This window comes from Streptomyces sp. DI166 (assembly GCF_900091315.1).
Lineage (GTDB): Bacteria > Actinomycetota > Actinomycetes > Streptomycetales > Streptomycetaceae > Streptomyces > Streptomyces fuscus.
On sequence record NZ_FLSP01000010.1, the window covers coordinates 1 to 110707 of the forward strand.

Sequence of the window (110707 nt, forward strand, 5' to 3'; positions counted from 1 at the left end):
GCGGGTGGGCGTACGGCTTGCGGGACTCGAAGGGGTCCGGGTCGGGGCGGTAGACGTAGCGGAGGATCTCCGTGCCGTTCGCCGCGGCGACCGCGATGTGTTCGCCGTGCAGATGGCTGACTCGGATGGTCACGCGCGCTCCTCGGGGGCCCAGTCGGGGTGGTCTCCGTGCATCGCCGCGTAGAAGGGGTCCCCGGGTGCGATCTCGCCGGAGCGGACGGGCAGACCGGTGAAGGCCGCCTTGTAGAGGGCGGCGGCGAATTCGAGCGTGGCCCGCGCCTCGGGACCGCTGCCGGGGGGCCGTACGCCCGCGTCGTAGGCGTCGAGGAGGGTGCCGAGCTGGGCGGTGTGGGAGCTGGGGACGTCGGCGGGCGGGGTGCGCCAGGCGGCGGCGCGTTCGGGGGCGACGTGCGGGGCGGGGGTGTAGGCCCAGTCCTCGTTGCGGTGCCCGTAGAGGTGGGTCAGTTCGACCGTGGCGTCGGCGCAGTCGATGCGGATGCGGCTGACCTCGTCCGGGGAGAGCACGCTGTTGACGACGGTGGCGAGGGCGCCGTTGCGGAAGCGGACCAGGGCGGTGGAGACGTCCTCGCTCTCGGTGTCGTGGACGAGGCGCGCGGCCATGGCGCGGATCTCGTCCCACTCGCCGAGCAGGTGCAGCAGCAGGTCGTACTGGTGGATGCCGTGGCCCATGGTGGGGCCGCCGCCCTCGCTGGCCCAGCGGCCCCGCCAGGGCACCGCGTAGTAGGCGGCGTCCCGGTGCCAGGTGGTCTGGCAGTGCGCGACCCGCGGGGCGCCCAGTTCGCCGCCGGTGATCAGCCTGCGGGCGTGCTCGGCTCCGGAGCCGTAGCGGTGCTGGAAGATTACGGCCGCGTAGGCGCCGGTGGCCTCCTCGGCGGCGGCGATCTCGTCGTACTCGGCGAGGGAGAGGGTGAGCGGCTTCTCGCACAGCGCCCAGGCGCCCGACTTGAGGGCGGCGACGGTCTGCTCCCGGTGCAGGGCGGGCGGGGTGCCGATGAGGACCAGGTCGGGGCGTTCGGCGTCGAGCATGGCGCCCATCGAGGTGTAGCCGGTGACCGTGCCGCCCGCGAGCTCCCGGAAGGCGTCGAGCCTGCCCTGGTCCACGTCCACCGCGGCGACCAGCTCCGTCCGGTCGGCGTGGGCAGTGAGGGCGGACAGATGGCTGCCGCTGACGATGGCACCGGTGCCGACGACGGCCACCCGGCGGCGAACGGGGTTCGCTGGGGACAAGGACATGCGGCGCTCCTCGGACGGCCGACGGACATGCCAACTAGAAAGCGCTTGCTCTCACAGGTCAGACCCTAGGCGCCGAGGCATTGTCCGGACAACCCCCTGCATGGACCAATGATGTGGAGGTCAGGTACCGGGTCCCCGCCGACGGCGGACCGCCCGGTCGCTGACGTCACGCCCGCTTGAGGAGCGGTGCGTCCCGGGTGAACCTCCGGAAGCCGACGCTGTAGTACAGCCCCACTGCCGCCGGATGACCGGGCGCGCCCAGGCAGGCCACCGTCATCTGCTCGGCGCCCGCCTCCCTCGCCAGCCGCATGCCGTGCAGCAGCACCGCCCGGCCCAGGCCCCGGCGCCGGTATGCGGGGTGGGTGCCGACCGGTTCGAACTGGGCGGACCGGTTCACCGTGTCCAGCCAGACGAGCGCGGAGGCGGCCATGGTGCCGTCCGGCGCCTCGACCAGCACATGCAGATCACCGCGGTACGCCGCGGTCCCCCGCACGCCTTCGTAGCTCTCCGCGGTGTACGACGAGGGCGCCCAGGCGGCCACATGCGCCTGTACGGCCGCTTCCGGACCGGCCTCGTCGGCCGTGCGGAACCGGAATCCGTCCGGCAGCGACGGCTCCTCCACGTCGGTGAGGTCCCGTTGGTTGAGCTGGGTCCAGGACCCGGTGTCGCCGATCGCCGCGGGATCGGTGTCGTAGCCGTGGGCCGCCCAGCGCTCCAGGCCGTACGTGTCGACGGCGCTCGGCACCACCGTACGGTCGGCGCCCTCCGCCGTGGTGTCGTACCAGTCGATGACCTCGTCGACAAGCCCGGCGTGCTCCGGGTGGACCTGGTAGACGAGATAGGCGTACGTGACGTCCTTCACCGATCCGTCGCCGCGCCGCACCGTGTGCGGCGGCTGCAACCAGCCCCACGCCACCAACTCCCCGCCAGAGAACCACAGTCGGCGGGTCCACGTCGAGCCGCGGGCGCTGCGTCCCCTCCCCCAGTTCCAGGCCAGCTCCCCGTAGGAGGCGTCGCTGTTCACCAGGTCCGGCCGGAGCGCGGTGACCCGCTGCGCCATGGCCTGCATGAGGCCGAGGTCCGCGGCGGTCAGCTCTTCGTGATGCGGCATGGTGCGCCACTGTGCCAGGACCGGGTCCTGCCGTCGACAGGATTTCCGCACGGTTCCGGACTGGCCGCCGCATGTCCTATGTGCCCAGCGGCGCCGTCGGGTTGGGCTCCTGCGGGGCCGGGACGAAGGTGGGCCGGACCGCGGTCGCCCGGTCGCGGGTGAGGGCGGAGACCGTACGGCGGGCCAGCAACGGATCGACGGGCAGGACGTGGGAGGCGAACCAGCGGGCCGCGCGGGGGTCCGGTGACGGGTCGACGAACTCGGCGCCCGCGTAGTCGTCGAGGGGCGGGTCGTAGACGTAGCCGCAGACCATGCCATGGTCGACCATGCGTTCCAGAAGGGTGTCGCGGTCCCTGACCAGCAGGGGGACGCGGAACAGCGGCAGCGGTCCGTCGTGGACGGCGCGTTCGCTCAGGGCGGTGGAGGCCCAGGCGGTGCCGGAGAGCAGGGCGACTCCGGCGCGGCGGCGGGCGAGGTCGTCCTCCAGCCGGGCCATGCGCAGGCCCAACTGGCCGCGTACCAGGGTGCCGTGGCGGACCCGGAAGCCGTGCAGGTCGACGCGGACCCAGGGTTCGTAGGCGGTCAGGCTGGGCGCGGAGCGGGCGGAGGTGGTGAGCCGGGGCGCGTGCAGGTCCATGCGGAAGCCGTCGCGTTCCATCAGGCCGAGGCGTTGCATGGTGCGCCACACCGGGCGTACCAGCCGCAGGGTGCGGACGGTGGAGCGGGCCAGGGGACGCAGGGTGACATCGAGGTCGTCGCGCAGCCGGCGCGGGGTGAGCAGGTCGTCGCGCAGCCGCTCCAGTTCGCGGCGGGTGCGGGCGTCCTCGACGGCGAGGAAGCCGCCCGCCATGGCGGCGACGTGTTTGGAGAGGCTGAACGCGGCGGCGGTGCCGAAGGTGCCGATCGGCTGCCCGTCCACGTGGCTGCCGATGGCGTGGGCCGCGTCCTCGATCAGCGGGATGCCCAACCGCTCGCAGCGGCGGCGCAGTTCGAGCACACGGTCGGGGACGCCGTAGAGGTTGGTGGTCAGTACGGCGTCGATCTCGCGCCAGGTCGACTCGGGCACGGCGGCCGGGTCGATGTTGCCGTCCCACGGGGAGACGGGCGCCTGCACCGGGCGGCAGCCCGCCGCCAGCACGACGAAGAGGATCACGTCGTCGTTCACCGGTGACATGAGCACCCGGGCGCCGGGCCTGCACCAGCGCCGCAGCGCCAGGTAGAGGGCCAGGCGGGCCGAGGGCGTGTACACGCATTCGCGTCCGAGCCGCCGCGTCATCGTCGCGGCGAGCCGGGATCCGTACGGCATCGTCACTTCTTCCGTCGAGGGTGGGACGGACGTCTTCCGTCGGGGGTGGGACGGACGCGGCACGTGGCGCGCGCCGATCGGAGCCGTGAGCCTCGTGGCTCGGAGAACCGTCGCCGTCAGCGGTGGCGTGACGGGACGTGAAAACGGGTTCGGACGGGTTCAGTGGCCGCGACCGGAGCGCATCGAGCCGACCGTTCGCAGCAGCCGGTCGGCCGGCTCGCGCAACTGGGGGTGGGCGAGCACGGTGTTGCGCAGGCCCCGGACGGGTCTGCGCCACATCCGGTGGGCCGCCGCCACGGGGTGGGGGCGGGTCGCGAACCCCTCCCCCACGCGCAGTTCACGGGTCTTGAGCCAGTCCTTGTACTCCTTGTCGCCCCGCCCGAGGTCGATCACCCGCACGCCGTGCCGGGCGGCGGCCTCCGCGGTGCGCAGATGCATCATCAGGCCCGGTGAGTAGTAGTGGAACTCCGGGTCGTAGGCGGTGAACCAGGCCGCGAGGACGGTCCGGGAGCGTGGCCCGAAGTGCGCCGCGACGGGCCGGTCACCGGCGTAGAGCACGGAGAGCACACCGGTGAAGTGTTCCTCGCGCAACTGGAAGAGATGGTCCACCAGGTCGACGATCCAGGGCCGGGCGAAGCGGTCCATCCGGCCGGTTCTGCGGTACTGGGCGGACTTCCACTCCATGAGCCGGTGCAGCACCTCGGGGTCCCGCTCGTCGAAGACGAACCGCACCTCGCCGTGGTCGCGCGCCAGTCGGCGCTCCTTCTTCAGCGTGGTCTTGGCCTGGCCGGGGTAGGTCGCCCGCAGCCACGCCGGGTAGTCGCCGTCGCCGGGTTCCAGGTCGATCACCGGCGAGGCGAACATGCCGGTGGCGTACCGCCCGAACGGCTTCTGTTCCTCGACGAGATGGTCGAACTCGAAGCTCACGAGCCCGCAGGCGCGCAGCAGTTCCTCGGCGTCCCAGATGACGCCGGGCCGGTGCACCAGGGCCTGGCAGTCGGAGAGCCCGATGCCGACGGCCCGGCCCACGCCGAACAGGTTGCGCTCGTACGGGAAGAAGCCGACGGGCTCGCCGTCCTCGTGCAGTACGCCGATCTCGACCCCGCCCCGGTGCCGGCCGACGCCGTCGGCGAACTCCGGTGCCAGGAACGGGTTGGCGTACTCGGGTGACTCGTCCATGGCCCGGTGCCAGGCCGAGCGCGTCGCGGCGCTCAACTCCCCGGGTCTGTGGACCGTTATGTCCGTGTCGGTACTGCGTGTGGATCGCATGGGCGACCGCTCCCCCCAGTTCCCCCCGGATGACGCGCGGTCCGCGTCAGTCCCCTCCGGTACCGGCCGTCCGACCACGATCGGAGCGGGCCGACAAGGATCAAACGTGGCGAAACGGCACCGAGGCTGTCAAGACCGTCGCTCGTAAAGGAAGGGCATGTTCGACGACTTCTCGCCCCGGGACGGCGGAATGGCGCTCATCCGCCCAACTCACCCCGGGAGCGGCACGGTGCACATCGGACGCGGACATGACAATCAGATGGGAAGCCCTGACGCGCCACCGACGGGCGGACCGGTCACTCCCCGCAGGGACCCAGATCCGGCAGATACTTCTTCGCCCACTCGCCGAGTTCCTTCAGCGCGGGCTCCAGGGCGGCACCCTTCTCCGTCAGCCGGTAGGAGACGCGCAGCGGCGGCCCCTCGTCGACCTCGCGCAGAACGAGGCCGGCGGCACCCAGCTCGGTGAGACGGTCGGAGAGCATGCGCTCACTGATACCCGGGATCGCCCGGCGCAGCTCCGCGAAGTGCGCGGGCTGACCCACCAGCACGGACACGATCGGGCCGGTCCAGCGCTTCCCGAGCAGCTGGAAGACGCGGCTGATGCCGCCGTCCACCTGTTTGCACGCCGCACCGTCGTGCAGCTCCTCTACCGCCATGCCCCCAAGGGTACTGTGCGGCCCAGAAGGGGGTGAAAAAAAGTAAGTCCATGTGTTATCCATAGTCGAGTACAGATTTTTAGCCGCTCACTCTTTGGAGATCCTCATGGCCACCCTTCTGCACATCGACTCGTCCGCGTTCCCCACCGGGGCCTCCTCGTCGCGGGCCGTGACCGAGGCGTTCCGGGCCGCGTGGCAGGAGCAGCACCCCGAGGGCACGGTGATCTACCGGGACCTGCACGCCGAGCCGGTGCCGCACATCACCGCCGACGCCACGACGGCGTTCTACGCCGACCCCGCCGACCACACCCCCGAGCAGGCCGCCGCCTTCGCCGAGCGCAGCCGGCTGGTCGAGGAGCTGGAGGCGGCGGACGCCGTGGTGATCGGCGCCCCGATGTACAACTTCACGGTCCCGTCCACCCTCAAGGCGTGGCTGGACCACGTGATCGTCGTCGGCCGTACCGCGGGCGACGCCCCTTCCCTCAAGGGCAAGCCGGTCACGGTCGTCGCCAGCCGCGGCGGCTCCTACGCGCCTGGCACGCCGCGTGAGGGCTTCGAGTACGTGCAGAACTACCTGAGCGCGGTCTTCGCCGACTGGATGCAGGCCGACCTGGAGTTCATCGTCCCGGAGCTGACCATGGCCCCGCACAACCCCGCGATGGCGGAGCTGGTCCCGCTGTTCGAGTCCTCCCGCGAGCAGGCCCTCCAGGCGGCCGACCGCAAGGCGAAGGCGCTGGCCGAACGCCTGGCCGCGTAAGCACAGGACCCGCGCGGGGGCGCTCAGTGGCCTCTGAAGGCCTCCTCCAGCCACCAGCTCCCCCGCTCGGCCACCACCTTCGCGTCGATCAGCAGCGGAGCCGTCCGCGGCCCCGCCAGCCAGTCGGCGACGGCCTTGAGATCGGCCCGGGTGCGCACGGTCACCGCCTCGAAGCCGTAGCCGCGGGCCACGGCCGCGATGTCGGTCTCGGGGAAGCGGACGGTGTCGAGCGGATGCCCCTCGGGGCCGAAGTGGTGGACCTCGGCGCCGTAGGCGTCGTCGTTGTGGACGACCACCACCATGGGCAGCCCGAGGCGGCGGACCGTGTCCAGCTCCGCCGCCCCCATCAGCGCCCCGCCGTCGCCCAGGGCCGCCACGGGCAGGCGGTCCGGGCGGGCCAGGGCGGCACCGATCGCGGTCGCCAGGCCCAGGCCGATCGACTGGAATGCCTGGGTGAAACACAGGCCCTGCTCGTCCGGGACCGAGAGGTACATGGTCGGGTAGCCCATGAAGTTGCCGGAGTCCACCGCCACCACGCGCTCGGCGGGCAGCAGATCGTCCAGGGCGATGCTCAGGGTGCGCGGGTCGATCCGGTCACGGGTGCTCCGGTCCTCGTACGGCACGTCCCGCCAGCGCACCCGGTCCGCCAGCGCCTCGGCGATCCCGGGCGTGCGGTAGCCCTCCCGGGCGGCACCGGCCGCCTCCAGCACGCGCCGCGCGGTCAGCTCGACATCGCCGGTGACGTCGTACGGGCCGGTCGGCGGGGCGTCGTCGTCGACCCGTACGACGGAGGCGCCGGGGCCGATCAGGCGGCCGTGCCGGGTCGTCCAGGGGGTGAGGGAGCAGCCCCAGGCGACGAGGGTGTCGGCGTCCGTGATCAGCTCGGCGGCGAGCGGTGAGGCGAACCCGCCGGACACGTCCAGCCCCCAGGGGCTCCCCCGGAACAGCCCCCGCGCCACGGCCGAGGTCGCCAGCAGCGCCCCGCAGCGCTCGCCGAGGGCCTCCAGGGCATCCCGCGCGCCGGGCGAGCGTGCTCCGCGCCCGGCCACGAACACCGGGCGCCGGGACCGGGCCAGCACCCGCGCCAGCGCCTCGACACGGGCCGCCGACGGTTCGACCGCGTCCCTGGGCAGGGGCCATACCGCCTCCCCCAGGGTGTCCGCCGGAACCTCCGAACCCTGTACCTCCAGCGGCAGGTTGAGCAGCACCGTCCGTCGCTCGTGCAGGGCCCTGCGCACCGCCTCGCAGGCCGTCGCCACCGCGTCCTCGGCGGCACCCACCCGCATCGGCACCGCGCCGACCGCCCGCCCCAACGCCTCCTGGTCCACATGGAAGTTGGACCGTGCCTCGGTCACCTCCGCCGCCGCGACCACCAGCGGGGTACGGCTCTTGGCCGCCTCGGTGATCCCGGTCAGCGCGTTGGTCAGACCGGGCCCCTGGTGCACGCTGAGCACGGCCACGGTGCCGCTGGTGCGGGCGTACGCGTCCGCCATGGTCGCCGCGCCGCCCTCGTGCCGCGCGGCCGTGAACCGCGCCCCGGCCGCCACCATGGCGTTGGTGAGGTGGAAGTTGCCCGATCCGACGACCCCGAAGACCTGCCCGGCCCCGGCGCCCACCAGGGCCCGTCCGACCGCCTCCGCGCCCTTCACCGCCGCTCCACCAGCGCCAGTACCCGTGCGGGTGACCCGGACCCGGTGACGATGGGCAGCGGCCCGGCGATCACGACGGCACCCGTCGGCGGCAGCAGCGCCAGGTTCTGGAGCTGTGTCAGCCCGTACTTGTCGTTGCCCATGAGATGGGAGTGGCAGGGGAAGGCGGGTTCGAAGGAGTGCGCCCGGCCGGCGTCCGTGCCCACGGTCTCCACGCCCAGCCCGATCACCGGCGCCTCCTCCGCCAGCCAGCGCGCACACTCCGGGGAAAGGCCGGGGGTGTGGGGGCCGTTGTCGTCGGCGTTGAGGAACTCCTCCTGGGAGCCCGCGCGTTCGTCCCAGCCTGTCCGGAGCAGCAGCCAACCCCCGTCCGGCAGCGGCCCGTTCTGCGACTCCCAGGCCTTCACATGGTCCACCTCGACCAGGAAGTCGGGGTCCCGTTCCGCCTCGGCGGCGAAGTCCAGGACGACAGCGGGCGCGATCAGGCGGCGGACCGGCACCGAGGCCACGTCGGCGAGGTCCTTGCCGGTCACCCAGTGGTTCGGGGCGTCGAAATGGGTGCCGGTGTGCTCGCCGGTACGGAAGTTGTTCCAGTACCAGGCGGGGCCCCGGCCGTCGTACCGGCTGATCTCCTGCAGCTCGAAGGCCGCCGTCTGCCCGAACTCCGACGGCAGCTGGATCAGCGGGGTCGCCGCCGACAGCGGCGCGGTCAGGTCGACGACCTCGATCGACCCCTCCCGCAGCGCGGACACCAGCGACGCGAGGACGGACGGTTCGGGCATGAGGGCCTCCGGACGACTGCGGACAGCACGCGGGACTCCCAGGATGGATCGGTTCCCGGGGATGCACCATGCGACGGGAGCAATCGGCCCACCGAGTCCGTGATCAACCTCCTGACCTCGCACGCAACCGACCGGCCGGGCGCGTCGTCTCAGTCACCGAGACGAATCACGAGGAGGACCCCATGGCCATGGTCGGCCTGTTCTGGATCACCGACGACGCGGTGTACATCGGCGCCGAACCGGCGGGCACCGCATCCGGCGTACGGCTGTCCCAGGACGGTGTCGAGGTGCTGGGGCGCAACGCGGGCACGTGGAGCTGGGCCGAGGTGTGCGGGATCGAGGTGGCGGACGTGGCCGTGCGCGCGCTGCCGCAGCGCTGGGTGTCGCAGGCCGTGGACGTGGTGACCAGCGCGCTGACCGGGGGCGGGGAGCTGCCGCCGCCCTTCACCGTCCGCGTGACCACCGCCGACGGGTCGGTGGAGACGGACGCGTACACCGCGGTGGCCGGGGGGTTCTACGGCCCGACCGAGTACGAGCTGTCCAGGACGCTGCTGGCCCGGCTCGTCGACGGCCGTACCGCCCTCGACGACCTCCTCCAGTGGCGCCGGGACCGGGCCGGTGACAGCACTCCGGCCCGGGAGGAGCGGGAGGCGCTGATGCTGAAGTGGACCGGTGGCGGCGAGCCCTCATGACCTCTGGGTGACGCCCGGCTCGACCAGTGCGGCAATGTGCGCGGTGACCGTGTCCAGGACACCCGCCCACGCCTCCTCCTCGCCCAGGACCAGGTAGTTGAGGGTCAGCCCGTCGGTCATGGCGGCCAGATAGCGGGCCAGCACCGGGACGGGCACCCGCAGTTCGAGGCCCATGACGGGGCGCAGGTCCTCTATCAGTTCGGCGAAGACGTCCCGGTACAGCTCGTGCTGGCGCCGGGCCAGGTGCTCGAAGCCGGGCTGGCGCAGGGCGTACTGGGTGAGTTCGTAGGTGAGCATGTGCTCGTCGGGGTGGGCGCGGACGTGGTCCCAGTACGCCTGGAGTCCGGCCCGTACCGTCTCCTGGAGGGTGTCCCTGGGGCGCAGGGCGTCCTTGACCAGGCCGACGTAGTGGTCGGTGATGGTGGTGATGACGGACTCGATCAGCGCCTGCTTGGAGTCGAAGCAGTAGTGGACGACGCTGAGGGACACGCCGGCCTCGGCGGCGATGGACCGGGTCGTCGTCCGTGCGACGCCGTCCCGGGCCATCGCCCTGATCGCCGCTTCCGTCAGCTGCTGTCGCCGTTCCGCCGACGGCCTGCGTGCCATACGTGTCCCCCGTGAGTGCCGGATCTCAGTCGCTGTGGACACTCACCTCGTGCAGTGAGTAGCCCCATTGTGTGCCGCGTTCGAGACCGAGGACGCGCACGTAGCGGGCGGGGGTTCCGGCGAACGTGGCATTGTCCAGGCCGCCGTCGCCCGCGGTGGTGGACCAGGCGGTACGCCAGTTGGTGCCGTCGGTGGAGAGTTCCACGCGGTACGACTTGGCGTAGGCGCGCTCCCAGTCCAGGGTGACCCGGCCGACGCGGTGGGTGGCGCCGAGGTCGATGCGCAGCCACTGGTCGTTGCTCCACTCGCTGGCCCACCGGGTGCCCCGGTCGCCGTCGACGGCCCGGCCGGGCGCGTAGCTGACGAACGGGTTCCACCACTCCGTCGAACTCGCGGTGGCCGGTGCCTTGTCGGCGAGGTTCACCGACGCCTTGTGCCGCTCGGAGGCGCCCCAGGTGTCCAGGTAGGACTCGGCGCCGCGGAACAGGTCGTCGACGACGTGCTGGCCGCCGACCTTGCGGATGTCCTCGATCCAGTCCGGGACCAGCCCGTAGTGGGCGGCGCCGTCGGTGTTCAGGTCCCAGGTGCGCTGGCCGGTGGTCTGCCGGTCGATGACGGAGCCGCCGTCGACGCTCTTGAAGGGGTACGTCACCTTGTTCGGCGCGTCCGCCCCGCGCGGTGCGGGCCAGCCGCCGACGCCGTTCATGTCGGTGCCGAAGCCGTAGCCGACGCCGTGCTTGTCGCGCAGCGCCTCGGTGCGGTCGGCCTCCGCGATGAAGCCCTCGGAGCCGTGCATGTACTGGCCGATGAAGCCGCCGAGGCCGTAGACCCGGTCGGTCCAGTCCATGTCCATCCAACTGTGCGAGGAGATGACGCCGGGGTAGGACTCGGCCTCGAAGATGTCGAGCACCCGGCCGACCGACTTGACGCTCATGTGGTCGATCTCCAGCATCATCTTCCGCTTCATCATGCCCCGCACCGCGTACTCACCAAGGTCGGTCAGTCCGCGTACGTTGCACTGCGCGCCACTGGCGTACGTCGGCACGTCCACGCCGGCCGGCAGCTCGTCCTCCGCCTTCGCGGCGGTGGCGTTGCCGATGGGGTTGTCGTGCTGCGGGCCCTTGCAGTCCTCGGTCTGCCAGAAGGTGCCGGTGGACAGGAACTGGCCGACGTTGATGGCGGTTCCGAGCGTCCCGGAGTCGAAGCGGACGCCGCACAGGGCGTTGTCGAACTTGTGGCACAAGAACATGCTGCGCACGCCCAGGTCGTACAGCTCGTCCAGGCCCTTGTCGATGTCGGCCTTGCTGCACTGCGCGATGTCCAGGATCATCTTGCAGCCGAACGGCTCGGAGGTCTCCACCCCCAGGATGACGGCGAGTTTGCCCTGCTCGATGACCTGGCGGGCCTGCGCGCTGTCGGTGACGATCCGGAACCAGCCCTTGCCCGTGCCGCCGTACATCTTGTCGATGTAGGCCTGGAGGTCGTAACTCAGCTTCGCCTGCAGGCGGATGGAGGTCATCTCGTCGCAGGAGCGGTCCTTGAAGAAGTAGACCGAGCAGATCACGCCGTTGGTGACGAGGTCGTTGACGAGGACCCGCTGGCCGCCGCGCCAGGCGCGCTCAACCCAGGCGTAGTAGTTCTGCTGGTGGGTCAGTGAGTCATGGGCGGGCCAGTCCTTGAAGGTGGGCCAGCCGACCGGGTCGTGCTTGCCGTCGCCGCCGTTGGTGATGAAGTCGAAGATGGCGAGCGAGCCGTCGGGGTAGTGCTCGGGGCAGTCCTTCAGCGCGTCGGCGACACCGGCCTCGGAGAAGGTCTTGCCGCAGATGAGCCGTCCGCCGAACGCCTCGTTGGAGAACAGGTGGTTGTGCGTGTCGACGAAGCCGCGCACCTCGCCCTGGGCGTTGGTGCCCTTGAACGGCTCGCCGGTGACATTGATGTCGGAGTCCGGAGCGGGCCGCGCGGTCGGCTGCCACCAGTCGGTCCCGGCCGCCGAGCTCGGCGCCGGGCCGAGCAGCAGGGCCAGTACCAGGAGGAGCAGTGAGGCGACGGTCACGTCCTTGCGCCTGCGGTACGGGAGTCGAGCCATGGGCCACCCTCCTGGAACGGCATGACGGCATTGTCATGGCCAGCCCAATGTGTGGGTCGAGGATGACGACTGGCTCAATATGAGTCAAGAGTCCGGGACAAGTGACCTGATACGGAGGCGCCCGCCGCAACTGCCGTTTCGTTTCCGGTCAGTTGTGGTCGATCTACCCGGAACGGCCGGCCCCGGCCGCGCGGAGCATCCGCCGGAAGGTGGGGCATTCCAGGTGGGTGGGGGCGGGGCAGGCGGCGGCGTGGCGCAGGGAGTCACGCAGGACGCGGAGTTCCCGGATGCGCGCCTCCAGTTCGTCGGCCTTCGCGGCGAGCATCCCTCGGTCGATGTCCGGCCGCCCGTCCGGAGCGAACATGCGGGCGATCTCGTCGAGGGAGAAGCCCGCGGTACGGCCCAGAGTGATCAGCGCCAGCCGCTCCAGCACGGCCTCGTCGTACTGGCGGCGCAGCCCACGCCTGCCGGACGGGGCGATCAGGCCCCGCTCCTCGTAGTAGCGCAGGGTCGAGGCGGCGAGCCCCGAGCGGCGCGCCACTTCCGCGATATCCAGGTCCGTCATGGTGTTGACCTCAAGTCGGCTTGAAGTAGCACGCTGACATCTCCACCCGCTGACCGCAACCACGGGAGACGATGATGAGCATGACGCACAGCCCCGAGAACGACATGGCCGCCCGCTGGAACGGACCCTCCGGAAACGTCTGGGTCGAGGAACAGCCCCTGCTGGACGAGGTGCTGCGCCCCATGCAGGACCTCCTCCTGGAAGGGCTGCCCGCCGGGAGCGGCGGCCGCATCCTCGACGTCGGCTGCGGCACGGGCGGCACCACCGTGGCCATCGCCCGGCGCCTCGGCCCCGGGGGACAGTACGTGGGGGTCGACATCTCCGAGCCCATGGTCACGGCGGCGCGGGAACGGGCCGGGCGCGAGGGCGCGGCGGCGACCTTCGTACAGGGCGACGCCCAGGAGTACCCCTTCGAGCCCGGCTCCTTCGACACCGTCGTCTCACGGTTCGGCGTGATGTTCTTCAACGACTTCGTCCGCGCCTTCACCAACCTCCGCCGCGCGGCCGCGGACGGCGCCGGACTGCGGATGGTGGTGTGGCGCGGCGCCGAGGAGAACCCGTTCATGACGACGGCCGAACGCGCCGCGGCACCCCTGCTCCCCGACCTTCCGGCCCGCCCGAAGGACGGCCCCGGCCAGTTCGCCTTCGCCGACCCAAAGCGGGTACGGGAAGTGCTCGACCGCAGCGGCTGGGCGGAGGCGAACGTCGAGCCGTACGACGTCCCGTGCGCGTTCCCCTCCGCGGACCTGGTCCGCTACTTCACCCGGCTCGGCCCGCTCGGGCAGGTCATGCCGGACGTGGACGAACCGACGCGGACCCGCCTCGTCGAAACCGTCCGCGCCGCCTTCGAGCCGTTCGTGGACGGACCGCAGGTCCGCTTCACGGCGGCGTGCTGGGTGATGACCGCCCGGGCGTCGTAGCGTCAGCGCCGGGCGAACTGCACCTGGGTGCGCTGCACGACGTCCGGCCGGATGGCGATGCCTGGAACGGTGAGCCGCTCCCCGTAAATGTCGGTGATCCGGATGGTGCCGCCGCAGCCCCCGCCGTCCTCGGCGAGGAAGTAGTTGTACTCGGCGCGCGGCAGTTGCCGCCAGCCACCGCCGCGGCTCACCTCCAGCCGGGCCACCGGATTGCGGTGACCGATCACCTGGATGCCGCACCAGTAGGCGCTGGACCCGGTCTTGTACCGGACCGACAGCGGGCCGGGGTCGGAAGGGCTTGCCAGCTCCCAGGTGATCGGGATCTGCCCGGCGACGGGCGGGGCGAGCTTGGCGAACGCCTCGGCGCTGAGGTCGAGGTGGCCGGGCGCGCACTCGGGGCACTCGTTGGTGATGCGGACCGTGATGGTGGTCCCGTCGGCGGCGCGGACGTTGACGTACGCCCCGCACGCCTTGGCCGTCTCGTAGTCGGTGTGGTTCATCGCCGCGGTCATGACGTCACCGCTCGCGTCGTACGCGCAGGCGCCGGTGCCGTCGGAGTCGTAGAAGGTGGCGACGCCGCGGTAGCTGACGCCGGGCCGGATGCGTCCGGCCAGCGCGGCCGAGCCGGAGGCCGTGCGGGGCGCGGTCGTCGCGGTCGGCTTCGCGGAAGCGGTGCCCTTCTTGGCCTTCTTGGAGCGGGACGGCTCGGCCGAGGGGGACGGCTTCTTCTTCGAGGGTTTGGTGGTACTGACCGACGGACTCGGCGACGGATCGAGCGCGTCCAGTGGGGCACTCGCGGTGGGAGTGGCCTCGGCCCGGTCCGCGTCGGCCTCGCCGTCGGAGAACAGTACGGCTATGCAGGAGACCACGATCAGGGCCGTGGCCGCCGTTATCAACAGCCACCGTCTGTGCACCGGACCTCCTTGACGGCCGCGGTGCCGCTCGTGCCGTGGGCGGCCGTGTCGCGCGTGCCGTGAGTGACGGGAGCAGCGATCGTGCCAGAACCGGCCGCACACCGACAAGCCGCGACATTCGCGGGTTCAGTACTGCAGGGCCGTCATGACGTCCCGGCCGATCCGCTCGACGGCGGCCGTGTCAAGGACGTAGTGCACATACCGGCCGTTGCGCTCCACCCGGACCAGTCCCAGGTCGCGCAGGGCCCGCAGATGGCGGGAGACCTGGGGCCGGGTCATCGACAGCCGGTCGGCGAGGTCGGCCGTGGTCATGGCCTGCCGGGCGATGAGCCGGCACAGGCGCACCCGGCGTGGATCGGTGAGCGCCAGCATGCGGCTGCGCGCCAGGGTGACGCCGATCTCGGGGGCCCGTACCGGGAAGTGGACGACGGGCGGCAGGCCCGGTTCGTCCTTGACCAGCAGGTGCGGGGCGCCGTAGCGGGTGGGGATGAGCAGCAGCGGCGTGCGGGCCGGGTTGATCAGCGCGTGGTGCACCTTGTCGAAGACGACGCGTGAGGGTCCGGCGGGCCGGGCGCTGGAGGGGCTGAGGGAGAGCAGGGCGGCCTCGGCCCCCTCGTCCGCCAGCCGCTTGCGGACCAGGTGGGCGGCGCGGGTGAGCACCGGTTCGGTGGCCGCCCACAGGTCGGCGAAATAGACGTCGCGGCACAGGTCGAGGAAGGCGAGCAGGTCGGCGCGCAACCGCTCCGGGTCGCGCAGCAGGTCCTCGGCGAGGGCCGGGTGCGGGTCGGGCAGCGCCGAGGCCGCCCGGCGCAGGGTGGCGGCCTGGTCCGGGTCGTCCAGCAGCCGGCCGAAGTCGAAGCCCCGGTAGCCGCTGACGCAGGTGTGGGCGGTGAGTTCGGCGAACCGGTCGATCGGCAGGCGGGCCGGTGCCGTGCCGAGCCCGGGGTAGAACCCGCGCCAGCGCAGCGCGGTCCACAGCGGGGCGAACCGGCGCAGCCCGGCCCGGAACCCGGGCGGGGCGGCGCGGGTGATCTCCTCGGCCCAGAGGGCGTGTTCGGTGTGGTGGGTGTGCTCGGTCAGGACGTGCAGGGTCGCGGCCAGTTCGGCGAGCGGGGACACCGTGACGGTGAGGCGGTCGGGGGCGGCCCCCTCCAGGACGATCACGACCGGCATGGCGGGAGTGTAGGCCGGGCGGCCGGGACGGCGGACGGCTCCGCGCCGGTCGGCCGGGCGGCCGGGACGGCGGACGGCTCCGCGCCGGTCGGCCGGACCGCCGCGAACTCCTCCCGCGCGGCGTCCAACAGCTGCGGGTCCATGAGGAGTTCGGCCGTCACGCGGGCCAGCCCCGCGGCCGCGATCTCGGTGCGGTCGTGGGCGAACGTTCCGGCCGCCGCCTCGCGCATCGCCCGGGAGTGGGCCGGGGTGCCGGGCGGCGCGATCCGGATGTACGGATGGATCACGGGCAGCAGGTGGGAGAGGTTGCCGATGTCGGAGGAGCCCGCCGGTTCGTCCGGCGCGCCGGGCCCGATATCGAGCCCCAGCTCGCGCACCGCCCGTCCGAACCGCTCGGCGAGCACGAGGCTGTCCCGGCGTTCGGCGTACAGCGGCCCGGTCTCGGACACCTCCACGGCGGTACCGGTGGCGAGGGCGGCTCCCTCGGCGGCGGCACGCACCCGCTCGACCAGCTCCTCGGCGGCGGCGGTGGTGCGGTCCCGTACGAACAACTCCACTGCCGCATGGGCGGGTACGACGTTGGGGGCCTGCCCGCCGTCCGCGACGACGCCGTGCAGGCGGGCCGTGGGTGGCATGAACTGCCGCATGGAGTCGAGGGCGTTGAGGAAGAGCTGGGCGCCCGCGAGGGCACTGCGTCCCCGCCAGGGCGACCGGGCGGCATGCGCGCTCAGCCCGGTGAAGTCGATCCTCAAGTGGGCTGCCGCGAGGGCGTGTTGCGTGGTGACGGACCGGTCGCTCGGATGGAACATCAGCGCCGCGTCCACGCCTTCGAACACCCCGGCCTCGGCCAGCCGCACCTTTCCGGCGCCGCCCATCTCCTCACCGGGGGTGCCGATGACGGCGACGGTACCGGGGTGCGCGGGCAGGGTCCGTACGACGGCCAGCGCGGCGGCGACGGCACCGGCGGCGATGAGATTGTGCCCGCACCCGTGCCCGACGCCGGGCAGCGCGTCGTACTCGGCGAGCAGCGCCACGCAGGGCCCGGGCCGGGTACCGCGGTGCACGGCCACAAACGCGGTCTCCATCCCCGGGATGCCGCTCTCCACGACGAACCCGCCCTCGGTCAGCCACCGCGTCAGCACCTGATGGGCGTGGTACTCGGCGAACTTCAGCTCCGGCCGGTCGTGAATGGCAAGGCTCACGGCCTCCAACCGGGGCCGCAGCAGGGCGATTTCGGCGGCCAGGAGGCTGGGCGCGGGCGGCTCGTCGCGGGCGGTGGACGCGCTGGATGTAGGGGAGGCACTGGACGCGTGGGATGCATGGGATGCCATGGACGTCTCCCTGACTGGACTCGACTGCGTAGGGCGTGTGCCTATGCAGCGTGCGCCGAAGGGAGCACGGCGGGCCCGTTGTTACCGCGGCACAGGTAATCGGAGGCGTGGTGCCGCGGCCCCGTCAGCCCTCCTCCCACACCAGCACGGTGAGCACGGCTCTGGTGACCGTGACGGGCACGTCCGCCTGATTGAGCAGCCGGATGCGCATGCCCCGGCCCGACCCGATGCGCTTGGTGAGGGGGACGACGGCGAAGGAGCCGCCGCTGGTGGCGGTGGTCTCGTGGACCGGGTGGTCCGCGCGGTGATCGGAGCCCTCGTACTCGGACATCCGGGCCTGGACGACACAGCCGGCCGGCAGATCGTCCAGGCGCAGGCTGAGGGAGCCGGTGAAGCGGGCCGGGCCGCGGACGAAGACGCTGCCGCCCCGGCCGTGGTCGCCGGGCTCGTCGGTCCACTCGGTGGTGAACTCTATCGAGTCCCATACGCCGGGCCGCAGTTGGTAGGGGTCGGCGATGCCGAGATTGACGTACTGGGGCATGGGGTCGTCGTCTCCTTCCCACGCGCCTGCCGGGAGGCGCAGGCATGCGGCGAGATCGCTGCGGAAGTCCTTCATGTCGAAGCCGCGGGGGTCGGGCTTCCAGTCCGACCACTCCAGGTGGCCGATGGCACTCTTCGCGCTCCAGCCGTGCGCCCGGCACACCGCCGCGGTCGCCTTGACCATCGCGGCGTACTGCACGCGTGGCCAGGGGTCGCGGCCGTCGCCCTTGTTCTCGCACTCCCAGCCGTAGAACCGGGCGTTGCCGTCCACGGAACCGGGACTGCCGTCGTGCTCGTGGGTGGGTGGCGGATAGCTGCCGTACGACTCGTTGATCACGGCGGCGAGCACATCGGGGTCTCCCCCGCCGGCGTGGTTCGCGCGCCCGTTGCCGGTCATGTGGACCGTGCCGTCCTTGGTGATGCAGGCGGTGGCCAGCGGGCCCGGCAGGGCGCTGTGCCCGTGATAGACGAGACTGACCACGTCGGTCCCGGGCCCGGTGACCGTGTGATGGACCACCACCCCGTTGACCGGACCCCAAGGCCCTTTGTGATTACGGTTGTTGGTCCGCCATCCACTGACCTCGTGCACTCTGCACCCCTCAGCGCGCAGAGCCGCCACGAGCCGACTGGCCGTGAGCGGAGTGGCCATAGGCAGGTCTCCTTCCTGCTCGGCACCGAGGCACCGCGGGGTTCTTGCCCGCCGGGGGTGGCGCGTACGCCAGGGGACTGGTGTACGAGGGGTGGTGGGGGCGTGTGGGTCCGGTGCGTCCTGACTTCTTCGCGCGGGGGGTGGTATCGGTACCGGGGAGGGAGTTGTTGAAACGTCTGGGGCGGAAGTGGGCGCGCGTCATGGACCGGGTGACGCGGAAAGGCGGGGCCGGGATAAGCCGACCTCAGAGAGTGGCGCGCCACGTCCCTCGGGCGAGGCGGGTGCGCCCGTCCTCGCTGACGAGGACGCGGGCACCGCGCACGGGTAGCTCGCCGTGCTGGAGCCAGTAGGCGCGGATGCCGTCCAGGATCTCCCACAGTCGGCGCGGGCCGCCCTGGTGGACCACTGTGCGGCCGTCGGTTTCCGTCGCCCGCGCCCACGAGCCGTCCGGGTGCGCCATCACGGCAGTCTTGTGTGTGCCCCGGTCATGGTAGGCGTGCTCGATGCCCGGCGCGAGGATGCCGAGCATCGAATCCACGTCCCAGGCGTTGGCGACGTCGATGACCGGGTACGGGCTGGTGTGCACGTCCTCTCCGTCCCAGTCGTGGGCGGCCGCCAGCAGTTTGGAGGCTGCTCGCGGACAGTCGGCGCCGTGACGGGCGGGCATGAACCCGGCGCGCTCCCACTCCAGTCGGCCGACGGCCGCGCCGTCCGCCCGCTTGTCGGCGGTCAGGATCAGCGACGTGCCCGCGATGGTCGCGATGATCCGCCCGCCGGGCCGGAGCACCTTCAGCCAGTTGGCGGGGATCGGGCGGACTCCGACGGTGGCCACGATTCGGTCGAATCGGCCTTCCCATTGCGGCAGTGGGCCCGTCGCATCGACTGCTTCGACACGGGGCGAAAGGCCCGCTTCGGCCAGGCGCTCGCGGGCGACGCGCACCAGGTAGGGGTCTACATCGACGCTGATGACCGCGTCGTCTCCCAGCCGGTGGGCGGCCAGGGCAACGCCGTAGCCGCTGCCGGTGCCGACGTCCAGGAGCGTGTGACCGGTGTCGATGCGGGCGTACTGGAACATGCGGACCACCAGGCTGGGCAGCGTGGCGGACGAGGTCGGCAGTCCGACGGGATGGTCGTCCGGCTCGGCGTTGTCGGCGTGGGCCCCGGCGACACTGGTGACGAGGGAGCGGTCCGAGTACGCGGCCACGAACCAGTCCTCGTCGGTCGTCGGCGTGCACAGCGTCCACCGGTCATCTCGGGTGTCCCACCACCGCGGTACGAACAGATGCCGCGGCGTCGACGCGACCGGGCCGCGCCAGCGGGAGGACGCGTGGCTGACCTGACCGGCCAGGTGTGCGGCGTGAGATTCCCAGGTCACCGGGCGGCTCCCATGGAGGGGAACGGGAAGGCGTCATAGGCAGGGTCGCACGCCGGGGTGTTGGCCGGGTCACAGTCACCGGAATCGTCGGGAGGGCAGGCGTTGCGTGGCCGCGGCACGGCATCGGCGAGCTGCTGCCATCGCCTGCTGGCGAGAATGTCCACGAGCCGCTGCTCCCGGACGTTCCCGGCGACGAGGAAGCGGGAGAGGATGCAGCCGGACACGGCTCCGTCCGGCGAGATCGACATACGCTGCCGGAAGCAGCGCCCGCACAGTTCGGACGTGCTCGGGATGGTGTGGGCCGCTGCGGCGGCGCGGCCCACCTTACGGGCACGGTCAACCTGGATGCTGCACACGCCGAGGCTGCGCAGTTCCTCCTGCGCCTGGTCGACGCGCTGTCCTTCGAGGACCTCGACGATGCCGACGCGCAGAGGGATGCCCCGACGTACCGCTTCGGCGATGTTGGCACGGGTGCGGCGGTGGCTGCCGGGCCTGTTGGTGATCTGCTCGTGCTGGTCGGCCTGGTCGCTGTAGTAGCTGGTGGCGAGGCATACGCCGGGCCGGGTGAACGCGGACCACAGGCCGGGCCGGACGTGCGTGAGGTTCGAGTACACCTCCACCTTCAGGTCCAGCCTGAGGGCGTGGTCGATGTACGACGGCAGGTGTGGGCTGAGAGTGGGCTCGCCGCCGATGAACTGCACGGACGGAATGCCGAGTTCGCAGATGTCGGTGATGACGTCCAGCCAGTTCTGTGCGGTCATGATGCCTGGGCTGCTCCCGGGGCCGGAGTCGGTACAGCAGTGGGTGCACGACAGTTGGCAGCGACCGGTGACTTCGAGCTCGACAGAGCGGATGGTTGCCACTGTCTGAGCAAGGCCGGATGAGGCGGTTGTCATGTGGGCCTCCGAGAGGAGTCGGAACATGGTCCGCCCTGGCCCCTTGACCTGTCCGAGGTGGGGCGCGGGGCGGAGGGTTTAAGGAACCCCGTCCCGCCGGGGAGGCAGCGGCTCCCGGCGGGACGGGCGTTCGAGGGGTGCGACCCTGACCCTGCGGTCGCCATGGGGCCCCATACACCGGGGCAAGGCACCAGTCAGCGGCCGCTGTAGCGGACCGTGTTGATGCAGCAGTCGTGGACGCGGCCGGAGCGCATCGCGCCCCCGGACGGGCTGTCCTGGTCGTACGGTTGTGTCGCCTCGCCCGGTCTGATGGGACGGTCGCAGGCCAGGCACACGCGGACGTCGGCAAGGGCCTCGTAGTGATCGCACAGCGCCACCAGTGACCGGCCGAGTCTGCGCGCCTGCGCCGCCATGTCGTACGGCAGCAGGGCAGGGACGGCTTCCAACTTGCCGCGGGCCTCGGTGACGCAGGCGAGCGCCACATAGCGGGGCACCTCATCGACGGGCCGCTGCGCGGCGGCCTGTTCGACCTCGGGGATGAGGCGTTCGATGTGGCCGCGCAGCAGGCCGATCAGCCTGTTCAGGGGCGCCGGGTCTGTGGGTGTCACCTCAGGCGGCAGTACCTCCGCCACGACCGTACGCATCGCGGCGATGTCTACCGGCGTCGCGCGGGTTTCCTCGGTCGTGTTCATGCGCTCGCCTCGTGCTCGTCCTCGTCGTCGGCGAGGCAGCCGCCCACCGTGGCCAGCACCAGGACGTCCCTCACACGGCAGAGTTTGCCGGGCCGGGACACCGGGACCGCCCAGTACGAGTGACGTGTGACCTGGTCCGGTTCGGTGAGGTCGGGGCGGGGGACGCCGAGGTAGACGTCCCGGCCGAGGCATTCGGCGCCTGGCGCCGTCCAATCCTGGGCGGTGCCGGGCGGGACAAGGGCGTAGTAGCGGTGCCCCTCGGGGTCGTGGATGACGGGGCCGCCCCGCAGGTGCCGCGCCAACCGTCGCTCGACGACCGCCTGGTCGTGGCTGGCGAAGGCGAGGTGGGCGACTTCAGCAGGAATGCGCACCGCGTCGAAGTGCCGCCCGAGCGGGATCAGGGCAATCCGGGCCTCGCCGTTCCACGCCTCGTGGACCGAGTCGGGGCGGGTGTGCGCAGAGGCGATCCACGCTCCGACGCCGACTGTCGGGATCGGACTCGGTGGTGTTAATGCCCTACGCGGGGCCGTACTGTTCGTCATGTCGACGCTCCCTGGGAGACGTGAGCGTTGATCACCCCCTGGGGCCGTTCACGCGGCCGCCGGGCTGATCTCCTACGCGTCGAGGTTCGTCGCTTGTTCGCAGCTCGGGGATGCCCAACGGGGGTTACCGCGGCGGTAATACACTCGTTCCTGCTTCGGAAGGGCGCGACGAAGCGCATACGATCACCCCGGAAGTTGGCCCCATGGAAGCCACCACACCCGGCCCGCTCGCCCCGGAAGTCCTCGAACGGGACGACGTCAGGCGAGCCCTGGCAGAGCACGACTTCTCCGCTGCCTTCTCGCTGATCAAGAAGTGGGGCGGCCTGTCCCAGAACCGCATTGCTGCGGTCTGCCACCTCACCCCCGGCAAGGTCTCTACGATCATCAACGGCCAGCACCAGGTCACGTCCTTCGACGTGATCCGCCGCATCGCCGACGGACTGCGGATCCCAGGACACATGGTCGGTCTGGCCGACCGGCCCTGGGAGAGCCGGCCCAGCGCGCCCGACCCGCCAATACAGCCAGCCACACGGCCGTCCGACGACGCCCCCTGGCAGCCCGATGCGGCCGTAGGCCTGGCCGCAGACTTAACCCGGAGCGATCTCGTGATGGACCGCCGCGCCGCCACGCGCGCCCTCGCCGGCGCAGCCCTCACCGGGGGCGCCCTGCTTGACTCGATCGAAGGGTGGCTCCAGCCCACCTCATCTGCCGACACCGCCCGCCGACCGGGCCGCGTCGGGCAACGGGAAGTCAGCGAGCTGGAGACGACAGCACGCGCCTTTCGTGCCTGGGACCACAAGTTCGGTGGTGGCCTGCGCCGCAAAGCCGTCGTCGGACAGCTGAACGAGGTGGCATGGCACCTCCAAGAGCATCAAGCGCCCGACGTTGAACGAGGCCTGTTTCGGGTGATGGCCCAACTCGGCGGCACAGCAGCCACTATGGCCTGGGACTCCGGACTCCAGAAAGCGGCTCAGTCCTACTATCTGCTGGCCCTCCGGGCGGCCCACGCCGGCGGTGACGCCGCCTTCGGCGCGAATGTACTGGCAGGTATGGCCCGGCAAATGCTGTACACCAATCGTCCACACGATGCTCTTGAGCTCGTCCACCTCGCGCAGAAGGGCACAGGACAAGCTGCGGGAGCACGCCTGCGCGCCATGCTCCACACCCGCGAGGCATGGGCCTATGCGGCCATGGGCCGAAGTGCCGCGTTCCGCCGGGCCACCAGCGAGGCCGCCGACGCCCTCGCCGACGCCGCCCCAGGCGAAGACCCCTACTGGATCGCCTACTTCGACGAGTCCGAACTCGCCGGCGTCACCGGAGGCCGCCTGCTCGACCTTGCCCGCACCGACCCGCAGCAGCACGCCGAAGCCGCCGCCGCAAGCATCCGAGCCGCACTCACCAATCGCAGCGCAGAGGCAGGCCGCAGCTACGCGCTCGACTTGATCGGTCTCGCAGAATGCCACTTCCTGATGGGCGACGTGAAGTGCGCCGTCGACCACACGCACCGCGCCGTCGATGCGGCCGGGCGAACCAGGTCCAACCGGGTCCGCGCTCAACTCGGCCAGCTGTACCCCTACACCGTCGGCCACTCGGCCTCGCGTACGGTCGGCGAAGCACGGGCGCGAATCCGCGAAGTCCTGTCGAGCTGAAGGAGCAACGTGACCACGATCGCCGTCACCGGACACATGGACCTGACCGAGGCCACCGTCCCCCTCGTGCGTGATGCCCTGAAGGCGACTCTGAAGCCGTACGCCGGCGACCTGACGGGTGTCTCGTGCATCGCGAAGGGGGCCGACTCGATCTTCGCGGAGGTCGTCATCGAACTCGGTGGCCGACTCGTCGTGGTGATTCCGTCGAAGGACTACCGGCAGACCAAGGTCAAGCCCGACCACGCAGAGACCTTCGACCGGCTCAGGAATGCAGCCGTCGAAATCGTCGTCCTCGACCACGAGAGCGCCAACCGCTCGGCGTACGAGGCCGCCAACCGGACACTCCTGAAGCGCGCGGAGCGGCTCGTCGCCGTATGGAACGGCGAGCCTCCGAGCGGCAAGGGCGGCGGCACCGCGGACACCGTCATGGAGGCGCGGGACGCCGGCCTCGCCGTGGACGTCGTCTGGCCTGACGGAGCCGCACGCCAACCCTGATCACGGGCGAGCCCTGCCCGTCGACCACCAGGGGCCCTTCTGCCCGCCCAGACCTCCCGGAGCAGGGCCCGACTGCGTCCAGGTCACCCCGGACAGTCGTCCCCCAGCACCTCCCGCCGCGCCGCGGCAGCCTTCCGGTTCGACGCACCCGTCATCCGGAACAACGCCACCGTCAGCGCGACGAACACCAGCAGCATCAGCACCTGCGTGATCACCGACACGACAGCGACCTCCTTCGTCGCGTTCATGATGATCGCCATGATGAAGTTGCCCGTCAGCCAGGCGAACCAGATCCGGAACTCCTCCACCCGCACCGCACGCTGGACATCGCTGTAGTTCGACATCGCATCCCCCCAAGGATCGTGGTGCCGGGATCGTAGTGACCCCCACCGGCACGACGGACAGGAAAGCCAGGAGTCCACCCCAGGGGTTGCCCCACCGTTCCCAGAGCGCCCGAAGCCCGGCCCGAGTTGTTGGAACGCCGGGACAGAAGGGGACGCGCTCTTGGGATACCCGAAAGTAACCCCCTTGCCCCCTCTCCCCACCCTTCCCGTACCCTGACTTTGTGCCGCCGATAAACAAAACCCGTTCGCACAACGTCGTGCCGGGTACCGACGTCGACCTCACCCGTCTCCGTATCGCCCTCACCGTCTTCTTCGCACTCGACGGCTTCGTCTTCGCCGGCTGGGTCGTGCGGATCCCCGCGATCAAGGAGCAGGTCGACGCGTCCGCGGGCGCGCTGGGTATCGCGCTGCTCGGGGTGTCCGCCGGGGCCGTCGTGACCATGACGCTCACCGGGCGGCTCTGCCGTCGCTACGGCAGTCATCCGGTCACCGTCGCCTGCGCCGTACTGCTCTCCCTCAGCGTGGCCCTGCCCCCGCTCACCCATTCCGTCGCGGCGCTGACCGCCGTCCTGTTCGTGTTCGGGGCCGCGTACGGCTCCATCAACGTGGCCTTCAACAGCGCCGCCGTCGATCTCGTGACCGCGCTGCGACGGCCGATCATGCCGAGTTTCCACGCGGCGTTCAGCCTCGGAGGAATGGTCGGGGCAGGGGTTGGTGGGCTGGTCGCCGGGAGCCTGTCCCCCACCTGGCATCTGCTCGGGCTCACCTTCGTCGGGCTCGTCGTGACCTTCTTCGCCGGACGGGTGCTCCTGCGCATCGCGCCGCCCGCGGCACCGGAGACGACCGGGCGGGATCACCGGCCCCGGCGGCTCGACCGCCGTACCCGCGGGCTGGTCGCCGTCTTCGGGCTCATCGCCCTGTGCACCGCGTACGGCGAGGGCGCGATGGCCGACTGGGGTGCCCTGCACCTGGAGCAGGACCTGGGCGCCTCGCCGGGGCTCGCCGCCGTGGGGTACTCCTGCTTCGCGCTCGCCATGACGCTCGGGCGGCTCACCGGGTCCGCGCTGCTCCAGCGGCTCGGCCGCACCCGTACCGTGGTGCTCGGTGGAGCCACGGCCGCCGTCGGCATGCTCCTCGGGGCGCTCACTCCGATCACCTGGCTCGCCCTCCTCGGGTTCGCCGTCACCGGGCTCGGGCTCGCCAATCTCTTCCCCGTCGCCATCGAGCGCGCCGGGGCGCTCGCCGGGCCCAGTGGGGTGGCGACCGCGTCCACGCTCGGCTACGGCGGCATGCTCCTCGGGCCGCCCGCCATCGGGTTCATGGCCGAGTGGTTCTCCCTGCCCACGGCTCTGACCAGCGTCGCCGTGCTCGCCGCCGTCGCCGCGGTCATCGGGCTCGCCACCCGACGGGCGACCTCACCTCACACAGAGACGTCCTGACACCTCACACACACCGAGACGTCCTGACACCTCTCACAGAGATCACGCAGAGGCATCCCGACACCTCATGTAGAGACGTCCTGACATAAGCGTTGACATCACCTCGGGGCGGGCCCATAGTACGTGCCACTAGAGCGCGCTAATAACGCGCTCTAGTCCACCCGTTCCCGCTCCCGTCCACGCGTCCCGCACCCCCGCGCGGGCCGCGGCCCGCCCCCACGGAGCCCCCACCCCACCAGCACAGCGAGGTGCACAGGGACATGCGCAGACACCGCCGTACCCCCGCTCTCACCGCCGCCGCCCTCGTCGGCGCCCTGCTCGCCGCCGGCTGCTCCAGCAGTTCCGGCGGGAAGGCGTCCGAGGACAGCGCCGACGGAGTCACCGCGGGCAAGGCCGACACGCCTCGGATGACCGTCGCTCTGATCACCCACGCGTCGCCCGGCGACACGTTCTGGGACATCCTCCGCAAGGGCGCCGAGGCCGCCGCCGCCAAGGACAACGTCAAGCTGATCTACTCCTCCGACCCCAGCGCCGGCACCCAGGCCAACCTGGTGCAGAACGCCATCGACCAGAAGGTCGACGGGATCGCGCTCACCGCCGCCAAGCCGGACGCCATGAAGGACGTGGTCGCCAAGGCGAAGGCGGCCGGAATCCCGGTCGTCGGCTTCAACTCCGGCCTGGACGACTGGAAGGAGCTGGGCATGCTGGAGTACTTCGGCCAGGACGAGAACATCGCCGGGCAGGCCTTCGGCGAGCGGCTGAACCAGCTCGGCGCCGAGCACGCCCTGTGCGTCATCCAGGAGCAGGGCCAGGTCGCCCTGGAGGCCCGTTGCGCCGGACTGAAGAAGGGGTTCAGCGGCACGACCGACATCCTCTACGTCAACGGCACCGACATGCCCTCGGTGAAGTCGACGATCACCGCCAAGCTCAAGCAGGACTCCTCGATCGACCACGTGGTCACCCTGGGCGCGCCGATCGCGCTGACCGCCGTGCAGTCGGCCTCCGACGCGGGCGGGAAGGCGAAGGTCGCGACGTTCGACCTGAGCAAGGAGCTGGTGCAGGCCGTGAAGAGCGGCTCGGTCGAGTTCGCGGTGGACCAGCAGCCGTATCTCCAGGGTTACTTGGCGGTCGACGCGCTGTGGCTGTACCGGACCAACGGCAACTTCAGCGGCGGCGGCACCGCTCCGGTACTCACCGGGCCCGCGTTCATCACCAAGGAGAACGTCGACCAGGTCGCCGGATTCGCGGCCAAGGGAACGCGCTGACCGACGGCCCCCGCAGGGTCAGCCGTCGGCGGGGGGCGGTCCACTGGTCCCGCGTACCACGAGTTTCGGGTCCAGTACCGCCTCCCGCGGCGCCGAGTCCGGGTCGTCCAGGCGCTCCACGGCGAACCGCACCGCGTACTCGGCCATGAGCAGCGCGTCCTGACGGACCGTCGTCAGGCCGATCGGCATCAGATGGGAGAGGTGGCTGTCGTCGTAGCCGACGACGGACAGGTCCCGCGGCACCTCGACGCCGGCCCGGGTGAGCGCCATCAACAGGCCCATCGCACAACGGTCGTTGCCCGCCAGTACCGCCGTGGGCAGCGGCAGCCCGCTGTCCCGCTCGGCGAGGAACAGCCGGCCGGCCTCGATACCGGACTGCTCGGTGTGGTCACCGGGGATCACCCGCGCCTCGTCGCCGAGTCCGTGGCGGCGCATCGCGGCCCGGTACGCGCGCCGCCGCTCCGCCGAGCCGGGGCCCTTGCCGCCGTCGATGTGGACGACACGGCGGTGGCCCAGCTCCACCAGGTGGTCCATGGCCTGCCGGATGCCCTTGCTCTCGGCGGTGTGCACGCTGTCGACCCGGGCCCCCGAGACCCGGCGGCCGACCGCCACGGCGACCGTGCGCCTGCCCAGGGCGTCCAGTTCGGCGGTCTCCGCGCCGGTTCCGAGCATGATCACGGCCTCGCAGCGGTGGCCGAGCAGGGACTCCACGGCCTTCGCCTCGCCGCGGCCCGGCGCGGTGGCGGAGAGCAGCACCTCGTAGCCGAGCCGCTCCGCCTCGCCGTAGATGCCCTCCAGCAGGTCGGCGTGGAAGGTCTGGTGGGCGGTGAACATCACGCCGAGCGTGCGGCTGCGCCCGCGGGCCAGCAGCCGGGCGGCGTTGTCGGGCCGGTAGCCGATCTCGTCGGCGACCCGCAGCACCCGTTCCCGTGTCTCCCGGCTGGCACCGGGCTGATCGCGGAAGACGATCGAGACCAGTGCGCGCGAGACGCCCGCCCGCTCGGCGACGTCCGCCATCGTGGGCCGCTGCCTGCCCGCTGCATCCACCTGTGCACCCACCCTTCGACGCGGCCCACCCTAAGGGCGATCCCCGGGCGGGCCGGAAACTTACCGGCAACAAGCTATTGACATGACATTTGGACAGGGGTCATCGTACTCGCACTAGAGCGCGCTAGTAGAGCGCGACAGGTCATTCATTCTCCGGTGCGGACCGACCGGGTCCCGCCGGAGCGAAGGGAAATCCAGCGTGATGTCGTGCGAAGTGCTGACCATGGGCCGCGTCGGGGTGGATGTGTATCCGCTCCAGACAGGAGTGGGGCTGGCGGAGGTCACCTCGTTCGGCAAGTTCCTGGGCGGCAGCCCCACCAATGTCGCGGTGGCCGCGGCCCGGTACGGGCACTCCAGCGCCGTCATCACCAAGACCGGCCGCGATCCGTTCGGCGACTTCGTGCGCAGCGCGCTGGCGGGCTTCGGCGTGGACAGCCGCCACGTCGGTACCTCGGACCACGCGCCGACACCGGTGACGTTCTGCGAGATCTTCCCGCCGGACGACTTCCCGCTGTACTTCTACCGGCAGCCCAAGGCGCCCGACCTGGACATCGAGACGGACGAGCTGGATCTGGGCGCGGTTCGGGACGCGGCCGTCTTCTGGTTCACGGGCACGGGGCTGAGCGAGGAGCCGAGCCGCTCGGCCACGCTGGCCGCCCTGGCGCACCGGGCGAAGAGCGGCACGACCGTCTTCGACCTGGACTGGCGGCCCGTGTTCTGGGCCGACCGGGACCGGGCGCGGTCCTCCTACGCCGAGGCCCTGCGCCACACCACCGTGGCCGTCGGCAACCTCGACGAGTGCGAGGTCGCCACCGGTGAGCGCGAACCGCACGCCGCCGCGAAGGCCCTGCTCGCCGCCGGGGCCGAGCTGGCCGTGGTCAAACAGGGCCCGAAGGGCGTGCTGGCCATGGACCGGGACGGGCGGTGCGTCGAGATCCCGCCGGTGCCGGTGGAGGTGGTCAACGGGCTCGGCGCCGGGGACGCGTTCGGCGGCGCCCTGTGCCACGGGCTGCTGTCCGGCTGGGACACCCACCGGACCGTGGCCTTCGCCAACGCCGCCGGCGCCCTGGTCGCGGGGCGGCTGGCGTGCGCCGAGGCGATGCCGACCGAGGCCGAGGTCGAGGAGAAGCTGCGGGAGGTGTCCGGTGCGGCCTGACTTCCGGTCCTCCGACCTGCTGGCGCGCATTGTCGGCACCCGTGTCGCCGACCCCGGCGCCATCGCCCGCGCCGCCGCCGAACGCACCCCCGCGACCTCGCTGCTCGGTGACCACGGCAAGGCGATGATCATCGCCGCCGACCATCCCGCGCGCGGCGCCAACGCGGTCGGCGCGGACCGCAACGCCATGGCCGACCGGGCGGAGCTGCTCGACCGCATGTGCGTCGCGCTGGAGCGGCCCGGTGTCACCGGGGTGCTCGGCACCGCGGACATCCTTGAGGATCTGCTGCTGCTCGGCGTGCTGGACGGCAAGAGCGTGTTCGGCTCGATGAACCGCGCCGGGCTCGCCGGTTCCGTCTTCGAGATCGACGACCGCTTCACCGGGTACGACGCTGAGACGATCGCCGCGATGGGCTTCGACGGCGGCAAGATGCTCACCCGCATCGCCCTCGGCGACCCGGCGACCCCCTCGGTCCTGGAGAACACCGCGCGCGCCGTCGACGAGCTCAACGACCGGCGGCTGGTCGCCATGATCGAGCCGTTCGTCTCCGAGTGGCAGTCCGGCCGGATCCTCAACGACCTGTCGACCGACGCCGTCGTGAAGTCCGTGACCATCGCCTCCGGTCTGGGGCGGCGTACCGCGTACACGTGGCTGAAGCTGCCGGTGGTCGAGGACATGGAGCGGGTGCTGGGCGCCTCGACCCTGCCCGCGCTGCTGCTGGGCGGCGAGGTCACCGACCCGGATGCGGCGTTCGCCTCGTGGGGCAGGGCGCTCAAGCAGCCCACCGCGCAGGGGCTGGTCGTGGGCCGGTCCCTGCTCTACCCCGCTGACGGCGATGTCGCCGGTGCGGTCGACAGGGCGGTGAGCCTGCTGTGAGCCGCACGAGCAAGTACCACCTACCGAAGGGGACTTCGGCCGAGGGCCCCTATGACGTCCTGGTCACGCCGGAGTCGGCGGGCTGGGGATACTCCGGCCTCGGGGTGCTCACCCTGGAGCCGGGTGCGGCGCACACCCTGTCCACCGGGGACCGCGAGTGCCTGGTCCTGCCGCTGACGGGTTCCTGCACCGTCACCACGGACGGCACGGCCTTCGAACTCGCGGGCCGGACAGATGTGTTCGCCTCGGTCACCGACTTCGCGTATGTGCCGCGCGGGTCGGAGGCCGTCATCAGCAGCACGCACGGGGGCCGTTTCGCGCTGCCCTCGGCCCGTACCGAGCGGGGAGGTCACTCGGCTCGGTACGGGCGCAAGGAGGACGTGCCGGTCGAACTGCGCGGCGCGGGCGCCTGCTCCCGGCAGGTGAACAACTACTGCCTGCCCGGCACGTTCGAGGCGGAGCGGCTGCTGGTGTGCGAGGTGCTCACACCGGGCGGCAACTGGTCGTCCTATCCGCCGCACAAGCACGACCGGGCCCGGCCCGGCGTGGAGTCGGAGCTGGAGGAGATCTACTACTTCGAGGTCACCGGCTCCGGCTTCGGATACCAGCGTGTGTACGGCACCGAGGACCGGCCCGTCGATGTGCTCGCCGAGGTCCGCTCGGGCGACACGGTGCTGGTCCCGCACGGCTGGCACGGTCCGTCGATCGCGGCCCCGGGCTACGACCTCTACTACCTCAACGTCATGGCCGGTCCGGAACCCGACCGCGCCTGGCTGATCTGCGACGACCCGGCCCACGCCTGGGTGCGCGCCACCTGGGACGCCCAGGACGTGGACGACCGGCTGCCCTTCGGAGAGACCCGATGACCAACACCGTACGACTGACCACCGCACAGGCCCTGGTGCGCTTCCTGGCCAACCAGTTCAGCGAGCGGGACGGGCAGGAGCAGCGGCTGATCCCCGGGGTGTGGGGCATCTTCGGGCACGGCAATGTGGCCGGCCTCGGGCAGGCCCTGCTCCAGGCCGCGGTGACCGGCGAGGCCGATCTGCCGTACTACCTCGCGCGCAACGAGCAGGGCATGGTGCACGCCTCGGTCGCCTACGCCAAGATGCGCGACCGGCTGGCGACCTTCGCCTGCACGGCGTCCACCGGTCCGGGCTCGACGAACATGATCACCGGTGCGGCGCTGGCTACGACGAACCGGCTGCCGGTGCTGCTGCTCCCGTCGGACATGTTCGCCACCCGCGCCGCCGACCCCGTCCTCCAGCAACTGGAGGACACGCGCGGCGGGGACGTCACCGTCAACGACGCCTTCCGCGCCGTGTCGAAGTACTTCGACCGCGTCTCCCGGCCCGAGCAGCTCGTCCCCGCCGCACTCGCCGCGATGCGGGTGCTCACCGACCCCGTGGAGACGGGCGCGGTCACCCTCGCGCTGCCACAGGACGTGCAGGCCGAGGCCCACGACTGGCCGGTCGACTTCTTCCGGCGCCGCGTCTGGCACGTGGGCCGCCCGGTGCCCGAGCCCCCGGCCGTCGAGCGGGCCGCACGTCTGCTGCGCGGGGCGCGCACGCCCCTGATCGTGGCCGGCGGCGGCGCCGTCTACTCGGGTGCCGAGACGGAGCTGCGGGCCTTCGCGGAGGCCACCGGGATACCGGTCGCCGACACCCACGCGGGCAAGGGCGCGGTGCCCTGGGACCACCCTTGCGCGGTCGGGGGCATCGGTTCGACCGGGGCGTACGCGGCGAACGAGCTGGCCCGCGAGGCGGATGTCGTCCTCGGCATCGGCACCCGCTACTCCGACTTCACCACCGCCAGCCACACCGTCTTCGGCAACCCGGACGTCACGTTCGTCAACCTCAACGTCGCCCGCCTCGACGCCGTCAAGCACTCGGCGGAACCTCTGGTGGCCGACGCCAGGCTCGGCCTTCAGGCCCTGGCCGGCCCGCTGGCCGACTGGGAGGTGGACCCGCGGTACCGGGCGCGGACCCGCGAACTCATCGCCCGTACGCGGGAGATCGAGGACGCCTGCTTCACGGTCGGGCACGGCCCGCTGCCCGCGCAGACGGAGATCCTGGGCGCCCTCAACGACGCCCTCGACGACCGTGCCGTGGTCATCAACGCGGCCGGTTCCCTGCCCGGGGACCTCCAGCAGCTGTGGCGGGCGCGGGATCCGAAGGCGTACCACGTCGAATACGCCTACTCCTGCATGGGTTACGAGGTCGCCGCGGGGGTCGGCGCGAAGATGGCCGACCCGTCGCGCGAGGTCGTCGTCCTGGTCGGTGACGGCTCGTACCTGATGATGGCCCAGGAGATCGTCACCATGGTCTCCGAGGGGCTGAAGGTCATCGTCGTCCTGGTCCAGAACCACGGTTTCGCTTCCATCGGCGCCCTCTCCGAGTCCCTCGGCTCGCAGCGCTTCGGCACCAAGTACCGCTATCGCGACGATAGTTCGGGGCTCCTCGACGGCGACGTGCTGCCCGTCGACCTCGCCGCCAACGCCTCCAACCTCGGCGCGGACGTCCTGCACGCCACGAGCGTCGGGGAGTTCCGCGCCGCGATGGAGAAGGCCAAGGCCTCCAGCCACACCACCGTCGTGCATGTCGAGACCGACCTGTACGGCCCCAACCCGCCCGGCCACGGCTGGTGGGACGTCCCCGTCAGCGAGGTCTCCGCCCTGGAGTCCACCCGGACGGCCCGTGCGGCCTACGCCGCCCACAAGCTCAGCCAGCGCCACTACCTGTAAGGACACCCTCGAAGTGAAGACCATCCCGCACTGGATCAACGGCGCACCGGTCCCCGGCGCCGAAACAGCCCCGGTGTTCGACCCGGCCACCGGCGCCGAGCAGGCCCGCGTCGCCCTCGGCGGCCCCGCCGACGTGGACGCCGCCGTCACCGCGGCCCAACACGCCTTCGAGACCTGGTCGGAGTCGTCCCTCACCCAGCGCACGCAGGTCATGTTCGCCTTCCGCCAACTCCTCGTCGAGCACGAGGAGGAGCTGGCCCGGATCATCTCCGCCGAGCACGGCAAGACCGTCGACGACGCCCGCGGCGAGATCACGCGAGGGCGCGAGGTCGTGGAGTTCGCCTGCGGCCTCGGCGACGTCCTCAAGGGCAGCTTCTCCGACCAGGTCTCGCGCGGCATCGACGTCCACAACTTCCGCCAGCCGCTGGGGGTCGTCGCGGGCATCACTCCCTTCAACTTCCCCGCCATGGTGCCGCTGTGGATGCACCCCATCGCCATCGCCACCGGCAACACCTTCATCCTCAAGCCCTCCGAACGCGACCCGTCCGCCGCCGACTTCGTCGCTGGGCTGTACCAGCGGGCGGGCCTGCCCGACGGCGTCTTCAACGTCGTCCACGGCGGAAAGGCGGCCGTCGACGCCCTCCTCACCCACCCCGGCGTCGAAGCCGTCTCCTTCGTCGGCTCCACCCCCATCGCCAAGTACGTCCACCAGCAGGCCACCGCCCACGGCAAGCGCGTCCAGGCCCTCGGCGGCGCCAAGAACCACGCCGTCGTCCTCCCCGACGCCGACCTCGAATTCGCCGCCAACCACATCACCGCCGGCGCCTACGGCTCCGCGGGCGAACGCTGCATGGCCCTGTCCGTGGCGGTCGCCGTCGGCGAGGCCGCCGACGCCCTGGTGGAGATCCTTCGCCGCAAGGCACACGAGGTGGAGGTCGGCCCCGGTGACCGGCCCGGCACCGACATGGGCCCCCTCATCACCGAGGCCGCACGGGAACGCGTCGAGACCGCCGTCGGCACGGCCGCCGCCCAGGGCGCCACCGTCGTCGTCGACGGACGCGGGCTGAAGATCGACGGCCACGAGAACGGGTTCTTCACCGGACCGTCCCTGCTGGACCACGTCACCACCGAGATGGAGGCGTACCGGGAGGAACTCTTCGGCCCGGTCCTGGCGATCGTCCGCGTCGACACCCTCGACGAGGCCATCGACCTGATCAACGCCAACCCCTACGGCAACGGAACCGCCCTGTTCACCGCCTCCGGCGAAGCGGCACGCCGGTTCCAGCGCCGCGTCCGGGTCGGCATGATCGGCGTCAACGTGCCGGTGCCCGTCCCGATGTCCTACTACTCCTTCGGCGGCTGGAAGGACTCCCTCATCGGCGACCACCCCATCCACGGCCCCGAGGGCATCCGCTTCTACACCCGCCCCAAGGTCGTCACCACCCGCTGGCCCCAGCCCAGGCAGCAGGCCACCGCAGGCTTCAACTTCCCCACCTCCCACTGATCTCCCGCTATTCCCCGAAGGACACGTCATGGCAACGGCGCCACCCACCCCGCTGCGCACCACCGCAGGCAACCTCTGCCTCGGCTCCGCCCCCGACTCCTGGGGCATCTGGTTCCCCAAGGACGAGCACCAGGTGTCGTACACCCGCTTCCTGGACGAGCTGGCGCAGGCCGGCTACGAGTGGCTCGAACTCGGCCCGTACGGCTACCTCCCCACCGACCCGCAGCGCCTGAAGGAGGAGTTGGACGCACGCGGCCTGAAGGTCTCCGGCGGTACCGCCTTCGGCGCGCTGCACCGGCCCGAGGCCTGGGACGACATGCTCGCCCACGTCCGTCAGGTCGCCGCGCTGACCCAGGCGGCGGGCGCCCACCACCTGGTGCTGATCCCGCCCATGTACCGGGACGAGAGGACCGGTGCGTTCACCGAGTCGCCGGAGCTGACCGCCGAGCAGTGGGCCGGGTTCGGCAGGGCGGCCGACCGGCTGGGCCGGCTCCTGCTGGACGAGTACGACGTGCGGCTCGTGATCCATCCGCACGCCGACAGCCACATCCAGACGCAGCCGGAGATCGAGCGGCTGCTCAACGAGTCGGACGCGGCCTACACGAACCTCTGCCTGGACACCGGTCACGTCGCCTACGGCGGCGGCGACAACCTCGACCTGATCCGCCGGTTCGGCGAGCGCGTCGGATACGTCCACATCAAACAGATGGACCCCGCCGTGCTCGCCCAAGTCGCCGCCGAGGACCTGTCGTTCGGCGAAGCGGTCAGACGGGGTGTGTGCGTCTCTCCCCCGGCCGGTGTGCCCAACCCCGCCGACGTGGTCGCCGAACTGGCCCGGCTGGACGCCGAGTTGTTCGTGATCGTGGAGCAGGACCTGTACCCGTGCGTCCCGGAGGTGCCGCTGCCGATCGCGGTGAGCACCCGTGAGCACCTCGCGGGCTGCGGTCTGACGGGTACCCGGCGTCCGGCGCTCAAGGGCTGAGGGGCGGTCATGGACGTCGTTCGCGAAGACGCGACTCAGGTTTCCGCCCCGGCCGAGGCCATCCCGCCCGCCGTCTCCCGCCGCCTGCGGGTCATCACGCTCGTCGCCACCTTCGGCGGCCTCCTCTTCGGCTACGACACCGGCGTCATCAACGGTGCCCTGCCCTACATGACCGACGACCTCGGACTGACCCCGGTCACCGAGGGCATGGTCACCAGCTCTCTACTGCTCGGCGCCGCCCTGGGCGCCGTCGCCGGTGGCCGGCTGTCCGACGCGCGCGGCCGGCGCCGTACGATCCTCACCCTCGCCGTGCTGTTCTTCGTCGGGGCGCTGGGCTGCACCCTCGCCCCGACCACCGCGGTGATGGTGGTCGCCCGGTTCGTGCTGGGCCTCGCCGTGGGCGGCGCGTCGGTGACCGTGCCGGTGTACCTGGCGGAGGTGTCGCCCGCCGAGCGGCGCGGCGCGCTGGTCACCCGCAACGAACTCATGATCGTCACCGGTCAGTTGCTGGCGTTCACCTCCAACGCGGTCATCGCGCGGGTGGGCGGGGAGTCCGGCGGCGTCTGGCGCTGGATGCTGGTCGTGGCGACCCTTCCGGCGGTCGTGCTGTGGTTCGGGATGCTGGTCATGCCGGAGAGCCCGCGCTGGCTGGCCTCGCAGAGCCGGTTCTCCGACGCGCTGGAGGTGCTGCGCCAGGTCCGGTCGTCGCAGCGGGCCGAGGCCGAGCTGGCGGAGGTGTCCGCGCTGGCCGTCAAGGACGGGGAGGAGAAGCTCGGCGGCTGGCAGGACATGCGGTCGACGCCGTGGGTGCGCAGGCTGATGTTCATCGGCTTCGGCATCGCGATCGCACAGCAGATCACCGGCGTCAACACGATCATGTACTACGGCACGCAGATCCTCACCGACGCCGGTTTCGCCTCGGACAGCGCGCTGACGGCGAACATCGCCAACGGTGTGATCTCGGTGCTGGCCACCTTCGTCGGGATCTGGCTGCTCGGCCGGGTCGCCCGGCGGCCGATGCTGATGACCGGTCAGATCGGTACCACCGCCGCCCTGTTGCTGATCGGGATCTTCTCCCTGGTGCTGCCCGCCGGGGACGGCCGGGCGTACGCGGTGCTGGCCATGACGGTCACCTTCCTGGCCTTCCAGCAGGGCGCGATCTCGCCGGTGACCTGGCTGATGCTCTCGGAGATCTTCCCGATGCGGATGCGCGGCTTCGGCATGGGTGTGGCGGCCGTGGTGCTGTGGCTGACCAACTTCGTGATCGGGCTGGTCTTCCCGTCGCTGGTCGACGGCATCGGGATCTCCAACACCTTCTTCCTGTTCGTGGTCGCGGGCCTGTTCTCGCTGGCCTTCGTCAAGCTCTACGTCCCCGAGACCAAGGACCGCACCCTCGAATCCCTCGAAGCCGAGCTCCGTGCGCGCTTCTCGCAGTGAGGAACTGACCATGACCGTTCGTGTAGGAGTCATCGGGGCCGGCTGGATCGGCAAGGAGCACATCCAGCGGCTCACCCACACCGTCACCGGCGCCCGGGTCACCGCGGTGACCGACATCGACGCCGCCCGCGCCGAGGAGGCGGCAGCACCGGTCGGTGCCCGGGTGCTGCCCGACGGCGCCGCCGTGATCGCGGCGGACGACGTGGACGCCGTCCTCGTGACGTCCTGGGGCCCCACCCATGCCGAGCACGTCCTGGCGGCGGTCGCCGCTGGCAAGCCGGTGTTCTGCGAGAAGCCGCTGGCCACAACTGCCGAGGACTGTCTGCGGATCGTCGAGGCGGAGCAGGCGCACGGCCGCAGGCTGGTGCAGGTCGGCTTCATGCGCCGCTACGACAGCGGCTACCGGCAGCTGAAGCAGGTCCTCGGTTCGGGCCGGATCGGCGAGCCGCTGATCGTGCACTGCGCCCACCGCAACCCGAGTGTCCCGGAGTCGTACACCTCCGCCATGGCCGCCCTGGACACCGCTGTGCACGAGGTGGACGTGCTGCGCTGGCTGCTCGACGACGAGATCGTCTCCACCCAGGTGGTCACCCCGCGCTCCACCGGGAAGCGGTTCGCGCATCTGAAGGACCCGCAGATCATGCTCTTCGAGACCGCCAAGGGCGTCCGGATCGACCTGGAGGTCTTCGTCAACTGCCAGTACGGCTACGACATCCAGTGCGAGGTCGTCGCCGAGGAGGGCCTGGTGCGGCTGCCGGACCCGGCCACCGTGGGGGTGCGTACCGCCGCCCGGCACGAGACGGAGGTGCTCACCGACTGGGTGGGCCGGTTCCGCGAGGCCTTCGACACCGAGTTCCGCGAGTGGATCGCGAGCCTCGCCGCCGGCGCGGCACCCACCGGGCCCTCCGCCTGGGACGGTTACGCCGCCACCGTCATCACCGCCGCGACCGTCGAGGCCCTGGAATCGGGCCGCGTCGTCGCCACCGACCTCAAGCCCCGTCCCGCCTTCTACGGAGGTGCCGCGTGAAGATCGCCCTCGACCCGTACATGTTCCGTGCGCTGCCCGTCGACGAGATGGTGCGCACCGTCGCCGAACTGGGTTATGAGTACATCGAGTTGTCGCCGCGCGAGGACTTCATGCCGTTCTTCCTGCACCCGCGGGCGGACGACGGGCGCGTCGCGGAGCTGAAGAACTTCCTGCGCGCGCACGGCGTTCAATTGTCCTCGGTGCTTCCGCTGTACAAGTGGTCCTCGCCGGACGAGGCTGAGCGGCAGGCCGCGGTGCACTACTGGAAGCGGATGATCGAGATCACCTCGGAGCTCGAATGCCCGCTGATGAACAGTGAGTTCAACGGCCGCCCGGAGCGCGCCGCGCAGAGCGAGGCCGCGTTCTGGCGCTCCCTGGAGGAGCTGCTGCCCGTCTTCGAGCGGGAGGGCATCGCCCTGAACCTGGAGGCGCACCCGGACGACTTCTGCGAGGAGAACACCCCGGCCGTCGACCTGGTCCGCGCGATCAACAAGCCGTGGGTGAACTACCTGTACTGCGCGCCGCACTCCTTCCACCTGTCCGGCGCCGATCCGACGGCGGACATCGCGGCGATGCTGCGCTACGCCGGTGACAAGCTGAAGCATGTGCACATCGCGGACACCTTCAACCACAAGGGTTCCTCCGGGCTGCGCTACATCCTCAACCCGCCGGGCACCCCGGCCCGTATCCATCAGCACCTGGACATCGGTCAGGGCGAGGTGGACTGGGACGCCTTCTTCGGCACCCTGCGGGAGTTGGAGTTCGACGGAGTGGCCACGGCCTGTGTGTTCGCCTGGGAGGAACGGGCCCGGGAGTCCTCGGCGTTCATGCTGGACCGCATCCGCAAGGAACTGACCGTCTGAGAAGCGGCGTTCAGGCCCGCACCAGCTCCGCCGCGCCGAACGACACGTCGAACCGGTCGCACCAGATGCTGACGCTGCTGTAGCGCGTCAGGTCGAGGTCGGCCGGTACGACGTAGTTCTGGCTTCCCTTGTTGCCCTTGAGCTTGCCGAGGCTGACATGGAGCCCGTCGTCGAAGACGCGCCAGCCGCCCACACCCTGCTTCACGGGGGCGTCCGTCAGCCAGACCCGCAGGTCGGGGCCGTTGCTGGTGTCGAGGTTCTCCAGCCGGACCACATGGGAGCCGTCGGCCAGCCGCACGAGTTTCACACTGCCCGAGGTGTCGTGCTCGTGGCTGATCAGCTCGCCATTGGCGAGGACTTGGGGGGCGGCGGGGCTGCTCGTCGCCGACGCGCTCGGCGCCGCCGTGCCGACGGCGACGGGCAGGGCCTCCTCCACGGTCGTGTCCTGCCACAGCTTCCACGGCTGGAACCAGTACAGCCCGAACCCGAGTCCGGCGACCGCCACCACCAGCACCCCGACGATCAACGACTTCCGCCTCCGCCACATGGCGCGTTCCCCCGATTCCTGAGAGTTGCTTACGCTGCTCCCATTCCAACGGGTCACGGTGCCGTAAGGCATCCCCGAACCGATGACGAAACTCTTACGTCCCGCTTGCCCTGGAGCGTGCTTCACCAGGCAGACTCGGCCGTATGACAACTGCCGAGTTCATCCGTGCACTGGACCGCGAGGGCCGGTTGCTGGCCGAGGCGGCCGAGCGGGCCGGGACCGACGCCAAGGTGCCGACCTGCCCCGAGTGGCAGGTGCGGGACCTGCTGCGGCACACGGGGATGGTGCACCGCTGGGCGACCGTGTTCGTCGCCGGGGAGCAGACCGAGTACCGGCCCGCCGCCGATCCGCCCGGCCTCGACGGCACCGAGCTGATCACCTGGTTCCGTGAGGGGCACCGCCGTCTCGTCGACGCCCTCGACGGCGCGCGGCCGGACATGCGGTGCTGGCACTTCATGCCCGCGCCCTCCCCGCTCGCCTTCTGGGCCCGCCGTCAGGCGCACGAGACCGCGATCCACCGTCTGGACGCGGAGTCGGCCCGCGGCGGCACACCGACCGGGATCGACCCCGCGTTCGCGGCCGACGGCATCGACGAACTCCTCCTCGCCTTCCACGCCCGCTCCAAGAGCCGGGTGCGGTCGCCCGAGCCCCGGGTCCTGCGGGTCCGGGCCACCGACAGCGCGGACGCGGTGTGGACCGTACGGCTGTCCGCGGAGCCGCCCGCGGCGACGCGGGGCGCGAAGGGCGAGGCGGACTGCGAAGTGTCCGGTCCGGTCGCCGAGTTGTACGCGGCGCTGTGGAACCGGTTGCCCTTCCCGGACGTGCGGGGAGACGCGGCCCTGGCCGCGCTGTGGCGGGAGAACTCCGCCGTCACCTGGGGCTGACCCCGGTCAGCCCGACAGCATCCTCGTCAGTACGGCGCGCTGCACGGGCAGCACCTCCCCGTGCAGCCGGCGCCCTTTCGCCGTCAGCGCGACCTTCACTCCACGCCGGTCCTCGGGGCACATCCGGCGCTCGACGAGTCCGTCCTTCTCCAGCCGGGCGATCAGCCGCGAGAGCGCGCTCTGGCTCAGGTGCACCTGCTCGGCGATCTCCTGCACGCGTCGCGCGCAGGTACCGCTCGCCAGGACGTCCAGTACCTCGAAGTCGCTGCCGCACAGGCCGTGTTGATTCAGTGCCCGGTCGAGTTCGCACTGGGTGCGGGCGTGCAACGCCAGCATGTCCCGCCACTGGTCCACGAGCTCCTGCTCGGCCTTGTTCGCCGCCATGGGCGCACCGTAGCAGAGAAAAGATTTCCATGCATCTGAATTAAATGCACTTGCATTCGATGCGTGTGCATGTAGTGTCTCCGCCATGACCTCTCCGCTCTCCCACCCCACGGCCGACGGACGCTGGACACCCCGTCTGTGGGGCACTCTGCTGGTGCTCTGCGCCGCGATGTTCCTCGACGCCCTCGACGTCTCGATGGTCGGCGTCGCCCTGCCCTCCATAGGCGCCGACCTGGACCTCTCCACCTCGACGCTGCAGTGGATCGTCAGCGGCTACATCCTCGGCTACGGCGGACTGCTGCTCCTCGGCGGACGCACCGCGGACCTGCTCGGCCGGCGTCAGGTCTTCCTGGTCGCCCTCGGCGTCTTCGCCCTCGCCTCGCTGCTCGGCGGGCTCGTCGACTCCGGCCCGCTGCTCATCGCCAGCCGCTTCATCAAGGGCCTGAGCGCGGCCTTCACCGCGCCCGCCGGACTGTCCATCATCACCACGACATTTCCCGAGGGCCCGCTGCGCAACCGCGCCCTCGCCATCTACACCACCTGCGCGGCCACCGGCTTCTCCATGGGCCTGGTCCTCTCCGGCCTGCTCACCGAGGCCAGTTGGCGCCTGACCATGCTGCTGCCCGCGCCGATCGCCCTGATCGCCCTGGTCGCGGGCCTGAAGCTGCTGCCGCGCAGTACCCGCGAGAAGAACCACAACGGTTACGACATCCCCGGCGCCGTGCTCGGCACCGCCTCCATGCTGCTGCTGGTGTTCACCGTGGTGCAGGCACCGGAGGTCGGCTGGGCCTCCGCCCGCACCCTGCTGTCCTTCCTCGCCGTGGCCGTCCTGCTGACCGCGTTCGTACGGGTCGAGCGGCGCTCGGCCGGGCCCTTGATCCGGCTCGGCGTACTGCGCTCGGGCAACCAGGTCCGCGCCCAGCTCGGCGCCCTCGCCTTCTTCGGCTCGTACGTCGGATTCCAGTTCCTGACCACCCTCTACATGCAGTCGCTGCTCGGCTGGTCCGCGCTGCACACCGCCCTCGCCTTCCTGCCCGCGGGCGCGCTGGTGGCGCTGTCCTCGACGATGGTCGGGCCGATCGTCGACCGGTTCGGCACCCAGCGGCTGATCGCGGTGGGCTTCGCGCTCATGGTCCTGGGCTACGCGCTGTTCCTGCGCGTCGACCTCGACCCGGTCTACGCGGCGGCCGTCCTGCCGTCGATGCTGCTGATCGGCGCGGCCTGCGCGCTGGTCTTCCCCTCGCTCAACATCCAGGCCACCAACGGCGTCGAGGACCACGAGCAGGGCATGGTCTCCGGACTGCTCAACACCTCGGTGCAGGTGGGCGGCGCGATCTTCCTCGCCGTGGTGACCGCCGTGGTCACCGCGGGCGCCCCGGACCGGCCCACCCCGCAGGCGGTCCTCGACAGCTACCGCCCCGGCTTCATGGTGGTGGCCGGTGTCGCCGTCGCGGGCCTGCTGATCACCCTCACGGGTCTGCGCGGAAAGCGCCGCGCCCAGCAGTCCATGGTGGTCGCCAAGTCCCCTGTGCGGGAGACGGAGCAGGACCGGGTGCCGGTCCGCGACTAGGGGGACGTCTCCATCACCGGGTGCCCGGCGGGGGTCGCTTGCCCCGCCGGGCACCCGGCTGTTTCACTTCCGGCATGAGTCAGTACGGGGGACGCTCACACAAGGCCCAGCAGGACGCGTTCGTGGTCGAGGTGGGATACGCGCTGGTCAGCGCGGTGTTCGCGGCGGGGCTCCTGTTCGGGGCCGTGGGTGGTCCGGCGCTGCTGTTCGACCTGCCGCCGCTGGCGGCGGAGGTGCTGCTGCAGAGCGGTCTGTGGCTCGCGGTGGTGGTGTTCGCCGTGCGGGTGATCAGCGTGGTCGTACGCTTCCGGCGTACGCCTCAGCCCAGCCAGCCCGGCCGCACCAACCCCGACTCGTAGGCCAGGACCACCAGTTGGGCGCGGTCACGGGCGCCCAGCTTCACCATGGTGCGGCTGACATGGGTCTTGGCGGTGAGCGGACTGACCACCAGCCGGCGCGCGATCTCCTCGTTGGACAGCCCGATGCCCACCAGGGCCATCACCTCCCGCTCCCGCTCGGTGAGTTCGGCCAGCGCGTCGGCGCCCGAGGGCTCCTTGGAACGCGCCGCGAACTCCGCGATCAGCCGACGGGTCACACCGGGCGAGAGCAGCGCGTCACCGCCCACCACGGCCCGTACGGCACGCAGGAGTTCCTCCGGCTCGGTGTCCTTGACCAGGAACCCGGAAGCGCCGGAGCGGATGGCCTCGAAGACGTACTCGTCGAGCTCGAAGGTCGTGAGCATCACCACCTTCACATCCTTCAGCCGGTCGTCCCCGGTGATCCGCCGGGTCGCCGCCAGCCCGTCCAGCACCGGCATCCGGATGTCCATCAGGACCACGTCCGGGGTCAGTTCGCGCACCGCGCGCAGCGCCTCCTCCCCGTCGGACGCCTCACCCGCCACCTCGATGTCGGGCTGCGCGTCCAGCAGCGCCCGGAATCCGGCCCGCACCAGTGACTGGTCGTCGGCGAGCAGTACACGGATCACCGTTCCTCCTCCTTCACGGCCTTCGTAGTGAGCGGGAGCACGGCCAGCACCCGGAAACCACCGTCGGCCCGCGGGCCCGCCTCGATCCTGCCACCCAGGGCCGCGGCCCGCTCCCGCATCCCGGCCAGGCCGTTGCCGCTCCCGCCCGCGTCCGCGCCGGTCGCCGGGCCGTCGTCGTCGATCCGCAGCCGCAGGGCGCCGCCCTCCCGATCGACGTGCACGCGCGCCTGCCGCGATCCGGAGTGCCGTACGACATTGGTGAGCGCCTCCTGCACGATCCGGAAGGCGGCGAGGTCGGTGCCGGGCGGGAGCGGGGGCGGGGTGCCGTGTACCTCCACGGTCAGTCCGGCCTGGGCCGCCTGCTCCACCAATTCGGGCAACCGGTCGAGTCCGGGCGCGGGCGCGCGCGGCGCGTCCCCGGGTGCCCGGAGTGTGTCGAGCACCTGGCGCACCTCGCCGAGCGCCTCCTTGCTCTGGGCCTTGATGGTGGTCAGCGCCGTACGGGCCTGCTCGGGATCGGAGTCGAGCAGGGCAAGTCCCACACCGGCCTGGACGTTGATGACGGAGATGCTGTGCGCCAGTACGTCGTGCAGTTCCCGGGCGATCCTCAGCCGCTCCTCGTCGGCCCGCCGCCGCGCCGCCTGCGCCTGCTCGGCCCGCGCCTTCTCCCACTGCTCCCTGCGGGACCGCACCAGCTCCCCCAACGCCCCCACGGCCAGCACCCAGGCGGCGACGGCGCCCTCCTGGCCCCAGGACGCGGCGCCGTCCCCGGAGGGCGGCAGCCACTGGTAGAGCCAGTGGACGATCAGCACATGCCCGGCCCACAGCGCACCCATCGCCACCCAGGCGGCGATCCGCCGGCCGAGGACGATCGCGTTGAAGCAGGCGATCGCCACGGCCACGTACACCGGCCCGTGCGGATACCCGGCGCCGGTGTACAGCAGGACCACCGCGGCCGTCCCCAGCGCCACCGCGCCCGGGTACCGGTGCCGCCACAGCAGAAGGAGCCCGGCGGCGGCGAGGAGCAGCCGCGCCCAGACGTCGAGGCCGACCCGCTCACCGGTCTGACCCTCGGCGGCGAAGTGCGACCCGACGAACACGAAAGCGGTCACGAGCACCGTCGACGGCCACGGCCACCGCTGCCCGTCGCGCCACCACCACGGCGGCCCGCTCCGCCACCACTGCCCCGGGCCGGCGGCCACGGACCCCTGCTGCTCCTCCATGCCCGCCACGCTAGACGCCGCCACCGCCGCACGGCGTCACCCGCGCGTGGTGATCACACGTACTCCCGCCGAAGTACGCCGGTCCGTCGGCCTCCCGGCCGGGGACGGGCCTCTGGGGATGCGCTCAGCGCGGGGCTGCCGCTGTCGGCCCCGTCTGCGGATACACCAGCCCCACCCCGTGGGCGAGTTGGGACACCGCGTGCCGGAAGAACCGGTCGCGGTCCTCGACGACCCGGTTGAACTGGCCGAACACCTCGAAACCGATGAGGCCGTACAGCTGGGCCCAGGCCGCGATGAGGGCCGCCACCGTCTCCGGGGGGAGGTCGGGGGCGAAGTCGGCGGCCATGCGCTCGGCCTCGGGGCGCAGGTCGGCGGGGAGCGGCGGCTTGGCGACTCCGAGGCCCTGGTGGGCGTCGCGCAGGATGCCGATGAAGACCTGGCCGACGCGGGCGGCGGCCGGGATCGTGGTCTCGGGGGCTGTATAGCCGGGTACGGGTGAGCCGTGGATCAGGGCGTACTCGTGCGGATGGGTGAGCGCCCACTGCCGTACCGCCTCGCACACGGCGGTCCAGCGGTCCCGGGGCCCGGCGTCGGCGTGCTCGTCGCGCGCGGTCTCGGCGCTCTCACCGACCGCGTTGTAGGCGTCGATGATCAGCGCGGTCAGCAGGTCGTCGCGGCTCGGGAAGTAGCGGTAGAGCGCGGAGGAGACCACGCCGAGGTCGCGGGCCACGGCGCGCAGCGAGAGCTTGGCGGCGCCGTCGGCGGCGAGCTGTCTGCGCGCCTGTTCCTTGATGGCGGCGGTGACCTCGATCCGCGCCCGGGCGCGGGCTCCCTTGGGTGTGCTGCTGGCTGCGGTGCTCATAGGGAGAGTGTGCCACGAAAGCGAGAGCACTGCACTCAGTCGAGAGCAGTGCACAAAAAAGAGAGCACTGCTCTTGCAATAGAGCACGTGTCTCATGCATGCTGAACGAGCGATCGTGAGCAGTGCTCACAGAAAAGAGCACTGCTCACGCGACTGAGTGCAGCAGCACGCAGCAGAGCAGAGCGCAGCAGCACAGAGCACCGCACCAGCACCGACCCGAGAGAGCGCCGCTCACCAAACAGAGCACCGCTCCACAGCGCACTGCCACTGCCACAGCAGCCACAGCCCACAGCCCACAGCCCACAGCCCACAGCCCACAGCCCACAGCCCACAGCCCACAGCCCACAGCCCACAGCCCACAGGGAGTCCCCATGACCACGTCCGCGCACGTCAAGAAGCCCGGCTGGATCACCGTCAACGTCGTCAACCGCTTCGTCGCCTGGCTGACCCGCCGCGGCGTCAGCGTCTGGGGCTCCCGCGTCCTCGCCGTCCGCGGCCGCAAGAGCGGCCAGTGGCGCACCACCCCCGTCAACCTGCTGACCTTCGAAGGGGAGCAGTACCTGCTCGCCCCGCGCGGCCACGTCCAGTGGACGCACAACATGCGCGCCGCGGGTGGCGGTGAGCTGCGCCTCGGCAAGCACGTGGACGTGTTCACCGCGACCGAGGTCGCCGACGACGACAAGGTGCCGCTGCTGCGTGCCTACCTCAAGCGCTGGAAGGCCGAGGTCGGCGTCTTCTTCGACGGAGTCGGCCCCGACTCCCCCGAGGCCGACCTGCGGCGCATCGCCCCGAACCACCCGGCGTTCCGGATCACCGTCCAGAGCCGACGAGTCGACAAGTAGACCCACCCGCCCCGGACGGCAAGACCTCAGGACCCGGCGCCGGCCTCGCCGACCGCACCGGCCCCGCCGGCTTCGCCGGCTTCGCCGCCCACCGCCGCGCCCGGCCGCCGGTCCATGACCATCAGCGCGCGCTGCGCCATCGGGTGGCTGCGCACCAGCTCACCCAGCGTGGTCGCCCCGCGCGTGATGTCCATGAACGCCCGCCACGCGGGCCGGAACCCAGTCAGCGCGGCGTGGAACAGCCCAGGACGCCGCTCGAAGGCCGCCAGCATCCGCTTGCCGACGCTCATCTCCACGCCGAGCCCGGCCTTGACCGCGAAGGCGTAGTTCAGGGCCTGGCGGCGGGTGTCCACGGCGTCGTGCGCCTCGGCGATCCGCACCGCCCACTCCCCCGCGAGCCGCCCGGAGCGCAGGGCGAAGGAGATGCCCTCGCGGGTCCACGGCTCCAGCAGCCCCGCCGCGTCCCCGCACACCAGCACCCGTCCGCGCGAGAGCGGTGAGTCCTCGGACCGACAGCGCGTCAGATGCCCGGAGGAGATGCTCGGTTCGAACCCGGCGAGCCCGAGCCGACCGATGAACTCCTCCAAGTACCGCTTGGTGGCCGCGCCTTCACCGCGCGCGGAGATCACACCGACGGTGAGGGTGTCGCCCTTGGGGAAGACCCAGCCGTAACTGCCGGGAATCGGGCCCCAGTCGATGAGCACCCGCCCCTTCCAGTCCTCGGCGACGGTCTCCGGCACCGGGATCTCGGCCTCCAGACCCAGGTCCACCTGGTCCAGCTTCACGCCGACATGTGCTCCTATGCGGCTGGCGCTGCCGTCGGCGCCGACGACCGCCCGCGCGAGGAGGGTCTCGCCACCCTGGAGGACGACGGCGACCGAGCGCCGGTCCGGCACGGCCGAGCCGTGCTGCTCGACCCGCTGCACCGCGACGCCGGTGCGCAGTTCGGCGCCCGCCTTCTGGGCGTGCTCGACGAGCTGCTGATCGAACTCGGGCCGGTTGATCAGCCCGAAGAGCATCTGCTTGGAGCGCCGGGTGCGGGCGAAACGGCCGTTGTTGGAGAACGTCACCGCGTGCACCCGGTCGCGCAGCGGCAGTTCGAAGCCGGGCGGCAGGGAGTCGCGCGACGGACCGATGATGCCTCCGCCGCAGGTCTTGTAACGCGGCAGCTCGGCTTTCTCCAGCAACAGCACCCGCCGCCCCGCGACCGCTGCCGCATAAGCGGCGGAGGCCCCCGCGGGCCCCGCGCCGACCACGACGACGTCCCACACCTGCCGCACGTCGTCCGCCGAAGAGTTCTCGCTGCTCACGATGGTCTACTGCTCCCGATCAAGCCGCCTGCCGCTGCTGTCTCCCGCATCCTACGGCGGCGGTCACCGCAGGCCGCTGTGGGAGGATCAAGCCCGTAGGCACCCACCGAACCCGGAGGGGCTTACGCTCGCCCGATCAGCCGTACACAGAAGTACGCACTTCTACAACGTCGCACCTACAAGGAGCGTGCCCATGTCGTCGAATCCGGTCGCCGAGACCGTCGCCTCGCTGATGCCGAGGGCGAAGGAAGAGCTCACCGAACTGGTGGCCTTCAAGTCGGTGGCGGACTTCGAGCAGTTCCCGCGCAGCGAGAGCGAGGGCGCCGCGCGCTGGGTCGCGGACGCGCTGCGCGCCGAGGGATTCGAGGACGTGGCGTTCCTGGACACGCCGGACGGCACCCAGTCGGTCTACGGCTACCTGCCCGGCCCCGCGGGCGCGAAGACGGTGCTGCTGTACGCGCACTACGACGTGCAGCCCCCGCTGGACGAATCGGCGTGGCTGACTCCGCCGTTCGAGCTGACCGAGCGCGACGGCCGCTGGTACGGCCGGGGCAGCGCCGACTGCAAGGGCGGCGTGATCATGCACCTGCTGGCGCTGCGCGCGCTCAAGGCCAACGGCGGTGTCCCGGTGCATGTGAAGGTGATCGCCGAGGGCTCGGAGGAGATGGGCACCGGCGGCCTGGAGCGGTACGCCGAGGCGCACCCCGAGCTGCTGCGGGCCGACACGATCGTGGTCGGCGACGCGGGCAACTTCCGGGTCGGCCTGCCGACGGTGACCACCACGCTGCGCGGTATGACCATGCTCCGGGTGCAGGTCGACACGCTGGAGGGCAATCTGCACTCCGGCCAGTTCGGCGGCGCCGCCCCGGACGCGCTGGCCGCGCTGATCCGCGTACTGGACTCCCTGCGCGCCGAGGACGGCTCGACGACGGTCGACGGGCTTGAGCAGGGTGCGGCGTGGGACGGGCTCCAGTACGACGAGGAGCAGTTCTGCAAGGACGCCAAGGTGCTGGACGGGGTGGAGCTGATCGGCTCCGGCACGGTCGCGGACCGGATCTGGTCGCGGCCGGCCGTCACGGTCCTCGGCATCGACTGCCCGCCGGTGGTGGGCGCGACCCCGTCGGTGCAGGCCGGTGCCCGTGCGCTGGTCAGCCTGCGGGTGCCGCCGGGCGTGGACGCCGCCGAGGCCACCAAGCTGCTCCAGGCCCACCTGGAGGCGCACACGCCGTGGGGTGCGCGGGTGCGCATCGAGCAGGTGGGCCAGGGCCAGGCGTTCAGCGCCGACACCACGAGCCCGGCGTACGCGGCGATGGCCCGGGCCATGGCGGTGGCCTACCCGGGCCAGGAGATGCAGTACGCCGGTCAGGGCGGCTCCATCCCGCTGTGCAACACCCTCGCCGCGCTGTACCCCGAGGCCGAGATCCTGCTGATCGGGCTGAGCGAGCCGGAGGCCCGGATCCACGCCGTGAACGAGAGCGTGTCGCCCGAGGAGCTGGAGCGGCTGTCGGTGGCGGAGGCGCTGTTCCTGCGCGAGTACGCGGCGAGCTGACCGGTCGCGGGGCCGTGGATCAGGGGGTGGGCACGCCCGCTTCCAGGTAGAGCGCGGCCCCGCGTTCCCGGGCGCGCAGGGCGCCGCGCAGGCGTTCGTAGCGGACCGGTGGCAGGAGTTCGGCGGCTTCCTCCTCGGTGACGAAGCGCCAGTCGCGCAGTTCCGGGCCGGGCAGCAGCAGCCGTCCGGCCCGTACGGCGTCCAGCCGTCCGCCGTCGAAGAGCAGGCGCAGTCCGCCGTATCCGGGTGGTGCGGGCGGTTCCCAGTCGACGACGAGGAGCCGGGGTACGTCCTCCAGGTGGATCCCGGTCTCCTCGGCGACCTCGCGCATACCGGCGCGGGCGGGGGCCTCTCCGGGTTCGACGACTCCGCCGGGGAACTCCCAGCCGGGTTTGTAGGTGGGGTCGACGAGGAGGACGCGGTCCTGTTCGTCGAAGAGGAGGACACCGGCGGCCAGGGTCTCGGCCGTGGGTTCGGGGGTCTGCACGATGTCGCAGGCGGGCACGGCTCCGCTGGCGACGGCCTCGGCGATCCGCGCGGCGGTCTGGCGCGGGGTGAGGTGGCCGTTGTCCACGGGGTGGGCGTCGGCGGTGAGCCAGGAGGCGAGGGCGGACCGGTAGGGCTCGATGCGGTCGTAGGCCCACTGCCGGGTGCGCAGTTCTCCGTCCGGGGTGTCGGGGACCTCCCGCTGGGCTATCCGCTGGCGCAAAATCGTTTCCGCCGGGGCGAGGAGAATGTGCCGTACCGCGATCCGGCGGGCGGCGAGGCCGCCGAAGATCTCGTCGCGGTACTCCTGACGCAGCAGGGTCATGGGGACCACGAGGGTCCCGCCGAGTTCGGCGAGCATGGCGGCCGCGGTGTCGATCACGAGCCGCCGCCAGATCGGCAGATCCTGGAGGTCGCCGACCTCGGCGAGGTGTTTGGGCGGCAGCAGGTGCGGCAGTGCTCCGCCGATGACCTCGGGGTCGAAGAGCGTGCTGTTCGGGATCAGTTCGATCAGTTCCCGTGCGGCGGTGGTCTTCCCCGCACCGAACGCGCCGTTGATCCAGACGATCACGGACTCCCCCTCTTCTGTTGGCCCCCTGTGGCTTGCCCGCTCCACCCTGCCACGGAAACCAGTTCCAGTTGAGGGCGCACACGCGGCGGCGCCGGTGCCCCCGGTAGCGGAGGCGCCGGCGCCGTGCTCCGTGCCGTCGGGTCAGCCCTTCTGGCCGAGGGCGTTGTCCTCCACGGCCAGGCTGTCGCTGGCGATCGTCTCGTCGACTTCGCTGAGGGTGCTGAGGGTCTCGCCCACGTCGAGGTCGGTCAGGTCGCTGCCGAGGGAGTGCGAAGGCGTGATCGCGGCGACGACGAATCCGGTGGCCAGGGAGGCGATGGCGAGCATGCTGCGCTTCTTCATGCCCGGCTCAACTGCGAGGGCGGCGCGTGGGTCACGGCATCGCCCCCGGAAAACGCTCGGTCACTTCACCGGCCCCGTGTACGCCGTGCCGCTCCAGCCGCGAAGCTCCGCCGCGGTGTCCACCCGCAGGGCAACGGGCGAGGGGCGCCCGTCGGAGCACGCTCCGGCCCGGAGTCACAGCCCACTCCCGCGCCGTAACGTTCCTTCCGCCCCACCGGCCCCCGACGTCACACCGTTGCCGCGTCCGCCTGCCGGGCCAGCGCGGCCGCCGCAGCGCCCACCAGCCCCGCGTCCGTGCCCATCCGGGCCGGGGTGACGACCAGGCGCTGGACGAAGGAGAGGGTGGCGTAGTCGGTCAGGGCCTTGCGCAGGGGGGCGAGGAGCACCTCGCCCGACTTGGCCACGCCGCCGCCGATGACGGCGATGTCGATCTCGACCAGCGTCGCGGTGGCCGCGATCCCGGCGGCCAGGGCCTGGGCGGCGCGCTCGAAGGAGGCCACGGCGACCGGGTCCCCGGCGCGGGCGGCGGCGGCCACCGCGGCGGCTGAGGTGTCGCCGTCGGGGCCGGGCGTCCAGCCGTTCTCCAGGGCGCGCCGGGCGATGTTGGGCCCGCTGGCGATGCGCTCCACACAGCCGCGCGCCCCGCACGGGCACGGGTCGCCGTCGAGGTCGACGCTGATGTGGCCGATGTGACCGGCGTTTCCGGTGGGCCCCGGGTGCAGCCGTCCGCCCAGGACGAGGCCGCCGCCGACGCCGGTGGAGACCACCATGCACAGGGCGTTGTCGTGGCCGCGGGCGGCGCCCTGCCAGTGCTCGGCCGCGGTGATGGCCACGCCGTCGCCGATCAGCTCCACGGGCAGCCCACCCGTCGCCTCACGGACCCGGCGGACCAGGGGGAAGTCCCGCCAGCCGGGCACGTTGACCGGGCTCACGGTGCCCGCGGAGGCGTCCACGGGCCCCGCGCTGCCGATCCCGACCGCGCTCACGCCCGCCCACAGCGGGGAGGCGGTCAGTTCGGCGAGCACCGCCTCGACGGCACCCATCACGGTGTCACCGTTCTCGCGCGCCGGAGTGGGTCGCTGGGACCGCGCCAGAATCCGGCCGCGGCCGTCCACGAGCGCTCCGGCGATCTTCGTGCCGCCGATGTCGAGAGCGGCCACGAGGTCGGTGTGCATCAGAGTCAGATCTCCCGGTCAACCATGCGGAAAAGGGAAGCCGGACTAGCGGTGGGGCGCAGGCCGGAGAGTGCGGTGGACAGTGTCTCCTGCATCTGACAACGTTGTCCAGGCTCTATGCTCGACGCCACATCCTCATACAAACCATGGATCTGCGCATCCCCGTGGACGAACAGGACAGGACCCGCATCGTGCCCGAGACCATCCGTCGCGCCGACCGCTCCCCGCACAACCGTTACGGCAACCGGCCGACGATGAAGGACGTGGCCGCCCGGGCGGGAGTGGGTCTGAAGACCGTCTCGCGGGTCGTCAACGGCGAGCCCGGTGTCACGCCCGAGACCGAGCGCCGGGTGCAGGAGGCGATCGAGGCCCTGGGCTTTCGCCGCAACGACAGCGCACGGGTGCTGCGCAAGGGCCGTACCGCGAGCATCGGGCTGGTGCTGGAGGACCTCGCGGACCCGTTCTACGGCCCGCTCAGCCGCGCGGTCGAGGAGGTGGCGCGGGCGCACGGGGCGCTGCTGATCAACGGCTCCAGCGCCGAGGACCCCGACCGCGAGCAGGAACTGGCGCTGGCGCTGTGCGCCCGGCGGGTGGACGGCCTGGTGGTCATCCCGGCCGGGGACGACCACCGGTACCTGGAGCCGGAGATACGGGCGGGCGTGGCCACGGTGTTCGTGGACCGTCCGGCCGGGCGGATCGACGCGGACGTGGTCCTGTCCGACAACTACGGCGGTGCCCGTGACGGTGTCGCCCATCTGATCGCGCACGGCCACCGCCGGATCGGCTTCATCGGCGACATGCCCCGCATCCACACCGCCGCCGAGCGGCTGCGCGGCTACCGGGCGGCCATGGAGGACGCGGGGATACCGGTGGCGGACTCCTGGATGTCCCTGGGCGTCACCACCCCGGAGCGGGTGCGCAGCGCGGCCGAGGAGATGCTCTCCGGCCCCGAGCCGGTCACCGCGATCTTCACGGGCAACAACCGTGTGACGGTCACCGTGATCCGTGTCCTCGCCGAGCAGTCCCGACAGGTGGCGCTGGTCGGCTTCGACGACCTGGAACTGGCCGATCTGCTCCAGCCCGGGGTCACGGTCGTCGCCCAGGACGCGGCCGCCCTCGGCCGGACCGCCGCCGAGCGCCTGTTCCGGCAGCTCGACGGTACCCTCGTGACACCCGAGCGCATCGAACTGCCGACCCGGCTGATCACGCGCGGCTCGGGCGAACTGCCCCCGGCGGACTGAGCGGGCGATGGACCACCTCACGCTCCAGGCACTGGGCCTCGGCGAGGCCCCGAGGGACCAGCCGCTGCTCTACCCGGGCTGCTGGCCCGCGGACTCCGGGCTCCTGGACGGCGAGTACTACCTGCCTCTGGACCGGCCGGCCCACCCCGACCGCACACCGGTCCTGGCCATCGGCTCCAACGCCTGCCCCGGCCAGCTGCGGCACAAGATGGCCGAGGCCGGCCTCGACACACCGATCCCCATGGTCAAGGCGCGGGTCACGGGCGTGGAGATCGGGGTCTCGGCGCACGTCAGCCTGATGGGGTACGTCTCGGCGTCGCCGTTCCACGCGCCCGCCACCGTGCGGGAGCTGTTCGTGCTCTGGCTCGACGACGAACAGCTCGCGGTGGTCGACGCCAGCGAGGGCGTGCCCCTGCCGCTCGGCAACTACCGGCGCGCCTGGCTGCCCTCACCCGAGGTACGCGTCGACCTGCCGGACGGCACCACACTGCCGGGCGTCTTCTCCTACGTGAACAGGCGCGGCGTCCTGCGCAACGGTACCGGCGCCCCGCGCACCCACCCCGGCCAGCGCGCCCTGCTCACCGAACTGCTCGTCGACTCGGCCGAGTTGAGGGAGCTGTTCGGAGTCACTCCGGAGGAGTTCTGCGCGCGCGCCCGTGCCGACCGTGCCCTGTGCGAACGGGGTACGCGATGGTTCGCGAGCGAGAAGCTGGTCACCGAGCACGGTTTCGAGCGGTACGCCGGTCAGCACAGCGGGAGTCCGGGCACCGGTTCGTCGTTGTCGCCGCCTTTGACGTAGACGTCGTTGACCCAGACGTCGGTGTTGCCGCTGTCGTCGTCGGTCTTCGCCCACCAGATGTTGGTCCACTGGCCGACGCTCTGACGGCGGCCCAGGTTCTGCTGACAGTAGAAGTAGTTGGTGCCCGTGTTGAGGACGCCGACCTCGGTGCCGGCGGCGGTGTAGGACTTCGCGGTGCGCCAGACCTCGCAGTTGTACTTGCCGCCGCCGATGGGATGGCAGGCGGCCGCCGGGGTGGTCGCCCCTCCTCCGCCGCCGGAGGTCCGGGTGGGGGTCGGGCTGGGTTTCGGGGACCGCTCGGTCTCGGTGGTGGGGGTCGGGGTCGGCGCGGGGGACTTCTCGTCGGCCTTGTCGGTGGACTCGGTCTCGGCCGAGCCGTCGGGGCTGGCCGCGCCGCCGCTCTTCGAGGGGGTGCGGGCCGCGGCGGTGACGCTCTTCCTGGGGTCCGCGGTCGTCCTGGGGTCGTCGCCGTCGCGCAGGAGCGCGACCGTGGTGCCGGCCGTGGCCAGGACGAGGGCGACGGCAGCGGCGGCGAGCAGGGCGCGGCTCCGGCCGCGGGAGGGGCGGTCGGCGGTGGTGGTCTGGGGTGCGGTGGTGCTGTCGAGGGACGGCACCGCCCGGCTCGGCGGCACGGGCGGCCCGAAGCCCTGCGGGACGGCGGGGGCGACGCGCTCGGTCGGGGTTCGTTCCGGGACCGCGGTGCCGCGCAGCGCGGTCGTGGGGGTGTCCTGGCTGTCCCCGTCGGCGACGGACTGGAGGAGGTCGCGGGCCTCCTCGGCCTCCGGGCGGGACTCGGGCCGCTTGTCCAGCAGGCGGTGCAGGACGGGGGCGAGCGGTCCGGCGCGGAGCGGCTCGGGCAGCGGGTCGCTGACGATCGCGGTGAGCGTGGAGAAGGTCGAGGTCCGGCGGAACGGCGAGGAGCCCTCGACGGCGGCGTACAGCGTCGCGCCGAGCGCCCAGACGTCGGAGGCCGGGCCCGGGTCGGCGCCCTGGGCGCGCTCGGGCGCCAAGTAGTCCAGGGAGCCGACCAGTTCTCCGCTGCGGGTGAGATGGGTGGCGGAGCCGTCGCCGGGGTCCTCCATCGTGGCGATGCCGAAGTCGGTGAGGACGACGCGGCCCGAGCGGTCGAGGAGGATGTTCCCGGGTTTGACGTCGCGGTGCAGCACGCCCGCGCGGTGGGCGGCGGCCAGCGCGTCCATCACCTTGGCGCCGATCCCGGCCGCCTCCTGGGGGTCGAGGGTGCCGCGCTCGCGCAGCACGTCGTCCAGGGAGGGCCCGTCGACCAGCTCCATGACGATGAGCGGGCGCCCGTCGACCTCGGCGACGTCGTGCACGGCCACCACACCGGGGTGCCGTACGCGTGCCGCCGCCCGGGCCTCGCGCTGCATGCGCACCCGCAGCCCGTCCAGTTCGGGCCCGTCGGCATCGGTGTAGGTCCGCAATTCCTTGACGGCGACCTCGCGGCCGAGGACCTCGTCGACGGCCCGCCAGACCACTCCCATACCGCCGCGGCCCAGCTGGGCCCGCACCCGGTAGCGCCCGGCGAGCACCCGCCCGACCTCGTCAGTCCGCCCGTACTCCCCCGATGACACGACCGCCCCGTTCCTGCTGTGAACCCCGTTTGCGTGGCGTACAGCCTAAGGGGCGGCGGTGACCACCGGCCTACGCCCCGGAGACCGTCAGGTCCCCCCGTCGCGGCGCGGCGAAGCCCTCCAGGTCGGCCCGGGTGAGTCCGGTGAGCCGGACCACCTCACCCGCGTCCAGGGCCCCGCAGTCCAGGCCGCGCAGCAGGTAGCCGCTCAGGGCCTTGGCGGTGGCGGGCTCGTCCATGACGTCGCCGTCGACGCGGTGAGCGTAGCGGGCGAGACGGGCCGCCGCCTGTTCGAAGCCCTCGCGGTAGAAGGCGAAGACGGCCGCGTAGCGGGTCGGGATGTGGCCGGGGTGCATGTCCCAGCCCTGGTAGTAGGCGCGGGCCAGGGCGCGGCGGGTCAGGCCGTAGTGCAGCCGCCAGGCGTCGTGGACCTTCTCGGTCGTACCGACCGGGAGGACGTTGGTGGAGCCGTCGGAGACGCGCACTCCGGTACCGGCCGCGGCGACCTGCATGACGGCCTTGGCGTGGTCTGCGGCGGGGTGGTCGCTGGCCTGGTAGGCGGCGGAGACGCCGAGGCAGGCGCTGTAGTCGAAGGTGCCGTAGTGCAGTCCGGTGGCGCGGCCCTCGGCGGCCTGGATCATACGGGCGACCGTGGCGGTGCCGTCGGCGGCGAGGATGGCCTGGCTGGTCTCGATCTGGATCTCGAAGCCGAGCCGACCGGGCTCCAGGCCGCGTGCCTTCTCGAAGGCCTCCAGCAGCCGGACCATGGCGGTGACCTGCTCGGGGTAGGTGACCTTGGGCAGGGTCAGGACCAGCCCGTCGGGCAGCCCTCCGGCCTCCATCAGGCCGGTGAGGAAGATGTCGAGGGTGCGGATGCCGCGGTCGCGGACGGCGGCCTCCATGCACTTCGTGCGGATGCCCATGTACGGGGCCGCGGTGCCGTTCGCGTACGCCTCGGCGATCAGGCGGGCCGCTCGGGCGGCGTCCGTGTCCTCGTCGGTGCCGTGGTAGCCGTCCTCGAAGTCGACCCGCAGGTCCTCGATCGGCTCGCGCTCCAGCTTGGCGCGTACGCGGGTGTACACGGGCTCGGCGAGGTCGTCGGACAGGCCGAGGACGGCGGCGAAGGAGGCGGCGTCGGGGGCGTGTTCGTCGAGGGCGGCGAGGGCCTGGTCGCCCCAGGAGCGGACGGTGCCGGCGGCGAAGACGTCGCCGGGGACGTAGACGGTGTGGACGGGCTGGCGGGTGCCGGGGTCGCCGGGGTAGCGGCGCTCCAGTTCGGCGTCGACCGGCGCGAGGGAGGCGCTGATCTCCTCGCTGACGGCACCCGCGAGGCTGGTCGCCACCGTCTCCTGCTGGCCCTGACCCATCCCACACCCTCCTGTTTTCCGCTGTACGGAATCAACAATCCGTAGAATGAAGTTATCTGGGCGCTGTCGCGGAGGTCAACACCATGTCCGGTCGCGATGGCCGACACCACGTCCAGTACAGCACCGGAGCACGGCGAGGCCCCCGTCACCGCCGAAGCGGTCACGGGGGCCTCGTACAGCCTGGGGTGATCAGCCCTTGCGGGTGTTGATCTCCTCGGTGAGCTGCGGGACGACGTCGAACAGGTCGCCGACCACGCCGTAGTCGACGAGGTCGAAGATCGGGGCCTCGGCGTCCTTGTTGATCGCCACGATGGTCTTCGAGGTCTGCATGCCCGCGCGGTGCTGGATCGCGCCGGAGATACCGGAGGCGATGTACAGCTGCGGCGAGACCGACTTACCGGTCTGGCCGACCTGGTTGGTGTGCGGGTACCAGCCGGCGTCCACGGCGGCACGCGAGGCACCGACGGCCGCGCCAAGGGAGTCGGCGAGCGCCTCGATGATCGCGAAGTTCTCCGCGCCGTTGACACCACGGCCACCGGAGACCACGATCGCGGCCTCGGTCAGCTCCGGACGGCCGGTCGACTCACGCGGCGTGCGCGCGGTGACCTTGGTGCCGGTCGCCTTGTCGGAGAAGGTCACGGCGAGGGCCTCGACCGCACCGGCGGCCGGGGCGGCCTCCACGGCAGCCGAGTTCGGCTTGACCGTGATGACCGGGGTGCCCTTGGAGACACGGGACTTGGTGGTGAAGGAGGCGGCGAACACCGACTGGGTGGCCACCGGACCCTCGTCGCCGGCCTCCAGGTCGACGGCGTCGGTGATGATGCCGGAGCCGATGCGCAGCGCCAGACGGGCGGCGATCTCCTTGCCCTCTGCGGAGGAGGGGACCAGCACGGCGGCCGGGGAGACGGCCTCGACGGCGGCCTGCAGCGCGTCGACCTTCGGCACGACCAGGTAGTCGGCGTACTCGGAGGCCTCGTGCGTGAGGACCTTCACCGCGCCGTGCTCGGCGAGCGTGGCGGCGGTGTCGGCGGCACCGTTGCCGAGGGCGACGGCGACCGGCTCGCCGACGCGGCGGGCCAGGGTCAGCAGCTCCAGCGTGGGCTTGCGGACGGCACCGTCCACGTGGTCGACGTAGACGAGAACTTCAGCCATGGGATTGCTCTCCTGCGAAACGAAGTTGAGGGGCGGTCGGCGAATGGGCTCAGATGAACTTCTGGCCCGCGAGGAACTCAGCGAGCTGCTTGCCGCCCTCGCCCTCGTCCTTGACGATCGTGCCCGCGGTGCGCGCCGGACGCTCGGCCGCGGCGTCGACGACGGTGTAGGCGCCCTCCAGGCCGACCTCCTCCGCCTCGATGTCGAGGTCGGACAGGTCCCAGGACTCCACCGGCTTCTTCTTGGCCGCCATGATGCCCTTGAAGGACGGGTAACGGGCCTCGCCCGACTGGTCGGTGACCGACACGACCGCCGGCAGGGACGCCTCAAGCTGCTCGGAGGCGGCGTCGCCGTCGCGGCGGCCCTTGACCGTGCCGTCCTCGACGGAGACCTCGGAGAGCAGGGTGACCTGCGGGACGCCCAGACGCTCGGCGAGCAGCGCGGGGACGACGCCCATGGTGCCGTCGGTGGAGGCCATGCCGGAGATGACCAGGTCGTAGCCGGCCTTCTCGATCGCCTTGGCCAGCACCAGGGAGGTGCCGATGGCGTCGGTGCCGTGCAGGTCGTCGTCCTCGACGTGGATGGCCTTGTCCGCGCCCATCGACAGCGCCTTGCGCAGCGCGTCCTTGGCGTCCTCCGGACCCACCGTCAGAACGGTGACCTCGACGTCGTCGTCGGAGTTCTCGGAGATCTGCAGCGCCTGCTCGACCGCGTACTCGTCGAGCTCGGAGAGCAGACCGTCCACGTCGTCCCGGTCGACGGTCAGGTCATCGGCGAAGTGCCGGTCGCCAGTGGCGTCGGGCACGTACTTCACAGTGACAACGATCCTCAAGCTCACGCCGGCTCTCCTACTGCATCGTCAGTTCTCTGCTGCCTTCTTGCAGGCAGCATAGGCGCCCCAAGTGGCCGATCCCGTTCGGGGCGACCCGCGCTCCGAGCGAAATATTACTCGTCAGTACACCCAGTTCGTTACCGCTAAGCAAGCGCTTTGAACTGTGACGTCTGCAACGCAGCGTAATCGGAAACCGATGAGTTCGCAGACCAGCGGGGTGCCGGTTCGATCACACGAGGCCGGTGAGCTCAGTCACGCAGGCCGGTGAAGCGGCCCTGGTGGTACAGCAACGGCTGCCCGGGACCGGTGGGATCGCCCATCAGCACCTCGGCCAGCACTATGCGGTGGTCCCCGGCCGGTACGCGCGCGGTGATCCGGCAGATCAGCCAGGCGGGCACGGCGTCGAGGACGGGCACACCCTCCGGTCCCGGGCGCCAGGACGTGGGCGGGGCGAAGCGGTCGGCGCCGCTGCGGGCGAAGGTGGCGGCCAGCTCCCGCTGGTGCTCGCCGAGCAGATGTACGCCCACATGCGTGGCCCCGGACAGTGTGGGCCAACAGGAGGACCCGGTGCCGATACCGAAGGACAGCATCGGCGGCTCCGCGGAGACCGAGGTGAGGGAGGTGGCGGTGAACCCCACGGGGCCGCGCTCGCCGTACGCGGTGATCACCGCGACTCCCGCCGCGTGCCGCCGGAAGACGGTGCGCAGCAGTTCGGGCGAGGCGAGCCGGGGGGCGCCGAGGTCGGGCGTCGCGGTCATGAGCACCTGAGCAGGACGAGCACGGGGGACATCCCGTCAGACTGACGATAGTTGCTCTGTGCAGTCAAGTGCGTACCGCGATGTGGGAGATGACTCACTGTCGGACGGGTGCTCATGTCACAATGCCGCGCCGATGGCCGCGATCACGTCGGCCTTGCGCGGCTGTCCGGAGGCCCGGCGCACCTCCCGTCCCGCGGCGTCGAGGACGAGGACGGTCGGCGTCCTGACGATTCCCAGCTCCCGGACCAGCTCCAGCCGGGCCTCGGCGTCGATCTCGACATGGGCGACCCCGGGGACCATCTCAGCCACCTCGCCCAGCACCCGGCGGGTGGCCCGGCAGGGGGCGCAGAAGGCGCTGGAGAACTGCACCAGGGTGGCTTTCTCGCCGAGCCGGCCGCCCAGTTCGTCCGACCCCAGCCGCTTGTCGTGGCCTTGCTCAAGCACCCGTCTCCTCCTCCGGTCGTCGCCCTGTGCAGCGCTCCCGGGCGCGTGAGGATTCCCGGGCAACGACAGTTGATCAGGGCCGACGTGACGAGAATCTCGCCGTTGACGGGCACTGGGACTGGTTCCCCGTCCGTTCTTGGGGCACGATCTGCGACATGCCGTAAACCTACGGCTGCGTAACTTTCCCGCCGGGAGATCCCTTCCCAGGCAGAGAAGGAAGGGTCCAACCCGTCCATGGCAGAGCTTGTCTACCGTCCCGTCGTCGGTCTCGCCCTCACGATGTTCAAGGCGTGGGACCTCAAGATCGACTGCAAGGGTTCGGAGAACATCCCGCGCTCGGGCGGCGCTGTGCTGGTGAGCAACCACATCAGCTACCTGGACTTCATCTTCAACGGCCTGGCCGCGCTGCCGCAGAAGCGTCTGGTGCGCTTCATGGCGAAGGAGTCGGTGTTCCGGCACCGGATCTCCGGTCCGCTGATGCGCGGGATGAAGCACATCCCGGTCGACCGCAAGCAGGGCGAGGCCGCCTACCAGCACGCGCTGGAGTCGCTGCGGTCCGGTGAGATCGTGGGCGTCTTCCCCGAGGCGACGATCTCGCAGTCGTTCACGCTGAAGAGCTTCAAGTCCGGCGCCGCGCGGCTGGCCCAGGAGGCCGGTGTCCCGCTGATCCCGATGGCGGTCTGGGGCACCCAGCGCCTGTGGACCAAGGGCCACCCGCGCAACTTCAAGCGCAGCCACACCCCGATCACCATCCGCGTCGGCGAGGCCATAGAGGCATCCAAGGACAAGTACGCGGGCGCCATCACCCGTCAGCTCCGCGAACGCGTCCAGGAACTCCTGGAGGCCGCGCAGCGGGCGTACCCGGTCCGCCCCAAGGACGCGAACGACACCTGGTGGATGCCGGCCCACCTCGGCGGCACGGCGCCCACACCGGAAGAGGTCCGCGCGGCCGAGGCCCGCTGACGCCCGTTCAGAGCGCGGCCGGGAGCAGCTTCCACAGGTGCTCCCGGTCTCTCGCGTTTTGGAGGGCCCCGAGGACCGCCGGGTGCGGCACGGCGTACAGGGTCGGGTAGTCCAGCTCGCCGGACGCCGGGTCGACCGGGAACGCCAACTGCTCGCCGTCCAGGCAGAACCGGGCGTTCACGCCGGGCTTGTTGCCGCGCGGGTCCTGGCGGTGCCAGGCGCCGTTGAAGCGGACGGCGACCAGGCCGTGGACGACGTCGAACTTCTGGTAGCACAGCGCCGTCGGGATGTCCTCGGCGCGCAACAGGGCCGCCAGGGCATGGGACTTGGCGTAGCAGATGCCCGTGCCCTGCTCCAGTACGTCCGAGGCGCGCCAGGTGACACGCGGATCGCCGGAGTCCTCGGAGTGCGGGACGGTGTCGCGTACGAACTCGAAGGCCAGCCGCGCATAGGCATACGAATCCTCGGCCTGCGCGGCGAGCTGCGCCGCCGTTTTCCGCACGACCGGGCTCTCGTGGTCGATGACTTCGTCAGCGGCCAAGTAGGCGGAGAGGTCGGGGGTTTCCTGGATGAGCTCCATGACGGCAGAGCATAGGAATGCGATCACCCAAGAGTCAATGACTTTTCAGGTGGCCGCATACCTATGCATAGTCCGGGACGGCTACCGGGCCATCTCCTCCTTGAGCGCCGCGAGGAACGCGTCCACGTCGTCCTCGGTCGTGTCGAAGGCGCACATCCAGCGCACGACGCCCTCGGCCTCGTCCCAGAAGTAGAACCGGAACCGCTTCTGCAGCCGCTCGCTCACGTCGTGCGGGAGCTTGGCGAACACGCCGTTGGCCTGCACCGGGTAGAGGACCTCCACGCCGTGCACCGAGCGGACGCCCTCGGCGAGCCGCTGGGCCATCTCGTTGGCGTGCCGGGCGTTGCGCAGCCACAGGTCCTTCGCCAGCAGCGCCTCCAACTGCACCGACACGAAGCGCATCTTGGAGGCGAGCTGCATGGACAGCTTGCGCAGGTGCTTCATGTGGCTGACGGCGTCCTGGTTGATCACCACGACGGCCTCGCCGAAGAGAGCACCGTTCTTGGTGCCGCCCAGGGAGAGGATGTCCACGCCGACGGCGTTGGTGAAGGACCGCATCGGGACGTTCAGCGAGGCCGCGGCGTTGGCTATCCGGGAGCCGTCCAGGTGCACCTTCATGCCGTGCGCGTGGGCGTGCTCGCAGATCGCGCGGATCTCCTCGGGCGTGTAGAGGGTGCCCAGCTCCGTGCTCTGGGTGATCGAGACCACCTGTGGCATCGCCCGGTGCTCGTCCTCCCAGCCCCACGCCTGCCGGTCGATCAGCTCGGGGGTGAGCTTGCCGTCCGGGGTGGGCACGGTGAGCAGCTTCAGGCCGCCCATGCGCTCGGGGGCGCCGCCCTCGTCGACGTTGATGTGCGCGCTCTCGGCGCAGATCACCGCGCCCCAGCGGTCGGTGACCGCCTGGAGCGCGACGACGTTGGCGCCGGTGCCGTTGAAGACCGGGAACGCCTCGGCCGTGGGACCGAAGTGGCTGCGGATGATCCCCTGCAGGTTCTCCGTGTAGTCGTCCTCGCCGTAGGCGACCTGGTGGCCGCCGTTGGCGAGGGCGAGCGCGGCGAGGACCTCCGGGTGGGCGCCGGCGTAGTTGTCGCTGGCGAATCCGCGGACCTCCGGGTCGTGGTGGCGACGCGCATCGGTCTTCGGGGGGTTCACGGCTTCTCGGTGAGCCACAGACGCTGTCCGTTCACTTCCGCGGCGGGCTTGTCCCAGACGCCGGTGATGGCCTCGGCGAGGTCCTTCACGTCGGTGAAGCCCGCGAACTTCGCGTTGGGCCGCTCGGCACGCATCGCGTCGTGGACCAACGCCTTGACCACCAGGATGGCAGCCGCCGACGTCGGGCCCTCGGCGCCCCCGGCCTTGCGGAAGGCGTCGGCCAGCGCCAGCGTCCACGCCTCGGCGGCGGCCTTGGCGGCGGCGTACGCGGCGTTGCCCGCGGTGGGCTTGGACGCGCCGGCGGCACTGATCAGCAGGTACCGGCCGCGCTCACTGCGCTGCAGCCCCTCGAAGAAGGCCAGCGAGGTGTGCTGGACGGTACGGATGAGCAGCAGCTCAAGGAAGTCCCAGTCGTCCAGGCTGGTCTTGACGAAGGTCTCGCTGCCCCGCCAGCCGCCGACCAGATGGACCAGGCCGTCGATCCGGCCGAACTCCTTCTCGGTCCGGGCGGCCCAGTCCTTGGTGGCGTCCAGGTCGAGCAGGTCGACCGGCTCACCGGTGACGGTGGCGCCGCCCCCGGCGTAGCGGGCCGCGTCGACGGCCTCCGCCAGCCGCTCGGGGTCGTTGTCGGCGCCGACGACGGTGGCGCCCGCCTCGGCCAGCTTGAGCAGGGTCGCCCGGCCCGCCGGTCCGCCCGCCCCGGCCACCGCGATCACCGCACCGCTGAGCGGCCCGTTCCCGTTCGCCATCTTGCCCTCCTGAGCCGTGTCCTCGCTGAGGTCGCTCACGCGGCGACCCGCTCGGCGCTGTCCGCCGTGATGCCCTTGGCCGAGGCGATCACATTCTTGAGCTTCTTGGACAGGGCCTCATAGAACATGCTCAGGGGAAACTCGTCCGGAAGCACGTCATCGACGAGCTTGCGCGGCGGCAGGGACAGGTCCATGGCGTCCGGACCCTTGGCCCACTTGGAGCCGGGGTGCGGGGCGAGGTAGGTGGAGACCAGCTCGTAGCCGGCGAACCAGTGCACGAGCTTGGGACGGTCGATGCCGTCGCGGTAGAGCTTCTCGATCTCGGCGCACAGCTCGTTGGTGACCTGCGGGGCGCGCTGCCAGTCGATGAAGAGCTTGTTGTCGGTCCAGCGCACCACGTCGTGCTTGTGCAGGTAGGCGAAGAGCAGCTGGCCGCCCAGGCCGTCGTAGTTGCGGTTGCGGTCGCCGGTGACCGGGAAGCGGAACATCCGGTCGAACAGCACCGCGTACTGCACGTCACGGGCCTGCGGGACGCCTTCGGCCTCCAGCTTCACGGCCTCCTTGAAGGCGGTGAGGTCGCAGCGCAGCTCCTCCAGGCCGTACATCCAGAACGGCTGGCGCTGCTTGATCATGAAGGGGTCGAAGGGCAGGTCGCCGTGGCTGTGGGTGCGGTCGTGGACCATGTCCCACAGGACGAAGGCCTCCTCGCAGCGCTTCTGGTCGTGGACCATCGCGGCGATGTCCTCGGGCAGCTCCAGGCCGAGGATGTCGACGGCGGCGTCGGTGACCCGGCGGAAGCGGGCGGCCTCGCGGTCGCAGAAGATACCGCCCCAGGTGAATCGTTCCGGCGCCTCGCGCACGGCGATCGTCTCGGGGAAGAGCACCGCGGAGTTGGTGTCGTACCCGGAGGTGAAGTCCTCGAACTTGATGCCGCAGAACAGCGGGTTGTCGTAGCGGGTGCGCTCCAGTTCGGCCAGCCAGTCGGGCCAGACCATGCGCAGCACGACCGCTTCGAGGTTGCGGTTCGGGTTGCCGTTCTGCGTGTACATGGGGAAGACCACCAGGTGCTGGAGGCCGTCCACGCGGTTCGCGGCGGGGTGGAAGACCATCAGGGAGTCCAGGAAGTCCGGCACCTCGAAGCCGCCCTCGGCCCACCGGTTCAGGTCCTTCACCAGGGCCTGGTGGTAGTCCGCGTCGTGCGGCAGCAGGGGCGACAGCTCGTCGACGGCCTTCGCGACGCGGGCCACGGCGGCCTCGGCGTCGGCGACGGCCGGGGCGCCCTCGGCCTCGAAGTCGATCGACCCGTCGGCGGACTGCCATGGCCGGATCTGCTCCACGGCATCCTTGAGCACGGGCCAAGCAGGGTGTTCCACCACCCTGGCCACAGGAGAAACCTTCTCCCCCACACCCGACTGCACAAGAATTTCCGTCATGTCCCATCCTCCACTGGAGAACCTCGTGTAGAGACACCGTACGCACACGAGGTTTCTCTCAGCAAGAGGGACCTCGGGAAAATATCCTGCATCACCCCCACCGTCGCCGCATTTTTTCCTGCGAGATGGGGTAGAGGCACTCTTACGGGGTAAGCGCAATGGGCCGCCCGGTCAATGCGCCGCGGACTCGCCCACGGCCGGGTGACGCCCGGTCCCCGCCCCGTACCGGTGCCCGCCAGGTACTGGCCGGATCCATCCGCCCATCGGGCCGATCCGCCGTGTACGCACGGGTTTCATCCGGGGTCCCGGCGGCTAGGCTGCGCCTGCCGCGCGAACGTCGCGTTCCGGTCGTACGCGCGCGCCGAGCCGCCGTCGACGGAAGCGAGTCGAACCTTGAACTTCCTTACCATCGGTCACCGCGGAGTCATGGGTGTCGAACCCGAGAACACCCTCCGATCCTTCGTCGCCGCCCAGCACTCCGGCCTCGACGTCATCGAACTCGATCTGCACCTAAGCAAGGACGGCCATCTCGTCGTCATGCACGACACCGAAGTGGACCGCACGACCGACGGAAGCGGCCCCATCGCCGAGAAGACCCTCGCCGAGCTGCGCGCCCTGGACGCGGGCAAGGGCGAGCGGGTGCCGGTCTTCGAGGAGGTGCTGGACGCGGTGACGGCACCGCTCCAGGCCGAGATCAAGGACGTGGCGGCGGCGCGGGCGCTGGCGGAGGTGATGGAGCGGCGGGACCTGGTCTCCCGGGTGGAGGTGTCCTCGTTCCACGACGAGGCGGTCGCCGAGATCGCCCGGCTGGTGCCGGGGGTGCGCACCGCCCTGATCGGCAGCCGCTACGGCACCGACATCGTCGAGCGGGCCGTCGCCGTGGGCGCGGGCACGCTCTGCCTCAACATCCGCCGGATCACCCTGGAAGTGGTGGAGGCGGCCCGCGAGGCGCAGCTCAAGGTCATCGGCTGGGTGGTGAACACCCAGGACCATCTGCGGCTCGTGCGCGCCCTGGAGCTGGACGGGGCGACCACCGACTTTCCGGAGATCAAGCGCACGGGCCGCTTCACGGCGTAAGGGGCGGCGTCAGCCGAGTTCCTTGGTGAGCAGCTCGAACTGCAGGTCGTCGCGCTGCGGGATGCCGAACCGCTCGTCGCCGTACGGGAACGGCGTCATCCGTCCCGTACGGCGGTAGCCGCGCCGCTCGTACCAGGCGATGAGGTCCTCGCGCACGGAGATCACCGTCATGTGCATCTCGGTGACGCCCCACTCCTCGCGGGCGGTCCGCTCGGCCTCCGCTATGACGGTCTTGCCCAGGCCCCCGCCCTGCAGGGTGGGGCTGACCGCGAACATGCCGAAGTAGGCGTGCCTGCCGCGGTGCTCCAGCTGGCAGCAGGCGACGATCGTGCCGTCCCGCTCCACCGTCAGCAGTCTGCTGTCCGGCGACTTGATGACCTCCAGCACGCCCTCCGGGTCCGTGCGCTGGCCTTCGAGAATGTCCGCCTCGGTGGTCCAGCCGGCCCTGCTGGAGTCGCCGCGGTAGGCCGACTCGATCAGCGCCACCAGCGCGTCCACATCGGCGTCGGTGGCGTCCCGGAAGGTCAGTGCGGCGGCGGTCTCCATCGGTGTCTCCAGCTTCTCGGCGCTGCGCGAACAGGGACGAGAGTATCCCGGGCCCGTTAGGCTCCCGGATCATGGTGCATGTACTCAGCAGCCGAATCCTGCTCCGTCCCGTCGACCCCGACCGCACCCGCGCCTTCTACGGCGAACAGCTCGGCCTCGCCATCCAGCGCGAGTTCGGCACCGGCCCCGAACGGGGCACCGTCTACTTCCTCGGCGGCGGCTTCCTGGAGGTCTCCGGCCGCTCCGAGACCCCGCCCTCCCCCGCGCTCCAGCTCTGGCTCCAGGTCGAGGACGCGGCGGCGGCGCACGAGGAGCTCACGGCCAAGGGCGTGGAGATCCTGCGTCCGCCGGTGCGTGAGCCGTGGGGCCTGATCGAGATGTGGATCGCCGATCCGGACGGCACCCGGATCGCGCTGGTGGAGACGCCGAAGGACCATCCGCTGCGATACCGGCCGGGCATCTGAGGGGTCGGCGGACCCTCGCTTTCCGATGGCCCGGCCGCGGTGCCGGGCTTAGCGTGCTTCAAGGGGTCCGCCGCTCGGAAGGAACGCCATGAAGCTCGACAAGCCGGTGATCGGCGGGCCCTGCTGGACCGAGCTGGGGACCAGTGACCTGGACGGCGCCCAGCGGTTCTACCACCGGCTCTTCGGCTGGCGCTCCGAGACGGACCCGCGCCAGGAGGCGGGCGGCTACACGGTGGCCCACCTCGGGGACGCGGCGGTCGCCGCGCTGGCCCCGCTGTACCAGGAGTCCCAGCCCGTCGCCTGGAACGTGTCCTTCCTGGTGGCCGACGCAGACGCCACCGCCGCCCAGGCCGAGGCTTCGGGGGCGACGGTACTGGTCGGGCCGATGGACGTGTTCGACGTGGGCCGTTTCGTGGTGGTCCTCGACCCGACGGGGGCCGCCTTCCAGCTGTGGGAGGCCCGTACCTTCCCGGGCGCCGGCCTGTTCAACGCGCCCGGCACGCTCGGCTGGGTGGAGCTGATGACCCGCGCCCCCGAACGCGCCATCGCCTTCTACCGCGCCCTGTTCGGCTGGAGCGTCAACGCCTCCCCGCACTACACGCAATGGGGCATCGAGGGCGCCGACTTCGGCGGCATGGTCACCATGGACGAGAAGTTCCCGCACGAGGTGCCCGCACACTGGCTGCCGTACTTCGCCGTCGCGGACGTGGACGAGAGCGCGGCGAAGGCGACGGAGGCGGGCGGCAGCGCGCTGATGGAACCCACGACCGTGGCCGACGGCCCGCGCATCGCCGTACTGCGCGATCCGCAGGGCGCGATGTTCGGGGTGTACCGGGCCGGGGACTACGCGGACTGAGGTGCCCGGAGCGGGTGCCGTGCTCCCCCGCATGCCCCCCGTGTACATCCTTGCGCTCGCGTGCGCGCCGCGTGGTGCGGGCATTCTCCGACCGACCGCGGGCCAGAGCCCGCACCGTCGAGCGGGGAGGGCGTGTGCATCTACCGGCTTCGCCCGGCTGGCTGCTGGTCGCGCTGTGCGCGGCCACCGGCGCCTACTGCCTGCTGCGCATGCGCAGCGATGTCGAGGAACAGCGCCGGGCCGCGGGCGGCGAGGCGCTGATGGGCTTCGGGATGGCCGCGATGGCCGTGCCCGCGGCCGTGTTCACCCCGCCGCGGTGGGCCTGGCCGGTCTACGCGGTGGTGTTCGGCGCGGCGGCGCTGCACGCCCTGTGGGCGGCCCGGACCAGCGCCCACCACCGGCACCACCTGGTCGGCACCGCCGCGATGGTCTACATGGCGCTCGCGATGGCGGCCTCCCCCGGGCACGGCGGCTCCGGCGTTGCGCCGGTGACCGGCGCGCTGCTGCTCTACTTCACCGGATACGTGCTGCTCACCGGGGTCCGGCTGGTGCCGGTCGGGGCGGGCGGTACGGCCGTACGGCTCGGTGACCGGCCGGAGTTGGCGCGCGCCTGCCGGCTGTCGATGGGGATCGCCATGGTCGCCATGCTGCTGACGATGTGAAACCGTGGTCTGTGTCACTTGGCTGTTCGGCCCGTACCCCTGAGCGGCACGCCGCTCATAGGCTGATCCCATGATGGTCCCCGCGGCACTGTTGCTGCTCGCCGCTCTGACCGCCGTGGTCGCCCCCCGGTTCCTGCACCGGGCCGACTGGCCCGACCGGGAACCGGTGGTCGCGCTGTGGGCGTGGCAGTGCGTCGTGGCGGCCGTCCTGCTGTGCTGCGCGCTGTCGATGACGCTCAGCGCCGCGGCGGCCTGGCAGGCGGTGCGCGGCCATGTGTTCGCCCCGGCACCGAGCGCGGTGGTGGACGCGTACGCCCTCGGCGTGAGGGGTCCCTGGGCGGCGCTCACCGCGGTGACGCTGGCCTGTGGCGGGATCTGGACCGGGGCGATGCTGGTCCGCGAGATCGTACTGGCCCGGGCCCGGCGTCGGCGCCGACGGGCCGAACTCCTCTTCCGCGCACCGCTGTTGCCCGGCGAGGAGCCCGGTCCCGAGCGGCGCCTGGTGGTCCTGGAGGGCGAGCGCCCGGATGCCTGGTGGCTGCCCGGCCCGTCACCGCGGCTGGTGGTCACCACGGCGGCGCTGCGCCGCCTGAAGGGGCGGCAGCTGGACGCCGTGATCGCCCATGAGCAGGGGCACGCCCGGGCGCGGCACGACTGGCTGCTGCACTGCTCGGCCGCGCTGGCCGCCGGGTTCCCGCAGGTGCCGGTGTTCGCCGGGTTCCGGGACGAGATGCACCGGCTGGTCGAACTCGCCGCGGACGACATGGCCTCCCGCCGCTTCGGCCGCCTCACCACGGCACTGGCCCTGGTCGAACTCAACGAGGACCGGGGCGTGTTCGGCCCCACCCCGACCCAGGCCCACGTCCCTGAACGGGTCACCCGCCTCCTCACTCCCCCGGACCGCCTCCCCCCGTTCCGCCGCCTGCGGCTGACGGCGGCCGCGGCGCTGGTACCTGTGGTGCCGGTGCTGGTGACGTTCGTACCGGGGTTGCGGGCACTGGGGTAGCAGGCCCGGGTTCCGTGGCTTTCAGGACGGGGTCGCGGACGCCCGGGGCCCGTTCCCGACGGTCGCCCCGCCCCCGCGCAGGCGTCACGCCCCCGCGTCCATTGGCCTCCGGCGCCCTCGGTCGGCGAGGATCGCAGTATGCAGACGCAGTCCGTCGACTCCTCGCCCCGTATGTCGCTGCGCGGGCCCGCACTCGGCTGGGCGGGGGCGCTGACGCTGTGCTCCGTCCTGCTGCTGGCGCTGGTCGCGGCCCGGTGGCGTCCGCTCATGGACCTCGACGGTGACATCGCCGGGACCACGCACCGGTGGGCGGTCGCCGAGTCCGGCGTGACGCAGACGAACCGGATCCTGACGGACTGGGTCTGGGACCCCTGGACGATGCGGATCCTGTGCGCGGTCGCGGCGGTGTGGCTGATCTGGCGGTACGCGGCGCGATGGACGGCCCTGTGGCTCGCGCTGACCGTCCTCCTGGCCAACATCCTCCAGCAGGGCCTGAAGGCGGCTGTGGACCGCCCCCGCCCCGTGTGGCCCGACCCCGTCGACTCCGCGCACTACGCCGCCTTCCCCTCCGGCCACGCGATGACCGCCACGGTCGTCCTGGGCCTCCTGCTGTACCTGCTGCGCCACTACGGCGTCGGCCGGGCCCTGTGGTGCACGGCCGTGGCCGTGGCGGCGGTTTCCGTCGTCGGCGTCGGTCTGACCCGGGTGTGGCTCGGCGTGCACTGGACGAGCGATGTGATCGGCGGCTGGCTCATGGGCACCGCCGTGGTGGCACTGGCGATCGCCCTGCACCGGCGCCACCTGCGGCCTCGGGGATCAATGGAACCGTGATTGCCGGTGAGAACGACGGTTCGTCGCGCCGCGCGAGCGCCGGGAGGCGCTTCACCGCCCGCTTGCCGCCGGCTGGACAGTCGCTGAGGTGGTCTCGGTCGGTCAGTCTGCTGTCGGGTCCTGTGGGACCTGCGCTCGCGTGAACCCGCTGCTCCGTTCCACTTTCGCCACGTGCAGCGTGTAGCTCTGGTACCACTCGGCTCGCCCGCGCTGTTGCGCCGCGCGGTGCTCGACATCGGTCCGCCACTTCGTGAGGGCGTCGGCGTCGCGGAAGTAGCTGACGGTGATGCCCAACCCGCCAGGAGTCTGCGCGTGGTCCGTCCCCAGGTACCCGGGGATGCCCTTCACCAGGTCTTCCAGGCGTGCGTCGGTCTCGCTGTAGCCGCTCTGGTCCTGGGTGCGCAAGGTAGTGAAGACAGCCATGCAGTAGGGGGGTTCATAGGCCTCGACGGGCACGGCAGGCGCTTCGGAGTGACTGCTCACGGCGCCACCGTGAGGCGGGAGGCGCCGCCGTGCGTCCACCTCTATTTCGATCTTCATCCGTGGGTCGGCGAGACCGCACACGAGCATCGTGGCGGCCGGCCGAACGTCGCCGAAGCAGCGGCGCAGGACCGGCCAGCAGGGTTCGAAGTCCGCACGGTCGGGCAGCAGGTAGCGCACGCGCACCACGTCGGCAAAGGTGCACTTCGCCTCGGCCAGCGCGGCCTCGATGTTGCGCAGGCACTGCTCGGCCTGGTCCACCACGTCGTCGGAGATCGTCATGGTGGCGTAGTCGAATCCGGTCGTCCCGGATATGTGCACCCGGTCGCCGTCGACGACGGCCCGGGCGTAGCCGATCTGCTCCTCGAACGTCGAGCCGCTGAGGATCGCGTGTCGCTCCGTCATGCGCGGAACGCTAGGTGACCAGCACTGATACGTCTAATACGGCTGCGTACATGGTCTGATATCTCCAGGCGTATGGAGCGCCCCGAACTCCCCCTCCCGCAGCTGCACGCCTTCGTCGTGCGCGCAGAGGAACTCCACGTCGGACACGCGACCGCCCATGTCGGCCCTCGGGGGCCATGGCACAACGGCCTGATCCTTCCGCACCGTCGGTCCGCGTTCCGTAGGATTCGAACATGATCGCCGTGCTGTTCGACTTCTCCGGCACCCTGTTCCGTGTCGAGTCCACCGCCTCCTGGCTGCGCGGGGCGCTCGCCGAGCGGGAGCTGGAACTGCCCGAACCGGAGGTGGCGGAGGCCGCCGCGGCGCTGGAGCGGATGGGGGCGCTGCCGGGCGGCGCGAGCCCGGCATGGCTGCCGGAGGACGTGGCGAGCGTGTGGGGTGTCCGGGACAAGAGCCAGGAACTGCACCGCGCCGCGTACACGGGCCTGTCCCGGCACGTCCAGCTGCCCGACGAACGCCTGCACGACACGCTCTACGACCGCCACATGACGCCCGCCGCCTGGGAGCCCTACCCCGACGCGCCCGAGGTACTGGCCGGGCTCCGGCAGCGCGGCATCGGCGTCGGTGTGATCAGCAACATCGGCTGGGACCTGCGTCCGGTCTTCCGCGAGCACGGCCTGGACCAGTATGTGGACGCCTACGTCCTGTCCTTCGAACACGGCATCCAGAAACCGGACCCCCGCCTCTTCCGCACGGCCTGCGCCGCGCTGTCCGCCGACCCGCGCGAGGTCCTGATGGTCGGCGACGACCGCCGCGCCGACGGCGGAGCCGCGGCCCTGGGCTGCTCGGTCCACTTCGTCGACCACCTGCCCGCCGCCGAACGCCCCGACGGCCTGCGACCGGTACTGGACCTGGCGGAAGGGCGCCGCGCGGAGGGCTCGGGAGTCGGCGCCTGATCAAGTCGCCTGGGGCCACCATCCGGGAGAGTGGCCGCCTGCCTTAGGCGATCCCCCGTGTCGCCCAAGGCAGACGGCACCCGAACCGGCCGGAAACGGAGTCCGGTCGGCTGCGCTGAGTATAGTTGGCTGGCAGCCAGTCAACGCAGGAGTCCAGGATGTCCCCGCGAAGCGCCTCGGTCAATGAAGAACTCCGACGGCGTTCTCGCGAACGGCTGCTCCAAGCCGCCGTGGAACTGGTCAGTGAGCACGGCTACGAGGCCACGACCTTGGGAGACATCGCGGACCGGGCCGGTTCGGCGCGCGGTCTGGTGTCGTACTACTTCCCCGGAAAGCGCCAGCTCGTCCAGTCCGCGGTGCACCGCCTGATGCACCGCACGCTGGAGGAGGCACTGGAGCGCGAGCCGCGTACGGACGACGGACGCGAGCGGATGGCACGGGCCATCGACGCGATCCTCGGGCTCGCCCGGGACCGGCCGGTGCTGATGCGGCAGCACATGGCCGGGATCCTCCAGGCCGAGGGGTTCGTGCAGTGCCCGGAGCAGCGCCGGCTCGCCGAGCTGCTGCGGGACACCTGTGCCCGGCACGGCTCCGAGAACATCGATGTCGACTACCCCATGCTGCGGGCCCTGCTGATGGGCGCGGTGTTCGCGGCGCTGGTGCCCGGTGTGCCGATGCCGGTTCCGGTTCTCCGTGCCGAACTGTTCAAGCGGTACCGGCTGGACTGGGAGATGGGGGTTCCGCCCGAGACGCCGACCCCGACCTGCACCTCGGACCTGTCCCGGTTCTTCGAGACCGGCGAAGGGCCCAAGTGCTAGCCGATACGGCTCAGTGTCAGCGCCGGGCGTGGCCGGGTGTGAGGTAGCCCGCGTCCCGGGCCTGGGCGATCAGGCGCAGTGACTTGCGGCGGCTGTGGCCGGTGGCGCACATGACGGCGAGGACGGGGTCGTAGCCCTCCTCCTGGGCCGCCAGGTACTCCTGCGCGACCAGCCACCGCCCCTCGATGCCGCGCGGCCACGCGGGCCGGGCCCGCCGCCCGGTGCCGGTCTCCTCAGCGTCCTCGCGCACCCGGGGTTCGTCGCCCCCGCCGCACGCCTCGAACAGCGGTTCCTCGATCCAGTCGGCGAGTTCCGCCAGATCGTGCAGGGACAGCGCCGGCTGTGCCCGTACGTCCTCGATGGAGACGCGCCCCTCGGACACCACCGCGAGCGCGTCGACCCGGGCGCCGTCCGTGAAGGCCAGCCTGACCTGGAACCACGCCGTCGCGCCCGCGCTCTCCCGCACTTCCCACGCGGGCCACACGGACACCTGGCCGTCCGTCGGACAACGATCAGAAAGATTAAGAAAGGATGCTTCTAGCACACACGGAACGTAACCGCATCATCACATTCCATACGAACGGACACGCACGGCCACTCGGCGTCGGCACCCTGTCAGCGCAGCACCCCAGGTGCGATGCTGGAAACGACAGCACCCTCCTGCGAGCCCACGGGTGAGGAGTTCCGCCGTGCTGCGTGTCGCCGTGATCGGCTCAGGTCCCAGCGGGTGTTACACCGCGCAGAGCCTCGTACAGCAGGATCCGACCGTCCGCGTCGACGTCCTGGACCGGCTGCCGTGCCCGTACGGCCTGGTCCGGTACGGCGTGGCGCCGGACCACGAGAAGATCAAGTCTCTCCAGACCAACCTGCGCAGGGTGCTGGAGCACGAGCGGGTGCGCTTCCTCGGAGGCGTCCGGGTCGGCGCCGACGGGGTGTCGACGGCACGGCTGCGGGAGCTGTACCACGCGGTCGTGTACTGCGTGGGCGCCGCCTCCGACCGGCATCTCGGGATTCCCGGCGAGGATCTGCCGGGCAGTTGGTCGGCGACACAGTTCGTGTCCTGGTACAGCGCCCATCCGGACGCCGTGGACGACGGTTTCGTCCGCGGGGTGCGCTCGGCCGTGGTGATCGGTGTGGGCAATGTCGCCGTGGACGTCGCGCGGATGCTGGCCCGGGGGCCGGAGGAGCTGAGCCCCACGGACATGCCGCAGGCCGCGCTCACCGCCCTCGCCGCGAGCGAGGTCACCGACATCCACATGGTGGGGCGGCGCGGCCCCTCCCAGGCCCGTTTCACCACCAAGGAGCTGCGCGAACTGGGCACGCTCCCCGGCACCGACGTCGTCGTGGACCCCGCGGAGGCCGCCCTGGACCCGGCCTGGTCCGACCCCTCGGAGCTGCCCGCCGCGCAGCGCCGCAATGTCGACGTGCTGCGCGCCTGGTCCGCGGGCCGGACCCACGACTCGCCCCGGCGCATCCGGCTGCGGTTCTTCCTGCGTCCCGTCGAACTCCTCGCCGACGACGGCCGGGTGGGCGCCGTCCGCTTCGAACGCACGGCGCCCGACGGGCGGGGCGGAGTGGTCGGAACCGGCCAATTCGAGGTGATCGAGGCCCAGTTGGTGCTGCGCTCGGTCGGATACCGCGGAGTGCCCCTGGACGGGCTCCCGTTCGATCCGGCGACGGGCACGGTCCCCAACACGGCCGGCCGCGTGGAGCGCGACGGCGCGGTCTCCCCCGGCGAGTACGTGGCCGGATGGATCAAGCGCGGCCCGACCGGTGTCATCGGCACCAACAGACCCTGCGCCAAGGAGACGGTGACCTCCCTGCTGGAGGACGCCCCGGCCCTGCTCGCCAAGGAGGTTCCCGAGGATCCCGTGGCGGCGCTGCGGGCGCAGGGCGTCGAGCCGGTGAGCTGGGAGGGCTGGCGGTCCATCGAGCGCGCGGAGGCGGAACTGGGGGCGAGCCTGGGGCGGCGCGTGGTGAAGCTGGCGGACTGGGGCTCCCTGATGGCCGCCGCGCGGCGCACCTGACGCGACTCGGTGCCGTGCGAGGTGCGACGCGCGGGGCCGACGGGGAGGCTCAACCCGCCGTGCAGGCGGTCCCGTTGAGCGTGAAGGAGCCCGGCGCCGCGCTGTTCCCCGTGTGGGTCGCCTGGTAGCCGATGCTGACGCTCGCGCCGGGTGCGAGGGTGCCGTTGTAGGAGGCGTTCGTGGCCGTGACCGTCCCGGAGGGCGGGCTGTAGGAGGCGTTCCAGCCGTTGGTGATCGTCTGGCCGGAGGGGAGGGTGAAGGCGAGGCGCCAGCCGTTCACCGTCGTCGTCCCGGTGTTGGTGAGGGTGACGGTGGCGGTCAGGCCGGTGCTCCAGGCGTTGGTGGTGACGGTGACCTCGCAGGGTCCGGCCGGGGGTTCGGGGGCAGGGCCGTCCTCGTCCAGGCCGAAGAAGGTGATGGCCAGGGGGCCCATCACGCCGTAGCTGTAGAGGTTGTGGCCGACGCCCTGGAGGCTGATCGTCTCGACGGGGGCCTGGTCACCGGTGCCGCCGTAGCGGGTGCGGGTCCAGCCCGCGCGGGGCGAGTCGGTGGCGGCGGGGGTCTGGCCGAGTCCGTGGACGTTCGTCCACTGCTTGATCTCCTCGCCGAAGTTGGGGTAGCGCAGCACGTCGTCCTCGGTGCCGTGCCAGAGCTGCATACGCGGCCGGGGGCCGGTGTAGCCGGGGTGCGCGGCGCGGACCAGGTCGCCCCAGGCCGACGGGGTCCGGGTGACCGTGCCGTTCGCGCAGGCGCTGTTCCACTCGGAGCCGTCGGTGGTGGCGAAGCAGCCGAACGGTACGCCCGCGAAGGCGGCGCCGGCCTTGAAGACGTCGGGGTACACGCCGAGCAGGACGTTGGTCATCATCGCGCCCGAGGAGATGCCGGTGGCGTAGACGCGCCCGGTGTCCGCGTCGTACGTGCGGACCACCCAGTCGACCATGGACTTGATACCGACCGGATCGCTGCCGCCGCCCCTGGTCAGGGCCTGGGGTGAGGAGACGTCGAAGCATTTGCTCGCCCGGGTGACGGACGGGTAGATCACGACGAACCCGTAGCGGTCGGCGAGCGAGGCGAACTCGGTGCCGGAGTGCATGGCCGGGCCGGAGCCGGTGCAGTAGTGCACGGCCACCAGGACCGCGGGACGCTCGGTCACGCTGTCCGGGACGTACACGTACATCTGCAGGCCGCTGGGGTTGGCGCCGAAGTCGGTGACCTCGGTGAGGGTCGCCGCGGGGACGGCATCGTCGGCGCGGGCGGCCGTGGCGGCGGGGGCGGTGACGAGCAGCGCCGCGAGGAGCGACAGCAGCGCTGTCAGGAGAACGGCACTTCGTCTGGTGGGGGTGGGCACGTCCTGGTCCCTTCTGGTCGCGGCTCGGGGACGTGGGTCATCGGTGCTGTTCCACCGGCATCGTGGCATGCACATGGCTGCCATGGAAGCGCTCCCACACCTCGAAAGAATTCGCTCGGGACCGGCGGCCACCGCGACCACGGTGGCCGAAAGTGGCGTACGCGAAGCGTTGACCAGAAAGCGCTTACCCTCTACGTTCCGTTCATCAGCGTGACCAGCTAGCGCCCCAACAGGCGTAAGTTGCCACGCAGTTCATGGATGGTGTTCATATACACGAATGCCGTTCACGAACAGGAGCCGACAGATCTGACCCCACTCAGAAGAAGGCATCGGGACATGACTTCACGAAGGACCAGGCACCGCGCCCTGATCGGCGGGCTCGCCTCACTCGGCGTCACGGTTGGCATGATCACGACTGGCCCGGCCCCGGCCGCGCAGGCCGCCACCTGGCCGACCCCCACGGGCAGTCAGGCGGTGAGCAGCACCATCTCCGTGTCCGGCACGGTGGACGGCGGGATGAAGCGCTACTACGGCAGCGGCGACCTGGCCGGTGACGGCCAGGAGGAGGGCCAGGACCCCATCTTCAAGCTCGCGGCGGGCGCGACGCTGAAGAACGTCATCATCGGCGCCCCGGGCGCCGACGGCATCCACTGCGAGGGCAACTGCACCCTGCAGAACGTCTGGTGGGAGGACGTCGGCGAGGACGCCGCCACCTTCCGGGGCGGCTCGACCTACACGGTGACCGGCGGCGGGGCGCAGAAGGCCGCCGACAAGGTCTTCCAGCACAACGGTCCGGGCACGGTGAACATCTCCAACTTCGCCGTGAGCGATTTCAAGACGCTCTACCGCTCCTGCGGCGACTGCTCCACGCAGTACACGCGCAGGGTCAACCTCAGCAACATCGAGGTGACCGGCACCGGTTCGACCGCCCGTCTGGTCGGCATCAACGTCAACCGCAACGACGTGGCTACCCTGCGCGGGATCACGATCCTGAACGACTCCGGCCGCAAGGTCATCCCCTGCCAGAAGTACAACAACAACACCGCGGTCGGCACCGGCCCGGACAGCACCAACTGCCTGTATTCCAGCTCGGACATCACCTACCGCTAGCCCCGGCGGCATCAGCGGCCGTACGCACGTCCCCGCGCGGGGCGTCGTACGGCCGCCGTGTCATTCCCGGCCGGTACGCGCGCGTACCCGCTCGGTCAGCTCGCTCTGGTACTCGGTGTAGGCGGCCCGCAGCCGCCCCCCCGGCCAGTCGCCGGGCAGGAGTTCGGGCGGCAGCACCGGATCGGCCAGCAGATGCCGTACGGCGGCGGCCAGCGCCGTGAAGCGGTCGGCGTAGCCGTCCGTCGCGGCGATGTGGTCCAGCAGTGCCCGCGCGGTGGCGGCCCAGGCGTCCAGGGGCCACAGGCTCGCGGCCAGTTCCCGCGCGGGGGTGTCGGGGCGGGCCGTGTACCGCTGGGCCACCGGGTCCAGGTCCTCGGGGAGCGGGCGGACGAGGTTGGCGGGGCGCAGCCAGACACCCTCGCGCAGTTCGGCCAGGCGCAGTTCGGCGAGCCGGGTGCGCAGTTCGGCCCGTTCGGCGGGGCCGCGGCCGGCCGCGGTGATCACGACCATCTCCCAGTCGCCGTCCCACGTGCGCGTGCGGGGCCGTACGGACTCGTCCTGGCGTCGCTGGCGCTCCAGCAGCCGGTCGCTGAGCCGGTAGACGGTGTCCGTGCGGTGCAGGTCCCCGGCGGCGACCATCCGGCTGAGGGCGGCCCGCACCGTGGACCCGCCGACCCCGAACGGCTCCACCCCGCGCACCAGGTCCTTCGCGGGCAGCTCGGGCGGATGGCTGCCGAGCAGCAGGCTCAGCACGACCGACCGCGCGGACAGGGGCCGCAGGGCGAGCCGGTCCGCGGTCGGCGCCGTGTCGTTCGTCCGCATGAGCACGTACTGTACGCACCGATCTTCATGTTGCACTCTTGCTGCGGTCGCAGCGAAAGTGCAATATTCGCCGTATGGACCTGACACCCGAGCACGCGCCGTACGCCACGCACGACGTCACCAACCAGCCGCCCTTCCTGGCGCCCTACGACGCCTCCGAGGACGTCGCCCTGCTGGAGGGGCTGCGCCGGGAGGGCGCCGGATGGGCCGAGCGGGACATCCGGCGGCTCGGCACCCTCGCGGGCGGCGCGGAGGCCCAGGAGTGGGCGGAACTGGCCAACCGCCACGAGCCGGAGCTGCGCACCCACGACCGGTACGGCCACCGGATCGACGAGGCGGACTTCCATCCGAGCTGGCACGAGCTGATGCGGGTCGCGGTGACCGAGGGGCTGGCCGGGGCGCCCTGGGCCGACGACCGCGAGGGCGCGCACGTCGCCCGCAGCGCGGGCGGGCTGGTGTGGGGCCACACCGACGCCGGACACGGCTGCCCGACCTCGATGACCTACGCGGCCGTCCCCGCGCTGCGCGCCCAGCCGGATCTGGCCAAGGTGTACGAGCCGCTGCTCACCAGCCGGGAGTACGACCCGGGGCTGCGGGTGCCCACCGAGAAGCGGGGCCTGCTGGCCGGCATGGGGATGACCGAGAAGCAGGGCGGCTCCGACGTGCGGACCAACACCACCACGGCCACGCCCACGGACGAGCCCGGCGTGTACGTCCTGCGCGGGCACAAGTGGTTCACCTCGGCGCCCATGTGCGATGTCTTCCTGGTGCTGGCGCAGGCGCCGGGCGGGCTGTCCTGCTTCCTGGTCCCGCGCATCCTGCCCGACGGCACCCGCAACACCTTCCGCATCCAGCGCCTGAAGGAGAAGCTCGGCAACCGCTCCAACGCCTCCTGCGAACCGGAGTTCGACAACACGGTGGCCTGGCTGGTCGGGCCCGAGGGGCGGGGCGTGAAGACCATCATCGAGATGGTCAACTGCACGCGCCTGGACTGCGTGATGATGTCGTCGGCCCTGATGCGCAAGACCCTCGTCGAGGCCGGGCACCACGCCCGGTACCGCAGCGCGTTCGGGGCACGGCTGCTCGACCAGCCGCTGATGCGCAATGTTCTGGCCGACCTCGCCCTGGAGTCGGAGGCCGCGACCACGCTCACGCTGCGGCTCGCGGGCGCCGCCGACCGCGCGGTGCGCGGGGACGCCGGGGAGGCGGCGTTCCGGCGGATCGCCACGGCCGTCGGCAAGTACTGGGTCACCAAGCGCGGCCCGGCCTTCACCGCGGAGGCCCTGGAGTGCCTCGGCGGCAACGGCTACGTCGAGGAGTCGGGCATGCCGCGCCACTACCGCGAGGCGCCCCTGCTGTCGATCTGGGAGGGCTCGGGCAACGTCAACGCCCTCGACGTGCTGCGGGCGCTGGGCAAGGAACCCCAGGTGGCCGAGGCGCTGTTCGGTGAACTCGCCCTCGCCCGGGGCGCGGACGCCCGCCTGGACGCGGCCGTGACCCGGCTGAAGGACACGCTCCCCAAGGCCACCCAGACCGGCGCCCGGCGCCTGGTCGAACAGATGGCGATCACGCTCCAGGCGTCCCTGCTGGTCCGGCACGCCCCGGCCGCGGTCGCCGACGCGTTCTGCGCCACGCGGCTCGGCGGCGACTGGGGGCACGCCTTCGGCACCCTGCCCGACACGGCGGACCTGGGCGGCATCCTGGACCGGGCGCTCCCCGCCGGACACTGACCGGATCGCACACGGTCACGTCGCGATTCCGCGCCGTTGTCGGTGCGGTGGTGCACACTCCGAACCAGGTGGTAATTGCCTGGGGAGGACTACGTGTTCACGGGGATCGACGAGGTCGACTGGGCCTCGATGCGACATGCGTACGGAAGCGCCGAGGACGTGCCCGCGCTGTTACGGGGGCTGGCCTCGGCGGACTCCGCCGAGCGGGAGACCGCGCTGGACGCCATGTACGGCGCGGTGCACCACCAGGGCGACGTGTACGACTCGACGCTCGCCTGCGTCCCGTTCCTGTTCGACCTGGCGACGCGTCCCGAACTGCAGGAGCGGGGCGCGCTCGTGGAACTGCTCGTCAGCATCGGCGGGGACGACACCGACGGCGCCGCCGCGGTACGGGCGGGCGCGGAGACGTTCGTCCTGCTCGCCGGGGACCGGGACCCCGGGGTGCGGCGGACGGCACCGGGCGCGCTGGTGCGCTTCCTGGACGAACCGGCCCGGGTCCTGGGCCTGTTGCGGGAGCGGATCACCGTGGAGCGGGACGACCGGGTCCTGCTCGCCCTCACCGAGAGCCTGGGCCTGTACGCCCGGAGGCACCCCGCGCACGCCGACGCCGCGGTGGACCTCCTGGACGCGCAGAGCGCCGAGCCGTACGCGCCGGAACTGCGGCTGGCCGCCCTGGGCCAGCTGGCGGGCTGCGCCCCCGACCGCACCCCGCCGGACCTGGTGCCCACGGCCCTGGCACTGCTGCGGGAGCGGTCCGAACGACGCGCCCGCCGGGCCGTGGTGTGCACCCGCCCGTACAGCGACACCCTGGTCGGGCGCCTGCGCCGGCTGCGGCCGTCGGACGAGGAGGGCTCGCATCTGCTGCGCACCCTGCACCAGGCACTGGACGACCGGGTGTCCGACCGGATCGCCCTGCTGGTGGGGCAGTTGAGCAGCCCCGACTGGGCGGACCGGTGCAACGCGGTGTGGATGTCCGGCCCGTTGCTGCGCGCCTGGCGCGCCGACTTCAGCGAGCCGGTGGCGCTGATCGGGGCGCAACTGGCCGAGGAGGACGACCGGTTGCGGGACGCGGCGGTGGCCGCGCTGAAGCCGCTGTTCGGGCTGGCCGCCCCGGCCGCCGACGACCTGCACGGCCTGGTCACGGCCCGCCCCGACCTGTGGGTTCGGCAGTGGGAGCGCGGCGCTCCGACCCTGGGCGATCCGCTCAGGACGCTGGTGCGGTGCGGGGACCCACGGGCCGTGCCGGTGCTGGGCGAGGTGCTGGCCGGGGCGGTGGTGCCGGACGACCTGGGTCATGAACTCGCCTGTCTGGGCCCGGCCGCGGCACCCCTGGCCCCGGCGCTGCGGCGCCGCCTGGGCTCCCTCGACCTCGACGATCCGGCCACTCCGGGGCGGGCGGGGCCGCTGCTGAGCGGGCTCCGGGCGCTGGGGGAACCGGGGGCCGTACCGGAGACCGTCCGGCTGCTGGAAGGCCGCCCTCCCGGTGACCGTTCCTGGGACACGGCCGTCGAGCACGCGCTCCTGGCGCTCGGTGCGTGGGGAGCGGGCGCGCGGGACGCCATACCCGTACTCCGGGGGCTGCTGGACACCGGGTTCGGTGTCCCGGCGGCGGCCGCGCTGTGGGCGGTCGAGGCGGACCCGGCGGCCGTACTGCCCGTCCTGCTCCGCGAGTTGGCGGACCGGGACTCCCCGCGGTGGGTCACGGCCACGGACACCCTGGGCCGGATGGGAGCGGCGGCCGGTCCCGCGCTGCCGGTGCTGCGCCGGGCGGCGGGGGCCGCGGCGACAGCACAGGAGCGTACGGCGGCGGCGGGCGCCCTGTGGCGGATCGGCCGAGAGACGGCAGCGGTGACGCCGGTGCTGCGCGCGGCATGGCAGGAGCAGCCGGGCCTGCGCCGCACGATCGCCGGGTGCCTGCTCGCCATGGGACCGGCGGGCTCGGAGCTGCGGGACCTGGTGGAGCAGGAGCTGGCGACACCACGGCGGCACACGGACCAGGAGCACAGCTACAGCAGCCATGACATCGCGCACGACGAGGAGCTGCTGAGGATGTGCGGGGAGGTGTTGGAGGGCCTGTAGGTCGCGTCCGCGAAGTCGCGTCGTCCACGCGGAGGGCGGGCCGGGCGGGGCATGGCCCCCCATGAGCCGGGCGGAGCCGGGTCCGAGCGTGGGGAAGCGTGCTGCCGGCGTGCCGGACGGGCGCCCGCGTGCTGTTTGTACGCGGGGGCGTGGACCGGTGCCGCGAGCGGGCGTGCCGGGCGGCAGGCGGGACTTCCTGGACACGCCCTGGGCGGGCGGGGAGGCTCCCGTCGGCCTCAGCCCGTCGTCCGTCCCCACATAGGGCCGAAGCGGGCCCACTCCGCGGCCCACTGGTCGATCCGCTGCCGTTCCAGGCGGCCGCACAGGGTTCGGCCGCCGGCGAAGGGGACCATCGCCGCGCCCGTTCCGACCAGCACACCGGCGAGGGCGGCGCGCAGGCGGGCCTGGGCGGCGGTGGCGGGCGCGGTGACCAGGCGGCCCGCGCGGTCCGTCCAGACGGTGACCGCGGATCCCGCCGCCCGGCCCGGGCTGACCCGGACCTGACCGGTGCGGTGGGAGCCGTCGGGGGCTGTCCAGCTCACCTTGGCCCACATCTGCTCGCCGTTGGGGACACCGGGCGTGCCCTGGGTCAGCCGGGCCTGCGCCGGGCGCCACTCGGCGCGCTCGCGGGCCATGCCCCGCTCGACGGAACCGGACGTGATCAGGCCCACCGCCACGCCCACCAGGACGGTGGCCGCCCAGGCCCCCAGCAGCACCCAGGACTCCACCACATCGGCGCGGCGCTTGAGCGGATTGCGCCGCCAGCGCCACAGCCACGCCCTCGGACCTCGCAGCGCCATCGCGGGGCTCCTCCTCATGCGCACACCGACCTGCCCGACCGCCCTCCCATACGGCGCGGGGCCGCCGGATGCTCATGGACTCCGTGATCGGATCGCCGGACCGTGCCGGCCCTCGCCGCGCTGACCTGCGGCGGGGCGGCATCGAGAGGTGACTGTCAGTGGTGGGGTGCAGACTGGCCGGTGACTGGGACACAGACGTCACGGAGGTGTTCGGCATGACCGAGGTACTGCTCACCGTGGGAACCCGAAAAGGCCTGTTCATCGGCCGGAAACGGGGTGACAACTGGGAGTTCGACGAGAGTCCGTACTTCAACGCGCAGGCGGTCTACTCGGTCGCCATCGACACCCGCGGTGAGCGGCCCCGGCTGCTGGTCGGCGGGGACAGCGCGCACTGGGGGCCGTCGGTGTTCCACTCCGACGATCTGGGCCGCACCTGGACCGAACCGGCCCGGCCCGCCGTCAAGTTCCCCCAGGACACCGGCGCTTCGCTGGAGCGGGTGTGGCAGCTGCACCCGGCTGCCGCCGAGCCGGACGTGGTGTACGCGGGTACCGAACCGGCGGCGCTGTACCGCTCGGAGGACCGCGGCGAGAGCTTCGAACTGGTCCGGCCGCTGTGGGAGCACCCCACGCGCTCCCAGTGGGTGCCGGGCGGCGGCGGTGAGGGCCTGCACACGATCCTCACCGACGAACGGGATCCCCGGTCGGTGACGGTGGCCGTGTCCACCGCCGGTGTCTTCCGCACCACGGACGGCGGCGCGAGCTGGGCGCCCTCCAACTCCGGTGTGTCGGCGGTGTTCCTGCCCGATCCGAACCCGGAGTTCGGGCAGTGCGTGCACAAGGTGGCGCGGGACTCGGCCAACCCGGACCGGCTGTACCTGCAGAACCACTGGGGTGTGTACCGCAGCGACGACGCGGGGGCGCACTGGACGGACATCGGCGAGGGGCTGCCGTCCACGTTCGGTTTCGCGGCCGCCGCGCATCCGCACCGCGGTGACACGGCGTACGTCTTCCCGATCAACGCCGACGCCGACCGGGTGCCCGCGGAGCGCAGGTGCCGGGTCTTCCGTACGGCGGACGCGGGCAAGACCTGGGAGGCGCTGTCGGCGGGCCTGCCGAGTGAGGACCACTTCGGCACGGTGCTGCGGGACGCCCTGTGCACCGACGACGCCGACCCGGCGGGCGTGTACTTCGGCAACCGCAACGGCGAGGTGTACGCCTCCGCCGACGACGGCGACTCCTGGCGGCAGTTGGCCTCGCACCTGCCCGACGTGCTGTGCGTGCGCGCGGCGGTGATCGGATGAGGCACAGCCGCTTATCGCGGGGCGTTGGCCACCGGTTGATCTCCGCCGTGTGTACGGCAGTAGGGTGACGCCCGTGGCTCCACGACCCTTGCATGAAATCGTCGAACCGGGCTGGGCGCAGGCCCTCGAACCCGTCGCCGGGAAGATCGCCGAGATGGGGGACTTCCTGCGCGCGGAGATCGCCGCGGGACGGACGTACCTGCCCGCCGGTCCGAATGTGCTGCGGGCCTTCCAGCAGCCCTTCGACGAGGTACGCGTCCTGATCGTCGGACAGGACCCCTATCCCACCCCGGGGCACGCGGTGGGGCTGTCCTTCTCGGTCGCGCCCGAGGTGCGCCCGCTGCCCGGCAGCCTGATCAACATCTACCGCGAGCTGCACACCGACCTCGGGCTGCCGCAGCCGTCCAGCGGTGATCTCACGCCGTGGACGAAACAGGGCGTGCTGCTGCTCAACAGGGCGCTGACCACGGCTCCGCGCAAGCCGGGCGCGCACCGGGGCAAGGGGTGGGAGGAGGTCACCGAGCAGGCGATCCGGGCGCTCGCGGCGCGCGGCAAGCCGCTGGTGTCCATCCTGTGGGGCCGGGACGCACGCAATCTGCGCCCGCTGCTCGGCTCGCTGCCGTCGGTGGAGTCCGCGCACCCCTCCCCCATGTCGGCGGACCGCGGGTTCTTCGGTTCGCGGCCCTTCAGCAGGGCCAATGACCTGCTGATACAGCAGGGCGGACAGCCGGTGGACTGGCGCCTGCCGTGACCGCAGACCGGGTCCTGCTCGCCGTCGACTCCGGGGGCTCGGGCCTGCGGGTCGTCGTCGGCACCGTCGAGCGGGGCGTGCTGGGGCGGCGGGAGTCCCGGGTGCCGGTGCGCACCGGGGCGCGGGGGATCGACGCCGGGCACCTGATGGATCAACTGGTGCCCCTGGTACGGGAGCTGACCGCCGCGTGGGGGTTCACGGAGGTGGGCACCGCCGCGCTGGGGGCCGCGGGGCTCGCCACCCTGGGGGACGACCTGCGGGCGGAGCTGCCGGGGGCGTTGGCGCGCGAGTTCGGCGTGCGCGCGGTCGCGCTGGCCGCCGACGCGGTGACCGCCTACGTCGGGGCCCTCGGGTCCCGGCCCGGTGCCGTGGTCGCCGCAGGTACGGGTCTGATCGCCGTGGGCACGGATCTGACGCGCTGGCGCCGGGCGGACGGCTGGGGTCATCTGCTGGGCGACTGCGGCGGGGGCGCGTGGATCGGGCGGGCCGGTCTTGAGGCGGCGCTGCGGGCGTACGACGGGCGGCCGGGCGGGTCTTCCGCGCTGCTCGCGCGCGCAGAGGAGAGGTACGGGCCGATGCCGGGGCTGCCCGGCCTGCTCTACCCGCGGACCGACCGGCCCGCCGTCCTGGCCTCCTTCGCGCCCGACGTGGCCGCCTGCGCCGGGAGCGATCCGGTTGCCACGGGCGTCCTCCGGGAGGCGGCCCGCGCCATGGCGGAGTCCGCGGCGGCGGTCTGCCCGGCGCAGGGCGAGCCCCGAGTCGCGCTCACCGGCGGTCTGTTCAAGACGGGGGACGTGCTGCTCGGCCCCCTGGACGAGGAGTTGTCGGCGCGGCTGCCGCACGCGCGGCGCGTGCCGGCCGACGGGGACCCGTTGCTGGGGGCGGTACGGATCGCCACCGACCTGGCGTCCGGGGCACTCACTCTGCCGAGTGACGGGGTGATGCTCGGCGTGGTCACCGGCGAGGGGGGTTGATCGTCCGGCCCGCCCGGTGCCGCAACGCGCGTAACTCATCAGACAAAACCGGACGGATACCGCTCACCTGCACCCTCCCCGAACAGGGGAGCACCGGAAACCAGTAACATGCGGCGCCATGAGCACCCCCACTGGGCCCGCCGGCCTGCCAGTACGAATGCCGCGCCCCCGCCAGCCCGGGCGGCACCGCCGACCCGAGCCTCTGGCCGCGCCCGAGGGCGCGCCCGCGCTCGTCCTCGCGGTGCCGGGCTCACCGGGTGCCGCCACGCGCAGTCTCGCCGAGGAGGTCGTGAGCATCGCCCGCTCCGAGCTGCCCGGCCTCGACGCCCGGATCGGGTACCTCGACGGAGACGACGCGGAGTTCCCCACGCTCCAGTCCGTCCTCGCGCACACCGCCCAGGAGCGCACCGCCCGCTACGAGCAGGCGATCGCCGCGGGCGTGGAGGCCAAGGAGCCCGAGGGTCCGGTGGCCGTCGTGGTGCCGCTGCTGGCCGGTCCGGACAGCGCGCTGCTGCGCCAGGTCCGCCAGGCCGTGATGGACAGCCGGGTGGCCGCCGATCTGACCGACGCGCTCGGCCCGCACCCGCTGCTCGCGGAGGCGCTGCACGTGCGGCTGTCGGAGGCCGGTCTGGCCCGCGCCGACCGCGCCCGCCTGTTCACGGTGGCGACGGCCGCCGACGGCATCATCCTGGCCTCGGTGGGCGGCGATGAGGCCGTGCAGGCGGCCGGGATCACCGGCATGCTGCTCGCCGCGCGCCTGGCCGTGCCGGTGATGGCGGCGGCGCTGGACCAGGAGGGCTCGATCGCCTCCGTCGCCGAGCAGCTGCGCGGTTCCGGGTCGCAGCAGCTCGCGCTCGCGCCGTACCTGATAGGGCCGGAGATCGACGCCGCGCTGGTCGAGGAGGCGGCCAAGGAGGCGGGCTGCCCCGCCGCCGAGCCGCTGGGCGCCTACCCGGCGATCGGCAAGCTGGCGCTGGCCAAGTACACGACGGCCCTGGGGATCGCGCCCCAGACGCCGCAGGGGGCTCCGGTCCGCTGACGGCGGCGAACGCGAGAAGGGCCCGCCCCGGGATGGGAGCGGGCCCTTCGTCGTATCTGCGCGGGCACTTCTGAAGCGAGGATCAGCCGATGACCACGCAGGACGCCGCGGGCACCTCGACGGAGCCGCCGTAGCGGGGCAGGCCCGAGGCGGGGTCCACGGCGAACCAGGCCACGTCTCCGGAGCGCTCGTTGGCGACGTAGAGGAAGCCGTTGGCCTCGGTGAGGGCGCGCGGCCAGTGGCCGTGGCAGGGGACGGTGGCGAGCAGCCTGAGCGTGTCGCCCTCGACGGCGAACGCGGACAGGACGTTTTCGCCGCGGGTGGCGGTCCACAGGAAGCGGCCGTCGGGGGCGACGGCGATGCCCGACGGGTAGGCGTCGCCCGCGGGGGCGCCCGGCAGGACCGGCGTCTCCCACAGGGGCTTGAGGGAGCCGTCGGCGGTGTCCCAGCGGCAGACGGTGACGGTGGGGGTCAGCTCGTTGACGATGTAGGCATGGCCGCCGTCGGGGTGAAAGGCCAGGTGGCGGGGGCCCGAGCCGGGGCGCAGGGCGTACTCGCCGTGCACGTCGAGGCGCCCGTCGGTCAGCGTGCAGACCCGGACGGAGTCGGTGCCGAGATCCACGCTGACGGCCCAGCGCCCACTGGGGTCGGTCTGCACCTGATGGGCGTGCGGGGCCTGCTGGCGGGGCGCGTACGGGCCCGAGCCGGTGTGCGGAAGGACACCGGAGGGCGCGGGGGCGAGCGAGCCGTCGGAGCGCACGGGGACGGCGCTGACACTGCCGGAGCCGTAGTTCGCGGTCAGCACGTGCCCGGCGTGCAGAGCGAGGTGCGTGGGTCCGCTGCCGCCGACCGGTGTGGGCGGCGCGATCAGTTCGGGTCTGTCCCCGGTGACGCGGTACGCGGCGACCGCGCCGTCGGTCGTCTCGCTGACCGCGTAGAGCGTGCGGCCGTCGGGTGCGAGGGCCAGATAGGCCGGGTCGGGCACGTCGTCCGCGCCGGAGAGAACGGTCAGGGCCCCACTCCCGCCGTTCACGGCCGCGGCGACGATTCCCGGCCCCCCGGCCGCCGTGAACGACCCGATGAAGGCCCGCCTGCGCTCGTCCGCCACCACTGTCCCCTCTCGGTCGGGTGCATCCGGATGCGACGGTAGCAGTCGATCATGCGCGGTCTAGACCAAGTGGGGGTCGTGTACCGGCGAGTGCGTCTGCCCGGGTGGTGGGGGTGGTCCGTGCGGCGGGCGTGGGCTCAGGCGCCGACCAGGGGTGATCCCGACGGTGTGCGCAGCGGTGCGGCCAGTTCGGCCAGGGCCCGTTCCAGGCCGTGCAGGTGGGCCAGGGCCGGTCCGGCCGCCGTGGTGTGCGTCGCGGGCGCCGCCGGTTCGTCGGGGGTGTTGCCCGTCAGGGCCTCCACCGCCGCCTCCACGCGCCAGCACGCCGCCGCGAGGCGGGCGTCGTGGGAGGCCTCCGGGTCGGCGGCCACCGCCACCAGGCCGCGGATCTCCCGGGCGCAGTCGTCCAGGAGGGCGAGGACGCGGCGGGCGCGGTTCTTGCGGCTCAGCATCGGGTTCAGGGGGTGGACCAGGGGGGCGACCGAGAGGCGGACCCGCGCCAGGAGCTGCTCCAGTTCCGCCACCCGCGGGGCCGGGTCCGCCGTCGGAGAGCCCGCCAGGCGGGCCGCCGCCTCCGCCGTCGCCGCGTGAACGCAGCGCAGGGCACGCTGGATCCAGGCGTCCGTCGTGGCGTGGGTCGTCACGGGCAGTACGAACAGGACCGCCAGGACGGCGCCCAGCGCGCCCACCGCGGTCTCCGCGAGCCGGAGTGCCAGCAGGGCGGGTTCGAGGACGCCCAGCAGGCCGTAGAGGAGTTCGGCGAGGAGGGTGACCCAGAGCATCATCCAGGTGTACGAGACCGCCGCCGTGTAGAAGATGCCGAAGACGCAGATCGCGAGGACGACGGCGGAGGGCACCGGCGCGCCCGCCACGGGGACCGCCACGAGCAGGCCCAGTCCGATGCCGATCACCGTGCCGAGGACCCGGCGGAAGCCGCGGACCAGCGTCTCGCCGCGCGAGGTGGTGTTCACGAAGACCCACCACGTGGCGCCGACGGCCCAGTACCAGCGCTCTCCGGAGACCAGCTGGCCCACCACGAGGGCGAAGCCCGCGCCGGCGGTGGCCTGCACGGCCTGGCGGGCGGTCACGCGGGACAGTCCGGTGCCACCGGGTGCGGCCGGTACCGGTGCCGGGGGCAGGCGGCGCTCGTAGCACCACAGGCCGAAGCGGACCCCGGCGGCGACGAGCAGGGACAGCAGGAGGGCCGCGTACAGCTCGGGGAGGTGGCGCGGGGTCGCCTGGAGGAACTGCGCCACGAAGTACGTCATGAAGGCGAACACGCCGAGGCTGTGCCCGCGCGGGCCCCACCTGCGGGCGTACACCCCGGCGCCGACGACGGCGAGGAAGGCGAGGTCGCGGGCGAGCGGCCGGTCGTGCAGTTCGGCGGCGACGGCGAGCACGGGCAGCCCCACGACGGGCAGCAGCGCGGTCGTGACCGCCTGTCCGCGCACGGTGGAGTCGGTGACGGTGAACAGGGCGAGCAGCGCGGCGAGGCCGCCGGTGACGGCGCCCACGAGCGAGTGGCCGGCGAGTCCGCAGCCCACGACGGCGAGACCGATGCCGAGCACGGCGCGCACGGCGAAGCGCAGCCGCACGCGGCCCGGGTCCGGCGCCACGAACACCCTCTTCAGCACTGCCTACCGCCCCCTGATCAGAAATGGCATGAAAAAGGCGCCGCGGAGGTCCGCAGCGCCATCGACGGGTTCATTGCAGCATCCAGTCATCTGCTGGCTCAAGTGGCCTCCAATATGCTGGGCCATTGGCATGGACAAATCGGACCCCGGCCGCCCACCGGCGCGCCAACGGTCCAGGCACGACAAGGCACGAGGAGGACCGGCCCCATGGCCGTGGACGAGCTGGACACCCGGATCCTGCGGCTCCTGCTGGAGCAGCCGCGCACCAGCGTGCGCGAGTACGCCCGCATCCTCGGGGTGGCCCGCGGCACCCTCCAGGCGCGCCTGGACCGGCTGGAGCGGGACGGGGTGATCACCGGTACCGGGCCCACCCTCTCCCCCGCCGCGCTCGGCCATCCGGTGCTGGCGTTCGTGCACATCGAGGTGACCCAGGGCCACCTCGACGACGTGGGCGACGCGCTGGCCGCCGTACCGGAGATCGTGGAGGCGTTCTCGATCACGGGCGGCGGGGATCTGCTGACCCGGGTGGTGGCGCGGGACAACGCACACCTGGAGGACGTGATCCAGAAGCTGATCAGCCTGCCCGGCGTGGTGCGCACCCGGACCGAGGTGGCGCTGCGCGAGCGGGTCCCGCACCGGCTGCTGCCGCTGGTGGAGTCGATGGGGCGTACGGCGCGCAAGTGACGCTTGGCATGCTGGACCCCATGGGCAAGCTCGGCGGCATCTCGGTCATCTTCGATCTCGACGGAACACTCGTGGACAGCGAGCCGAACTACTACGAGGCGGGCCGGCTGACCCTCGCCGAGCACGGCGTGCCGGACTTCACCTGGGCCGAGCACGAGGCCTACGTCGGCATCAGCACCCTGGAGACGGTCACCGGCTGGAAGGCCCGCTACGGGCTCAATGCCTCCGTCGAGGAGTTGCTCGCCGCGAAGAACCGCCGGTATCTCGAACTCGCCCGCGCCTCCACGCGTGCGTACCCGGAGATGCGCAAGTTCGTCGAGCTGCTGGCCGCCGAGGGTGTGCCGATGGCCGTGGCGTCGGGTTCCTCGCGGGAGGCGATCGAGGCGGTGCTGACCGGTACCGGACTGCGCGGCCACTTCGGCATCGCGGTCTCCGCCGAGGAGGTCGAGCACGGCAAGCCCGCCCCGGACGTCTTCCTGGAGGCGGCGCGCCGTCTGGGCGCCGAGCCCGCCGACTGCGTGGTGCTGGAGGACGCCGCCCCGGGTGCGGCCGCCGCGCACGCGGCCGGTATGCGCTGCATCGCCGTCCCGTATGTCGCCGCGCACGCCGACGCCCCCGAGTTCGCGACGGCGGGGCTGCTGCTGCGCGGCGGGCAGGAGGAGTTCACGGCACGGGCGGCGTACGAGTGGCTGGCCGGGGAGGCGCGCGCCTGACACGGACGATCGACTGACCGGGATGGCGCGCCGCTGACACGGACGAGCGGCCGACCGGGAAGGCGCGCACCTGACACCTACGGGCGGCTGACCGGGAAGGCGCGCACCTGACACCTACGGGCGGCTGACCCGGAAGGTCCGCCCCGGCCCCTCGCGGGTGGCCGGAACTGGTCCCTCCCGAGCCGTTGACCCTCAGCCGCCCCGTTTCTATCGTCTGGTCGACCATCCGTACACCGTTCGATATATCGACCGGCGCAGAGGAGCACCCCCATGGCACCGCCCCTCTCCAGACGATCCCTTCTCCGGGCCGCGGCGCTCGCCTCGGCCGTCCCCGCGGTCTCCCTCTCCCCCACATCCGCCTCTCCGGCGCCCACCGTCCCCGCAGCGCTCCCCGCACCGGACGCCTGGACGGTTCGGCCCTTCCCGCTCGACCAAGTCGCCCTCCGCGCGGGCCTCTTCGCCGACAAACGCGAGCTGATGCTGGACCACGCCCGCGGCTACGACGTGGACCGGCTGCTCCAGGTCTTCCGCGCCAACGCCGGTCTCCCCACGGGAGACGCGGTGGCTCCGGGCGGCTGGGAGGGCCTGGACGGGGAAGCCAACGGCAACCTGCGCGGCCACTACACCGGTCACTTCATGACGATGCTCGCCCAGGCCTGGGCCGGCACCGGCGAGCAGGTCTTCGCCGACCGGCTGCGCACGATGGTCGGCGCGCTCACCGAGGTCCGCGCGGCACTCCGCGAGGACCCGGCGGTCACCGTGACGGACGGGAGGTTCGGCACGGCCGTCGAGCAGATCCGCGGCTCGTACCAGTACATCGACCTGCCCTCCGGCACCCTCGGCGGCGCCCGGGCCATCACCCTGTCCGTCTGGGTGAGACCCGCCCACGACGGCGCCTGGGCCCGGGTGCTCGACTTCGGCGACAACACCACGCGCTACCTGTACCTGGCCGCCCGCAACGCCGACGGCGTCCCGCGTTTCGCCGTCACGACCGGCGGTCCGGGCGCCGAGCAGGGCCTCGACGGCACCGCCGCGCTCCCGCTGAACCGGTGGAGCCACCTCGCCGTCACCCTCGCCGACGGCACCGGCGTCCTCTACGTCAACGGCACCGAGGTCGCCCGCAACACCGCGATGACCCTCACCCCGGCCGCGCTCGGCACCCCGGTGAACAACTGGCTGGGCCGCTCCAACTACCCGGCCGACCCCGTCTTCGCGGGCGCCTTCGACGAGTTCAACGCCTGGTCGCGGGCCCTGGACGGCGCCGAGATCGCCGCCCTCCAGGACAGCCGCGCCGCCGACACTCCGGCCGGGCGTGGTGACCTGGCGTCGTACGCCTTCGACGAGACCTCCGGCGGGACCCTCACGGACGGCTCCGGCCACGGCCGTACCGCCGCCCTGCGCCGTACCTGGGGCGGGCCGAGCCATCCGGGGTTCCTCGCGGCCTACCCGGAGACGCAGTTCATCGATCTGGAGTCCCGGACCACCAGCGACTACACGAAGGTGTGGGCGCCGTACTACACCGCGCACAAGATCCTCGGAGGGCTGCTGGACGCCCACCTCGCCACCGGCGACAACCGCGCGCTCGACCTCGCGTCGGGGATGGGCGACTGGATGTACTCACGGCTGTCCAGGCTGCCCGCGTCCACCCTGCAACGCATGTGGGGCCTGTTCTCCAGCGGTGAGTTCGGGGGCATCGTCGAGGCGATCTGCGATCTGCACGCCCTCACCGGCAAGCCCGAACACCTCGCGCTGGCCCGGCTGTTCGACCTCGACCGGCTCATCGACTCCTGCGCCGCCGGCACCGACGTCCTCGACGGCCTCCACGCCAACCAGCACATCCCGATCTTCACCGGCTGCCTCAGGCTGTACGACACGACCGGCGAGGAGCGCTATCTCGACGCCGCCCGCAACTTCTGGGGCATGGTCGTCCCGCACCGCATGTACGGCATCGGCGGCACCAGCACCGGCGAGTTCTGGAAGGCACGTGACGTCATCGCGGGGACGATCAGCGCCACCACGGCCGAGACGTGCTGCGCGTACAACATGCTGAAGCTGAGCCGGACCCTGTTCTTCCACGACCAGCGGCCCGAGTACATGGACCACTACGAGCGAGCGCTGTTCAACCAGGTGCTCGGCTCCAAGCAGGACAGGCCCGACGCGGAGAAACCGCTCGTCACCTACTTCATCGGGCTCACCCCCGGCCATGTCCGGGACTACACCCCCAAGCAGGGCACCACCTGCTGCGAGGGCACCGGCATGGAGAGCGCCACGAAGTACCAGGACTCGGTGTACTTCGCGGCGGCGGACGGCAGCGCTCTCTACGTCAATCTCTACAGTCCGTCCGAACTGACTTGGGCGGAGCAAGGGGTGACGGTCACTCAGATCACGGCCTTCCCGCACGAGCAGGGGACCACGCTGACCGTCGCGGGCGGCAGCGCCTCCTTCGAGCTGCGGCTGCGGGTGCCGGCGTGGGCCACGGCGGGGTTCCGGGTGACGGTCAACGGGCGTGCGGTGAGCGGGACTCCGGTGACCGGCAGCTACTTCGGGGTGTCGCGCACCTGGCGCGGCGGGGACACCGTACGGATCGCCATGCCCTTCCGGCTCCGCGTGGAGAAGGCGCTGGACGACCCCTCGCTCCAGACGCTGTTCCTCGGCCCGGTGAACCTGGTCGGCCGCAACTCCTCGACGGAGTACCTGCGGTTGGGCCTGTACCGCAACGCCGGACTCTCCGGCGATCTGCTGCCCTCCCTGACCCCGGTGTCCGGTGAGCCGCTCCATTTCACCCTGGACGGCACGGAGTTCGCCCCCTTCCACGAGGGGACGGAGGACCCCACCCACGCCTACTTCCGGCGCGTGGAGCCCCGGGTGGTGTTCGGGGGTGTGGACTCGGGTGTCGCCAACCCTGCCCGCTTCGACGGCACGACGCTGCTGGACGAGGTCTGGGCAGGGGCTCCCTTCGGCAGCAAGGGGGCGCTGGTGGCGCGGGTGCGGGCGACCGTGGACGCCTGGGTGGCGGCGGGGCTGCTCGGTGCGGGCGACGGGCGGACCGTGGTGGCGACGGCGCGGCGGGCCGGGTACGCGCCCTGAGCCTCAGCGGTAGTCGGGATTGGGTGCGTCCAGTCGGCAGCCCGCGTCCCACTCCGAGCGCTGGTTGCCGTGGGCGGGGATCCCTCCGTTGCGCTTGAGCAGGGCCGCCATGTGCATCAGGTTCCAGGTCATGAAGGTGGTGTTGCGGTTGGTGAAGTCGTTCTCGGGGCCGCCCGAGCCGGGGTCGAGGTACGACGGACCCGGTCCGGCGGGGCCGATCCAGCCCGCGTCGGCCTGGGGCGGGATGGTGTAGCCGAGGTGCTGGAGGCTGTAGAGGATGTTCATCGCGCAGTGCTTCACGCCGTCCTCGTTGCCGGTGATCAGACAGCCGCCGACACGGCCGTAATAGGCGTACTGGCCTGCCTCGTTGAGCAGCCCCGAGGCGCCGTACAGGCGCTCGATGACCTTCTTGGTGACCGAGCTGTTGTCGCCGAGCCAGATGGGTCCGGCGATGACCAGGATGTCGGCCGCCATCACCTGCTCCTGGATCCGCGGCCAGGCGTCGCTGGTGAAACCGTGCTCGGTCATGTCGGGGTAGACGCCGGGCGCGATGTCGTGGTCCATGGCCCGGACCACCTCGGTGCCGACTCCGCGCGAGTCCATGATCGCCCGGCTCCTGTCGATCAGGCCCTGGGTGTGGCTGAGCTGCGGCGAGGGCTTGAGCGTGCAGTTGATGTACAGGGCACGCAGATCGTCGAAGCGGTAGGCGTCGGCGGCGGCTGCGGTCATCACGGGCTCCTTCGCACGGAGGTGGTTCCGACACAGCCTCTCCGCCCGACAGCGGTCCTGTCGCGCCCGCTCACCCGCTCGGGGTGGTCTACGAGCGGCGGCGGGGCTTGCCCCGGCGGCCGGGGGCGGCCTTCTTGCCCGGTGCGGGCTTGCGGCGGGGCTGTTCCTGGGGCTTGGTCTTCGCCTTCGCCTTGGCCTTCGGCTGGTCCTCGGGCTTGGCGCGGCCCCGGGTGCTGTTGACCGTGCGGCCGCGGACCACGCCGATGAAGTCGTCGACGAGGTCGGTCGTGGCCTCCTCCGGCCAGCACAGGGCGACGCCGGACTGGGGGGCGTCGACCAGGGTGCGGTAGGTGAGGTCCTTGCGGTGGTGGAGGCGGGCCAGGGACTGGGGCACGATCAGCAGGCCCACATTGGCGGCGACCAGCTCGATCGCGTCCTCGGTGGTGGCGGGCCGTTCGAAGCCCGGCTCCCCCGGCGGTCGCTCCCAGCCGAGGACGTCGTCCAAGGGGTGGAAGACGACCTCGTCGGCCAGATCCTCCGCGGTGACCTCGTCGACGGCCGCGACGGCGTGGTCCTTGGGCACCACGACCACGGTGGTCTCGGTGTAGAGAGGGATCGCGCTGAAGTACGTGCGGTCCACCGGCAGCCGGACGAGACCGGCGTCCGCGCGGCCCTCCCGCAGCACCTGCGGGGCCTCCGCCACGCTGACCGGGATCAGGTCGAGGGGGGTCTCCGGGTAGCGCTCCTGCCAGATCCGCACCCACTTCGCCGGGGTGGCTCCGGGCACGTAGGCGAGCCGGAAGGTCTGGGGTGCTGCCGAGCCTGTCACCTGGCCAGGTTACCGGCCGTGGTCGGCGCGGGTGTCACCGGTGGATACCCTGGAGGCATGACGCAGCACCAGAGCACCCAGACGATGAAGCCCGCGACGGCGGCCAAGAAGCTGGGTGTGTACCTCGACGCCACCCCCGCAGAGTTCCGTGAGGGTGTCGTCTCGCGCGCCGAGCTGAACGCGCTTCAGGCCGAGCCGCCGGAGTGGCTGCGCGAGCTGCGCCGCAATGGTCCGCACCCGCGCCCGGTGGTCGCCGCGAAGCTCGGCGTGTCCATCTCGGGCCTGGCCCGCGGCGGGATCACCGAGCCGCTCACCACGGAGCAGATCGAGGAGCTGAAGCGGGAGCAGCCCGAGTGGCTGCAGAAGGAGCGCGCCACCCAGGCCGAGGTCCGCAAGGAGGCCGCGCGCGTCAAGGCGAAGCAGGCCGAGCGCGCGGCGCGCGAGGACGACTGACCTCACACGCCAGGCGGCCCCACAAAACCCGAATGCGGACAGGTGTACGAGCCTGGGATCATCCCAGGCATGTCGTACCGCCTGGAACCGCTGGTCGTCCGCCACACACTCCGCCTGCCCGCACCCACCGGTCCCTCGGGACAGGGTGCCGCGGCCGCGCGGCAGTTCGACGCCGCCCTGATGCAGGTGGGGTTCAAGCTCTCGGCCGAACTGCTCGCCCGGCTCTCGGAGTTGTCCGAAGAGACGGTCGTGGACACCGCCGTGCGCACCCTGCCGGTCGTCCGCGAGCTGGTCGGTGACCACGTCCGGCACAACGCGTACTTCATCGACTTCCCGGCCAACGTGCCGGACACCGTGGACTTCTGGCGGGACTGCGTCCTCAAGGCCCTCGCCGACGAGAAGGTACGGCCGGGCGTCCTCGCCCAGTTGAGCGCGGGCGCCCTGAACCTGCTGACGCTGCCCGCCTACGGTCGCTACCAGCACTCGTACGAGGAACTGCTCGCCGCGCACGACGAGTTGATCGCTGCCGTCGGTGACCGGGTCACCGTGCTGCACCTGGGCGGACCGCTCGACGAGGAGGTCCGCGCGCTGTACCTGGCGCTCGCCGGGTCGGTCACGCCGCTGGGCGACGAGCATCTCGCCGATCTCGCGGTACTGGCCGAGGTGTGCGCCGACGGACCACAGCCCGAGGCGATCCCGGTGAGGGAGAACCGGGCGGTGGTCAACCGGGCCCGGCTGGCGGCGGGCGCCGCGCCGCTGCTGGACACGGTCACGGACGTGCTGCGGCTGGCCTGCGCCCTGTCCGACGGCGATGTCACGCTCCAGGAGCCCACCAGGTTCCGCTCGCTGTCCCGTCCGGTGCGCCGGGCGCTGCTCGCGGGGCTGGACTCCGTGGTCGCCGACGCGCCGGGCAAGCTGGCCGATGTCCTGGTGCACCGGGAGGAGTTCAAGCGGCTCGGGGAGCGGCTGCACCCGCACGAGTACCCGCGGTGGCCGCACGCGGCCGAGGTGTTCGCGGTGGCGCGCGGCGAGCGCCAGGCCCCGTCGTTCACCGGCCGGGTGGAGGCACTGCTCGACGCGGGCGAGGTTGCCGAGGCCGCCGAGCTGCTGAAGCACGCGCCCGGTCGGCTGTTCCGGTCCCTGGACCGGCTGCTGCGCAGCTGCGGGACGCAGGAGGAGCGGGACGCCGTCGTGGCCGCCGCCGAGGCGGTCGCACCCGAGGTCGCGGGGCGCGTACTGCTGTCGGTGCGGGAGCACCTGCACAACCGGGCCGGGGCGACACGTGCGCGCCGGGTGTTCGTCAACTGGCGTGGCCGGGCCTGGGTGACGGACCCGCTGCGGACGCCGCTGCCGGAGCCCGAACGCCGACGCCTGGTCGAGGCGCTGGACGCCGAGATCCGCCGACGGCTGCCGGAGCCCGGGGAGCTCTACGTCGACCCGGACGTGCTGGATGTGGCGCTGCCGCTCAGCGGGCGGGCCACGGCGGCCGGGCTCGGTGTGCTGCCGCGTGGTTCCCTCTCGCCGGTCGAGGGCGAGCTGCTGCGGTTCTTCGTGTACTGGAAGGAGCGTCGGCGCTCCACGGACTACGATCTGTCGGCCCTGATGCTGGACGAGAAGTACGCGACAGTGGGCTGGCTGTCGTACACCAACCTCACGGAGGTGGAGGGCGAGCACTCCGGTGACATCACCGAAGCGCCCTATGGGGCCTCGGAGTTCATCAACCTGCGGCTGGGGGCGGTGCGCGGCGCGTTCGTCGTGCCGCAGGTCAACATCTACTCCGGTGAGGGCTTCGAGGAGGTGGAGGAGTCGTTCTTCGGGTTCATGCTGCGTGAGGGTGAGCAGAAGGGGCGGCCGTTCGAGCCGCGGACCGTGCGGATGAAGTCGGAGCTGCGCGGGCCCGGGCGGGTGGCGCTGCCGCTGGCCTTTCTGCGCGGGGCGGACGGGCGGTGGCGGGCGAAGTGGCTGCACCTGTATCTGCACGGCTCGCCGTCGGCCAACCGGGTCGAGGGGAACCGGGTGTCGGTGGCGACCCTGCTGCGGGGCATCGTCGAGCGGGAGCAGTTGACGGTGCGCTACCTGGTGGAGCTGATGGCGGCGGACGCCGTGACGGTGTGGGACGGCGGGGAGTTCCCGGACCGTCCGGTCACCTGGATCGGGCTCCAGCGGCCCGAGGGGCTGCACCCTCAGTCCCGGATCGTGACCGTGGAAAATCTGCGCGACCTGATCCCGGAGTGACTGGTAGCGTAAGGCGCGGCGAGGCCATGAGGGGGCTTCCTTCTATCCTCCGCAGCAGCGGATTCCTGAGCTAGTCCTCTCGCTCTCCTCGCCCTCGACGTGGAGAACCCCGGCCGTCCGCCGTACGGACAGCCGGGGTTCTTGCTTTTCAGCTGTCGAAGTCCACCGTCAGCGTCTCGGAGACCGGGTACGACTGGCAGGTGAGCACATAGCCCGCCTCCACCTCGGCCTCTTCGAGGGCGAAGTTGCGGCGCATGTCGGCCTTGCCGTCGGTGACCAGGGCGCGGCAGGTGCCGCAGACGCCGCCCTTGCAGGCGAACGGCAGGTCGGGGCGGCTGCGTTGGGCGCCGTCCAGGATGCTGCTTTCCCTCGGCAGGGCGGAGGTGGTGGTGCGGCCGTCGAGGACGACGGTCACCTGGCTGACGGGGCCGGTGGGTCCGGCCTCGGTGTGGTGCACCTCGCGCACGGGCTCGTCGTCGGCGTAGAACAGCTCCTGGTGGACGCGGTCGGTGGGCACGCCGAGCCCTTCGAGGACGCGCTGGGCGTCGCGGACCATGCCGTGCGGGCCGCACAGCCACCAGTGGTCGGCGGTGCTCACGTCGACCAGGCCGTCGATGAGGGTGGAGAGCCGTTCGGCGTCGAGCCGGCCGGAGAGCACCTCGGCCTCCCGGGGCTCGCGGGACAGGACGTGGGCGAGCTGGAAGCGGCTCGGGTAGAGGTCCTTGAGGTCGGCCAGTTCGTCGGCGAACATCACCGTGCCGGAGCGGCGGTTGCCGTAGAAGAGGGTGACCCGGGAGCGGGAGTCGGCGGCCAGCACCGACTCGGCGATGGAGATCATCGGGGTGATGCCGGAGCCCGCGGCGATCAGCACGTGGTGGCCGGGGACGGTCACGTCCGGGGTGAAGTTGCCGGTGGGGGCCATGACCTCGACGGTGTCGCCGGGGCGCACCTCGTTGACCAGCCAGGAGGAGAACACACCGCCGGGCACCACCCGGACGCCGATGCGCGGGGCCGAGCCGACCGGCGTGCAGATGGAGTACGAGCGGCGCTCGTCGCGGCCGTCGATCTCGCGCCGCAGGGTCAGTGACTGACCCGGCTCGAAGGCGAACTCCTCGGCCAGCTCGGGCGGGATCTCGAAGCCGACGGCGGCGGCGTCCTCGCACAGCGGGCGCACCTCGGCGACCCGCAGCGCGTGGAAGACCGGGCGGCGGCGCGGGCGCGGCTTCACGGCCTCGGCGGGGCGGTCGGGGCCATCAGATCTCCTTGACGTACTCGAACGGCTCGCGGCAGGCGCGGCAGCGCCAGAGCGCCTTGCAGGAGGTGGCGGCGAACCGGGAGGTCTCCTCGGTGTCCGCCGAGCCGCACCGCGGGCAGGGCACCTCGCGCCGGGTCGGCGACAGGGTGAGCGGCACGGGGCCGCGCGGGGCGGCGTCGGGCGGGGCGATGCCGTGCTCGGCGAGCTTGCGGCGGCCCTCGGGGGTGATCCAGTCGCTGGTCCACGGCGGGTTCAGGACGGTGCGGATCTCCACGCGCTCGTAGCCGGCCTCCCGCAGCCGGGCGGCGACGTCGGCGCGCATCTCGGCCATGGCGGGGCAGCCCGAGTAGGTGGGGGTCAGCTCGGCGACGACCGTGCCGTCCTCGGTGAGCCGGACGTCCCGCAGGACGCCCAGGTCGGCGAGGGTGAGCATGGGCAGCTCGGGGTCCGGCACCCGCTCGGCGATCTCCCGGGCGTGCCGTGTGCCGAGCTGGAGGGTCACCATGTCGCCCCCGGGGTGGCGCGGGCGACGCCCTGCAGCTCCGCGAGGAGCGGGGCGAGATGCTCGGTGTGCTCGCCGGCCCGGCCGGAGCCGGAGGACGGGCGGTAGGCGGGCATGGGCAGCCCGGCCTCCTCGGTGACCTGGCGCAGGACGGCGACGACCTCGTCGCGTACGTCGCAGGCGGTGAACAGTTCGCCGAGGTAGGGCGCGACCTTGTCGAGCGCCTTGCGCATCCGGCTGTGGGACTCCTCGGTGCCGTCGCCGAGGCGGACGGCCCACTCGGCGGCGTACTGCCGGTGGTACGTCAGCTCCTTGGCGCCCTTGGCGGCAACGGCGGCCAGCACCGGGTCGGGGTGGCCGAGCAGCCGCTCGAACTGGGCGAGCCGCCAGGAGGAGAGGACCAGCAGCCGGACGACGCAGAACGCGAAGTCGCCGCGCGGGAGTTCGGCGAGCCGTACGTTGCGGAAGTCGGCGGCGTCGCGGAAGTAGGCGTAGGCGTCCTCGTCGCGGCCGGTGCCGTCGACCTGGCCCGCGCGGGAGTACAGCAGGCGGGCCTGGCCGAGCAGGTCGAGGCCGATGTTGGCGAGCGCGACCTCCTCCTCCAGCTCGGGGGCGCGGGTGATCCACTCGGCGAGGCGCTGGGCCGAGACCAGCGCGTCGTCGCCCAGGGCGACGCAGAGAGCGGCCAGTTCCCCGGCGTCGACGGTGTCGGGCACGGTGGTGTCGACGCCGTGCAGGGGGTCCTCGAAGCCGGTGCCGTAGGCCCAGCGGCTGTCGTCCTCGTGGCCCTCGGCGAGGGTCATGTAGACGTGGTCCTCACTCATCCCCGGCTCCTAAATGTGCGGGACATCGTCGGGGATGTCGTAGAACGTCGGGTGGCGGTAGACCTTGTCGGCGCTGGGGGCGAAGAAGGGGTCCTTCTCGTCGCGGGTGGAGGCGGCGATGTGCTCGGAGCGCACCACCCAGATCGACACGCCCTCGTTGCGCCGGGTGTACAGGTCGCGGGCGTGGGTGAGGGCCATCTGGTCGTCGGCGGCGTGCAGGGAGCCCACGTGGACGTGGTTCAGGCCGCGCTTGCCGCGTACGAAGACCTCGTACAGGGGCCAGGTCTCTTTGCTCATGCCGCCGGTTCCTTCCGGGCCCGCTTGGCCGCGTGGGCGGTGGCCGCCTCGCGCACCCAGGCGCCTTCCTCGTGGGCGCTTCTGCGCCGTTCCATCCGCTGGGCGTTGCAGGGCCCGTTGCCCTTGATGACCCGCATCAGCTCGTCCCAGTCCGGGGTGCCGAAGTCGTGCCGGCCCCGCTCGGGGTTCCACTTCAGCTCCGGGTCGGGCAGCGTCACGCCGAGCTTCTCGGCCTGCGGGACGGTCATGTCGACGAAGCGCTGGCGCAGTTCGTCGTTGGAGTGCCGCTTGATCTTCCAGGCCATGGACTGCGCGGAGTTCGGCGAGGCGTCGTCGGGCGGGCCGAACATCATCAGCGACGGCCACCACCAGCGGTTCACCGCGTCCTGGACCATGGCGCGCTGCTCGTCGGTGCCGCGCATCATCGTCATCAGCAGTTCGTAGCCCTGCCGCTGGTGGAAGGACTCCTCCTTGCAGATGCGGACCATGGCGCGCGCGTAGGGGCCGTAGGAGCTGCGGCACAGGGGGACCTGGTTGCAGATCGCGGCGCCGTCCACGAACCAGCCGATGACGCCGACGTCGGCGAAGCTGAGCGTGGGGTAGTTGAAGATCGAGGAGTACTTCTGGCGGCCCTCGATCAGGCGGTCGGTGAGCTCCGCGCGGTCCACCCCGAGGGTCTCGGCAGCCGAGTACAGGTACAGGCCGTGTCCGGCCTCGTCCTGCACCTTGGCGAAGAGGATCGCCTTGCGGCGCAGCGACGGCGCGCGGGTGATCCACTCGCCCTCGGGCTGCATCCCGATGATCTCCGAGTGGGCGTGCTGCGCGATCTGCCGGACGAGGGTCTTGCGGTAGCCCTCGGGCATCCAGTCGCGCGGCTCGATGCGCTGGTCGTGCGCGATCGTCGCGTCGAAGTGCGCCTGGAGCTCCTCCGGCGACTCGGGGGGCGAGTCCTCGGCGAGGCGTGTCGTGGTCATCTGCACCAGCTTCCCAACCGACCATTCGTTCGGCTCCCAGTGTGACGCGTTTCGGCGCCCCGGGCAAGACCCCATTGGTCCCCGGACCGCCCTTGACAGGCCCTTGCGCGGCTGATTGTTTGGCCGGGAGCCAAATGCAGACCGAATGGTCGGTTGGGACTGAGGTGGTGGAGATGACCACGGCACACCCCGCGGAGGCGATGTTCGCCGCGGACGAGGCCTCGCGGAGCCTGGGGATCGAGCTGCTGGAGCACGGCCCGGGCCGGGCCGAGCTGCGGATGACGGTGACCCGGGCCATGGTCAACGGGCACGGCATCGCCCACGGCGGCTATGTCTTCCTGCTCGCCGACACCGCCTTCGCCTGCGCCTGCAACAGCCACGGCCCGGTAACGGTCGCGGCGGGCGCCGACATCACCTTCGTCGCCCCGGCCCACGCGGGCGACGTCCTGGTGGCCCGCGCCGAGGAGCGGACGCGGTTCGGCCGCAGTGGCATCTACGACGTGAGCGTCCGGCGCGGTGACGAGGTCATTGCGGAGTTCCGCGGCCGCAGCCGCAGCGTCGGCCGCGCAACCGGTGACGCGCCGAAGGAGTCGCAATGAGCAACCTGGGTGAGCCCCTCCCCCACGACCTGCTGGACGACGGCGAGCGGATGAGCCGTGAGCAGCTCAGGGAGCTCCAACTGGACCGGCTGCGCGCCACGTTGCGGCACGCCTACGACAACGTGGAGCTGTACCGCAGGAAGTTCGACGCGGCCGGGGTGACCCCGCAGGACTGCCGCACGCTGGAGGACCTCGCCCGGTTCCCCTTCACCACCAAGGCCGACCTGCGCGACACCTACCCCTTCGGCATGTTCGCGGTCCCCATGTCCGAGGTGCGGCGCGTGCACGCCTCCAGCGGCACCACCGGCCGCCCCACGGTCGTCGGGTACACCGAGAACGACCTGTCGATGTGGTCGGACATGGTCGCCCGCTCGATCCGCGCGGCCGGCGGCCGTCCCGGCCACAAGGTGCACATCTCCTACGGCTACGGCCTGTTCACCGGCGGCCTGGGCGCCCACTACGGCGCCGAGCGCGCCGGATGCACGGTGATCCCGGCCTCCGGCGGGATGACGGCCCGGCAGGTGCAGATCATCCAGGACTTCCGGCCCGAGATCATCATGGTCACGCCGTCCTACATGCTCACCCTGCTCGACGAGTTCGAGAAGCAGGGGGTCGATCCGCGGGACACCTCGCTCCGGGTCGGCATCTTCGGCGCCGAGCCGTGGACGGAGGAGATGCGCCGCGAGATCGAGGAGCGCACCGCGATCCACGCCGTGGACATCTACGGCCTGTCCGAGGTGATCGGGCCGGGCGTGGCGCAGGAGTGCGTGGAGACCAAGGACGGTCTGCACATCTGGGAGGACCACTTCTTCCCCGAGGTCGTCGACCCGGTCACCGACGAGATCATGGCGGAGGGCGAGGAGGGCGAGATCGTGTTCACCTCGCTCACCAAGGAGGCGCTGCCGATCATCCGCTACCGCACCCGCGACCTGACCCGGCTGCTGCCGGGCACCGCGCGGCCGGCGTTCCGGCGGATGCAGAAGGTCACCGGGCGCTGCGACGACATGATCATCCTGCGTGGGGTGAATGTGTTCCCCACTCAGATCGAGGAGATCGTGCTGCGCACGCCCGCCGTCGCCCCGCACTTCCAGATCCAGCTCACCCGGCGCGGCCGGATGGACCATCTCACCGTGCGTGTGGAGAGCCGCCCCGACGCGAACCCCGAGCAGCGCGAGGCGGCCGCGCGGGCCATCGCGCAGGGCGTGAAGGACGGCGTCGGTGTCAGCGTCGACGTGGAGATCGTCGAACCGGAGACACTGGAGCGCTCGCTGGGCAAGCTGAAGCGGGTGAAGGACCTCCGCGAGCCGTAGGTCGGGTCCGCAAAGTCCCGGCTGCCGCCCGACGACCCAGGTCAGCCCGGTTGCCCTTCGATCCGGGCGAGGTGCGCCACGTTCTCCCGGTCCTCGGCGTCCTCGCTGGCCTCGGCCGCGAACCAGGCGTCGAGGATCTCCTTCAGCAGTGGCCCGGAGGTCAGCCGCAGGCTGAGCGCGAGCACATTGGCGTCGTTCCAGCGGCGCGCGCCGTCCGCCGTTCCGGCGTCCGTGCACAGGGCGGCGCGTACGCCGGGCACCTTGTTCGCGGCGATGGAGGCGCCGGTGCCGGTCCAGCAGCAGACCACGGCCTGATCGGCACGTCCGTCGGCGACGTCACGGGCGGCGGCCTCGGAGCAGACCGCCCACTGGGGGTCCGCGCCCGGCCGCAGGGCCCCGTGCGGCACGGTCTCGTGGCCGCGCCGCTCCAGCTCCTCAACGAGGAGGCGGGCGACGGGTTCGTCCATGTCGGAGGAGACGGAGATCCGCATGCCCCGCAGCCTACTCAGCGCCTCTTCCGTGATCCACGCCACAGGCTGTCACAGGGTTCGTCCGCGCGGTGTCTTGAGGCCGACACCTTGATGCGGAGGAGACACCATGACTGCCCACTCGCACGTGATCGTGGTCGGCGGCGGCTTCGCGGGCGTGATGGCCGCGAACCGGCTGACCCAGCGCCCCGATGTGACCGTGACCGTGATCAACTCCCGCCCGGTCTTCGTCCCCCGGCTCCGGCTGCACCAGCTGGTGGGCGGCGCCGACGACGTACTCGTCCAGTACCGCGAGGTCCTGGCGGACCGGGTCCGGCTCCTCGTCGACCACGTGACCCGGATCGACGCGGCCGGGCGCGCGGTCGAACTGGCCGACGGCAGCCGCCTCGACTACGACTACCTCGTCTACGCCGTGGGCAGCGGCGGGGCCGAACCGCGGGTGCCCGGCGGCGAGTTCACCCACGCCGTGGCCACCCTGGAGGCAGCGCGGGCGTTGCGGTCGCGCCTCGACGACACGCCGGGGACCGCCGCGGTGACGGTGGTCGGTGGCGGCCCGACCGGTATCGAGACCGCCGGTGAACTGGCCGAGCGCGGACGCCGGGTCACCCTGCTCTGCGGCGGCACGCTCGGCCCGTACCTGCACCCCCGTGCCCGCCGTACGGCGGCCGGGCGGCTGGCCCGGCTCGGCGTGACCGTGCTCGACGGCCCGGGGACCAAGGTGACGCGGGTGACGCGGGAGGCTGTGCACCTGGCCGACGGGCGCGTGCTGCCGAGCGAGGTCACCGTCTGGACCGCCGGGTTCGGGGTGCCGGACCTGGCCGCGCGCAGCGGCCTGACCACCGACTCGGCGGGCCGGCTGCTCACCGACGAGACCCTGACCTCCGTGGACGACGAGCGCGTCGTGGCGGCCGGCGACTCGGCGGCGCCGTCCGACCTGCCGTTCCGGATGAGCGCCTACGCGGCCGGATGCCTGGGCGCACACGCCGCGGACACCGTCCTCAACCGGCTCGCCGGGCAGCCGGCCGAGCCCCTCGACCTGTCGTTCAACGCCATGTGCGTCAGCATCGGCAGCGGGGCGGGCATCTTCCAGCTCGCCAGCAAGGACGACACCGCCAAGCGCCTCTACGTCAGCGGCCGCGCGGGCGCGAAGCTCAAGGGGCTGACCTACACCTTCAGCGTGAAGCACCTGGTGAAGGAGGCCCGCAAGCCCGGCTCGCACCACTGGCCGAAGGGCGAGTACCGCCGCGAGGTCCTGCGCGACCGGCCCGCGCAGGCACCGGTCGCACAGCGGTGACGGGTGCGGCCCCCGTTACGCGCCGCCCGCCCCCTGGGCCGCGCGCAGGCGCAGGGCTTCGCGGGTGGCCGCGACGTGGGTGCCGCGCGGGCGGTTGTGGGGGAGCTTGGCGAGGACGGCGGCCATGCCGCAGGTGTTGGTGAGCGCGGAGAAGACCAGGCCGCCGCCGATGCCCGCGGAGAGCAGCTGCCAGGCCGGGTGGACGAAGGCGCCCAGGAGGATGCCCAGGACCACCAGCGAGCCCGCCGTGAGGCGCACCTGGCGTTCCATGCCCCAGACCGTGCGGGCGGTGCCGGGTTCGGGGTGGTGGAGGTCGTGGCCCTCGGCGGCCCAGGCGCTGGTGCCTCCGGCGAGGGTGGCGGCCTCGATGCCCTCGGCGGCCAGGACGCGGCAGGCGTTCTCGGAGCGGGCGCCGGAGGCGCACACCAGCAGGAGCCCTGCCGTCTCGCGCAGCTCGGGCAGCGCGCCGCGGATCTGGTCGAGCGGGAGGTTGAGAGCGCCGGGCAGGTGGCCCGTGGCGTGCTCTCCGGGGGTCCGGACGTCGATCACGGTGAACTCGTGCAGGCGGGCGCGGGCCTGGCCCGGGGTGATGACGACGGGGGTCAGCGGTGCGGTCATGGCAGATGTGATCCTTGTTGTTCGATGTTCGACGTGTTCCCGAACCGGGACGTAGAGTACCCCTAGGGGTATTCATGGAGGAGTGATGGTGGAACTGGACCTGGCGGGTGCCGAGCTGAAGGCCGTGCTGAACCGGCTGCGCCGGGCGCAGGGCCAGATCTCCGGCGTGATCCGGATGATCGAGGAGGGCCGGGACTGCGAGGAGGTCGTCATGCAGCTCGCCGCCGCCTCCCGCGCCCTGGACCGGGCCGGCTTCGCCATCATCGCGACCGGCCTCCAGCAGTGCGTGGCCGACATGGAGGCGGGCCGCAGCAACGGCGAGGACGCGGAGCAGATGCGGGCCCGCCTGGAGAAGCTCTTCCTGTCGCTGGCCTGAGCGCCCGCCCGCGGCGGAGGGCCTGAGCGCCCGTCTCGGCGGAGTGCCAGAGCACCCGCCCCGGCGGAGAGCCAGAGCACCCGCCCCGGCGCGGAGGGCTCGGGCCCGGCTTCCGGGTGTTCAGAGCGCGGCCTCCGCCAGCATGAAGGCCGACACCGCCAGCAGGGCCATCGCGAACGCCCGTTGCAGGGTGTCCGCGGACGTCCTGGTCGCCAGCCGACGGCCGTCCCAGGCGGCCAGCATCGCCGCGGCGGCGAACGGGGCCACCAGGGACCAGTCCAGGTCGGCGGTGGTGTCGGCGCGGGCGGTGAGCGCCGTCAGCGAGTTGACGGTGATCACCAGCAGGCTGGTGCCCACCGCGACGCGCATCCGCAGGCCCACGCCCGTCACCAGTGCCGGTACGGCCAGAAAGCCGCCGCCCACCCCGAGCACGCCGGTGACGGCGCCGAGCCCCGCGCCGACCCCGGCCGCGCGCCGGGGCCGTAGGGGACGCTCCCCGATGGCCGGTCCGGGCCGGCCGGCGCGGAGCATACGGGTGGCGACCACGGCCGCCAGCACCGCGAAGGCGGCGGTGAGCAGGGCGTCGGGGATACGGGCGGCCAGGGTGCCGCCGAGCAGGGCCGGGACGGCGCCCGCCGCCGCGAAGGCGAGACCGGCGCGCCAGCGGACCCGCCCGTCGCGGGCGTGCCCGTACAGGGCCGTGGCGGAGGTCAGGACGACGATCACGAGCGAGGCCGTGGTGGCCGCCGCCGGGCTGAAGCCGAGCAGGTAGATCAGCGCGGGGACGGCGAGCACGCTGCCGCCGCCCCCGAGGGCGCCGAGGGCCAGCCCTACGACGGCACCGGCCGCCAGGGCGAGGAGCACGGGAGTCACGGCGTGGCGCCGTCCGGTTCCACGGGCAGTCCGGCCCGCGCCCACTCGGTCATCCCGCCGATCACGTCCACCGCGTCGACGCCCAGGCCGGTCAGCAGGTCGGCGGCCCACTGGGAGCGGTTGCCGGAACGGCAGATCAGCAGCAGGGGGCGGCCCTGCGCCTCGGGCGGCAACTGGGGCAGGGCCCCGAGCGGCAGATGCAGTGCCCAGGGGACGTGGCCCGCTTGCCACTCGTCCGTTTCGCGTACGTCCACCAGCAGGGCCGGACCGCCGTCGCGGGTCAGTTCGGCCGCCTCCTGGACGGTGATGCGCCCCGCCATGTCAGCGGGCCCGCACGACGAGACCGGCGCGTTCCGCGGAGTCGAAGGCGTCGTCCACCGCGACGACGCGCCGACCCGCCGCGTCGAGCAGGGACGCGGCGATCGCCGCCCGCGTCCCGCCCGCGCAGTGCACCCACACCTCGCCCTCGGGGACCTCGTCGATCCGGCGGTGCAGGGTGTGCAGGGGGATGTGGACGGAGCCCTCGATGTGTCCGTCCGCCCGCTCGGAGTCGCGCCGTACGTCGAGGACGACCGTGCCCTCGGCCGGGTGACGGCGGGCCAGTTCGGCGAAGTCGGCGCGCGGGAAGGCGGCGGCCGTCCCGTCCGCGGGGAGCCAGTCGGCGGGACCGCCGGTGGCCGCGGCGGCGGGCCGGTCGATGCCGACGCGCGTCAGCGCGCGCTGGGCGTCGGCCAGTTGCTCCGCCGACTCGGCGAGCAGGGTCACCGGCCTGCCCCAGGGGATCAGCCAGGCGAGGTACATCGCGAACTGGCCGACGGCCTCGAAGTTGAACGTGCCCGCGACGTGCCCCTCGGCGAAGGCGACCCGGCTGCGCAGGTCCACCACCCACTCCCCCGCGGCGAGCCGGGCGGCGATCTCCTCGGCGTCGGCGACGGCGGGCGGGGTGAGGTCGACGGGCCGGGGTCCGGCGGCGTTGAGCGGGCCCATGTGCGTGTAGTAGGCGGGTATGTCGTCGAGGCCGGCGAGGAGTTCGGCGACGAAGGTGTCGACGTCCAGGGTGAGCGCCTCGTTCTGCGCCTTCTCCTTGCCGATCGTCGTGGCGTCGCCCGCGGCCTGGGTCGAGGAGCAGAAGCTGCCGAAGCCGTGCGTGGGCAGGACCGGCGTCTCGTCGGGGAGTTCGGCGGCCAGACGGTGCGCGGAGGCGTGCTGGGCGCGGGCCAGCCGCTCGGTCAGCCTGGGCTCGACCAGGTCCGGACGGCCGACAGTGCCGATGAGCAGGGAGCCCCCGGTGAAGGCGGCGACCGCGGTGCCGTCCTCCTCCAGGACGTAGGAGGTGTGGTGCGGGGTGTGGCCCGGCGTGGCCAGGGCGCGCAGGGTGAGGCCCGCGCCGGCGTCGACGGTCACCCGGTCGCCGTCGCGCACCGGGGTACGGGCGAAGGAGACCTGGGCGTCGGCGGGGACCAGGTAGACGGCGCCGGTCAGCCGGGCCAGCTCCAGGCCGCCGGAGACGTAGTCGTTGTGCAGGTGCGTCTCCACGACGTGCGTGATGCGTACGTCCCGCCGTACCGCTGCCGCCAGCACGTGGTCGATGTCGCGCGGCGGGTCGACCACCACGGCCGTCCGCTCGCCGCCCGCCAGATAGCCGCGATTGCCGAGTCCTGCCACGTCGACGGTGTCGATGAAGAACACTCCGGGCACTCCTTTCCCATCCACGGATTACCCCCCGGGGTATACGGCGAATGTAGCACGGGTACCCCCAGGGGTATTTTTCGGAGCCTGGAACGGCCGAGATCGGCGTCTAAGGTGATCGGCATGCAGTCCTACACAATCGGCCAGGCCGCACGGCTCCTCGGCGTGAGCCCCGACACCGCGCGCCGCTGGGCGGACGCCGGCCGCGTGGCCACCCGCAGGGACGAGACCGGTCGGCGTCTGGTGGACGGAAAGGATCTGGCCGCCTTCTCCGTGGAGCTGGCCAAGAGCGGCGGGGCCGAGGGCGAGACCCCCTACACGTCCGTCCGCAACTCCTTCCCCGGCATCGTCACCGCGATCAAGCTCGGGGACGTGGCGGCGCAGGTGGAGATCCAGGCCGGACCGCACCGCCTGGTCTCCCTGCTGACCCGCGAGGCGGTGGAGGAGCTGGGCCTGGAGGTCGGCATGGAGGCCACGGCCCGGGTGAAGTCGACAAACGTACACATCGACCGGCCGTGACCCGCACCGGCAAGACCGCCGCCCGGCGCCGACGCCTCCGCGCGGGCGCCCCCGTGCCCCTGCTGGTGCCCGCGCTGCTGGGGCTGGCGTTCCTGGTCGTCCCGCTGATCGCCCTGCTCGTACGGGCTCCCTGGCGCAGCATGCCCGAGCTGCTGACCAGCGCCGAGGTGTGGGACGCCCTGCGGCTGTCCCTGGTGTGCGCGACGGCGGCGACCGCGGTGAGCCTGGTCGTGGGCGTGCCGCTGGCCTGGCTGCTGGCCCGCGTCGAGTTCCCGGGGCGGGGTCTCGTACGGGCTCTGGTGACCCTTCCGCTCGTGCTGCCGCCGGTGGTCGGCGGTGTCGCGCTGCTGATGGCCCTGGGCCGCAACGGCATCGTCGGGCAGTGGCTGGACTCCTGGTTCGGGATCACCCTGCCCTTCACCACGGCGGGGGTCGTGGTCGCAGAGGCGTTCGTGGCGATGCCGTTCCTGGTCATCAGCGTCGAGGGCACGCTGCGGGCGGCCGACCCGCGCTTCGAGGAGGCCGCGGCCACCCTGGGCGCCTCCCGGTTCACCGCGTTCCGCCGGGTCACGCTGCCCCTGATCGCGCCCGGTGTCGCGGCCGGTGCCGTGCTCGCGTGGGCGCGGGCACTCGGGGAGTTCGGCGCGACGATCACCTTCGCGGGCAACTTTCCGGGCCGGACCCAGACCATGCCGCTCGCTGTCTATCTGGCGTTGCAGAGCGACCCCGAGGCGGCCATCGCCTTGAGCCTCGTCCTGCTCGCCGTGTCCGTCGCCGTCCTGGCCGGACTGCGCGACCGCTGGATGACCGCCTCATGACCGGACTCGACGCCCATCTGGTGGTGGACCGCGGGGAGTTCCGCCTCGACATCGCGCTGACCGTCGCCCCGGGCGAGGTGGTCGCGCTGCTCGGCCCGAACGGCGCCGGCAAGTCCACCGCGCTGCGCGCCCTCGCCGGACTGACCCCGCTCAGCGACGGCCACCTACAGCTGGACGGCGAGGAGTTGGACCGTACCCCGCCCGAACACCGGCCGGTCGGGGTGGTGTTCCAGGACTACCTGCTGTTCCCGCATCTCACGGCGCTCGACAACGTGGCCTTCGGACCGCGCTGCCAGGGCGCGTCCAGGGCGGAGTCCCGGGCGCGCGCCGCCG

General features: G+C 72.0%; 111 protein-coding genes and 1 pseudogene (1 of these 112 cut by a window edge). 52 read left to right on the forward strand and 60 right to left on the reverse strand.

Translation table 11 applies throughout. The features are described 5' to 3' along the window. The 6 genes and pseudogenes from GA0115233_RS41645 to GA0115233_RS07315 form a co-directional block, all read right to left on the reverse strand. Positions 1–133: pseudogene (locus GA0115233_RS41645) on the reverse strand (PmoA family protein); the annotation flags it as partial. Beyond that, complete coding sequence (locus GA0115233_RS07295; RefSeq protein ID WP_093719273.1) at positions 130–1254, reverse strand: Gfo/Idh/MocA family protein; 1125 nt, start codon at positions 1252–1254, stop codon at positions 130–132. The pseudogene GA0115233_RS41645 and the gene GA0115233_RS07295, both read right to left, overlap by 4 nt. A 166-nt stretch (positions 1255–1420) precedes the next feature. Continuing rightward, entirely contained in the window at positions 1421–2365 is a 945-nt protein-coding gene (locus GA0115233_RS07300) for a GNAT family N-acetyltransferase (RefSeq protein WP_093719274.1), read from the reverse strand. A 76-nt stretch (positions 2366–2441) separates the two neighbouring features. Beyond that, on the reverse strand, positions 2442–3671 hold the full coding sequence (locus GA0115233_RS07305; RefSeq protein WP_093719275.1) for a DegT/DnrJ/EryC1/StrS family aminotransferase: 1230 nt from the start codon (positions 3669–3671) through the stop codon (positions 2442–2444). Between the two features lie 159 nt (positions 3672–3830). Beyond that, positions 3831–4940, reverse strand: coding sequence for a GNAT family N-acetyltransferase (locus tag GA0115233_RS07310; protein ID WP_093719276.1), 1110 nt, complete (start codon positions 4938–4940; stop codon positions 3831–3833). Between the two features lie 296 nt (positions 4941–5236). Further along, entirely contained in the window at positions 5237–5596 is a 360-nt protein-coding gene (locus GA0115233_RS07315) for a winged helix-turn-helix transcriptional regulator (RefSeq protein WP_093719277.1), read from the reverse strand. 106 nt (positions 5597–5702) lie between these two features. Here GA0115233_RS07315 and GA0115233_RS07320 point away from each other — a divergent pair, with 106 nt between their 5' ends. Next, complete coding sequence (locus GA0115233_RS07320; RefSeq protein ID WP_093719278.1) at positions 5703–6353, forward strand: FMN-dependent NADH-azoreductase; 651 nt, start codon at positions 5703–5705, stop codon at positions 6351–6353. Positions 6354–6376: 23 nt separating this feature from the next. On the opposite strand, the gene GA0115233_RS07325 is transcribed toward GA0115233_RS07320, so the two are convergent. Both GA0115233_RS07325 and GA0115233_RS07330 read right to left on the reverse strand, forming a co-directional pair. After that, positions 6377–8002 (reverse strand): thiamine pyrophosphate-binding protein, encoded by a 1626-nt coding sequence (locus tag GA0115233_RS07325; protein ID WP_093719279.1) that lies wholly within the window; start codon positions 8000–8002, stop codon positions 6377–6379. After that, positions 7999–8784 (reverse strand): cyclase family protein, encoded by a 786-nt coding sequence (locus GA0115233_RS07330; protein ID WP_093719280.1) that lies wholly within the window; start codon positions 8782–8784, stop codon positions 7999–8001. The genes GA0115233_RS07325 and GA0115233_RS07330 overlap by 4 nt, the downstream gene beginning before the upstream one ends. Before the next feature lie 182 nt (positions 8785–8966). Here GA0115233_RS07330 and GA0115233_RS07335 point away from each other — a divergent pair, with 182 nt between their 5' ends. After that, a complete protein-coding gene (locus GA0115233_RS07335; RefSeq protein WP_093719281.1) occupies positions 8967–9476 on the forward strand; it encodes a hypothetical protein in 510 nt (169 codons plus the stop codon). Here GA0115233_RS07335 and GA0115233_RS07340 read toward each other — a convergent pair. The 3 genes from GA0115233_RS07340 to GA0115233_RS07350 form a co-directional block, all read right to left on the reverse strand. Continuing rightward, positions 9471–10082, reverse strand: coding sequence for a TetR/AcrR family transcriptional regulator (locus tag GA0115233_RS07340; RefSeq protein WP_093719282.1), 612 nt, complete (start codon positions 10080–10082; stop codon positions 9471–9473). The genes GA0115233_RS07335 and GA0115233_RS07340 overlap by 6 nt on opposite strands. A gap of 25 nt (positions 10083–10107) precedes the next feature. Then, complete coding sequence (locus tag GA0115233_RS07345; protein WP_093719283.1) at positions 10108–12168, reverse strand: galactose-binding domain-containing protein; 2061 nt, start codon at positions 12166–12168, stop codon at positions 10108–10110. Positions 12169–12331: 163 nt separating this feature from the next. Next, complete coding sequence (locus GA0115233_RS07350; protein ID WP_093719284.1) at positions 12332–12733, reverse strand: helix-turn-helix domain-containing protein; 402 nt, start codon at positions 12731–12733, stop codon at positions 12332–12334. 80 nt (positions 12734–12813) lie between these two features. Here GA0115233_RS07350 and GA0115233_RS07355 point away from each other — a divergent pair, with 80 nt between their 5' ends. After that, complete coding sequence (locus GA0115233_RS07355; RefSeq protein WP_354429306.1) at positions 12814–13653, forward strand: class I SAM-dependent methyltransferase; 840 nt, start codon at positions 12814–12816, stop codon at positions 13651–13653. 2 nt (positions 13654–13655) lie between these two features. Here GA0115233_RS07355 and GA0115233_RS07360 read toward each other — a convergent pair whose 3' ends face one another. From GA0115233_RS07360 to GA0115233_RS07395, 8 genes are all read right to left on the reverse strand, one after another. After that, the gene (locus tag GA0115233_RS07360) at positions 13656–14567 is read right to left on the reverse strand and encodes an expansin EXLX1 family cellulose-binding protein (protein WP_107406420.1); all 912 of its coding nucleotides are present in this window, start codon (positions 14565–14567) and stop codon (positions 13656–13658) included. A 126-nt stretch (positions 14568–14693) separates the two neighbouring features. Then, positions 14694–15740, reverse strand: a complete 1047-nt coding sequence (locus GA0115233_RS07365; RefSeq protein WP_093719286.1) for an ArsR/SmtB family transcription factor — start codon at positions 15738–15740, stop codon at positions 14694–14696. Then, positions 15728–17071 (reverse strand): M20 family metallopeptidase, encoded by a 1344-nt coding sequence (locus tag GA0115233_RS07370; protein WP_093719287.1) that lies wholly within the window; start codon positions 17069–17071, stop codon positions 15728–15730. The genes GA0115233_RS07365 and GA0115233_RS07370 overlap by 13 nt, the downstream gene beginning before the upstream one ends. Positions 17072–17195: 124 nt before the next feature. Continuing rightward, a complete protein-coding gene (locus tag GA0115233_RS07375; protein WP_093719288.1) occupies positions 17196–18260 on the reverse strand; it encodes a peptidoglycan recognition protein family protein in 1065 nt (354 codons plus the stop codon). A 244-nt stretch (positions 18261–18504) separates the two neighbouring features. Then, on the reverse strand, positions 18505–19635 hold the full coding sequence (locus tag GA0115233_RS07380) for a methyltransferase domain-containing protein (protein ID WP_093719289.1): 1131 nt from the start codon (positions 19633–19635) through the stop codon (positions 18505–18507). Next, a complete protein-coding gene (locus GA0115233_RS07385) occupies positions 19632–20558 on the reverse strand; it encodes a radical SAM protein (RefSeq protein ID WP_313895770.1) in 927 nt (308 codons plus the stop codon). The genes GA0115233_RS07380 and GA0115233_RS07385 overlap by 4 nt, the downstream gene beginning before the upstream one ends. Before the next feature lie 167 nt (positions 20559–20725). Beyond that, the gene (locus GA0115233_RS07390; RefSeq protein ID WP_093719290.1) at positions 20726–21223 is read right to left on the reverse strand and encodes a DUF6415 family natural product biosynthesis protein; all 498 of its coding nucleotides are present in this window, start codon (positions 21221–21223) and stop codon (positions 20726–20728) included. Continuing rightward, on the reverse strand, positions 21220–21765 hold the full coding sequence (locus tag GA0115233_RS07395; RefSeq protein ID WP_093719291.1) for a hypothetical protein: 546 nt from the start codon (positions 21763–21765) through the stop codon (positions 21220–21222). The genes GA0115233_RS07390 and GA0115233_RS07395 overlap by 4 nt, the downstream gene beginning before the upstream one ends. A 203-nt stretch (positions 21766–21968) precedes the next feature. Between GA0115233_RS07395 and GA0115233_RS07400 the strand changes: the two genes are divergently transcribed. Together GA0115233_RS07400 and GA0115233_RS07405 are read left to right on the forward strand one after the other, a co-directional pair. After that, positions 21969–23414: a helix-turn-helix domain-containing protein gene (locus tag GA0115233_RS07400; RefSeq protein ID WP_093719292.1), complete on the forward strand. Its 1446-nt coding sequence runs from the start codon at positions 21969–21971 to the stop codon at positions 23412–23414. A 9-nt stretch (positions 23415–23423) separates the two neighbouring features. Beyond that, positions 23424–23909 carry a hypothetical protein gene (locus tag GA0115233_RS07405; protein ID WP_093719293.1) on the forward strand — a complete coding sequence of 162 codons (486 nt, stop codon included), beginning with the start codon at positions 23424–23426 and terminating at the stop codon, positions 23907–23909. Positions 23910–23992: 83 nt separating this feature from the next. On the opposite strand, the gene GA0115233_RS07410 is transcribed toward GA0115233_RS07405, so the two are convergent. Next, positions 23993–24253, reverse strand: coding sequence for a hypothetical protein (locus GA0115233_RS07410; RefSeq protein WP_093719294.1), 261 nt, complete (start codon positions 24251–24253; stop codon positions 23993–23995). Between the two features lie 257 nt (positions 24254–24510). Between GA0115233_RS07410 and GA0115233_RS07415 the strand changes: the two genes are divergently transcribed. Both GA0115233_RS07415 and GA0115233_RS07420 read left to right on the forward strand, forming a co-directional pair. Further along, positions 24511–25692, forward strand: coding sequence for an MFS transporter (locus GA0115233_RS07415; protein WP_093719295.1), 1182 nt, complete (start codon positions 24511–24513; stop codon positions 25690–25692). 260 nt (positions 25693–25952) lie between these two features. Next, positions 25953–26957, forward strand: coding sequence for a sugar ABC transporter substrate-binding protein (locus GA0115233_RS07420; RefSeq protein WP_093719296.1), 1005 nt, complete (start codon positions 25953–25955; stop codon positions 26955–26957). An 18-nt stretch (positions 26958–26975) separates the two neighbouring features. Here GA0115233_RS07420 and GA0115233_RS07425 read toward each other — a convergent pair whose 3' ends face one another. Continuing rightward, positions 26976–27974 (reverse strand): LacI family DNA-binding transcriptional regulator, encoded by a 999-nt coding sequence (locus GA0115233_RS07425; RefSeq protein WP_093719297.1) that lies wholly within the window; start codon positions 27972–27974, stop codon positions 26976–26978. 232 nt (positions 27975–28206) lie between these two features. Here GA0115233_RS07425 and iolC point away from each other — a divergent pair, with 232 nt between their 5' ends. From iolC to GA0115233_RS07470, 9 genes are read left to right on the forward strand one after another with little or no spacing between them, the layout of a single operon-like run. Continuing rightward, entirely contained in the window at positions 28207–29160 is a 954-nt protein-coding gene (iolC, locus tag GA0115233_RS07430) for a 5-dehydro-2-deoxygluconokinase (RefSeq protein WP_093719298.1), read from the forward strand. Next, the gene (locus GA0115233_RS07435; protein ID WP_093719299.1) at positions 29150–30037 is read left to right on the forward strand and encodes a Cgl0159 family (beta/alpha)8-fold protein; all 888 of its coding nucleotides are present in this window, start codon (positions 29150–29152) and stop codon (positions 30035–30037) included. Before iolC ends, GA0115233_RS07435 begins: the two co-directional genes overlap by 11 nt. Further along, positions 30034–30903, forward strand: coding sequence for a 5-deoxy-glucuronate isomerase (gene iolB / locus GA0115233_RS07440; RefSeq protein WP_093719300.1), 870 nt, complete (start codon positions 30034–30036; stop codon positions 30901–30903). The genes GA0115233_RS07435 and iolB overlap by 4 nt, the downstream gene beginning before the upstream one ends. Further along, positions 30900–32780: a 3D-(3,5/4)-trihydroxycyclohexane-1,2-dione acylhydrolase (decyclizing) gene (gene iolD / locus GA0115233_RS07445; RefSeq protein WP_093719301.1), complete on the forward strand. Its 1881-nt coding sequence runs from the start codon at positions 30900–30902 to the stop codon at positions 32778–32780. The genes iolB and iolD overlap by 4 nt, the downstream gene beginning before the upstream one ends. A 13-nt stretch (positions 32781–32793) precedes the next feature. Next, entirely contained in the window at positions 32794–34284 is a 1491-nt protein-coding gene (locus tag GA0115233_RS07450; protein ID WP_093719302.1) for a CoA-acylating methylmalonate-semialdehyde dehydrogenase, read from the forward strand. A gap of 28 nt (positions 34285–34312) precedes the next feature. Next, entirely contained in the window at positions 34313–35266 is a 954-nt protein-coding gene (locus GA0115233_RS07455) for a TIM barrel protein (protein WP_093719303.1), read from the forward strand. A 9-nt stretch (positions 35267–35275) separates the two neighbouring features. Then, positions 35276–36703, forward strand: coding sequence for a sugar porter family MFS transporter (locus GA0115233_RS07460; protein WP_093719304.1), 1428 nt, complete (start codon positions 35276–35278; stop codon positions 36701–36703). 10 nt (positions 36704–36713) lie between these two features. Then, positions 36714–37730 carry a Gfo/Idh/MocA family oxidoreductase gene (locus tag GA0115233_RS07465; protein ID WP_093719305.1) on the forward strand — a complete coding sequence of 339 codons (1017 nt, stop codon included), beginning with the start codon at positions 36714–36716 and terminating at the stop codon, positions 37728–37730. Continuing rightward, positions 37727–38593, forward strand: coding sequence for a sugar phosphate isomerase/epimerase family protein (locus GA0115233_RS07470; protein WP_093719306.1), 867 nt, complete (start codon positions 37727–37729; stop codon positions 38591–38593). Before GA0115233_RS07465 ends, GA0115233_RS07470 begins: the two co-directional genes overlap by 4 nt. A 10-nt stretch (positions 38594–38603) precedes the next feature. Here the strand turns inward: GA0115233_RS07470 and GA0115233_RS07475 are convergent, their stop codons facing one another. Next, positions 38604–39140, reverse strand: coding sequence for a DM13 domain-containing protein (locus GA0115233_RS07475; protein ID WP_093719307.1), 537 nt, complete (start codon positions 39138–39140; stop codon positions 38604–38606). 143 nt (positions 39141–39283) lie between these two features. On the opposite strand from GA0115233_RS07475, the gene GA0115233_RS07480 reads away from it, so the two are divergent. Next, positions 39284–40024 (forward strand): maleylpyruvate isomerase family mycothiol-dependent enzyme, encoded by a 741-nt coding sequence (locus tag GA0115233_RS07480; RefSeq protein ID WP_093719308.1) that lies wholly within the window; start codon positions 39284–39286, stop codon positions 40022–40024. A gap of 6 nt (positions 40025–40030) precedes the next feature. Here GA0115233_RS07480 and GA0115233_RS07485 read toward each other — a convergent pair whose 3' ends face one another. Further along, complete coding sequence (locus tag GA0115233_RS07485) at positions 40031–40408, reverse strand: MarR family winged helix-turn-helix transcriptional regulator (RefSeq protein ID WP_176711664.1); 378 nt, start codon at positions 40406–40408, stop codon at positions 40031–40033. A gap of 85 nt (positions 40409–40493) precedes the next feature. Here GA0115233_RS07485 and GA0115233_RS07490 point away from each other — a divergent pair, with 85 nt between their 5' ends. Then, entirely contained in the window at positions 40494–41978 is a 1485-nt protein-coding gene (locus tag GA0115233_RS07490; protein WP_093719310.1) for an MFS transporter, read from the forward strand. A gap of 74 nt (positions 41979–42052) precedes the next feature. After that, on the forward strand, positions 42053–42337 hold the full coding sequence (locus GA0115233_RS07495; protein WP_093719311.1) for a DUF6332 family protein: 285 nt from the start codon (positions 42053–42055) through the stop codon (positions 42335–42337). Here the strand turns inward: GA0115233_RS07495 and GA0115233_RS07500 are convergent. From GA0115233_RS07500 to GA0115233_RS07510, 3 genes are all read right to left on the reverse strand, one after another. Then, a complete protein-coding gene (locus GA0115233_RS07500) occupies positions 42298–42963 on the reverse strand; it encodes a response regulator transcription factor (RefSeq protein WP_093719312.1) in 666 nt (221 codons plus the stop codon). The two genes, GA0115233_RS07495 and GA0115233_RS07500, sit on opposite strands and share 40 nt — an antisense overlap. Then, positions 42960–44186, reverse strand: coding sequence for a sensor histidine kinase (locus GA0115233_RS07505; protein WP_093719313.1), 1227 nt, complete (start codon positions 44184–44186; stop codon positions 42960–42962). The genes GA0115233_RS07500 and GA0115233_RS07505 overlap by 4 nt, the downstream gene beginning before the upstream one ends. Before the next feature lie 124 nt (positions 44187–44310). Beyond that, positions 44311–45048 (reverse strand): TetR/AcrR family transcriptional regulator, encoded by a 738-nt coding sequence (locus GA0115233_RS07510; protein ID WP_093719314.1) that lies wholly within the window; start codon positions 45046–45048, stop codon positions 44311–44313. Positions 45049–45419: 371 nt separating this feature from the next. Between GA0115233_RS07510 and GA0115233_RS07515 the strand changes: the two genes are divergently transcribed. Further along, the gene (locus tag GA0115233_RS07515) at positions 45420–45890 is read left to right on the forward strand and encodes a nitroreductase family deazaflavin-dependent oxidoreductase (protein WP_093719315.1); all 471 of its coding nucleotides are present in this window, start codon (positions 45420–45422) and stop codon (positions 45888–45890) included. A 26-nt stretch (positions 45891–45916) separates the two neighbouring features. Here the strand turns inward: GA0115233_RS07515 and GA0115233_RS07520 are convergent, their stop codons facing one another. Continuing rightward, positions 45917–47200, reverse strand: coding sequence for a geranylgeranyl reductase family protein (locus tag GA0115233_RS07520; RefSeq protein WP_093719316.1), 1284 nt, complete (start codon positions 47198–47200; stop codon positions 45917–45919). A 193-nt stretch (positions 47201–47393) separates the two neighbouring features. Here GA0115233_RS07520 and GA0115233_RS07525 point away from each other — a divergent pair, with 193 nt between their 5' ends. After that, the gene (locus GA0115233_RS07525) at positions 47394–48749 is read left to right on the forward strand and encodes a dipeptidase (RefSeq protein ID WP_093719317.1); all 1356 of its coding nucleotides are present in this window, start codon (positions 47394–47396) and stop codon (positions 48747–48749) included. Positions 48750–48768: 19 nt separating this feature from the next. On the opposite strand, the gene GA0115233_RS07530 is transcribed toward GA0115233_RS07525, so the two are convergent. The 3 genes from GA0115233_RS07530 to GA0115233_RS07540 all read right to left on the reverse strand — a co-directional run bounded on the left by GA0115233_RS07530 (position 48769) and on the right by GA0115233_RS07540 (position 51323). Next, the gene (locus GA0115233_RS07530) at positions 48769–49806 is read right to left on the reverse strand and encodes an NUDIX hydrolase (protein WP_093719318.1); all 1038 of its coding nucleotides are present in this window, start codon (positions 49804–49806) and stop codon (positions 48769–48771) included. Positions 49807–49947: 141 nt separating this feature from the next. Further along, a complete protein-coding gene (locus tag GA0115233_RS07535; RefSeq protein WP_093719319.1) occupies positions 49948–50148 on the reverse strand; it encodes a hypothetical protein in 201 nt (66 codons plus the stop codon). Between the two features lie 227 nt (positions 50149–50375). Further along, the gene (locus tag GA0115233_RS07540) at positions 50376–51323 is read right to left on the reverse strand and encodes an ROK family protein (RefSeq protein ID WP_093719320.1); all 948 of its coding nucleotides are present in this window, start codon (positions 51321–51323) and stop codon (positions 50376–50378) included. Positions 51324–51469: 146 nt separating this feature from the next. On the opposite strand from GA0115233_RS07540, the gene GA0115233_RS07545 reads away from it, so the two are divergent. Next, positions 51470–52564 carry a LacI family DNA-binding transcriptional regulator gene (locus tag GA0115233_RS07545; protein WP_176711665.1) on the forward strand — a complete coding sequence of 365 codons (1095 nt, stop codon included), beginning with the start codon at positions 51470–51472 and terminating at the stop codon, positions 52562–52564. A gap of 7 nt (positions 52565–52571) precedes the next feature. Continuing rightward, positions 52572–53363 (forward strand): hypothetical protein, encoded by a 792-nt coding sequence (locus tag GA0115233_RS07550; protein WP_093719321.1) that lies wholly within the window; start codon positions 52572–52574, stop codon positions 53361–53363. Here GA0115233_RS07550 and GA0115233_RS07555 read toward each other — a convergent pair. The 6 genes from GA0115233_RS07555 to GA0115233_RS07580 all read right to left on the reverse strand — a co-directional run bounded on the left by GA0115233_RS07555 (position 53309) and on the right by GA0115233_RS07580 (position 59507). After that, a complete protein-coding gene (locus GA0115233_RS07555; protein ID WP_093719322.1) occupies positions 53309–54955 on the reverse strand; it encodes a serine/threonine-protein kinase in 1647 nt (548 codons plus the stop codon). The genes GA0115233_RS07550 and GA0115233_RS07555 overlap by 55 nt on opposite strands. Before the next feature lie 70 nt (positions 54956–55025). Beyond that, positions 55026–56321, reverse strand: coding sequence for a DUF6986 family protein (locus tag GA0115233_RS07560; RefSeq protein WP_093719323.1), 1296 nt, complete (start codon positions 56319–56321; stop codon positions 55026–55028). Between the two features lie 189 nt (positions 56322–56510). Beyond that, the gene (locus GA0115233_RS07565) at positions 56511–57473 is read right to left on the reverse strand and encodes an electron transfer flavoprotein subunit alpha/FixB family protein (RefSeq protein WP_093719324.1); all 963 of its coding nucleotides are present in this window, start codon (positions 57471–57473) and stop codon (positions 56511–56513) included. A 49-nt stretch (positions 57474–57522) separates the two neighbouring features. Next, the gene (locus tag GA0115233_RS07570; protein WP_093719325.1) at positions 57523–58311 is read right to left on the reverse strand and encodes an electron transfer flavoprotein subunit beta/FixA family protein; all 789 of its coding nucleotides are present in this window, start codon (positions 58309–58311) and stop codon (positions 57523–57525) included. Between the two features lie 242 nt (positions 58312–58553). Beyond that, positions 58554–59063: a flavin reductase family protein gene (locus GA0115233_RS07575; protein ID WP_093719326.1), complete on the reverse strand. Its 510-nt coding sequence runs from the start codon at positions 59061–59063 to the stop codon at positions 58554–58556. A gap of 117 nt (positions 59064–59180) precedes the next feature. Next, positions 59181–59507 (reverse strand): TlpA family protein disulfide reductase, encoded by a 327-nt coding sequence (locus GA0115233_RS07580; RefSeq protein WP_255310080.1) that lies wholly within the window; start codon positions 59505–59507, stop codon positions 59181–59183. Positions 59508–59741: 234 nt separating this feature from the next. On the opposite strand from GA0115233_RS07580, the gene GA0115233_RS07585 reads away from it, so the two are divergent. After that, the gene (locus GA0115233_RS07585; protein WP_093719327.1) at positions 59742–60470 is read left to right on the forward strand and encodes a lysophospholipid acyltransferase family protein; all 729 of its coding nucleotides are present in this window, start codon (positions 59742–59744) and stop codon (positions 60468–60470) included. Between the two features lie 7 nt (positions 60471–60477). Here the strand turns inward: GA0115233_RS07585 and GA0115233_RS07590 are convergent, their stop codons facing one another. The 4 genes from GA0115233_RS07590 to GA0115233_RS07605 form a co-directional block, all read right to left on the reverse strand. After that, on the reverse strand, positions 60478–61050 hold the full coding sequence (locus tag GA0115233_RS07590) for a transglutaminase-like domain-containing protein (protein WP_176711667.1): 573 nt from the start codon (positions 61048–61050) through the stop codon (positions 60478–60480). 81 nt (positions 61051–61131) lie between these two features. Then, positions 61132–62202 (reverse strand): threonine aldolase family protein, encoded by a 1071-nt coding sequence (locus GA0115233_RS07595; RefSeq protein ID WP_093719329.1) that lies wholly within the window; start codon positions 62200–62202, stop codon positions 61132–61134. Then, a complete protein-coding gene (locus GA0115233_RS07600; protein WP_093719386.1) occupies positions 62199–62951 on the reverse strand; it encodes an SDR family oxidoreductase in 753 nt (250 codons plus the stop codon). Before GA0115233_RS07600 ends, GA0115233_RS07595 begins: the two co-directional genes overlap by 4 nt. 35 nt (positions 62952–62986) lie before the next feature. Further along, positions 62987–64384: a DUF6421 family protein gene (locus tag GA0115233_RS07605; protein WP_093719330.1), complete on the reverse strand. Its 1398-nt coding sequence runs from the start codon at positions 64382–64384 to the stop codon at positions 62987–62989. Between the two features lie 393 nt (positions 64385–64777). Here GA0115233_RS07605 and GA0115233_RS07610 point away from each other — a divergent pair, with 393 nt between their 5' ends. Further along, positions 64778–65461 carry a glycerophosphodiester phosphodiesterase gene (locus GA0115233_RS07610; protein WP_093719331.1) on the forward strand — a complete coding sequence of 228 codons (684 nt, stop codon included), beginning with the start codon at positions 64778–64780 and terminating at the stop codon, positions 65459–65461. A gap of 9 nt (positions 65462–65470) precedes the next feature. Here the strand turns inward: GA0115233_RS07610 and GA0115233_RS07615 are convergent, their stop codons facing one another. After that, positions 65471–66007: a GNAT family N-acetyltransferase gene (locus GA0115233_RS07615; RefSeq protein ID WP_093719332.1), complete on the reverse strand. Its 537-nt coding sequence runs from the start codon at positions 66005–66007 to the stop codon at positions 65471–65473. Positions 66008–66078: 71 nt separating this feature from the next. Here GA0115233_RS07615 and GA0115233_RS07620 point away from each other — a divergent pair, with 71 nt between their 5' ends. The 5 genes from GA0115233_RS07620 to GA0115233_RS07640 all read left to right on the forward strand — a co-directional run bounded on the left by GA0115233_RS07620 (position 66079) and on the right by GA0115233_RS07640 (position 69826). Further along, the gene (locus GA0115233_RS07620) at positions 66079–66471 is read left to right on the forward strand and encodes a VOC family protein (protein WP_093719333.1); all 393 of its coding nucleotides are present in this window, start codon (positions 66079–66081) and stop codon (positions 66469–66471) included. Between the two features lie 88 nt (positions 66472–66559). Further along, the gene (locus GA0115233_RS07625) at positions 66560–67327 is read left to right on the forward strand and encodes a VOC family protein (protein WP_093719334.1); all 768 of its coding nucleotides are present in this window, start codon (positions 66560–66562) and stop codon (positions 67325–67327) included. 134 nt (positions 67328–67461) lie between these two features. After that, the gene (locus GA0115233_RS07630) at positions 67462–67989 is read left to right on the forward strand and encodes a DUF5134 domain-containing protein (protein WP_093719335.1); all 528 of its coding nucleotides are present in this window, start codon (positions 67462–67464) and stop codon (positions 67987–67989) included. 70 nt (positions 67990–68059) lie between these two features. After that, positions 68060–68995 carry a M56 family metallopeptidase gene (locus GA0115233_RS07635; RefSeq protein WP_093719336.1) on the forward strand — a complete coding sequence of 312 codons (936 nt, stop codon included), beginning with the start codon at positions 68060–68062 and terminating at the stop codon, positions 68993–68995. 138 nt (positions 68996–69133) lie between these two features. After that, complete coding sequence (locus GA0115233_RS07640) at positions 69134–69826, forward strand: phosphatase PAP2 family protein (protein ID WP_093719337.1); 693 nt, start codon at positions 69134–69136, stop codon at positions 69824–69826. 102 nt (positions 69827–69928) lie between these two features. Here GA0115233_RS07640 and GA0115233_RS42315 read toward each other — a convergent pair whose 3' ends face one another. Then, entirely contained in the window at positions 69929–70711 is a 783-nt protein-coding gene (locus GA0115233_RS42315; RefSeq protein WP_093719338.1) for a Rid family hydrolase, read from the reverse strand. A gap of 233 nt (positions 70712–70944) precedes the next feature. Here GA0115233_RS42315 and GA0115233_RS07650 point away from each other — a divergent pair, with 233 nt between their 5' ends. Further along, complete coding sequence (locus GA0115233_RS07650; RefSeq protein WP_093719339.1) at positions 70945–71667, forward strand: HAD family hydrolase; 723 nt, start codon at positions 70945–70947, stop codon at positions 71665–71667. A gap of 158 nt (positions 71668–71825) precedes the next feature. After that, the gene (locus tag GA0115233_RS07655) at positions 71826–72485 is read left to right on the forward strand and encodes a TetR/AcrR family transcriptional regulator (RefSeq protein WP_093719340.1); all 660 of its coding nucleotides are present in this window, start codon (positions 71826–71828) and stop codon (positions 72483–72485) included. Between the two features lie 16 nt (positions 72486–72501). On the opposite strand, the gene GA0115233_RS07660 is transcribed toward GA0115233_RS07655, so the two are convergent. Beyond that, entirely contained in the window at positions 72502–72975 is a 474-nt protein-coding gene (locus GA0115233_RS07660) for a DUF6214 family protein (RefSeq protein ID WP_093719341.1), read from the reverse strand. A 199-nt stretch (positions 72976–73174) separates the two neighbouring features. Here GA0115233_RS07660 and GA0115233_RS07665 point away from each other — a divergent pair, with 199 nt between their 5' ends. Further along, positions 73175–74512 carry an FAD-dependent oxidoreductase gene (locus GA0115233_RS07665; RefSeq protein ID WP_093719342.1) on the forward strand — a complete coding sequence of 446 codons (1338 nt, stop codon included), beginning with the start codon at positions 73175–73177 and terminating at the stop codon, positions 74510–74512. Between the two features lie 49 nt (positions 74513–74561). On the opposite strand, the gene GA0115233_RS07670 is transcribed toward GA0115233_RS07665, so the two are convergent. Further along, positions 74562–75860: an extracellular catalytic domain type 1 short-chain-length polyhydroxyalkanoate depolymerase gene (locus tag GA0115233_RS07670; protein WP_255310082.1), complete on the reverse strand. Its 1299-nt coding sequence runs from the start codon at positions 75858–75860 to the stop codon at positions 74562–74564. A gap of 336 nt (positions 75861–76196) precedes the next feature. Between GA0115233_RS07670 and GA0115233_RS07675 the strand changes: the two genes are divergently transcribed. Next, complete coding sequence (locus GA0115233_RS07675) at positions 76197–76970, forward strand: pectate lyase (RefSeq protein WP_093719344.1); 774 nt, start codon at positions 76197–76199, stop codon at positions 76968–76970. Between the two features lie 60 nt (positions 76971–77030). Here the strand turns inward: GA0115233_RS07675 and GA0115233_RS07680 are convergent, their stop codons facing one another. Continuing rightward, a complete protein-coding gene (locus tag GA0115233_RS07680; protein WP_093719345.1) occupies positions 77031–77792 on the reverse strand; it encodes a PaaX family transcriptional regulator C-terminal domain-containing protein in 762 nt (253 codons plus the stop codon). Positions 77793–77866: 74 nt separating this feature from the next. Between GA0115233_RS07680 and GA0115233_RS07685 the strand changes: the two genes are divergently transcribed. Together GA0115233_RS07685 and GA0115233_RS07690 are read left to right on the forward strand one after the other, a co-directional pair. Beyond that, on the forward strand, positions 77867–79522 hold the full coding sequence (locus GA0115233_RS07685) for an acyl-CoA dehydrogenase family protein (protein WP_093719346.1): 1656 nt from the start codon (positions 77867–77869) through the stop codon (positions 79520–79522). 93 nt (positions 79523–79615) lie between these two features. Continuing rightward, entirely contained in the window at positions 79616–81601 is a 1986-nt protein-coding gene (locus GA0115233_RS07690) for a PBS lyase (RefSeq protein ID WP_093719347.1), read from the forward strand. A 236-nt stretch (positions 81602–81837) separates the two neighbouring features. Here the strand turns inward: GA0115233_RS07690 and GA0115233_RS07695 are convergent, their stop codons facing one another. Beyond that, positions 81838–82401, reverse strand: a complete 564-nt coding sequence (locus GA0115233_RS07695) for an Rv1733c family protein (RefSeq protein ID WP_093719348.1) — start codon at positions 82399–82401, stop codon at positions 81838–81840. A gap of 215 nt (positions 82402–82616) precedes the next feature. On the opposite strand from GA0115233_RS07695, the gene GA0115233_RS07700 reads away from it, so the two are divergent. From GA0115233_RS07700 to GA0115233_RS07715, 4 genes are all read left to right on the forward strand, one after another. Next, on the forward strand, positions 82617–83702 hold the full coding sequence (locus tag GA0115233_RS07700) for a WD40/YVTN/BNR-like repeat-containing protein (protein ID WP_250752049.1): 1086 nt from the start codon (positions 82617–82619) through the stop codon (positions 83700–83702). A gap of 73 nt (positions 83703–83775) precedes the next feature. Further along, entirely contained in the window at positions 83776–84453 is a 678-nt protein-coding gene (locus GA0115233_RS07705) for a uracil-DNA glycosylase (protein WP_093719350.1), read from the forward strand. Then, a complete protein-coding gene (locus GA0115233_RS07710) occupies positions 84450–85427 on the forward strand; it encodes an N-acetylglucosamine kinase (RefSeq protein ID WP_093719351.1) in 978 nt (325 codons plus the stop codon). Before GA0115233_RS07705 ends, GA0115233_RS07710 begins: the two co-directional genes overlap by 4 nt. A 118-nt stretch (positions 85428–85545) precedes the next feature. After that, the gene (locus tag GA0115233_RS07715) at positions 85546–86466 is read left to right on the forward strand and encodes a sirohydrochlorin chelatase (RefSeq protein ID WP_093719352.1); all 921 of its coding nucleotides are present in this window, start codon (positions 85546–85548) and stop codon (positions 86464–86466) included. A gap of 82 nt (positions 86467–86548) precedes the next feature. Here GA0115233_RS07715 and GA0115233_RS07720 read toward each other — a convergent pair whose 3' ends face one another. Beyond that, complete coding sequence (locus GA0115233_RS07720) at positions 86549–87577, reverse strand: lactonase family protein (RefSeq protein ID WP_093719353.1); 1029 nt, start codon at positions 87575–87577, stop codon at positions 86549–86551. A 134-nt stretch (positions 87578–87711) separates the two neighbouring features. Then, a complete protein-coding gene (locus GA0115233_RS07725) occupies positions 87712–89208 on the reverse strand; it encodes an FUSC family protein (RefSeq protein ID WP_093719354.1) in 1497 nt (498 codons plus the stop codon). Positions 89209–89415: 207 nt separating this feature from the next. Here GA0115233_RS07725 and GA0115233_RS07730 point away from each other — a divergent pair, with 207 nt between their 5' ends. From GA0115233_RS07730 to GA0115233_RS07740, 3 genes are all read left to right on the forward strand, one after another. After that, positions 89416–89892 carry an Lrp/AsnC family transcriptional regulator gene (locus GA0115233_RS07730; RefSeq protein WP_093719355.1) on the forward strand — a complete coding sequence of 159 codons (477 nt, stop codon included), beginning with the start codon at positions 89416–89418 and terminating at the stop codon, positions 89890–89892. A 20-nt stretch (positions 89893–89912) separates the two neighbouring features. Further along, complete coding sequence (locus tag GA0115233_RS07735; protein WP_176711670.1) at positions 89913–90605, forward strand: HAD family hydrolase; 693 nt, start codon at positions 89913–89915, stop codon at positions 90603–90605. A gap of 270 nt (positions 90606–90875) precedes the next feature. Continuing rightward, on the forward strand, positions 90876–93692 hold the full coding sequence (locus GA0115233_RS07740) for a beta-L-arabinofuranosidase domain-containing protein (RefSeq protein WP_093719356.1): 2817 nt from the start codon (positions 90876–90878) through the stop codon (positions 93690–93692). A gap of 3 nt (positions 93693–93695) precedes the next feature. On the opposite strand, the gene GA0115233_RS07745 is transcribed toward GA0115233_RS07740, so the two are convergent. Then, positions 93696–94421 (reverse strand): flavodoxin family protein, encoded by a 726-nt coding sequence (locus GA0115233_RS07745; protein ID WP_093719357.1) that lies wholly within the window; start codon positions 94419–94421, stop codon positions 93696–93698. An 88-nt stretch (positions 94422–94509) separates the two neighbouring features. Continuing rightward, a complete protein-coding gene (locus GA0115233_RS07750; RefSeq protein ID WP_093719358.1) occupies positions 94510–95250 on the reverse strand; it encodes a LysR family substrate-binding domain-containing protein in 741 nt (246 codons plus the stop codon). Between the two features lie 57 nt (positions 95251–95307). On the opposite strand from GA0115233_RS07750, the gene GA0115233_RS07755 reads away from it, so the two are divergent. Together GA0115233_RS07755 and GA0115233_RS07760 are read left to right on the forward strand one after the other, a co-directional pair. Continuing rightward, positions 95308–95703, forward strand: coding sequence for a DUF5997 family protein (locus GA0115233_RS07755; RefSeq protein ID WP_093719359.1), 396 nt, complete (start codon positions 95308–95310; stop codon positions 95701–95703). A gap of 69 nt (positions 95704–95772) precedes the next feature. After that, positions 95773–97938: a TerD family protein gene (locus GA0115233_RS07760; RefSeq protein ID WP_093719360.1), complete on the forward strand. Its 2166-nt coding sequence runs from the start codon at positions 95773–95775 to the stop codon at positions 97936–97938. A 148-nt stretch (positions 97939–98086) separates the two neighbouring features. Here GA0115233_RS07760 and paaE read toward each other — a convergent pair whose 3' ends face one another. From paaE to paaA, 5 genes are read right to left on the reverse strand one after another with little or no spacing between them, the layout of a single operon-like run. Then, complete coding sequence (paaE, locus tag GA0115233_RS07765) at positions 98087–99166, reverse strand: 1,2-phenylacetyl-CoA epoxidase subunit PaaE (protein WP_093719361.1); 1080 nt, start codon at positions 99164–99166, stop codon at positions 98087–98089. Positions 99167–99191: 25 nt separating this feature from the next. Beyond that, positions 99192–99698: a 1,2-phenylacetyl-CoA epoxidase subunit PaaD gene (gene paaD, locus GA0115233_RS07770; protein WP_093719362.1), complete on the reverse strand. Its 507-nt coding sequence runs from the start codon at positions 99696–99698 to the stop codon at positions 99192–99194. Continuing rightward, a complete protein-coding gene (gene paaC / locus GA0115233_RS07775; RefSeq protein ID WP_093719363.1) occupies positions 99692–100519 on the reverse strand; it encodes a 1,2-phenylacetyl-CoA epoxidase subunit PaaC in 828 nt (275 codons plus the stop codon). Before paaC ends, paaD begins: the two co-directional genes overlap by 7 nt. A 9-nt stretch (positions 100520–100528) precedes the next feature. After that, complete coding sequence (paaB, locus tag GA0115233_RS07780) at positions 100529–100816, reverse strand: 1,2-phenylacetyl-CoA epoxidase subunit PaaB (protein WP_093719364.1); 288 nt, start codon at positions 100814–100816, stop codon at positions 100529–100531. Further along, a complete protein-coding gene (gene paaA / locus GA0115233_RS07785) occupies positions 100813–101790 on the reverse strand; it encodes a 1,2-phenylacetyl-CoA epoxidase subunit PaaA (RefSeq protein WP_093719365.1) in 978 nt (325 codons plus the stop codon). Before paaA ends, paaB begins: the two co-directional genes overlap by 4 nt. 173 nt (positions 101791–101963) lie before the next feature. Between paaA and paaI the strand changes: the two genes are divergently transcribed. Beyond that, positions 101964–102389 carry a hydroxyphenylacetyl-CoA thioesterase PaaI gene (gene paaI / locus GA0115233_RS07790; RefSeq protein WP_093719388.1) on the forward strand — a complete coding sequence of 142 codons (426 nt, stop codon included), beginning with the start codon at positions 101964–101966 and terminating at the stop codon, positions 102387–102389. Beyond that, positions 102386–103699, forward strand: a complete 1314-nt coding sequence (gene paaK / locus GA0115233_RS07795; RefSeq protein ID WP_093719366.1) for a phenylacetate--CoA ligase PaaK — start codon at positions 102386–102388, stop codon at positions 103697–103699. The genes paaI and paaK overlap by 4 nt, the downstream gene beginning before the upstream one ends. A gap of 41 nt (positions 103700–103740) precedes the next feature. Here the strand turns inward: paaK and GA0115233_RS07800 are convergent, their stop codons facing one another. Beyond that, positions 103741–104190: an RpiB/LacA/LacB family sugar-phosphate isomerase gene (locus GA0115233_RS07800; protein ID WP_093719367.1), complete on the reverse strand. Its 450-nt coding sequence runs from the start codon at positions 104188–104190 to the stop codon at positions 103741–103743. A gap of 106 nt (positions 104191–104296) precedes the next feature. Here GA0115233_RS07800 and GA0115233_RS07805 point away from each other — a divergent pair, with 106 nt between their 5' ends. Next, complete coding sequence (locus GA0115233_RS07805; protein ID WP_093719368.1) at positions 104297–105481, forward strand: NAD(P)/FAD-dependent oxidoreductase; 1185 nt, start codon at positions 104297–104299, stop codon at positions 105479–105481. Between the two features lie 15 nt (positions 105482–105496). Here GA0115233_RS07805 and GA0115233_RS07810 read toward each other — a convergent pair whose 3' ends face one another. Beyond that, positions 105497–106099 carry a rhodanese-like domain-containing protein gene (locus GA0115233_RS07810; RefSeq protein WP_093719369.1) on the reverse strand — a complete coding sequence of 201 codons (603 nt, stop codon included), beginning with the start codon at positions 106097–106099 and terminating at the stop codon, positions 105497–105499. An 88-nt stretch (positions 106100–106187) separates the two neighbouring features. Between GA0115233_RS07810 and GA0115233_RS07815 the strand changes: the two genes are divergently transcribed. Next, positions 106188–106475, forward strand: coding sequence for a metal-sensitive transcriptional regulator (locus tag GA0115233_RS07815; RefSeq protein ID WP_093719389.1), 288 nt, complete (start codon positions 106188–106190; stop codon positions 106473–106475). A 120-nt stretch (positions 106476–106595) separates the two neighbouring features. Here the strand turns inward: GA0115233_RS07815 and GA0115233_RS07820 are convergent, their stop codons facing one another. Genes GA0115233_RS07820 through GA0115233_RS07830 form a run of 3 tightly spaced genes read right to left on the reverse strand, consistent with a single transcriptional unit; the run spans position 106596 to position 109037 of the window. Beyond that, a complete protein-coding gene (locus tag GA0115233_RS07820; protein ID WP_093719370.1) occupies positions 106596–107348 on the reverse strand; it encodes a sulfite exporter TauE/SafE family protein in 753 nt (250 codons plus the stop codon). Next, positions 107345–107668, reverse strand: a complete 324-nt coding sequence (locus GA0115233_RS07825) for a rhodanese-like domain-containing protein (RefSeq protein ID WP_093719371.1) — start codon at positions 107666–107668, stop codon at positions 107345–107347. The genes GA0115233_RS07820 and GA0115233_RS07825 overlap by 4 nt, the downstream gene beginning before the upstream one ends. Position 107669: 1 nt before the next feature. Then, positions 107670–109037 carry an MBL fold metallo-hydrolase gene (locus GA0115233_RS07830; protein ID WP_093719372.1) on the reverse strand — a complete coding sequence of 456 codons (1368 nt, stop codon included), beginning with the start codon at positions 109035–109037 and terminating at the stop codon, positions 107670–107672. A 123-nt stretch (positions 109038–109160) separates the two neighbouring features. On the opposite strand from GA0115233_RS07830, the gene GA0115233_RS07835 reads away from it, so the two are divergent. The 3 genes in view from GA0115233_RS07835 to GA0115233_RS07845 are tightly spaced (each overlapping or abutting the next) and all read left to right on the forward strand, a layout consistent with a single transcriptional unit that may run on beyond the window. Then, complete coding sequence (locus GA0115233_RS07835; RefSeq protein ID WP_176711668.1) at positions 109161–109556, forward strand: TOBE domain-containing protein; 396 nt, start codon at positions 109161–109163, stop codon at positions 109554–109556. Further along, positions 109553–110374: a molybdate ABC transporter permease subunit gene (gene modB, locus GA0115233_RS07840; protein ID WP_093719374.1), complete on the forward strand. Its 822-nt coding sequence runs from the start codon at positions 109553–109555 to the stop codon at positions 110372–110374. The genes GA0115233_RS07835 and modB overlap by 4 nt, the downstream gene beginning before the upstream one ends. Then, a protein-coding gene (locus GA0115233_RS07845; protein ID WP_093719375.1) for an ABC transporter ATP-binding protein crosses the window boundary here: on the forward strand, positions 110371–110707 show its beginning. 704 nt of this gene lie beyond the right edge of the window; the window shows 337 of its 1041 coding nt (coding positions 1–337); its start codon is at positions 110371–110373; the stop codon falls past the right edge of the window. Before modB ends, GA0115233_RS07845 begins: the two co-directional genes overlap by 4 nt.

Bases quoted from the DNA above. Each gene is read 5' to 3' on its own strand.
- GA0115233_RS07585 (WP_093719327.1), top strand. From the start codon at position 59,742: ATGGCAGAGCTTGTCTACCGTCCCGTCGTCGGTCTCGCCCTCACGATG.
- GA0115233_RS07685 (WP_093719346.1), top strand. From the start codon at position 77,867: ATGGACCTGACACCCGAGCACGCGCCGTACGCCACGCACGACGTCACC.
- GA0115233_RS07800 (WP_093719367.1), bottom strand. From the start codon at position 104,190: ATGCGGATCTCCGTCTCCTCCGACATGGACGAACCCGTCGCCCGCCTC.
- paaK (WP_093719366.1), top strand. From the start codon at position 102,386: ATGAGCAACCTGGGTGAGCCCCTCCCCCACGACCTGCTGGACGACGGC.
- GA0115233_RS07475 (WP_093719307.1), bottom strand. From the start codon at position 39,140: ATGTGGCGGAGGCGGAAGTCGTTGATCGTCGGGGTGCTGGTGGTGGCG.
- GA0115233_RS07730 (WP_093719355.1), top strand. From the start codon at position 89,416: ATGGCCGTGGACGAGCTGGACACCCGGATCCTGCGGCTCCTGCTGGAG.
- GA0115233_RS07735 (WP_176711670.1), top strand. From the start codon at position 89,913: ATGGGCAAGCTCGGCGGCATCTCGGTCATCTTCGATCTCGACGGAACA.
- GA0115233_RS07745 (WP_093719357.1), bottom strand. From the start codon at position 94,421: ATGACCGCAGCCGCCGCCGACGCCTACCGCTTCGACGATCTGCGTGCC.
- GA0115233_RS07625 (WP_093719334.1), top strand. From the start codon at position 66,560: ATGAAGCTCGACAAGCCGGTGATCGGCGGGCCCTGCTGGACCGAGCTG.
- GA0115233_RS07700 (WP_250752049.1), top strand. From the start codon at position 82,617: ATGACCGAGGTACTGCTCACCGTGGGAACCCGAAAAGGCCTGTTCATC.
- GA0115233_RS07300 (WP_093719274.1), bottom strand. From the start codon at position 2,365: ATGCCGCATCACGAAGAGCTGACCGCCGCGGACCTCGGCCTCATGCAG.
- GA0115233_RS07565 (WP_093719324.1), bottom strand. From the start codon at position 57,473: ATGGCTGAAGTTCTCGTCTACGTCGACCACGTGGACGGTGCCGTCCGC.
- GA0115233_RS07590 (WP_176711667.1), bottom strand. From the start codon at position 61,050: ATGGAGCTCATCCAGGAAACCCCCGACCTCTCCGCCTACTTGGCCGCT.
- GA0115233_RS07805 (WP_093719368.1), top strand. From the start codon at position 104,297: ATGACTGCCCACTCGCACGTGATCGTGGTCGGCGGCGGCTTCGCGGGC.
- paaA (WP_093719365.1), bottom strand. From the start codon at position 101,790: ATGACCACGACACGCCTCGCCGAGGACTCGCCCCCCGAGTCGCCGGAG.
- GA0115233_RS07600 (WP_093719386.1), bottom strand. From the start codon at position 62,951: ATGGCGAACGGGAACGGGCCGCTCAGCGGTGCGGTGATCGCGGTGGCC.
- GA0115233_RS07490 (WP_093719310.1), top strand. From the start codon at position 40,494: ATGACCTCTCCGCTCTCCCACCCCACGGCCGACGGACGCTGGACACCC.
- GA0115233_RS07420 (WP_093719296.1), top strand. From the start codon at position 25,953: ATGCGCAGACACCGCCGTACCCCCGCTCTCACCGCCGCCGCCCTCGTC.
- GA0115233_RS07680 (WP_093719345.1), bottom strand. From the start codon at position 77,792: ATGCGGACGAACGACACGGCGCCGACCGCGGACCGGCTCGCCCTGCGG.
- paaB (WP_093719364.1), bottom strand. From the start codon at position 100,816: ATGAGCAAAGAGACCTGGCCCCTGTACGAGGTCTTCGTACGCGGCAAG.
- GA0115233_RS07425 (WP_093719297.1), bottom strand. From the start codon at position 27,974: ATGGCGGACGTCGCCGAGCGGGCGGGCGTCTCGCGCGCACTGGTCTCG.
- GA0115233_RS07305 (WP_093719275.1), bottom strand. From the start codon at position 3,671: ATGCCGTACGGATCCCGGCTCGCCGCGACGATGACGCGGCGGCTCGGA.
- GA0115233_RS07605 (WP_093719330.1), bottom strand. From the start codon at position 64,384: ATGACGGAAATTCTTGTGCAGTCGGGTGTGGGGGAGAAGGTTTCTCCT.
- GA0115233_RS07315 (WP_093719277.1), bottom strand. From the start codon at position 5,596: ATGGCGGTAGAGGAGCTGCACGACGGTGCGGCGTGCAAACAGGTGGAC.
- GA0115233_RS07485 (WP_176711664.1), bottom strand. From the start codon at position 40,408: ATGGCGGCGAACAAGGCCGAGCAGGAGCTCGTGGACCAGTGGCGGGAC.
- GA0115233_RS07410 (WP_093719294.1), bottom strand. From the start codon at position 24,253: ATGTCGAACTACAGCGATGTCCAGCGTGCGGTGCGGGTGGAGGAGTTC.
- GA0115233_RS07755 (WP_093719359.1), top strand. From the start codon at position 95,308: ATGACGCAGCACCAGAGCACCCAGACGATGAAGCCCGCGACGGCGGCC.
- GA0115233_RS07395 (WP_093719291.1), bottom strand. From the start codon at position 21,765: ATGACGAACAGTACGGCCCCGCGTAGGGCATTAACACCACCGAGTCCG.
- GA0115233_RS07525 (WP_093719317.1), top strand. From the start codon at position 47,394: ATGTCGTCGAATCCGGTCGCCGAGACCGTCGCCTCGCTGATGCCGAGG.
- GA0115233_RS07495 (WP_093719311.1), top strand. From the start codon at position 42,053: ATGAGTCAGTACGGGGGACGCTCACACAAGGCCCAGCAGGACGCGTTC.
- GA0115233_RS07480 (WP_093719308.1), top strand. From the start codon at position 39,284: ATGACAACTGCCGAGTTCATCCGTGCACTGGACCGCGAGGGCCGGTTG.
- GA0115233_RS07365 (WP_093719286.1), bottom strand. From the start codon at position 15,740: ATGCCGGTCGTGATCGTCCTGGAGGGGGCCGCCCCCGACCGCCTCACC.
- GA0115233_RS07465 (WP_093719305.1), top strand. From the start codon at position 36,714: ATGACCGTTCGTGTAGGAGTCATCGGGGCCGGCTGGATCGGCAAGGAG.
- GA0115233_RS07760 (WP_093719360.1), top strand. From the start codon at position 95,773: ATGTCGTACCGCCTGGAACCGCTGGTCGTCCGCCACACACTCCGCCTG.
- GA0115233_RS07615 (WP_093719332.1), bottom strand. From the start codon at position 66,007: ATGGAGACCGCCGCCGCACTGACCTTCCGGGACGCCACCGACGCCGAT.
- GA0115233_RS07460 (WP_093719304.1), top strand. From the start codon at position 35,276: ATGGACGTCGTTCGCGAAGACGCGACTCAGGTTTCCGCCCCGGCCGAG.
- GA0115233_RS07335 (WP_093719281.1), top strand. From the start codon at position 8,967: ATGGCCATGGTCGGCCTGTTCTGGATCACCGACGACGCGGTGTACATC.
- GA0115233_RS07715 (WP_093719352.1), top strand. From the start codon at position 85,546: ATGAGCACCCCCACTGGGCCCGCCGGCCTGCCAGTACGAATGCCGCGC.
- GA0115233_RS07575 (WP_093719326.1), bottom strand. From the start codon at position 59,063: ATGACCGCGACGCCCGACCTCGGCGCCCCCCGGCTCGCCTCGCCCGAA.
- GA0115233_RS07340 (WP_093719282.1), bottom strand. From the start codon at position 10,082: ATGGCACGCAGGCCGTCGGCGGAACGGCGACAGCAGCTGACGGAAGCG.
- GA0115233_RS07320 (WP_093719278.1), top strand. From the start codon at position 5,703: ATGGCCACCCTTCTGCACATCGACTCGTCCGCGTTCCCCACCGGGGCC.
- GA0115233_RS07810 (WP_093719369.1), bottom strand. From the start codon at position 106,099: ATGACCGCACCGCTGACCCCCGTCGTCATCACCCCGGGCCAGGCCCGC.
- GA0115233_RS07310 (WP_093719276.1), bottom strand. From the start codon at position 4,940: ATGCGATCCACACGCAGTACCGACACGGACATAACGGTCCACAGACCC.
- GA0115233_RS07650 (WP_093719339.1), top strand. From the start codon at position 70,945: ATGATCGCCGTGCTGTTCGACTTCTCCGGCACCCTGTTCCGTGTCGAG.
- GA0115233_RS07540 (WP_093719320.1), bottom strand. From the start codon at position 51,323: ATGCACACCGACCTCGTGGCCGCTCTCGACATCGGCGGCACGAAGATC.
- paaD (WP_093719362.1), bottom strand. From the start codon at position 99,698: ATGGTGACCCTCCAGCTCGGCACACGGCACGCCCGGGAGATCGCCGAG.
- GA0115233_RS07640 (WP_093719337.1), top strand. From the start codon at position 69,134: ATGCAGACGCAGTCCGTCGACTCCTCGCCCCGTATGTCGCTGCGCGGG.
- paaI (WP_093719388.1), top strand. From the start codon at position 101,964: ATGACCACGGCACACCCCGCGGAGGCGATGTTCGCCGCGGACGAGGCC.
- GA0115233_RS07545 (WP_176711665.1), top strand. From the start codon at position 51,470: ATGGATCTGCGCATCCCCGTGGACGAACAGGACAGGACCCGCATCGTG.
- GA0115233_RS07330 (WP_093719280.1), bottom strand. From the start codon at position 8,784: ATGCCCGAACCGTCCGTCCTCGCGTCGCTGGTGTCCGCGCTGCGGGAG.
- GA0115233_RS07835 (WP_176711668.1), top strand. From the start codon at position 109,161: ATGCAGTCCTACACAATCGGCCAGGCCGCACGGCTCCTCGGCGTGAGC.
- GA0115233_RS07825 (WP_093719371.1), bottom strand. From the start codon at position 107,668: ATGGCGGGGCGCATCACCGTCCAGGAGGCGGCCGAACTGACCCGCGAC.
- GA0115233_RS07350 (WP_093719284.1), bottom strand. From the start codon at position 12,733: ATGACGGACCTGGATATCGCGGAAGTGGCGCGCCGCTCGGGGCTCGCC.
- GA0115233_RS07620 (WP_093719333.1), top strand. From the start codon at position 66,079: ATGGTGCATGTACTCAGCAGCCGAATCCTGCTCCGTCCCGTCGACCCC.
- paaC (WP_093719363.1), bottom strand. From the start codon at position 100,519: ATGAGTGAGGACCACGTCTACATGACCCTCGCCGAGGGCCACGAGGAC.
- GA0115233_RS07695 (WP_093719348.1), bottom strand. From the start codon at position 82,401: ATGGCGCTGCGAGGTCCGAGGGCGTGGCTGTGGCGCTGGCGGCGCAAT.
- GA0115233_RS07355 (WP_354429306.1), top strand. From the start codon at position 12,814: ATGACGCACAGCCCCGAGAACGACATGGCCGCCCGCTGGAACGGACCC.
- GA0115233_RS07345 (WP_093719283.1), bottom strand. From the start codon at position 12,168: ATGGCTCGACTCCCGTACCGCAGGCGCAAGGACGTGACCGTCGCCTCA.
- GA0115233_RS07510 (WP_093719314.1), bottom strand. From the start codon at position 45,048: ATGAGCACCGCAGCCAGCAGCACACCCAAGGGAGCCCGCGCCCGGGCG.
- GA0115233_RS07740 (WP_093719356.1), top strand. From the start codon at position 90,876: ATGGCACCGCCCCTCTCCAGACGATCCCTTCTCCGGGCCGCGGCGCTC.
- iolC (WP_093719298.1), top strand. From the start codon at position 28,207: ATGTCGTGCGAAGTGCTGACCATGGGCCGCGTCGGGGTGGATGTGTAT.
- iolD (WP_093719301.1), top strand. From the start codon at position 30,900: ATGACCAACACCGTACGACTGACCACCGCACAGGCCCTGGTGCGCTTC.
- GA0115233_RS07455 (WP_093719303.1), top strand. From the start codon at position 34,313: ATGGCAACGGCGCCACCCACCCCGCTGCGCACCACCGCAGGCAACCTC.
- GA0115233_RS07550 (WP_093719321.1), top strand. From the start codon at position 52,572: ATGGACCACCTCACGCTCCAGGCACTGGGCCTCGGCGAGGCCCCGAGG.
- GA0115233_RS07515 (WP_093719315.1), top strand. From the start codon at position 45,420: ATGACCACGTCCGCGCACGTCAAGAAGCCCGGCTGGATCACCGTCAAC.
- GA0115233_RS07400 (WP_093719292.1), top strand. From the start codon at position 21,969: ATGGAAGCCACCACACCCGGCCCGCTCGCCCCGGAAGTCCTCGAACGG.
- GA0115233_RS07375 (WP_093719288.1), bottom strand. From the start codon at position 18,260: ATGGCCACTCCGCTCACGGCCAGTCGGCTCGTGGCGGCTCTGCGCGCT.
- GA0115233_RS07505 (WP_093719313.1), bottom strand. From the start codon at position 44,186: ATGGAGGAGCAGCAGGGGTCCGTGGCCGCCGGCCCGGGGCAGTGGTGG.
- GA0115233_RS07295 (WP_093719273.1), bottom strand. From the start codon at position 1,254: ATGTCCTTGTCCCCAGCGAACCCCGTTCGCCGCCGGGTGGCCGTCGTC.
- GA0115233_RS07385 (WP_313895770.1), bottom strand. From the start codon at position 20,558: ATGTTCCGACTCCTCTCGGAGGCCCACATGACAACCGCCTCATCCGGC.
- GA0115233_RS07675 (WP_093719344.1), top strand. From the start codon at position 76,197: ATGACTTCACGAAGGACCAGGCACCGCGCCCTGATCGGCGGGCTCGCC.
- GA0115233_RS07635 (WP_093719336.1), top strand. From the start codon at position 68,060: ATGATGGTCCCCGCGGCACTGTTGCTGCTCGCCGCTCTGACCGCCGTG.
- GA0115233_RS07535 (WP_093719319.1), bottom strand. From the start codon at position 50,148: ATGAAGAAGCGCAGCATGCTCGCCATCGCCTCCCTGGCCACCGGATTC.
- GA0115233_RS07390 (WP_093719290.1), bottom strand. From the start codon at position 21,223: ATGAACACGACCGAGGAAACCCGCGCGACGCCGGTAGACATCGCCGCG.
- GA0115233_RS07655 (WP_093719340.1), top strand. From the start codon at position 71,826: ATGTCCCCGCGAAGCGCCTCGGTCAATGAAGAACTCCGACGGCGTTCT.
- GA0115233_RS42315 (WP_093719338.1), bottom strand. From the start codon at position 70,711: ATGACGGAGCGACACGCGATCCTCAGCGGCTCGACGTTCGAGGAGCAG.
- GA0115233_RS07370 (WP_093719287.1), bottom strand. From the start codon at position 17,071: ATGGCATCCCATGCATCCCACGCGTCCAGTGCCTCCCCTACATCCAGC.
- GA0115233_RS07560 (WP_093719323.1), bottom strand. From the start codon at position 56,321: ATGGGTCAGGGCCAGCAGGAGACGGTGGCGACCAGCCTCGCGGGTGCC.